Source organism: Kurthia huakuii LAM0618, assembly GCF_000505545.1.
GTDB lineage: Bacteria > Bacillota > Bacilli > Bacillales_A > Planococcaceae > Kurthia > Kurthia huakuii.
The window spans coordinates 401661-517003 of record NZ_AYTB01000008.1; the positions used below are offsets into that span (position 1 = coordinate 401661).

The window sequence follows — 115343 nt, forward strand, 5'->3', positions numbered from 1 at the left end:
TTTACAAAAAAAGTCCACAACACTACCATGACGACCGCGCACAATCCGGTCGCGATGACTTTATTGATGCCCACTGGAAAAAATAATTCGTTATTAGGACGTATCGCTTTATAGAAGGTTCTGTTATCGAGAATTGTTTCTATTGCTTGTGCTACATTTTAATACCGCGTAACGTTTTTTATATTATGCAAACTTTTTATCATCATTAAACGTTTAATCATTGCAAGAAAAGGTTATGAATAACTAGTAGAAAAACATGACCTACAAGGAGGCGTTTAAGATGAAAAAGAAAAAAATGACAAAAACATTCGGTGCCATCGCATTATCAATAGGGTTATTCTCAACGACCATCGCGGCAGGCACTGCAAATGCAGCAACTTATGACACAGCATCAATTAAGGATTTCCGTACCGTACATACGCAGGTTTCGGTTTATTCTAAACCATCGCAAACAGCCAAAAAAGTAGGCTCACTTCGCGCAACAGAAGCTGTTGTTATTGAGAAAGCTGTCGCAAATGGTTGGACAAAGGTCCGCTTCGGTTTTGACACAGCTTATGTGAAAACGAGCGCGTTGAAAAAAGTAACAGCAAACACTGGTACATCGTTCGCAAAAAATATTTCAAAAAAATATACGTATACGATGCCACAAAACAAAGGTTCTGAATTTAACACACACTATATTGCACAATTTAAACGTACAATGGCTTACAATGATTCATCGGTGAACTTCTGGTTCTATAACTCTGAGCCCGACGCACAAGGTGTTGCAGAATACGATACAGCAAAAGGGTTATATGTCGGCAATGTCGATACCGGCAAATTTGAGTTAGCTGTACCCTATCCTGTGAAAAAAGGCGCTTCATTTAAAGGCTTTGACAATAAAAAATCTGTTGTCGCTTCTACAACTGCAACGGTACACATGACTGGTAAAACATATAAAAATGTAGTTATCGTAAAAAATGATGGTCAACAATTTTACTACGCACCAAATACAGGGCTTATCCAATTACGCGAAAATGGCCAAGCACTTATAAAATTAGTAAAATAACGATATTTCTGAATGGAGAGGTTTGGTCGTAGCCAACCTCTTTTTTTGTTGCACGTGACGTTGCAATCGCACGCGCTATGGTATAATGAGCACTATGTTTGAAGAAAGGCGTGAACACGTTGAAATTAAAAAATTTACCAAAAAAACTTGGTCACTACAATAAGATTTACTTAATCTCGCATACGGACTTAGATGGTGTTGGTCCATCGATTGTCTTGCAAGCGTATGGCATTGCACATGAAGCTGATTTTGTCGAGACGCGTAAAGTAGATGAAGCTGTACTTGCCCGTTTAGCTGAACTTGAAGATAATGAACTATTAATCATTACCGATTTAAGCGTCAGCAAAGAAGTTGCTGAAGCCATTACGACCGTTAATAAAGAGCCAAATGCACGCTTCGTTTGTTTAATTGACCACCATGCTTCTGCGCTCTATTTAAATGACTATGCGTGGGCTTCTGAAATTCCGGTATTAGATGACATTAAAATGTCAGCAACAACACTTATTTTTAAATATTTAGATGAAGCCGGCTATGCAGTCAATCCACAACTTGCCGATGATGAAGCTGAAATCGTTGACTATAGCCCACAGCAAACGGCCGTATTTTTCGACCGCCTAGCGCGCTTCGTTGAAAATGTGCGCCTTTATGATACATGGGACTGGCACGCTTTAAAAATTCAACAAGCAGCCGACTTAAATACGATTTTCTATGCGCGCCGTCGCCATGAATTCATTAAAGATCGCTTTAACTACATTTTAACAGGCCAGCTGTTCACAGAAGCTGACGACACGTACTTAACGTTCTCAAAAGATGAATTGCGCAAAGTATTAAAGAAAAAGGAAAAACAACTTGTTATTGTGAAAGATTATTCACTACAAGGTCATGAGCACCCATTAAATATTGGTGTCGTCGAAACGGACTCATATGTTAGCGAACTTGGCAACCATTTAGCTGAAAAGTTTGACGGTGATATCGATTGCGTCTTTATCGTCAGCCTTGTGAAAAACCGCGTATCACTCCGTTCAATTGGAAAGGCCGTCAACCTATCTGAAATCGCGAAACATTATAATGGCGGCGGTCACCCGAACGCCTCTGGTTGTGACTTATCAGAACTCGGTATGGACTTTATCGTCGCCATTCAAAATGCGCCAAAAGCTATTAAAAAATAGCATTATTCCAAAAATAAGCATTATTCCATTTTTAACCTTCACATTTTAGACAAATTTTTACGTTTATAGAAAACCGCGTCATATCGCGGTTTTCTATTGTTTTTACGTGAAATGAAACCGTTTACTATTGTCAGAAAATAAAAAAATTATATGTTAGGGCTAGCGGAATGTGTCTATTTTGTGTAAAAATGTACATAGGTAATTGAATTAGGATTTAATTACACCAAACATGAATTCATCGGATGAATTAGCATATTAAGTCATCCACCGTGGCGTCCGTATTTTTATACATAATGAGGTCCACAGTAGTTTATTAATGACCATGTCATTAAATATCTTTTTTTAGGGGGAGTTATTGTGAAAGAACAAATCGCAAAACGCTTAGGCATTAAAGGGTTAGAAGAAAAAATTATGACTGCAAGCGAAGCTGCAGCACTTATCGAAGACGGTACTGTCGTAGGTATGTCTGGCTTCACACGTGCTGGTGACGCGAAAGTCGTACCAATGGCATTAGTAGAACGCGCTGAAAACGAACAAATTAAAATTGATGTATATACTGGTGCTTCATTAGGCCCAGAAGTTGATAACCACTTAGCTGCAGCTGGTGTTATTAACAAACGTGGTCCTTTCCAAGGCGACCGTGTAATGCGTAACTTAATTAACGCTGGTGAAATTACTTATGTCGATGCCCACCTTTCTCACAACGCTGAGTTAGTTCGTCAAGGTATCATCGGTCCAATTAAACATGCAATCATCGAAGCAGTAGCAATCACTGAAGATGGCTACTTAATCCCAACTACATCTGTTGGTAACTCACCAATCTTCGCTGACTACGCTGAGAACATCATCGTAGAATTAAACATTACACACCCAGAATCATTAATCGGTATCCACGATATTTATGTTCCAGGTGAACAAGGTAAACGTGAACCTTTCCCAATTACAAATGCTGACCAACGCATCGGTACGAAAGGTATCAAAATTGATCCTGCAAAAATCCAAGCAATCGTTATTTCTGAAGAGCCAGATGCTCCTTCATTAATCGTTCCTCCAGACGAAGAAACACAAAAAATGGCGGACCTATTATTAGAGTTCTTCCAATCTGAAATCGACGCTGGTCGTTTAACAAACGAATTAATGCCTCTTCAATCAGGCGTAGGTTCTGTAGCAAACGCTGTACTTGATGGCTTTGCAAACTCAGATTTCGAAAACTTAGTTGTTTCTTCAGAAGTACTTCAAGATGCTGTATTCAATTTAATCGATGCTGGTAAAGTACGCTTCGCTGCGGCAACTTCTATCACATTAACAGAAGAGTTACAAAAGAAAGTATACGGTAACTTAGAAGCATACGCTGACAAGATTTTACTACGTCCACAAGAAATCTCAAACCACCCAGAACTTATCCGTCGTTTGGGCTTAATTTCTATCAACACTGCGCTTGAGTTAGATATCTACGGTAACGTAAACTCTACGCACGTATCAGGTACAAAAATGATGAACGGTATCGGCGGTTCTGGCGACTTCGCTCGTAACGCGCGTCTTGGTATCTTCGTAACTAAATCATACGCTAAAGGCGGCGACGTTTCTTCAATCGTGCCAATGGTTTCTCACGTTGACCACACTGAACATGACGTTGATGTTATCGTTACAGAACAAGGTATCGCAGACTTACGTGGCTTAGCTCCAAAAGAACGCGTTCCATTAATTATTGAAAACTGTGCACACCCAGAATTCAAAGAACAATTATGGGATTACTACAACCGTGCAGTTGAAAAATTAGGTAACGTACAAACACCTCATATCTTAGAGGAAGCATTATCTTGGCACGTAAACCTAGCTGAGCACAAAACAATGAAAAAAGAAGTTGTAAAATAATTTTTTTACACGAGGAGCTGTCGAAAATCGACAGCTCCTTTTTTCATTGCTGTCCCCTACTATTTAAAGCGAAACGCTATCGTGAACAGGTTGTGCATGGTATAATGGAGTCATTGTGAAAAAGGGAGGAACATAACTACATGATTCAAGTAAGTAATGTAGGTCTTCGTTATGGCGATCGTAAGCTATTTGAAGATGTTAATATTAAATTTACACCAGGTAACTGTTACGGTTTAATCGGTGCTAACGGCGCTGGTAAATCAACATTCTTAAAAATTCTTTCTGGAGAAATCGAAGCTCAAGAAGGTAACGTTAGTATGAATCCAGGTGAACGTCTTACTGTTTTAAAACAAAACCACTTCGAATATGAAGAGTTTACCGTTTTAGAAACAGTGATGATGGGTCACAAACGATTATATGATGTTATGCAAGAAAAAAATGCGATCTACATGAAAGATCCATTCACTGATGAAGATGGTATCCGTGCTGCCGAACTTGAAGGCGAATTCGCTGACATGAACGGTTGGGAAGCAGAATCTGACGCTGCTATCTTATTACAAGGTTTAGGTATTTCTGATTCAATGCACTATATGACAATGGCTGAACTTACAGGTTCTGAAAAAGTCAAAGTTTTATTAGCACAAGCATTATTCGGTAAACCAGACGTTCTATTACTAGATGAACCGACCAACCACTTGGACTTAAAAGCAATCCAATGGTTAGAAGAATTCTTAATTAACTTTGAAAATACAGTTATCGTCGTATCGCATGACCGTCACTTCTTAAACAAAGTTTGTACGCATATCGCGGACCTTGATTATTCTAAAATTCAAATTTACGTTGGTAACTACGACTTCTGGTACGAATCTAGTCAATTAGCTCAACGTATGTTAAACGACCAAAACAAGAAAAAAGAAGAAAAAATTAAAGAGTTGCAAGCATTCGTTGCACGTTTCTCTGCCAATGCTTCTAAATCAAAACAAGCAACATCTCGTAAAAAGATGTTAGATAAAATCGAATTAGATGATATCCGTCCATCAAGCCGCAAATATCCATTTATTAACTTCTCAATGGAACGCGAAATTGGTAACGATGTATTATCAGTTGAAGGTTTAAGCAAAGCAATCGAGGGCGAACATCAATTTACAGATGCGCGCTTCTCAATCAATGCTGAAGATAAAGTCATTCTTCTTGGTAACCCAATTGCAAAAACAGCTTTATTAAAAATCATTGCAGGTGAAGATGAAGATTTCGAAGGTTCTTACAAATGGGGCGTAACGACTTCTCAAAGCTACTTCCCTCTTGATAACGAAGAATTCTTCCAAGGTTCTGAAAAAACATTAGTAGAATGGTTACGTCAATTCTCTCCAGAAGACGAAACAGAAACATTCCTACGTGGTTTCTTAGGCCGTATGTTATTCAGCGGTGAAGAAGTGAAGAAAAACCCAGCTGTTCTTTCAGGGGGCGAAAAAGTACGTTGTATGCTTTCGCGTATGATGCTTTCTCACTCAAACGTTTTATTATTAGATGAACCAACGAACCACCTTGACCTTGAATCAATTCAAGCGTTAAACGAAGGCTTAATCAGCTTCAAAGGTGCGATGATCTTTACATCTCATGACCATCAGTTCATCCAAACAATTGCCAATCGTGTCATTGAAATCCGTGAAGACGGTTCAATTTTAGATAAGCAATTAACATATGATGAATTTCTTGAATGGAAAGAAGCAAATAACTTAGATTAAGCAACACAAAAAGAGGCCGGGAGCATCCCGCGCCTCTTTTTTATTTACAGTTTTCCAGATTTATAAATCGCAAACAATAAATACACAAACATCAATGTCGCGACAACTGCACCAATTTCAATGACCGGCAAGCGCCATAACAATGTCGTTTGATTAGCAATGGCCGCACCAATAATTAGGCCGACCATTAAAATACTAAACGCTAGTAAAATGATGGCAAGCGACACTTGATTAATCATGCGGTCGAAGCGGCGCATCAGTTTTTCCTCATCGCCAATTTTCATCTCAACACCGACATGACCTCGCTCAAGCTTTTTCAAAATCCCCTTTACAGTGAAAGGCACTTCACGCAAATTTTCTAGCTGATCGAGCGCTTCATTAACAGCTTCATTTGCGAGTTTTTTTGGTTCAAAGCGCTGTTCGACAGAGCGCACCGCAAAAGGTTTCACGACATCAATTAGCTTAAATTGTGGATCTAAATCGTGAATGACCCCTTCAATTGTTAACAGTGCCTTTCCTAAAATCGTCATATCACTAGGCATCGCAATCTGATGGCGATTCGCAATGGCCATGACCTCATTTAATAGCGCACTAACATCTAATGTATCGAGCGTCACATCATAATGATCATCAATAAAATCTTGCAAATCTTGTGTGAATTTAGCGCGGTTGGTCTCCTCTTGAATTAATTGCATCCGCTCAAAAACACCGACCATACGGCGCGCATTTTTTCGTTGTGCATAATAAAGTAGTGCTGAAAACTCGTATTTCATATCTTCTGTTAAGCGACCAATCATGCCAAAGTCCAGCAGTGCAACGACATTGTTCGGCAGTACATAAATATTACCTGGATGTGGGTCACCGTGAAAATAACCATAATCAAAAATTTGTGTCAACATTGCGTTCGCAAGCCGTTCAGCAATCATTGACAAATTAGTATGTTGCGCCTGTAGTTCTTCAACATGACTTACTTTGACCCCGCGCACCATTTCCATCGTTAATACTTTGCTCGTTGACTGCGGCCAAAAAATCGCCGGAATATGAATCGTCTCATCACCGATAAATTGACGGGCGATTCGTTCGCCATTGCGCCCCTCAACGCGGTAATCTAACTCTTGTCGTAATGACACCGCAAATTCATCAATCATTTGCTCGATACCAATCGCCTTTGCGCGCGCAATTTTCGCTTCCATTAACTGCGCGACATATTGCAAAATTTCTAAATCTAACATCATCGTTTGCTCAATATTCGGCCGTTGTACTTTGACAGCTACTTCTTCACCGCTCAAAAGATGTGCCATATGTACTTGCCCAATCGATGCGGCAGCGAGTGGTACTTCCTGAAAGCTTTCAAACAATTCCTCTAGTGAACCATCGAGCTGTTGTTCCACAATCTCGCGAATATCCGCAAACGGCACCGGCGCCACATCATTTTGTAACTTGGCCAATTCATCTAAGACGTCTTGCGGAAACATATCGCGGCGCGTACTTAAAATCTGCCCTAATTTTACAAACGTTGGGCCGAGTTCTTGAAATGCTTCGCGTAGCTTGATGCCTTGGTCGCGCTCTGATGTACGCATCGCTTGCTGCTTCTCTTTCTCAACTAAGCCAAGCGCAAACAGCTTATGCGAAAAGCCTTTTTTCATAAAGACATGGATTAACTGTTGAAAGCGTTTCGTTTGTTGCAATCTTTTTTTATACATGCGCGTCACCCCCTACTCTAGTGTAATTTTTTAGCACAAAAAAAGCGAGCACCAGCAGTAAGTGGTTGCTCACCTTTTATTATGCACGGTAATTGAAGCGGTAGAAGCTTTGACTACGCGTCGCTAATTCACATGTACAGTGATATGGATACGTCACTGCTAAAATATGTGCTTCGTCCACCGGAGCACCATCGTTTAAGGCATGTAATTTACGTTCCATTTCAGCAAATGAACGCTTTACTGATACACCGCAATGCTTGCAATAAATCTCGATTTCATAGACACCTTGACTCTCATAAAAATCCGTATCTAAATAAACATTTGAAAATTCACCATTGCTTGACACTTTTACGAGCGGATGATTGAAAAATGATTTAATTTTATTCGTTGCACCTTTTGCTACGTCCTTCACCTTACTTTTAACTTCTAAGCGCTTCGTTAATTTATCATCTGGTAATTTAATAAATGTTACTTTTGAATCGAAGCTAATTTTAATTTCTGACATATCGCCACTCCTAATCATCCTTAGTAATCTCATTATATGGAAAAGTCCGGCGCGATACAATGCTCGGTGCAAAATAAAAAGAAGTCGCGGCGCAGCACAACTCCTTTCACGAGCGATTATGCACGGTTGCGGCGTCGCCCTGTAAACATATCGACCAAATAAGCTAATGCGATAAATGCGTGGACAAACCAGCTAACAATCGGAATCCATGTTAGGATTGTTGCCAAAATCGCTAAAATCGGCACTACCTTTGAATCGCCTGTCGCAAAGCGGAACGCTAAAATAACACAGTGAATAATAAGTGCTGTACCAATTGTTGCAAAACCCGTTCCCCATGTCACAATATCACTTAACAATGGAATAGCAAAAAAGAGCTCATAGAAAAACCCGACAAGTGTTGGTAATAAAAACATTCTGTTCATCCTTTCTCATTTCGTTAGTTATTCTACGGATGACGTGCAAAAAAGTTTCATGCAACGTCTACGTTATTTTAAAACGCCGGCAATAGATTCCACTATACGCTCCTATACTAGCCGACGCTTACTCTAGAGCATTAATATGTCTATCATGTGTCAATTCGCGCTAAATTTTGTATACTACTAGTAGAACGTGCAAGGAGGATGTTGCAACATGGTTCACATGCAAACAGAACAACACGAACAAATGCGTCAATTCCGCATCGAAATGACGCGCTTTATGATGGCTTATAAATTTGCACTAGACGAAATGGCGACGAAAGTGCGTATTTTAAAAGAAGAATTTCAAATTTTACATGAATACAACCCAATTGAACATGTCAACACACGCTTAAAATCACCGGAAAGTATTTTGAAAAAAATTTCGAAACGCAATTTGCCATACACGTTAGACGCGATTAAAGAAAATTTAATGGACATTGCCGGCATTCGTATTATTTGTTCATTCGTCTCCGATATTTACCGCTTAAAAGAAATGTTTGAACGTCAAAGCGATTTAGAAGTCGTTGAAGTGAAGGATTATATTGCCGAACCAAAATCCAATGGTTATCAGAGCTTGCATATGATTTTAAAAGTACCGGTCTTTTTATCCGATCGCGAAGAACATGTTTGTGTGGAATTACAAATTCGAACGATTGCAATGGACTTTTGGGCATCACTTGAACATAAAATTTATTACAAATATAATAAGCAAATCCCAGAGCGTTTAACCGATGAATTAAAAGAAGCGGCCATTGCTGCAACGCAATTGGATTATAAAATGGAAAACTTAAACCAAGAAATCAATATTTTAAAACAGCAAGACGCCATAAACGATGAACCGATTTCTAGCGACGTTGAAGCATTAAAAATTTTATCGACATTAAAACAAATCGGTCTTTATGAAAAACCTTAAAAAAAGACAGCATCGCGCAAGTGCGTAATGCTGTCTTTTTCATTTCGTTCTTCTCTATGTAATGCCCCTTGTGGAGCGAACTAAATGCTATGCTTCCTCTAAAAAACGATAGCCTTTATCATCCATCGCCTTTTGCAACGTTGTAAATGCTTTTGGTCCGATTCCATGCAAACGTTGTAATTTCGTTGCTGAAATCGCCTGTAAGTCTTCCAACTTATACAGTTCTGCCGTATGTAACGCACGAATGGCTGGGCGCGCAACACCTTCTGGCCAATGATTCATTGTACTAATATCCTCCTTTAAAATTAGGCATATGCCTTCAATCCCTGTTCAATTCTACAAAAACGCGCATATGAAATTAACGACCTACAATGGTTGTATGCCGTAAATACATATCCTTTTTTGTGCGTTGATTCGAGAAATGAATTAGTAGATAAACCATCTATTGGGGATTTAATGGCAATTCTGTATTATCAGGAGCCATTAAATAATTGATGTGTAATATAACAAAATACATCTTACAAGTTCACTATTTTAGCACATTTTTTCTCTTTTACGAACATTGAATCGCATTTTTTTTGAAAAAATAGTGCTTTTTTTAGAAAATGTCAAGAGGTGTTCATAATTTTAGTTTTTTTTGGTAGCTACTGTGTTTTCATAGCCTTTTCACAACAATCTTTTGTATACTTAGAACGAATTGGAGGCGAACCACATGAACGTTTTTTGGTATGTGAACGTCATTGCAATGCTCGCTTATGTTTTCCTATTTTATTATAAATGGAAAAAACCTGCAGCCTTGTCACATAACCTATTGTATTTAGTATTAATTGTCGCGATCGTTACGTATTTTATGGCAGAAGGTCCGTATCCGATTTCGCGCGCAGTCGCATTCTTTATATTGCTTATCCTTGATTTAACGTTGTTATTACAACAAAAAGCAAAAAAGTGACGGCAAATCTGCTACAAAAAAGCCTGAACCGCATAATGTGGTTCAGGCTTTTTAACGTGGCGTTACACAAGCGCTTTCTTTGAACGAATGCTCGTAAAATAATTCGTTAATTCATCGCTATAATGTGCCGCGTCGACATACGGTATAAATAATTCGCTCGCACGACGTTTTGTATCTTTTGTGGCATTCGACGTGGCAATACATAACGCATCGCGGCATTCAAAGTACGCGCGACCTGTCGCAAATGTTTCAACTTCTGTCATCGTTAAAGTTTGCGTTAAACCACCAATCATAAAGGCAAACCGCCCTTCATTGGAATTTGCGATTAAGTGGACACCATAGTTTGGTTCTAGGCGCGGCTTTTCAACGTCCGCAAAGCCAATTTGTTCTAAATAAAAAGTCAATGCTTCAAGTGCTTGCTCTTGTGTACAATTTTCTAATGAAGCGCGCATAATCATAAGCGGTACAGCAGAATTCGTTTCTGGTTGTGGTCGTACATGGCCAGCTACATCGTCGCGCTTTTCTCTTGCACGTATAAAATATTTTAACAATACTCGAACGGCATCTATAAATAAATAGACCCCTACCACGATAAACAAACCTAAAAGAGCAATTGTCCATAGTGTGGTCCATGCATAATTCATCGATACGATTATTTTTTGCTCATAATTTTTTCCTGGCATAAAAAAAGCAAAGAGTATCGGACAAATCGCTGCATAGACCATTAGGCCAAATGATAATGCTAATTGAAGCCAAACGGCACGTAATGGTGACGAACGATGCGCGAGTTTGGCATCTTCCGTTAACGTTGTCGATTCGTGGTGATGTATTGATTGTTGTTTTTTCATCAAGTTCACCCTTTACTCACTCATACCATCAAGTATACAAGACAAAAAAACAGGTCTCATGAGATAAATAACTTAATTTTCTAGTTTTTTTACTAGTGACAATCACATATATTTTTTTAGAAAACTTATTTTCTTTAAAACTTTTCTACTATATTTTTATACAAGTGATTTTATGGCGCTATTTTTGAAAAAAAGTGTACAAATTTACGCACATATATCTATTTATTCGTTCTTACGACCTGAGCAACTTGACGCATAATATTATTTTCATAAAAAAAGCCAATTAAATATTTGGCTTTTCTACATCGAGTTGTAAACGCTCAACCACCAATGGTAGCAGCTCTACTGTTGTTTTAGTTAATACATAGTCATTTACAATCGTTTCTGGCAATCTTTGTGCCTCTTCAATAACTTGTTGATAATCTAGTGTTAGTGCGGCCATATTGACAATTCCAGCTTGCAAGCGCAATTGTTGTTTAGCATCTAAATAATGTTGCATCATCGGTACAACAGTTGGTAAAAAGTCATTTAAATACGTTTGCGCTTCGCATAGACCATCAAAACGTTTTAGGCGATGAATCGCTTTAAAGCGTTTTGTAGGACCTGTTGGTATGGTGTTGTCAATTGCTTTTACGCGGCGATCGACATCCGCTAGCTCATCATTGACCGCTTGTTGAAGCAGTGGTGCAATCGTTGGCAAAGCTTCCTTGACCGCTTCTTCATAGCGCTTCGTACGCTTATAAGCATCTAGCAATTGTTCACGAATTATCGGCAGTTCATCACCGATACGCTGCAGGCGCTCCTTATGTTCTTTCGTAAATAAATTCAGCATGAGCTTACTGCGTGATTTACGCTCTAATGTTTCTAACTCTACGTTGACATCATAATAGTGTTGCTGCGCGCGGCGATACACATGAAGCGACTCTAAATAGTCATTGCTAGTTGCCACAAACGCAACTAACTCTGTTTGTTTAATAAAGCTATGTTGCTTAATAAACTGCGCGACTTGATACAATGTTTGCGCTTTCTCATAATGCACAACAAGGCGATTAGCATATTGTTTTAATGCTTCAAATTCTTCGTTATCATGTGATGGTCGATGCTCTAATTGTGCAATTTCATGTTCTAGCTGTTGGCGCGCCTCCAAATACGGGTCTCGCTGTAATAAATTAGAAATTTCCATATGGAAACGTTCTAGCCATTGTAATAAACGATCCGCTAACTTCGCGATATGCGCTTTGTTGTAGCGTTCGTGCGCTATTAATGCCGCCTGTATCGCCACCGTGTCCGCCTCTATAAGTGTAGCGCGAAATGGGCTATCATCAGCGATTGCGAGTGCATGTTTACTAATCGCTAGTGGCGCAAAGCCCATTTTTGACAAACGTTTTAACAAGCGCTTTTCAGAAGCCGTTAATACGTCATCTTCTAGCAGCCAATAAATATCATCAGCGCGACGTAAAATACCCGGCTGAATAAAAATCTCATGTTGCTTTGAAATCGCTGGTACATCAATGAGCGAAACATTTTGCAGCAACGCTTCATTCAAAAAGATATCGACATAATCTAATCCTTCTTGTAATAAATGTGCCCCTTCACTTTCCATTGATGTAAAGAACGTTAAATGATCCAATTCAAAGGATGCCACTTGCCCATCTAAAAAATGCGCATCAAGACGTTCTTGTCCACCGTAACGAATAATCGATGTACTCATCGTATCCCGTTCAAATAATAATGGCATCAATGAGCGATTCAATTGCGCGTTAATAAACGCCGCTTGCCATTCGCTATCCCGACTTAACACAAGTACCTTTTTTGGTTGCGTTGTATCATCAATAATAATGTTTAAAATTTGTGCGCTACGCTTTACATAGGTTGTTGTTCGTATTAACTTATGCAACTGCTTTAAATGCTGAATTACATCATCAAAAAATTGGCGTTGTTGCTCATAAGTTGGCATGCTGTCCCCATTTTTTTGTTCAATCGTCATGTGCTTCTCTCCATCCGTGCAAGTCTTGAATTCGTCTGTATTTATCGTATAAGCTACAGTACTCGCTCTCTACATTGTTTATCGGCATGATACGACTTGCTTAACGCTAAATAATTCATTTAGAATCTATATACCCAAAAAAATATTTTTACACACCGCACAATACCTTTATAACCAATTAAAATAGTTATACGTTATTACCTATTTATTGTAAAAAAAACAGGAACCGCGCTCAAGCGCAATTCCTGTTCTGTCACACATCAAACGTGTGCTGGTGTATTCGCATGGAAATTCGTACCGTCTGTCGTTGCTGTCACAACACCAATACGCACGACAAAGTCGCCAAAATGTTCGCCTTCTTCACGCTCTGTTGCATAACGATTAATTAACGTCGTTAACTCCGCTAAAATACGTTGTTCATCGATATTTTCTAAATACATTTTGCTTAAACGGTCACCGATAAATGACGCTCCTAAATACATATTATAGCGACCTGGCCCTTTACCGATAAAGCCAATTTCAGCCATCGCCGCACGCGAGCAACCATTTGGGCAGCCCGACATCCGAATAACGATTTCCTCTTCGTGTAAGCCTGCTTCATCAATGATGGCATCAATTTTTGTAATTAAGCCCGGCAAGTAACGCTCCGCTTCGGCCATCGCTAATCCACATGTAGGTAAGGATACACAGGCGATGGAGTTACGGCGAATAGCCGAATAATGTTTGCCATCTGTTAAGTTATATTGTTCGATTAATTTTTGAATGACGCGTTTTTTCTGTGGTGTGACGTTCGCAATCATTAAGTTTTGGTTCGCCGTCATACGGAATTCGCCAGTATGTACTTTCGCAATTTCGCGAATACCGGTCATCAGTGGATAGCCATCAACATCTTTAATACGGCCATTTTCAATAAATAATGTGAAATGCCAGTTGCCATCTGTCCCTTTTACCCAACCGTAATCGTCACCACGGCTCTTAAATATCGCTTCACGCGTCGGCTCAACATTGTAGCCTAAACGACGATCTAGCTCCTCTTTAAACCACTCAATGCCAACGCGGTCAATCGTATATTTAAAGCGTGCATTTTTACGATTTGTACGGTTGCCGTAATCACGTTGAATTGTTAAGATTTTCTCACATGCATCGACGATTTTTTCTTTTGCTACGTAGCCAATTGTACGCGCAAGCTGTGGATACGTGTCCGGCTCGCCGTGCGTCATCCCCATACCGCCACCAACCGCGATATTAAAGCCTTGTAATTCGCCGCCTTCAACAATCGCAATCAAACCGATATCTTGTGAATATACATCGACATCATTGCTTGGTGGTACTGCTAAACCGATTTTAAATTTACGTGGTAAGTAATGTTCCCCATAAATTGGCTCGATATCCGGTGTGCCGGCTACTTTTTCGCCATCTAACCAAATTTCGTGATAAGCTTGCGTACGTGGTAATAGATGCTCACTAATTTGCGCCGCATAATCATAAATTTCTGCGTGTGTCGCTGATTGATGTGGATTAACACCATTCATGACGTTACGGTTTACATCACCGCATGCTGCCAGTGAATCTAGTAACACTGAATCCATTTTTTGCATAAATGTTTTCACATTCCATTTCACAATGCCATGAATTTGGAACGCTTGGCGCGTTGTTACTTTCAGCGTACCATTACCGATTGTATTGGCCGCTTCGTCCATCATTAACCATTGCTCTGGTGTTGCTGTACCTCCCGGTGTACGTACGCGCACCATAAATTGATACGATGGCTCTAATTTTTTCTTTTGACGCGTTAAGCGTTCATCGCGGTTATCTTGCATATAACTACCGTGGAACTTAATTAATTGTGTATCCATCTCTGGGATTTTCCCTGATAACGGCTCTTTGAATGATTGTTCAATTGTTCCACGTAGGAAATTACTTTCATCTTTAAAAATTTCATTTGCACTCGGTTTGCCTTGCGGTGCTTCTACTTTCTTTGACATGATAAAGCCCCCTCTTAATAAACGTCGCGTTGGTAGCGTTTTTGTTGTTGGTATTGTGCTAGTGTATCGATTGCTTCCTCACGAGACTTGTTCCCTTGTTGCTCGATAATTTGTAGCAACGCTTCATGGACATCTTTCGCCATCGCTTTTTCATCACCACAAACGTAAATAACCGCACCTTGTTGTAGCCATTCATACACTTCGCTCGCTTGTTCTTGTAAGCGATGCTGCACGTAAATTTTTTGCTGTTGGTCACGAGAGAATGCGACATCCATTTTCGTTAAAGCGCCCTCTTGTAAATAATTTAACCACTCAACTTGGTATAAAAAGTCATAGACAAAGTATTGCTCTCCAAAGAACAACCAGGATTTCCCGCCAGCGCCCGTTTCAGCACGATCCTCGACGAATGAACGGAACGGAGCTACTCCTGTTCCAGCACCAATCATAATAATTGGTGTGTTGGCATCTTGTGGTAATTTAAAGTTTGGATTTTCTTTTACGAATACAGAAACCGTATCGCCAATTTCTAAACGCTCGGCAAGTTGACCACTCGCTACGCCTGTACGCGTACGGTCATATGCTTCATAGGCTACTTTTCCAATTGTTAAATGCACTTCATCAGGATTTGCTGTATAGCTAGAGGCGATGCTATATAAACGGTGCGGAATCGCACGTAACTGCTCGACAAATTGCTGCGGCGTCCATGCAAACGGACCATATGCTGTCACGAAATCAAGTAAATCACGGCCATAACTATAAGCTTGGAAATCGCCATCTAAAATCGTTGCCACATCGGCTGTTGTAAACGCCGCTAGCTTTTGAACAAGCGGTTTTGACACAACGGTAATTTCGAGTGTATTTGTTAAGGCATCCGCTAATGTCACTGTCGCATCTTGCACCGTTACTTCCGTTGCCGCCTCAAAGCCTAACGCATCAATCAATTGCGTCACAAGTGCTGGATCATTTTGCGGAATAATTCCTAAACTATCGCCCGGCTCAAACGTAATTCCTGAATCTTCCAATGATAATTCAACATGATACGTTTCTTTATTCGAGCCATCCATATTCAAATTGATTTTTTCTAAAATTTCCGCGTTAAACGGCTTCTTTTTAGTGTAAGTAGCGGCTTGTGTTGGCGTTGCTGCGACTGATGCTATTTGTGATGATTGACCTGCTTGTTTTAACAGTTCTTGTTGTACAGCAGTAAACCATGCCGCTGCATCGTCATCATAATCAACATCACAATCTGTACGTGGTACGAGTGCCGTCGCTCCTAGTTCACGCAACCGTTCGTCAAAATCGGCACCTGTTTTACAGAAAAACTCATACGAGCTATCGCCAAGCGCTAATACCGCATAGTTCACGCCATCTAACTTTGGTGCGCGTTTACTATGGAGGAAATCATAAAAGCCAATCGCATTATCAGGCGCTTCCCCTTCACCATGCGTACTCGCAATAATTAAAATATTTTCAAGCTTCTTTAAGTCTTTTGGTTTGAAATCATTCATTGATGCAACGCTTACTGCTACTTGGTTTTGCGCTAATTCTTGCGCAAAGCTTTCGGCTAATTTTTGACTATTGCCTGTTTGTGACGCATATAATAACGTCGCCGTAATCGTTTGTGGCGCCGCGATTTGTTGTACCCCTTCTAATACGGCTGTTGCTTGTGCTACGGCCGCTTGCGGGGCACTTAAATAACCATTTAACCAAATTTTTTGCGTATCTGTTAACTTTGGGAGTAACTCATTTAAGAGCTTCACCTGTTGCTCGCTAAATGGACTGTTTTCGACTTGTAAAACCATGAATAATCACCTCATTATTAATGTTGGCAGCGTTCGCCACCGCTTCATTTGTGCGCTCAACAAGTACGTCTAATACGTTGTTGCCATATCCTAAACTGTCACAAATAATTAACTGCTGTTCGACGGTTGCTTCTGTGAGCGTCTTGTCAATATGGTTGCGCAATAACCCTTGGAATAATAAATAGGGTATGATAAAAACTTTTTTTGCTCGGTTGTGTTGTAAATTTGCGACATAGTCTTCAAACTTTGGGCCATTGCCATATAAAAAAGCAATGTTGACATTGCGTATGCCGAAAAATAATTTCAAGCGCGTCGCAATTTCAGTAAAATCTCGTAATACAGCTGCATCGCTACTGCCACGTCCAATTAACAACACTTCTGAATCTTCTGTTAATTTAACGTCTGTTTGTTGAATGCGCTCATAAAGTTGTGCAATCAGTCGGCGATCAATTCCAAACGGCTTGCCATATGAAAAACGTACGTGTGGGAAACGCGCTTGTAACGGCGCAATGGCCTGTGGTATATCTTGTTTTGCATGATTGGCCGTTAATAGTAAAATCGGTACAATCACAATCGATGTAGCGCCTTGTGCAACACATGCCGCTACCCCTTGCTCAATTGTTGGCTCGGCAAGCTCTAAAAAGCACATCTCTTGAATCGGCAGACGCACGCGTTTTTTCGCACGCTCAACGAATGCCTTCGCTTCCCTAATTCCTGCTGCTACCCTCGTTCCATGTGCTACATATAATACTGCTTGCATGCCTTTTCCTCCTTTACGTTAAAACACGTTGTACACTTGGCTGTTCGTTAAACCAAGCGAGTTGTTCACGCAAACGTACAACCTCTCCAACGATAATCATGCTTGGATTTTCAATCGCTTGTTCTTCGACGATGCGCTCAATTGTGGCGAGTGTGCCGGTTACAGTGCGCTGCTTATCATACGTCCCCCAATGGACTAGTGCGACTGGAGTTTGTGGATTTTTGCCGAAACGTAAGAGTTGCGCTACGATATATGGTAAATTTTTTACGCCCATATAAACAGCTAGCGTGTCGATGTGAACTAATGATTCCCATTTTACATCGTCATCTTTCCCAGCTTGACGATGTCCGGTCACAATTGCAAAACTTGCGCTTAAATCGCGGTGTGTTACTGGGATACCCGCATATGCTGGTGCGGCAATCCCTGATGTGACACCCGGTACAATCTCAAATGGAATTTGTTCGCTTGCTAGTACTGCCGCCTCTTCAGCGCCGCGTCCAAACACAAAAGGGTCGCCGCCTTTTAAACGGGTTACGACTTTTCCTTCTTTTGCGTAGCGGACGAGCGACTCATTAATATGTTCTTGAATCATCGCATGACGGTTTGGTAGTTTGCCACAAAACACAAGCTCTGCAGTTGATTTTGCATAAGTTAATAATTCTTCGTTTAATAATCGGTCATATAAAATGACATCTGCTTCTTTAATTGCACGTAACCCTTTCAACGTAATTAGCTCTACATCCCCGGGACCCGCACCAACAATATAAACTTTTGTCATAGCGATTGCTCCTTTTCTATGCTGCGATATGTAAATGAACAAAAAAAGCCCTCATTTTTCCCATGTTCAATGATTTGTCATTTCTTCATAAGTAAAATAAGCGCCTCTAGTTGTCTAGTCAGCTGTTCGATTTTTAAATTCCTAGTAAACATGTAAAGATAATAAAATAAACTTTAAACAAAGTCAATAGCTAGGATTTATTTTTGCGCTTTACGTTGCTGTTGAAACCGTTGTTTTTCTACGCGGTTAATTTGCACAATGACCCCATCTTGAATCGTAATCTGTACTTCACCAAATCGAATTCCTTCGATTGCTTTTGCGATGACTTCTAAACGCTCTTCATGTGTTGTTTGCGTCATGTGTCTGCCCCCTCCAATCCTTAGTAAACGAATAGGTTTTAACAAGAATTGACTCAATTTTATGCTGACAGACAATAATTGTCAATGCATTTTTGCGAATTAACAGAAACTTTGTCACAAGACAGAGTAGTTTACAATTTTGTCAATTCCTACGATAATAGAGATGGAGGTGCTTACATAATGGATAAATTAGTAATTTTCGGCGCAACAGGCGGTGTAGGACAACACGCTGTACGCCAAGCATTATCAGAGGAATACGATGTCGTAGCATTCGTACGTTCTCGTGAAAAATTAACAATCGACGATGAACATTTAACAATCATTGAAGGGGACGCATTTGATAGAGAGGCAGTAGCGAATGCCATTGAAGGTGCGGATATGGTCGTATCAACACTTGGTACACCAAAAGACAGCGATATCGACAACCCGATTTCTGTCATGGTACAACATATTGTTGAAGGTATGCTCAAACATGGTGTCAAACGCATCGTCTATACAGCGAGTGCTGGTGTTGATGGTGAAATTCAAGGCGAACGTGGTCAACAAGTCATGAACTATTTAAAACCGTATTTAATCGATCATAAAAAATCGATTGACGCCATTCAAGCAGCTGGCTTAACATATACAATCATTCGTCCAATGGGTTTAACAAATGACGAGCCAAAACGTCGCTATGCCCTATCGTATGATGATGTGCCAGAAGCGGCACAATCAATTAGCCGCGATGATGTCGCAAATGCCGTCATTATGGCGATTCCAAATGCGAACTTTATGGGTCAATCCATTGCGGTATTCAATATCTAATACATGAAACAAATCTCCCTTGCATGGTATAGTGAAGCTATACTTATGCGAAGGAGGTTTTTTTATGGCAACAGCTTGCGTTATTATTGACGTCCAACAAAAAATTTTATCGGTAATGAATGACCCTACACAGACAGAAACACGACTCGTACAATTAATTGATGGGCTACGTGCACTAGACATTCCGATGATTTTATTAGAACAATATCCACAAGGTTTAGGTCCAACAGCAGAAAAGGTGCAAGTCGCATTACCTGGTGTCACAGCCATTGCAAAAACGACGTTTAGCGCGTATCAACATGACACGTTTGTTGAAGCGTTGCAAGCAATCGATGATTTAGACCGTATTATTGTCTGTGGTATTGAAGCACATATTTGCGTCTATCAAACAGCACGCGATTTATTAGAAGCTGGTTATATCGTTGAAGTCGTAGCCGATGCTGTTGATTCGCGTACAGCCGATAATAAACAAATTGGCATTGACCGTATGGCACAAGAAGGCGCACTTATTACGAGCGTCGAAATGGTTCTCTTTGAGTTGCTTGGTCATGCGAAACATCCTCACTTTAAAACAATTAGTAACTTAATTAAATAACTGTGAAAAAGCTTGGCACAATGCTGAGCTTTTTTACTTTTTTTAATTTTAATACCAAGTTTACTTGTAGGAATAATAAAATATGTGCTATACTGACGCTACAATCATTCGGAGAGGGGTTTTTCACATGACATTACATCAAGGTTCTATTGGTTATATCGAAGCGCATAAAGGGATTCAATATTACGAGCAAACACCGGAAGAAGCACGACGCGAACGGGCACTGGCACGAAAATTCCCGGTCAATATTGCAGGGATCCAATCCATTGAGGATCGAAAAATTGCTGTACGTGACGGTCAAATTAATGTGCGCATCTATACGCCAGATGGCGATGGACCATTTCCTGTCATTGTGTATTACCACGGTGGTGGCTGGGTATTTGGGAGCCCTGAATATGCCGATGGTGGCTGCCGCTATTTAACGGTCGCGGCACACGCAGTTGTCGTAAGTGTCGATTATCGCCTTGCGCCAGAATATCGATTCCCAACGCCTGTCAACGACGCCTATGATGCACTCGTGTGGGTAGATAATCATGCCGACGACTTACACATTGATCGTCAAAATATTACGGTTAGCGGCGATAGTGCTGGCGGCAATTTAGCTGCAGTTGTAAGTGCGTTAAGTGCAGACTACGATGGCCCAACAATTAAACAACAAGCGCTTATTTACCCGGTGCTTGATATGGATTTTAATCGTTCAAGCTATAAAACATTTGGTGAAAACCTCGGTCTTGATAAAGACGGTATGATTTGGTTTACTGAACAATATGTTGATGCAGCAAATCAAAAAAATCCACTTGTCGCTCCACTGCAAGCAAAAAGTTTTGCGCAGTTACCACGCACCCTACTTATTGCGGCACAATACGATGTACTCGTAGACGAAGGCATTCGCTATATCAATACATTGCAGCAAGCAGGTGTTCAAGCGGAGCGCATTGAACTCGAAGGCTTAATTCATAGCTATTTTAGTAAAATTGAATTTTTTGATACTGAAACAAAAGCGACTGCCGAACTAATCGCAAATTTTTTAACGCCTTGCTAGTAAATCCTCATCCATTTTAAACGAATACAGCGCAAAAATTACGCAAAAATTTAGAGCTTTCAAATAATTTAATGATACAATAGAATGGAATTTGATCATAAAGGGGATTTTAAGATGTCTAAAGAGAAAACAAACGTCGAGAGCTTCGACTTAGATCACACGAAAGTACAAGCACCCTATGTACGCCTTGCTGGTACAAAAACAGGACAACATGGCGATGTTGTTACAAAATATGACGTCCGTTTTAAACAGCCAAACAAAGAGCATATGGCCATGCCGGCACTCCACTCACTAGAGCATTTGACTGCTGACCGCATTCGCAATCATTCAGACCAAATTATCGATTGGTCACCAATGGGTTGTCAAACGGGCTTTTACGTATCGCTTATTAACCATGATGACTATGACGATGTGTTAAACATTTTAGAAGCGACAATGAACGATGTTTTAGCAGCAGAAAGTGTCCCTGCTTGTAATGAAGTACAATGTGGTTGGGCCGCAAGCCATAGTTTAGAAGGTGCAAAAGAGCTTGCACAACAATTTTTAGATAAACGTGATGAATGGACGCAAGTTTTCGCGGCGGAATAATCACGCATTTAAAAAAGGACTGATGAACACGATTTCTTCATCAGCCCTTTTTTTATTTTGGTCGCGCTAGCGTAAACAGTTCGCCAAGCTTTGCGTAATGATTCCCTGCTAGTCGACTTACAGCTTGCAATCCTTGTTCATCGACATGCCCATTTTCGACATCATAATATGCATCATCAATATGGAAGCGCTCCACTTTACCGATAAACAAATCAAAATTCGGATAATCCGGCAGCGTTACAGCTTGTTCGAGCGTGCATTCCATACGAAACGCCGCTTCCGCAATCGCTGGCACAGCGATTGCTACACTTTCAACTAATGTGAATGTTGTGCGTGCTAGTTCACTATCATTGTATGCTAAACTTGCAGCTGTTTCGTTGACCATGTCGACGTTCTCTTCGCTCGTTAAATGCACAACAAATTCATGCGTCGCGTAAATATTTCGCGCGGTATCTTTTTGCTCGCCATTTTTTCGTTGCACCGATATAGAAATAAGTGGTGGATTGGATGACACAATATTAAAATAACTAAATGGTGCCGCATTAACGACTCCTTGTGGTGATTTAGTCGTGACAAAAGCAATCGGACGCGGAACAATTGCCCCGGTCATGAGCTTGTAATTTTCGCGTTCGGTCTGTTCAGATGGATTAATCGTCGGCATATGATGCTCACTCCTTTTCATCAGCATAACAAAAAAAACGAAACACATCACGTAGGATATGCTTCGTTCCATACACTATGTTAATTTTTGCAATTCACGGCGTAAAATTTTTCCGGTCGCATTTTTCGGTAATTCGTCTAAAAAGACAATGTGGCGAGGTACTTTATACTTCGCTAAATGTTCGCGGCAATACGCGATAACTGCTTCCTCTGTTAAAGAGTCCTCTGTTTTCACAACATATGCTACTACAAGTTCACCTTGCTCTGGGTCGGGCATACCAACCGCAGCCGCTTCCGCAATCGCCGCATGGTCATACAATACCTCTTCTACTTCGCGTGGATAAACATTATAGCCGCCAACAATAATCACTTCTTTTTTACGGTCAACAATATAGAAATAACCTTCTTCATCGCGGCGCGCAAGATCGCCCGTATGAAGCCATCCATCCTTTAATGTGGCCGCTGTTTCATCTGGCATTTTATAATAGCCTTTCATAACATTTGGCCCTTTAACGATAAGTTCACCCACTTGACCAACCGGTACTTCTTGACCATCGGGGTCGACAACACGATTTTCAACATTACTGATTGATAAGCCAATCGACCCTGCTTTATTTGGGCGGTCAATTGGATTGAAGCATGTCACCGGCGATGCCTCAGATAAGCCATAGCCTTCACTAATTTTCACATCGTATTTCGCTTCAAAATCGCGTAATAACGCCACCGGCAACGATGAGCCACCTGAAATCCATAAACGCACACTTTGCATATCTTCTTTTGTGGCACCTGGATATTGGTATAAGAAATTGAACATCGTTGGCACGCCAGCAAACATCGTAGCGCGATATTCTTTAATAATACGCGTCACTTCTGCCGGGCTAAATTGCGGCAAAATTAGCAATGTCCCACCTCGAATCAACGGGGCATTCAGCGCAACTGTTAAACAAAAGACGTGGAACATCGGTAGCGTTGTAACGACGCGGTCATCGCTACGAATATCTAAATACGCGCCGATATCACGCGCATTGGCATATAAATTATTATGCGTTAACATGACACCTTTTGGTTTCCCGGTCGTTCCGGAAGTATACAAAATAATTGCCACATCATCGCTTGCTGCTTCAACTTGGATTAGTTCATGCTGCATTTGCTGCATAAATGCCGTAAACGACCTAAATTTCGCGGCAAGCGAACTTGTCGTCCAGCTCGTATCTTCGCTTGTCTCACAAATGACATACGTTTCAATATACGTGCTGTCTTCGAGTTTTTCAATAACCGGTACAACGCGGTCTAATGCGATGACAACGCGCACATCGCCATCATTTAAAATATACGAAATTTCATCCGCCGTATAAATCGGATTGATTGGAATCGCTGTAATGCCTGCTCGGAAAGCGCCGTACAATGCGATAATATAATGTGGTGAATTCCCTAATAAAAGTGCAATATGGTCCCCTTTTTGTAATCCTAGATGTTGAAGTCCTGCTGCAAAACGCGTAATTTGAGCGTCAAGCTCACGATACGTCGTTTGTTGATCCATAAAAACATACGCATGTTTGTCCGCGTGCTCGCGGGCTGTTTCAGTAAAGCGCGTTGATAAATTCATGATCGTTCCCCCTTATCCGGAATGAATGGCTATTCACACCCATATTATAAGCTATTTTACTGAAAAAGGAAAACAAAAAATGTGTATTAAAGAGCATTTTTATGAATATAAAAGAAAAAAGTAGCAATCACCTCAATGAATGATTGCTACTTACCTTATGATTGTTTGATTAACTGTTGTTGGCGCCATTCAAATGTACTGAAGTCTTCTACTAAATACGTTTTTTCATGAATCGCGCGTGCTTCTTTTGTCATACGCGCTAAATCTTTTGCTAAAAAACGCGCACTCAAATGATTTAGCAACAACGTACCGACACGAGCACGTTTTGCAACAGTGGCCGCTTCGGTATTCGTTGAATGACCATATCGGCGCGCTAGCTGTGCCGTCGCATGGTCAAATGTAGATTCATGTACGAGTACATCAGCCTGTTGTGCCAATGTAAGCGCATTGGCACATTGACGTGTATCACCTAAAATCGTCACAACAAACCCCGGCTGCGGTTCGCTTAACACATCCTCGCTCTGAACAATCGTACCATCTGCTAATGTCACATGCTCACCTGCTTTTAAGCGTCCTAGTAACGGACCCTTTGGGACTCCAAGCGCGGTCGCTTTTACGATATCAAGTGCACCTGCTAATGGCTTTTGTTCAATGCGATAGCCAAAGCACGGTACCACATGCTCAAGCGGCATTGCACGGACGATAAAGTGCTCATTTTCAAAGACAACCCCCTCTTCAACCTCAACAAAATGCAGTGGATACGTCAAATGGGTACCCGTCACCGCATTGGTCATCGTCACCCATTCTTTTAAACCTTTTGGGCCATAGATGGTCAGCGGTGTGTCGCCTCCTAAAAACGACCGTGAGCCGATAAAACCTGGCAGCCCATAAATATGGTCTCCGTGTAAATGCGTTACGAATATTTTATCGATTTTACGTGGCTTAATCGTCGTTTCTAAAATTTGATGTTGCGTCGCTTCACCGCAGTCAAACAGCCAAATCGTTCCTAATTCATCTAATAGTTTCATGACAAGCGCACTCGTTTTGCGCTCTTTTGATGGCATACCTGCGCCCGTTCCTAAAAATTGAAGTTGCATTGTCATTCCTACTTTCTATGATCATCTAAAAAATCTTTTGAAAAGCTCGTTGGTGCATCATACGTTGATTTTTTAACGCGGACACCTCGCACGATAATATGCTGTCCAAACTTATCGCGTAGTTCATTCATAACATTCATCACCGGTTCATCAGGCACATGTTTTGTAAACGTAAACAAATCGAGTTGTTCGATACGCTGTTGGCGATTTTCAACGTGGCTCATGCTCACGCCGACTAATCGTAGCGGCGCCCCATTCCAATGTTTTGTCGCTAGTTCCTTTGCTTCACGCGCAATATCAGCCTGCTCATAAATCGCATTGACGAGTGTTTTACTGCGCGTCGTTTGCTTCCAATCGGCTCCGCGCAATTGAATCGAAATGGTCGTACCGGCAAGGTTTTTCGCATGCAACCTATTCGCAACACGCTCCGCCAACTGTGAGATGACCTCATGCAATTTACGCTGCGTTAAAATATTTTCAGCAAGCGTCGTCGAATTGCCAACAGATTTCGTATCATAAATCGATGTTGGGTCCACTGCACGCTTGTCAATGCCATGCGCTTTTTCACGCATCCGGACGCCATTTTTTCCAAACCAACGCTTCATATCTGCTTCCGTTGCGGCTGCTAAATCGCCAATCGTTTGAATCGCGTGTGTCGCTAATTTTTCGGCTGTCCGCTGCCCAATACCGTGCATCGCAATAACGGGCTTTGGCCAAAGAATTTGTGGCACTTGTCGCTTGCGTAGCACGGTAATACCAAACGGTTTTTTCATATCCGATGCCGTTTTCGCTAAAAATTTATTCGGCGCAATGCCAATCGAGCATGGTAAATCCAATTCCTGCTTTAAGCGCTGTTGGATTTCTTCAGCGAGTGCTACCGCATCAATACCATGCGTAATCGCCGTCACATCCATATAACCTTCATCAATCGACACCGGCTCTACTAAATCTGTATAGTCACGCAATATCGTAAACATCGCATTTGACGCCGCACGGTAACGCTCAAAATTGGGCTTTAGCATGAGCAATTCCGGACATTTTTTTAATGCCTCGGTCACGCGCATCGTCGTATAAACGCCGCGCGCTCGTGCTTCATATGAACACGTCACAACAACGCCGCGGCGCTCTTTTGGATCCCCGCCAACAGCAATCGCTTTGCCTTTTAATGCCGGATTTAGCGCTTGTTCGACTGACGCATAAAAACAGTTCATATCAATATGGAATAAAATCGCCATGCAGATTCCTCCCGAACTTTTGTTCTTATTGCTATTATAACATTTGAAACTGTTTCGGTGTAATATCATACGCTTCTTTAAACTTTTGAATAAAATAACTCGCACTTGAAAAACCAATTTCAAGCGCGATATCAGTCACTGCTTGATCTGTATATTGTAACAATTCCCTACTTTTCTCTAAACGATACTTCAAAATATATTGAAACGGCGTCATTTGTAACGATTTTTTAAAGAGTCGAATCGTTTCGCTGTCGCTTAAATACACGACAGTTGCAAGCTCTTCAAGCGTTAATTTTTCGGTATAATGCGCATGAATATACGCGAGTAGTTCCTTTAAACGTTCATCGAATGCCGGTTTTTTGCTGCCGGACTTTGCATATGTACATAACAAATGAGCTACGTTGACAAAGGCATCGTAAATCACAAATTCATCGTCGCTACGCATCGCATGCTTGATAATATTCATACAATCTTGTTGCCACGACACAGCGGCTTGTAGCACGACATAGCCTTGCTGCGGACCTCGCTGTTCAAAGCATTGACGCAAAAATGGCGGCAACAGTTCCGGTTGGATATTCCAACAGCGATATCGTGCATCTTTCGTCTGTGCATGTGCTTCGTGTACGACACCGGAATTGATCCAGATGCCATCTCCAGCTTCGATGAAATGAACATCTCCTTGTACATGAAACTCTACGATCCCTTCTTCAACAATTTGTAGCTGCCACTCATCATGCCAATGAAGCGGAATATAGCCTGTACTATTGGCTGCGATTAATGTGTCATAAACAATCGATGGAAACGCAGGATTATCATAAAGCACTTGCTCCTGTCCAAATAGATTGATTGGAATATGGCGCCGTTGCATCAACTCACCTCAATATATTGATAGTTTTCGCGGATAAAACGCTATTTTTCCGACTATTCTTCTATTATAGTCGATATATCTTGATAGAAATAGGTGATAATGTGAGAAACAAACGACTTCTCGGCATCATACTTGCGCTTGTAGGTGCTTGTTTATGGGGCTTAAATGGCACCGCTTCGCAATATTTATTCCAGCATCAACACGTCGATGTCAACTGGTTTGTGACGGCGCGTTTACTTGGCGCTGGTGTTATTTTACTCGGCTTGCAACTACTGCGTAAAAAACCCATTCTTACTGTGTGGAAACATAAAAAATTTGCGTTACAGCTTATTTTTTTCAGTATTGTTGGTATGCTCGGCGTTCAATATTCGTATATGGCTGCCATCGCTTATGGAAACTCCGCTGTCGCCACGCTCTTGCAATATACCGCACCGATCTTTATTATTTTATATTTAATTTTTTCGCGGCAGCAACCTTTTTTACGCATGGATATCGTCATGATTATCGCAACGATTATCGGATCATGGCTTCTGTTAACAGGTGGGTCATTCTCTAACTTTTCAGTACCCATGTCAGCGGTCATATGGGGACTGATTTCTGCCATCACATTGGCGTTTTATACATTGTACGCAAAAACGCTACTCGCTCATTTTTCGGCGCTCGTTATTATCGGTTGGGCTATGTTAATCGCTGGGCTTGGCATGAGTTTTATCCACCCGATATGGGACATTGGTACAATTGATTTTTCATTGAATACAAATCTTGCGTTATTCTTTACAATCTTTTTTGGCACGGCGATTGCCTTTTGGTTTTTCTTCCAAAGTGTCGGCTACTTGTCGGCAAAGGAATCGACGTTACTCGGTACGGTTGAGCCATTGGTCGCCGTATTCAGTAGCATTATTTGGCTTGCACTCCCATTTTCTAGTTTACAAATGCTCGGCGTTGCGTTGATTGTTAGTATTGTGTTAATTATTTCATTAATGCCGAATTAAACTGTAACTTTTTGCTACACTTTCACGTCAATTACTATATACTTAGTAACGAATGAGTTTTAGGAGGAGAAAGATGAAAAAGCTTGCGTTAGCACTTGTTGCCATCATTCTCGCTCTTGTTGTGTATAGTGTTGTATCAGCTACTCAATCGGCAGAGGAACCAAAAAAAGACGTTCCGAAAAAGCCGACAACGCAAACAGTAGCTGTCACAGCAGATGATATTTCAAAAGGACAGCTCGTGCTCATTAACGCCGAGCATGAAGTAAACGACCAAGCCATTCCTGAAGATTTAATCACGTTATCAAAACATCCAAAAGTTGTTAAAGGTTTTACAACAGCGGATGACTCGATTAAAATTTCACGTGAAATGCTTAGCGCCTTTAAGCATATGATTCACGATGCGAAAAAAGACAATGTTACGCATTTTGTCATCAATAGTAGCTATCGCTCAAAAGCTGTGCAAGCGGACCTTTACCGTACAAAAGGTGCAGACATTGCGTTGCCACCTGGTGCAAGCGAGCATAATTTAGGTTTATCAATGGACATTGGTTCAAGCCTCGGTTTAATGGAAAACGCAGAGGAAGGGAAATGGCTTGCAAAAAACGCTGCGAAATATGGCTTTATTTTGCGCTACCCTAGCGACAAAACGTCTATTACCGGTATTCAATATGAAGCATGGCATTTCCGCTATGTTGGTCTTCCTCATAGTTTAATTATGCAGCAGCATGATTGGGTGCTTGAAGAGTATATGGACTACTTAACATCACATGATTCATTAACAGCAACCGTCAACGACATGACGTACACCGTATCGCACCATGACGTGAAGTCAGAAGGTACAACAAACATTGATATCCCGCTTGAACGTAGCTATACCGTTTCTGGAGACAACGATCAAGGGGTTATTTTAACCATTTGGAACCCACAACAACAAGACGCGACAGAGCATGCCACAAAATAATAAAAGCAGGAAGCGCGATTGCTACGCACTTCCTGCTTTTTTATGCTTCTGCTTGTTGCTGTTTCATTTCAACCATATATTGTTTAATTTCTTTAATGCCGTCTAATGTATCGCATAACACATTGGGTGACACAACCGTTATCATACGATCATCTAAATTGGCAACCGCTGTAAAATACTTTGTATGTGCATAGTTGACAAGCCCTACTTGCTTTAACACATCATCGGATAACACTAAAATTTCTTTTGCTTCGACAACTTGTAAACCAAAGACGAAATCATCTGCTTGTACAATGACAAGACGCGTATCATGACTATTTGCTGAACGATTGTATAAAATACGTTCAAAATCTAATACCGGTAGTAATTCGCCGCGATTTTTCGTTAAGCCCACAACATAATGCGGTAAATGTGGCACCGGGTTTATATGTGCCACTTTTTCAATTGAGATAATTTGGTCCACCGCAATGGCATAATCTTCATTGCCACAGCGAAAGACGACTACTGTTGAACTCGTCATAGGGCCCCTCCAAAAAGTTATTTTACAGTTGTTGTCACGTTAACAATTGCAACTAATAAATCTGCTAGTTTTTCAAGTTCTTCTACTGGAATACGTTCGTTTGTCGTATGAATAAATTCATAACCAACTGCTAAGTTTACCGTTGGAATGCCGTATCCTGCAATCACATTGGCATCACTACCGCCGCCTGATTGTGTTAATTTTGGTTCGCGACCAATTAAGCGTGCGGCTTGTTGCGCTACTTGTACGACTAAATCGTCATCCGTGAAGCGGAATCCAGGGTACATATTTTCAACAGCAACGTCTGCTGAACCGCCCATTTCTTTTGCTGCTTCTTCAAACGCTGCTTTCATATCGGCAGCTTGTGCTTCTACTTTGTCTTTTTCTAATGAACGACATTCTGCTAAAACCGTTGCTTCATCAGCGACGATATTTGTTGCTTTACCGCCTTCAAAACGGCCGATATTTGCCGTTGTATCACTGTCAATACGACCGAGTTTCATGCGCGCTACGGCTTTGGCAGCAATCGTAATCGCGGAGATTCCTTTTTCTGGTTCTACACCTGCATGCGCTGTTTTCCCTGTTAATGTCGCGGAAATTTTTGTTTGATACGGCGCGGCCACAACGATTTCACCGATTTTACCGTCTGAATCTACAGCAAAGCCATATTTAGCATATACTTTTTCATGCTCTAAAAATTTTGCCCCTACAAGACCTGACTCTTCACCCGCTGTAATAACATATTGAATATCACCATGCGCGATATTTTGTTCTTTGATGCGGCGTGCAAGCTCGATTAATGCCGCTAAACCTGCTTTATCATCGGCACCTAAAATCGTTGTGCCATCTGAATAAATATAGCCGTCTTCTTTAATGATTGGTTTAATGCCAACACCCGGTACAACGGTATCCATATGCGCTGTGAAATAAATGGCATCGATATCCGTTGTATTGCCTTTTAATGTCGCAATAATATTGCCTGAGGCGTGACCATTTTTCGTATGCGCATCATCGACATAAACGTCAAAACCTAATTCTTTTAGTATCGTTTGCAATACCGGCGAAATATTTTCCTCATGATACGTTTCTGAATCAATTTGTACTAATTCTAAAAATTGTTCTACAATTCGACTATTCACTTATAAGACCCCTTTATATTCAGCCTAGCATATCTTGTTAGGCTTGTAGCTGTACTACGTTTCCACGTAACACTATACCACAAAATTTTTATCTTCGTTAATTATCGTGGCCCATCAAGCGATGTTTGCTAAGCGCGTTTTTAATGATGGCCGTGCATTTCATCAAGCCGCCATGTTGCTTTGCTTTTTGACGCGTATAATCTTTTGCGAGCGCATGTAAAAATTGGCGCACACGCGGAGAATCTCGTCCTTCTTCAATCTGATGTTCAAAACAATAATCGTTAAAAAATAAATTTAAATAACGTTGATTATTTTCAAAAATAGTCGGGTCTATATCGGCATATAAACGCTCATTTTCGTCGTTCATAAAATCAATAATACCTAAGACGGTCGCGGTCGCTCCTTCATAAAGCGATAAATAGTTGCGTAGCCCTTCTTCCAGCGCACGCTGCAAATGATAGACACGAATCGCTTGTAATGCACGCTCAATATCCACGTTTGGAATATAAATATATTTCATGCCCATAATATGAATGTGTTGCTGTTCCTCAACGATTGATTGATTATGCATCAGCAGTTGATAAAGTTGGTCAAACTGTTCATAGGATAGTAGTGCATACGCATCTAAAAAGCGTGCCACATCTCCTTGAATATCCTGGCTAATTTCTTGCATTTCCTGCGCTAACAAAAAATTATTAAACGTTTCAAGCTGCTGTTTTTCGACTGGCAGTAACGTTGGCATTAATAGCTTTGCTTCACGAACAAAGCGCATACCCGCAAGCTCAACATCGCCTTCGTGGAAATAAAAAGCGCGCGGATGACGTGTTTCTATTTCTTCTAATGTCATATGTACGTCTGTGATGTCTTCTTGAATATGATTGTAAATATCAATGGCGACACGTGAAAAAATAAACGTTAAATCGCTCCCCTGAAATGGACAGCTTTCATCTTGATAATGCTTGTAATAAAAAAATACAAGCGTTTGGAAAAAATCATATGCATTGCCAAGTGGCACTTTCGTAAATTGCGCAAAAAATTCAATGGCGCGCGCATTCAATGCCATCTGTTCGCGCGTTTTGCCATCAAGCAATTCATTGTAAAAGTGAATCGTCTCAATAACATCGATATATGGTTTTTGAATGCGAATATCAATATAGCGATGATCGAGTTCAATGGCGACTGCATGACCTTCTCGTTCAAGCGTTAGGCGAGGTTCTTCCTCTTGTAAACGCTTTTGTTTATTCCAAAAACCCACCTACTGCACCTCCTGTTGTCATTCGATAATGCTCCTTGTTCTATTATACAAAATAATACAGCACCTGCCTTGTTGAATTACACAAACTCTTGACTTTTTTCCGATTGTGGTACGAGGCCACCGCCTGTCGCCCAGACAATATGCTGTGCTGTTGGATAATGTGATGCTACTAGCTCTAAGCCAGCAAAGCCCGCTGCTGCAGACGATTCAACATAAATATGTTCGCGCGCCCATAACTGTCGTTGTAATTGGCATAAGCGTTCATCGGACACCGTCACGATACCATCAAGTAGCGGTTCCATTAAACGGCCGACAAAGCGAGACGGGCGACCGACTGCTAAGCCATCTGCAATCGTTTGATTCGTTAAGCCAATATCTTCAACGCAAATCGCATCATGTTTGCCTGTTGCCATGCCTAATAGCATACAAGGCGACTCAATCGGCTCGACCATAAAGCATTTCACAGCAGCGCCAAACTGCGCCTTCAAGCCATAAATAACACCACCAGGACCACCGCCTACACCACAAGGAATGTAGACAACGAGTGGCTTCTTAAGTGTCGGTTGCTGTGGCAATTGCTTGGCAAGACGGCGTGCTGCTACCGCATAGCCCGCAAACAATTGCTGCGAATTTTCATCATCAATAAAATGGCTCCATGAATCCGCGTCGGCTTCCTTTCGGCCGGTATCAACCGCAACGCTATAATCCCCTTCATGTTCGACTACTTCTACGCCTTTCGCGCGCAACATGTCTTTTTTCCATTGCTTCGCGTCATGTGACATATGCACAACAACACGAAAACCTAACTTTGCACTCATAATCCCAATCGACAGCCCTAAGTTGCCCGTTGAGCCAACGACGATCGTATGCTTGGCGAGTTCTGTAATTATTGGGTGTGTGGCAAATGCTTTGTAAGACTGAGCAGTTGTCACAAGACCCGCTTCTCGCGCAATCGCTTCGGCAAGTACTAACACTTCATGTATACCCCCGCGCGCCTTAATAGAACCACTTACTGGCAAAACGTCATCACGTTTTAACAAAACGTCGGCATTAAAATCGTGCCCAAGTTTTCGTAATGCCGTTAATGGGGATTCAATGATGCCCTGCGTCGCAATCGTTTCAGGGAATGATTCGATAAAATACGACGCAAAGCGCTGCAATCTTGCATCAGCTTCATCAATTAACACACGTTCAAATAAAAAATGTGTTGGTTCCTGTTCGACTTGCGGATTATGCCAGATGACCGGTTTACGCTGTTGTAGTTGTTCAATAATTGTCATGAAAATCCCTCCTTATGTAGTAGTATACGCATTTTTTACTGACAATCGCTTGTTTTTTGATAGTAAACATAAAAAAACATCGAACCTACAACGAGGTCCGATGTTCGAGCAATTAGTCGACTTATAGTGGAATATTGCCGTGTTTTTTCGCTGGGCGATCTTCTTTTTTGTTGCGTAACATTTCAAGTGATTGCATTAACTTGATACGTGTATCGCGAGGATCAATAACGTCATCAACTAAGCCGTAGCTAGCCGCAACGTATGGATTTGCGAATTTTTCTTTGTATTCTTCGATTTTTTGAGCGCGTAACGCTTCTGGATCGTCTGATTTTGCAATTTCGCTTGCGTGGATAATATTTGCTGCACCTGCTGCACCCATAACGGCGATTTCAGCATTTGGCCAAGCGAATACCATATCGGCACCGATTGCTTTTGAGTTAAGTGCCACATATGCGCCACCGTAAGCTTTACGCAGGATAACTGTAATTTTTGGTACCGTTGCTTCTGAGTAAGCATAAAGGATTTTCGCGCCGTGACGGATAATACCACCGTGCTCTTGTTTAACACCTGGGAAGAAACCAGATACGTCTTCGAATGTAATAATTGGCACGTTGTATGCGTCACAAGTACGCACGAAACGAGCTAATTTATCAGATGAATCGATATCTAAACCACCAGCAAGTACTTTTGGTTGGTTACATACAAGACCTACTGATTCACCATCGATGCGTGCAAAACCAACAACGATATTTTTCGCGAAGTCTTTTTGTACTTCCATGAATGTACCTGGGTCTGCTACTTGTTCTACTACTTTACGAACATCATACGCTTTTGTTTGATCTGTTGGAACGATATCTAATAACTCTGGACGTTCGTGATCTGCTTCGTTGAACTCAACGCGCGGCGCTTTTTCTGTATTATTTTGTGGTAAGTAGCTTAATAATTGCTTAATTTGGTCAATTGCTTCTTGTTCGCCAGAAGCTCGGAAGTGAGCATTACCGCTTACTGCATTATGTACTTTCGAACCACCAAGACCTTCAGCAGAGATTTTTTCGCCTGTTACTGTTTCGATAACTTTTGGACCTGTGATAAACATTTGTGATGTTTTATCAACCATTAAGATAAAGTCAGTGATTGCTGGAGAATATACGGCACCACCAGCACATGGGCCCATGATTACTGAGATTTGAGGAATCACACCCGAGAAAATGGAATTGCGGTAGAATACTTTACCGTAACCATCAAGTGATAATACGCCTTCTTGAATACGCGCGCCACCTGAATCGTTAATGCCGATAAATGGTGCACCGTTTTTCGCTGCTAAGTCCATTACGTTCGCAATTTTGTTGGCGTGCATTTCACCAAGAGCGCCACCGAATACGGTGAAGTCTTGAGAGAATAAGTAAATTGGACGGCCATTTACTTTACCGTAACCCGTTACGACACCATCGCCAGGACCCTCTAAGCCTTGCATACCGAAGTCTACTGTACGGTGTTGTACGAATGGGTTAATTTCAACGAATGTACCTTCGTCTAATAATAAATCAATACGCTCGCGAGCTGTTAATTTGCCTTTAGCGTGTTGTTTTTCAATGCGGACGTCACCGCCACCCATTTCGATTGTGCGTTTTTTATCATATAATTCATTAATTTTATCATACATATCCATAGTTTCTGATTGCTCCTTTTCTTAGCCTCGATCTACTAATTCATAAAGAACACCGAAAGATGATTTCGGGTGAATAAACACTACTTTTGCGCCGCCAGCACCGATTTTCGGTTGGTCAGAAAGTAAGCGAGCTCCTTCAGCTTTCATACGTTCCATTTCTTGTTCAATGCCTTTGACTTTTAATGCGATGTGGTGAATTCCTTCGCCACGTTTTTCTAGATAGCCGTGAATCGCAGATGTCTCAGAAAGCGGTTCCAATAACTCGATGTGTGTATTGCCACCATCAAGGAAAGCGACCTTCACTTGTTCTGATTCTACTTCTTCGACTTTCTCCAAGTTCATGCCTAACACATCAGTGTAATATGCAATGCGCTCGTCAATATTTTTAACGGCGATGCCAATGTGATCTACATTCTCCACGAGTCCCCAACTCCTTTTTGTTGTATAACACAAGTGTAACGAAAAAATGTAAAATTCTCTACTAAACCCCTTCAGTTGATTAATTAATAGAAAATTTTAAATCATACAAATGTATACTCTTATGTTAGCGGAATTCTAAAAAAAATCTAGTTTTATCGTAAAAAAGAGCATTTTTTGTTTTTTATGCACTATTTTGTACGCATGTTTTTGCAACATAGCAACTACAAGTGCAAATTTTCAGTTTTTTTAATCTGTACTATAACTATTTTCAATGAACATTCAAAAAGGTTTTCATTTACATTATTTGTAATACACTATTTTCAACTAACATTTTTTAGTTGATTCGTCGTGCAGTAAACTTTGCGCTACAAAAAAAGATTTGGTACACTATGGTCAATAGTTATGAAGGAGTCGACATAATGGGTAACAAAAAATTCCAGAAAGCCGTTGTTATTTTAATGGCTGTTATTATGGTCGTATCATCGGTTGCATTTGGTCTAACAATGCTACTATAATCGTTCGACCATCTACGAAAAAAGGAGGAAGCGTTCTAAACGCTTCCTCCTTTTTTAATTAAATACCGGTTTCCCTTTTTTAATTTTTAAGCCTTTAAAGTTTTGTTTAATCGATAAATAATGGTCCATCTCTTCAAGAAATTGATACAGCGATGCCATCGCCACAAACTCTTCATGTGTTGTTGGTAGTGGGAGCGCTTGGAATTCTTTTTTCACCTGCGCCAATTTACGGCGATATTTTACAGCCGTATTACCTGAGTGAACGTTGTTTGAGAGCTCTTCCATAAAATCTGCGACGACATGCGCCTGCGTGACAATTGTCGGCAAGTTTGTGATTTTTGGCAATATACGCTCAATAATTTCAAGTTGTTGCTCGCGGATATCAAAATAGCGATAAAATAGGTTTTCTTTCCGCGTAATATGGTTTTCAACATCTTGGTAGGCGAGAGATTTTCCTTTATTAACTGCTTCGGTCGCCAACAATAGCTCGTGACCATTCCAGTTCGTATCCCCTTCGCGTAAATATTTCGCAATCTCACGAAAAATCGCACTATAATTTTTTTCAAGCGCAATGCGATAGCGATTTAATTCACGTTCGATATCCGGCATTTGCATATTGACTAAAAAGCCGACGCCAAAGCCGACAAGCATAATTAACAATTCATTTTTTAATAATGCGAGCGTAAACTGTTGCTCATTAAAAATATGCAATAAAATAACGGACGATGACACAAATCCTGGCGTTACCTTTAACATGACTAACACCGGTAAAAGGAACAATACTAATAAGCCTAATACAAGCGCGTTATAGCCGAGAAATGTGAAAAAGACATAACTCATCGCCAAGACAAGAACTGACGCGACAATGCGCGTATAAATCGCATGTAGTGATTTACGTTTTGTCGTTTGAATGCTTAAAATTGTTAAAATCCCGGCGCTCGTATAGTACTCCAAGTTCAAAAAAGAAGCGAGCCAAATCGCGAGTGCCACACCAATAGCCGTTTTAATCGTACGAAAGCCGATTTTAAATTTCCTCATCATCTGCCCCTCCATCATTCAAAATTGCTTGAAACGCACAAAAACCGCGCCTACGCACGGTTTCTGAGTTGTTTCAGTTCCTACAGTTCTTCACAATAATCTTCGAAGTAACCTTGTAAGCTCGTCACAACGCTTACTGGGTCATGACCTTCGATTTGGTGACGAGGAAGCTCTGCTACTGCTTGACCATCTTTCATTAAAACAAATGATGGTGATGATGGAATATGATCTTCACCAAATAGCATACGTGCCATCGCCGTTGCTTCTTTATCTTGACCAGCAAAAACCGTCACGAAATGATCCGGACGTTTTGGGTAGTTTTGTGAATACACTGCTGCTGGACGTGCGATACCGCCAGCGCAACCACATACTGAGTTGACCATAAATAATGTCGTACCTTGTTGTTTTACAGCCTCATCTACTGCTTCTGCTGTGCGTAATTCTGTATAACCGTTTTCCGTTAACTCCGAACGGCATTGATTAATCATTGATTGATATAATAAATCGTGTTCCATTGCCATATTAATTAGCCCCTTTCACTCTATTCACCTTACTATAACAGCCTACGCCTCCGATTTCAAAGGTTCCTACTTAGATTGTGTGCGGTTCACTTTATTTTTATCGTGAAATATCATTGAAGCGATGAAAAGCGTCATAATAATAAAAATAAGTGCCGCATAATGATGTTGATAGCCATAGACGAAATAGCTAACAACCATACCTAACAATGACACAGCAGCAATAACGCTTAAAATTTTCGATAGTTCCTGAACTTGAAAATGAGTCTTTGATAGCATGCGCAAAACTCCCCTTCTCACTTCAACTATTTTCTTTATTTTAACATCGAAAAATCCCGTTGAACATCGATGTTTTTAAAATTTTCGAATATTTCAAGAATTGTTCGAAACTTTATGCCTTCTACGTTATAATGAGTATAAGGTGCATGCACCGATGATTTTGGAATAGAGAGGATGGATTTTATGCAAACACGTATTGAAACGATTGCCGATGAAGTAATTCGCGGCCTAAACGTTTATGAGGGAAGAATCTCTGATATTTCGGATCAATGGCAAGAGCTTGCCGACGTATTAGATGATTATGAAGTAAACACAGATGTACTTTATGGTGTTTGCATTTCATTTACCGAAGACGGCATTGACTATTTAGCCGGTGTCAAAGAGGAAAACATGCCAAAAGAAGTCGAATCGATTGCCGTGCCGATTCCAAGCGGCCGCTACCTTGTTGGTACCATTCATCAGCTCAGCGAAATTGAGCCAACATTCCAGGCACTTAATAGCCATCAAGACTATACGCATCGTCCAGGCATTAGTTTTGAAAAATACATCGGACAAAACTTAGAGCATATCGAGATTTGGGTACCTGTTGAATAACGTCTGGTATTAAAGAGGCTGGGACATAGGTGTAAAAATACTATCTCAGATGAGCATAAGAAAAATGAACTATTTTGTCCCAGCCCCTTTTTAATGCGCGTTTAACGACAAGCAAAAAAGCTTCCTACACAATTGTGTAAGAAGCCTTTTTTTATGGTTTAAACAATGTTTCAATTCCTTGAGCCACTGTTAAATTGCCATTTAAAATCGCTTGTTCTAGCTTCGCAACTTCATCTTTACGACCTGCTGTACCGTAAAAATCATCGACTAATTTGTCTAAGATCATTTGGCGGAACCAATCGGTCGTTTGACTATTGCGTCGTTCATGCCACACATGGTTTTCAAGCGCTGTTTCTTTAAAATCATCCAATGTTTTGAATACTTTATCGAAGCCGGTTTTTTCATATGAAGAAGCCGTTAGCGTGCGCGTCGTCCAGCCTGGTGTCGCCGGCTGTAGTAAATGCAAGATTTGCTTATACTCCATCGCCGTTTTCTTCGCATTACGAAGATTATCACCATCTGCCTTATGCACTAAAATGCCGTCTGCTAATTCCATGATGCCTTTTTTCATGCCTTGTAATTCGTCCCCTGCACCTGTTAACACAAGCAGCAAGAAGAAATCGACCATATTGCGGACAGCCGTTTCACTTTGTCCGACGCCGACTGTTTCAATCAAAATGATATCGTAGCCAGCCGCTTCACAAAGCAACATCGTCTCACGCGTTTTACGATGAACGCCACCGAGTGTCCCCGCAGATGGACTTGGGCGAATAAAGGCATTTTTTTCGCGCGATAATTCTTCCATGCGCGTTTTATCGCCTAAAATACTGCCGCCCGTCACACTAGAAGATGGGTCGATTGCGAGCACCGCTACTTTATGGCCTTGGTCACAAAGCATTTTACCAAATGTTTCAATGAACGTACTCTTGCCGGCTCCAGGTACACCGGTAATGCCGAGGCGGATACTGTTTCCTGTATACGGCAACAAACGTTTTAAGAGTTCTTGACCGAGCACTTTATCGTCTGTATTTGAGCTTTCTAGTAACGTAATCGCTTTTGCTAAGCGGATGCGATCACCCGAACGGATATCAGCTACCGCAGCGTCAAAATCGATTTCTTTCTTTTTACGTCGAACGAACTTACGGCGCGTTGTCGCCTGCATGCCATCATGAGTGGCTGCAACCCCTGGCTGGACAAATAAAGCCGATTTTTTATCGTTCATTATTCAGCCTCGTAACCTAATTGTTCGTAGATAAGCTCAATAATTTTTTGAGATGCGATTGGCAATACAGTACCAGGGCCAAAGATTGCTTTTGCACCGCATTCATATAAATAGTCATAATCTTGTGCTGGCACCACGCCACCAACGATTACGATAATATCTTCACGACCTAATTTTTTAAGCTCTGCGATTAATTCTGGTACAAGCGTTTTGTGACCTGCCGCAAGTGATGATACACCGACAACATGGACGTCATTTTCAACAGCCATAATCGCTGTTTCTTCTGGCGTCATGAATAATGGTGAAATATCAACGTCAAAACCAAAGTCTGCATAAGCTGTCGCGACAACTTTCGCACCACGGTCATGACCATCTTGCCCCATTTTGGCAACAAGAATACGTGGGCGACGACCTTCTGCTTCTAAAAATTCGTCTGTCATTTGTTTTACTTCTGAAATGGCATCTTGATCTGAGTAGTTCGTAGCGTACACCCCACTAATTGAACGGATAACTGCTTTATGACGACCTGATACGTTTTCAATCGCGTCTGAGATTTCGCCCAGTGTCGCGCGTGCACGTGCCGCGTCAACTGCTACCGCTAATAAGTTTTCTTCGCCTGTTTCCGCAGCTTTTGTTAGACGTGCTAAATGTTGTTGTACGACTGCTTCATCGCGCGCGTCTTTCATGTTGTTAATACGGTCAATTTGTGATTGACGTACTAATGTGTTATCGATATCTAAGATTTCGATTGGTTCTTCTTCTGTTAAACGATATTTATTGACACCGATAATTGTTTCGGCATTTGAGTCGATTTTCGCTTGGCGTTTTGCTGCCGCTTCTTCGACTTTCATTTTTGGAAGACCTGTGTCGATTGCTTTTGCCATACCGCCTAAGCCTTCAACTTCTTCGATTAATTCCCATGCAGATTTTGTTAATTCATCCGTTAATTTCTCAACGTAATATGAACCGCCCCATGGGTCAATCGTTTTTGTCATACCTGTTTCGTTTTGTAAGAACAATTGCGTATTACGTGCGATACGTGCTGAGAAGTCAGTAGGAAGAGCGATGGCTTCATCTAACGCGTTCGTATGCAGCGATTGCGTATGCCCCATTGTCGCCGCGTTCGCTTCGATTAATGTACGTGTCACGTTGTTGAATGGATCTTGCTCTGTTAGCGACCAACCAGAAGTTTGTGAGTGCGTACGTAATGATTGTGTTTTCGCGTTTTCTGGGTTGAACTGGCTCATTAATTGTGCCCAAATACGGCGCGCTGCACGCATTTTTGCGATTTCCATGTAGTAGTTCATACCGATTGCCCAGAAGAATGATAAACGCGGTGCAAATTTATCGATGTCGATACCAGCTTGTAAACCAGTACGCGCATATTCAAGGCCATCTGCTAATGTGTAGCCAAGCTCGATATCATTTGTTGCGCCTGCTTCTTGAATATGGTAACCAGAAATTGAAATCGAGTTAAATTTCGGCATGAATTTTGATGTATATTCAAAAATGTCTGCGATAATTTTCATCGACATTGCTGGTGGATAAATGTATGTGTTACGTACCATGTATTCTTTTAAAATATCATTTTGAATCGTACCTGATAATTTTTCTGGTGATACGCCTTGTTCTTCCGCTGTCACGATGTAGAATGCTAGGATCGGTAATACCGCACCGTTCATTGTCATCGATACCGACATTTGGTCTAATGGAATACCAGCGAATAAAATTTTCGTATCTTCTACAGAGTCGATGGCTACGCCGGCTTTACCAACGTCACCTGTTACACGTGGGTGATCTGAGTCATAGCCACGGTGTGTTGCAAGGTCAAATGCAACCGATAAACCTTTTTGACCCATCGCTAAGTTACGGCGATAGAACGCATTTGATTCTTCGGCAGTTGAGAAACCTGCGTATTGACGAATTGTCCAAGGACGGCCAACATACATCGTTGGGTAAGGACCGCGTGTATTTGGTGTCACACCCGCAACATCATTTAAATGTTTTAAGCCTTGTGTATCTTCTTTTGTGTAGACGTGTTTGACTTCGATGTCTTCGTTTGTCATAAACGTGTCGTCTTTTTTATCGTATGCTTCTTTTGTTAATACTTCTTCAATATCAATTGCCTCAAAATTCACGCTCATCGTTGTACCTCCTTAAGGCTTGTTTGAATGCCTTCAAGTTTTTCGTAAATGTTCATGCCTGCGTATAAAGCACCGTCAACACCGTCAAGTTCAAATTTACCGGCAACATCTAATAATGTCCCTGGTTGTTTTGACGCAACGATTTGTGGTAATACATCTTGAACATCTTCATCAACAGCTGAGAACACAATCACTTGCGCATCTGTTGTTGCAACGAAGTTTTTCGCTGCTTCTACATCTGTGAACGGCTCTGTTACATTTGCTGTCACACCTGCAGTTGCGAAAATACCTGTTACGAAATCAGTACGTGGTTTAATTTTTTTCAGTTCACCGTAAGCAAGTACCGTGACGTTTACTGGGTTTTCTTTATAATCAACGCGTAATTGCTCGAATGGCTGTGCTAAACGATTCACGTCAACAAAGCTTTCTGTCGGTACTTCTTCTGTAGCATCTGCGAAGTTGTTTGTACCAACTAATACCGCTTTACGTGTTTCAACATCCGCAAGACGTTTATCCCAAACTGCTTTTACGTCTGCTGCGATTTTTCCTTGCGCCGCTGTATAGCCACCTGCTGCTTGAATTTCTAAGAAGTATGCCCAAGCATTTTTCACAAGGTCATGTGTTAATGACTCAACGAAGTATGAACCACCTGCTGGGTCTAATACTTTTGTGACATGCGATTCTTCTTTAATAACAAGCGCTGCGTTACGCGCGATACGCACAGATTGATTTGTTGGACCTGTTAAAATGTTGTGTGGGTGTACCGTTACAACGTCTGCGCCACCGATTACTGCTGAGAAGGCTTCGTTGCCTGCACGCAATAAGTTAACATAAACATCTAATTTAGAGAATGAACGTAGCGATGTTTCCGTTACGATTTGTACGGGTTGTGGTGCTGTAACACCGTATGCTTGTGCAAATGCTTTCCATAATACGCGGAATGCACGAATTTTTGCGATTTCCATAAAGAATTGTGGATCGATAGCAAATGAAGCAAAGAATTTTTGTTCATTGCCTGCAAAATCTTGTCCTAAAAATTCTGCTGCTTGTGCTAGCGCAATCGCTAATTCTTGTGTCGCATTGGCACCTTCATAATGCGCTGCTTGCGTGTTGGCATTGAATGTGCGCACATTCGCAAAGTCAGCAAGTTCTACCGTTTCTGCTGAGACGATAAACCCTTTCACTGCTTTATCTGTTACAAGGTTGAAAACATTTAATACTTCTTTATCGTCAACGTAAAGAACAACTTGCTTATGCGTATCGATTAAGGCAGCTAATTGTTTTAATGCCGCTTCATCCCAGCTAAAGCTCACTTTCCCTACAGTTACATATTCAGCTCCGCGCTCAATTGCATCATTTGTTTGTGCTACAAATTCTTCGATTGAAGAACCGAAAGCTTGTTGTGCTACCCCAAAGTCACCATCTGCTTTTAATGCACGTACAGTTGATACTTGTTCCTCTAATTTACCATCAAGCGCCTCCAGTAAGCGTTCCTCTGTGTATAGAGGTTCTAGAGTGATACCCTCGATAGTTTTTGTTAAAAGCGATTCAAAAGGTTTTCCTTTTAATTGCTTAACAGCAGCCTCTTGCCATTGGTCGTAAGAAGGCTTTTCAAATGTTACTTCTTTTAAGTTTGTCATACGGTCGCGTAGACGCTTCCCCCCTTCAATGATTCTAGCCCTATTTTACACAAAGTTTCGTTGTCTTAAAAGTATAAAAATGGATAATATCGCGCTTCCTACCTATTTTCACGTCTATCATTATCACATAAACTCATTAAAAAACTAATTTTATTAGAACATTCCATGCCTATTGTAGCTAAAAAATATGTATACGCTTGCATTTAAAATTTTCTGAAAAAATATTCATTGTTCTATAGCAGAAAACTTTCTCCGCCTAGTAAATGGAAAAAACAGTGTATCTGTACTACGATACACTGTTTTGATAGACGGCATATGGATAATCGGTAATCCAGCCAATGACCGTTTTATGTGGTTGTGTCAAAAATTTTTCTTGTCCTGTAACATTGTAAAAGCGTAATTTTTTGCCGGCATCGTCAGCTGCTTGCAAGTAACGCGCTTTATAATAACGTGTTTTATTCGCATGAACGACATCGATATGCGGCGCTTCGGTTAAGTTTGCCCAATCGTACGCTTTTTTCGGAATAAACGCCGTTTCAAGCGATGGATTGATACGCTTCACATCATATAAAATTTCTTCATGAAACGATGAAATATGCACATGCTGTAAGCGCTCGCATTTTTTAACGATCGATTCTACGGCCGCAAATTGACCGACAAACGACTCTTTTAATTCGATATTAACAGGAATTTGTAATGGTATAAGCCATGCGAGTAACGCATCAAACGTTAGTAATGACGTCCCCTTTTTAAACAAGCGCTTACCTACTGTTAACGTGCGAACTTGATTGTATGGAACTTCATTTAACTGAAAATTTTTGCCGGTTAAACGCTTTACATTCAAATCATGCGTCACGATTGCGACAAAGTCTTTCGTTAACTGCACATCGAATTCGATGCCATCTGCATGTTCTAAGAGCGCTTGTGCAAACGCCGCAATCGAGTTTTCAGGTGCTGTCGTAATCACACCACGATGCGCATAAATTGGTAATTTAGACATTTAATTCACCGCCTTCTACTTTAAACGAACCACATGTCGTTTTTCTTAGCATACTCGAATACTTTCCAATTTGTACAACGGTACCTGGATACGCTTCTTTCGTTACGGAAATTTCTTCTTTGCCGACTAGTCGCACACTTAACAACACCGTTTGAATTTGTTCATCCAATTGAATAATACGTTTTTTTAACGTAGTGGCTGCCTGCTTCGAGTTTTCAAACGCAAAGCGCTGTTGTTGCGTCATCTTATCGTAAAACGATTCGAGTTGTGCCACTTGCAACTCGCGCTTTTTATAGTCTTCTTTCAACATTTCCGATTCATCGGCAAGCGCACGTGCCTCGGCCATACGCTCGGCACGGTCTGGCACAATGACCGTTAAATTCGTTCGGCGTTCATGCTGATTGCCAACATACGCCACTTTAATCGATTGTGTCACCGATGTGTCGCCACCGATAATTTTGCCGTGATGTTCATCTAAATAAACATTTTGCGCTACTAAATGCGCACCCATCGCATAATTGCTAATGTAAATATCCTCCATCGCTTCAAGCACAACATCATTTGCATGTTTGGCATAAATGTTTTTCCCGGCGCGCACGACCATCGTATTGTTACCAAAAATACCACCGCGAATATTAACATCGCCGACAAGCGATTCAATCAATTCCGCACCGGTCACGCCGGTATTGCCTTCAATTGAAATATCGCCAAGTGCACGCACACGAAAACCCGGTGTCACCGTTCCTGTAATTAAAATCGACCCTTTAAAATCCAAATTGCCGGTTTCAATGCCGACATCGCCAGTAATCGTCAAATGTTGCAGTAGTTTCACAATTCCATCTGCAATGTCTAACACGCCGCTATGACGCGCACGTAAAACGATGTGTCCATCTTCGTCACTTTCGTAAACGGAACTTGGATCATAGCGCAACGAGGCATCGTTCCCGGCAAGAGCCGTCACGATTTCACCATATACATTAATGCCGCTTTCTCCTTCAGTTGCCGGAATTTTTTCACCAAGCCATTGATTTTTTTCAATTTCACAAATAAAATTCATATCAAAATAATCCGCGCGGCCATCTTCACGAATCATCGGTTTTTTTACAGGATTTTCAAAGTAATTAACAATGGCATCGGTACCACGTTCTGGCGCAATGCCTTGTCCTACTATGAGATTTTTCGTATCAACAACTTGTTCAGGTGTCACATGCACTAACTGACAGCGCAATCCCATCTCCTCAGCAAGCGTACTAATTTGTTTGTTTAATTGCTCTTCATTTTGCACAAGCGCATCATGTGGGTCATTTACTTGTAATGATACGAGCATGGAATCCTTCGAAATACTTAGTACAATAACAGGCAACCAAACACCAATTTCATATGGTGTCGACGCAGGGGTTTGTAACGCTTGGCGTAACTCTTGAAAGCTCGTTAATTTTAAACGTCGTTGTTGCTTCATGATAGTTTCAAAATCTTTCAGTTTAAAGCCCTCTTTATGCACAAGCATAAAGATTTTGTCCACGCTTTCATACAACTGGAAAAATTCATTTTCAACTAACACCATGTCATCGCCTCCTTCGCAGTCAGAAATCGTTATGTATACATTTTATTGTATCAAATTCATTTTATAGAGCACATAGCCTATTGGCAAAACACGAATATGTACCCAACAATTCTATTTTTTTAAGCGTTTTTTATAATTATAAGGAAAAAGAATCAATTATTTTTTATAATTATAATTTATTAGTCCTGATTTTGTCGATTAAAAAAAGATGAGCATAAAAAAACCGGAATCGCGCTGTGGCGCGGTTCCGGTTTTTTGTGGCAAACGCTAAAAAAGGAAAAGGAACTGTTTTGTAAAAGCCTCTTTTTCTACATTAATTCATCATTTCCACACGTAATTTATCGGCCACCATGGCGATAAATTCTGAATTCGTTGGTTTTTGCTTCATATGGTGTGAAGAGTACCCAAATAAATCGGCAATCGCTTCGTAATTTCCACGATTCCACGCGACTTCGATTGCATGTCGAATTGCACGTTCTACACGTGACGAAGTCGTATCAAATTTTTCCGCAATATCGGGATATAAAATTTTCGTAACCGAACTTAATAAATCAACATCTAAATAGACCATTTGAATCGCTTCGCGCAAATAACCATAGCCTTTAATATGCGCCGGAATGCCGATTTCCTTAATCAAATGCGTTACTTGCATATCCAAGCGTTGTTGATCTAATACGTCTGGTTGCGAACCTTGTAAAATACCCGTATTCACAATTGGTGCTGGTCGGTTTTCTAGTTGCTTATTGATAATCCCTTGGCCACATTGCAGTACTTTTGCTTCTAGGCGTTGCATTTCAAATGGTTTCAACATGAAATAAGCTGCGCCTAATTCTACAGCTTGCTTCATGACATCCTCCTGTCCAAATGCCGTCAACATAATCACTTTAATCGACTGATACGCCGACTCTTTATGAATTTCTTCAAGTACTGCTAATCCATCTAAATGCGGCATGATGACATCTAAAATGAGTACGTCTGGAATGCTTTCTTTTAACATTTCCAAGCACTGTTTTCCATTTGATACCGTATGAATAACCTCAATTTGAGGATTTTCAGATAAATGGCTTTCAAGCGCTCGTACTAATTCTTTATTATCATCAGCAATCGCGACTTTTATTTTTTTCATCACGTAATCCCCCTATGCCACAGCAATCTAATACCGTTCTAATACTTTATCCTATCCATTGTAACAAAAAAAGCACATTCTGAACATCTAATTTCCAACAGTGCCCACTCCCCGTGTACACTTTCATGAACAACATATGTGTATCGTTACTCATTATGTAGCATTTAGCTGTCTTAACAAAGCAAAAAACGCCAAAATATTATGGTCGATAATACGTTGGCGTTACTCGTTATAGTTGAAACTGTTTTTTTCGCTCATCGGCAATTTCGACAAGCTCTTTCGCATGTAAAAATGTTTTTTCGGTAATTTCTGGTCCCGCCATCATGCGACTTAATTCATCGATGCGCTCATCGCCATCAATCTCACGCAATGACGTATACGTGCGCTGTTGTTGTTCATCTTTTTGAATATGATAATGGTGGTCGGCCATTGCGGCGACTTGCGGTAAATGCGAAATACATAACACTTGTGAATGCATGGACACAGCAGCAATTTTGTCAGCAATAGCTTGTGCGACGCGGCCGCTAACGCCGGTATCGACTTCATCAAAAATAATCGATGTAATGCCCATTGTCGATGAAAAAATCGTTTTTAACGCGAGCATAACACGTGATAATTCCCCGCCAGAAGCAATTTTAGTTAATGGCTTTGGTGGCTCACCAACATTTGTCGCGATATAAAAGACGATATCATCGACGCCATTGCGATCAAATTGACCGGCTGGTAGCGTCTCAAAATGCACGACAAACTCCGCTTTTTCCATATAGAGTTCACGCAGTTGCTTCATAATTGCCGTTGCAAGCGCCGTTGCAGCTTTTTCGCGAATTGCCGTTAGGTTTTGTGCTAACACGACCAACTCTTCGCTCAAGCGTTTTAACTCCGCTTCTTGCTGTTGCATATTTTCATCATGATTTAATAATGTATGCAATTCGCCATCGATTTTATCACGATACGTTAAAATTTCTTCTAACGTCGTGCCGTATTTCCGCTTCATCGACTGAATCAACTGCAAGCGCTGCTCCACATCATTTAAGCGCTCTGGGTCAAACTCTAACTCATCGAGCAAATTTTTAATGCCAAAGCCCGCTTCTTGTAACATGTAAAACGCATTGGCGACATTTTCAGCATGCTCTTTAAAATTTTCATCAACCGGCACAATATGTTCAAGTTCAGTCATCGCACGCCCGATAAAATCAAGACCCTTGCCTTCACCAAGAATCGTTTCATGTGCTGCATGAGCGCCTTCAAAAATTTTGTTAAAGTTCATTAAGCGCAGACGTTCTTCGCTTAGCTCTTCCTCTTCGGTCACACGGAATTGGCAAGCATCGATTTCCTCTAATTGAAATTGATATAAATCGATGCGCTGTGCGATTTGCTGCTCGCTTACCGCAAAGTCAGCAATTTCACGTTTTAACGCACGATACGCATTGTAAGCCGTCGTATAACGTGCCTTATCGCCTACAAGCTCATCGCCTGCAAATTGGTCTAACAGATGAATATGTTCCTTATCATTCATCAATTCTTGCGATTCATGTTGGCCATGAATGTCAATTAAATACGCCCCAATTTCACGCATTTGCGTTAGCGTCATGAGCTTCCCATTGACGCGGCATACACTTTTGCCGCTATCATTTAAATCTCTGCGTAAAATAATCGTCCCTTCCTCTATGTCCACGCCAAGCGCTTCACATGCGGCGTACACCGGATGGTTGTCTGGTACGGTATACAAACCTTCTAGCTCGGCTTTTTTAGCACCGTGACGAATAAATTCCTGTGAGCCACGGCCACCAGCTAATAATTGGACGGCATCGATAATAATTGATTTCCCGGCACCGGTTTCACCTGTTAATACAGTTAATCCATTTTGAAAATCGACTGTTAACGACTCAATAATGGCAAAATTGCGTATCGATAATTCCTTTAACAACTTCGACTCACCTCTATTACAGCATTTCGATTAAACGATTTTTTAACGTATCGCGGTCGCTTTCCTCGCGGCATAAAATTAAAATCGTATCGTCGCCACAAATTGTTCCTAAAATTTCAGTCCAATCTAAATGGTCTAATAATGAACCAATCGCATTGGCATTACCTGGTAATGTTTTCATGACTAAAAAGTGGCTTGCTCCATCAATCGAAACGAATGAATCCGCTAATGCACGATGTAATTTTTGTAGCGGGTTAAAGCGTTGATCGGCTGGCAAGCTATATTTATAACGCCCATCTTGCATGGGTACTTTAATTAAATGCAGTTCTTTAATATCACGAGAAATCGTTGCCTGCGTTACATTAAAGCCTGCCTGTTTTAATAAATCGACTAACTCGTCTTGTGTTTCAATGTCTTGATTCGCAATTAAATCGCGAATACGGATATGTCGTTGACTTTTATTCACTTTCTTTCACCTCTATGCATAAATATGCTTGCTAAAAATAACGGTATCATCAAAATTCGCAAATGACAAGAAAAAACACGGGCCTCGTTAAAGGCGACCCGTGTTATTTTAATTGGCTATGTGCCTCTTGTACAATCGCTTTTAAATCAATTCCAGGGACTGCCTCATCGTCTGGTAACGGATTGTGCAAGTGGAATAAAAATTCAATATTCCCTTCGCCGCCAGTAATTGGCGAGAATGATGCTTGCTTCAATACGAAACCTAATGCTGCTGAAAATGATGCGATTTTTTCTAACACTTCTTGATGTACTTTGGCATCGCGAACGACACCTTTTTTCCCGACTTTTTCTTTTCCCGCTTCAAATTGAGGTTTTACGAGTGCAATGACATCGCCGCCCGGTACGAGCAGTTGTTTTAACACCGGTAAAATCAATTCAAGCGAAATAAACGATACGTCAATCGTTGCAAACTGCGGTAGACCTTCTGCTAAATCGGGTGCGGTGACATAACGGAAATTCGTTTTTTCCATCACCGTTACGCGCTCATCTGAACGCAGCTTCCACGCTAATTGGTTTGAACCAACGTCTAAGGCGTAGCAATGACGTGCACCGTTTTGCAATGCACAATCTGTAAAGCCACCTGTTGATGAGCCGATATCAAGCATTAATTTGCCATCGACCGATACATCAAAGTTTTTTAACGCTTTTTCTAACTTTAAGCCACCACGACTAACGTACGGGATTTGATGCCCTTTAATGCGCAGTTCCACATCGCGCGCGAGCTTTTCACCGGGTTTATCAACACGAACATCATTCGCAAAAACAATGCCGGCCATAATCGTCCGTTTGGCGCGTTCGCGTGTTTCACATAAACCGCTTTGTACAAGTAAGACGTCGGCGCGTTCTTTTGATACTTTTTCTGTCATTATGCTTTTAAACCTGCTTGCTGTTTAGTTTTTTCGACTAAAGTTGTAATGTCCTCTACAACTTGTTCCTTCGTCATATGAATGTCACGCAACAATAAATCGACGCTACCATGCTCGATAAATTCGTCTGGGATGCCCATACGTTTTACTTGCGCGGTATTGTAACCATGATCATTCGCAAATTCTAACACGGCGCTACCAAAGCCACCTTCTAACATTGATTCTTCAATCGTTAAAATCGGTTTATTGGCTTTAAATAACCGATGCAACATTGCTTCATCCATCGGTTTGATGAAACGTGCATTGACAATTTCCGTCTCGATTTCTTGTTCAGAAAGTATCGCAGCCGCTTCTTCAGCCATTGGAATCGTCGTCCCGAATGTTAAAATCGACGCATCGACACCGTCTCGTAACGTTTCCCATGTACCAATTGGAATCGTATGAAGTGTTGAATCCATCGGCACACCGCGACCATTACCACGTGGGTAACGCATCGCAATCGGCCCTTGTTCATACGCTAACGCCGTTTTCACCATATGTTGCCCTTCATTTTCATCTTTTGGCATCATAATCGTAATGTTTGGCATCGAACGTAAAAATGGAATATCAAAGACGCCTTGATGCGTTTCACCATCGGCACCTACTAAGCCTGCGCGGTCAATGCCAATGAAAACATTTAAGTTTTGGCGGCAAATATCATGCAACACTTGGTCGTAAGCACGTTGTAAAAATGTTGAATAAATCGATAAGAACGGTTTACAGCCATCTACGGCCATTCCCGCGGCCATCGTTGTCGCATGTTGCTCGGCAATGCCAACATCAAAGAAACGTTCTGGGAATTCTTCGGCAAAGCCCGTTAATTTGGAGCCAACTGGCATCGCTGGTGTAATCGTCACAACACGCTGATTTTCGCGTGCGACACGCGTTACGGTATCTGCGACTAATTTTGACCACCCAGGAGCTGCTGTTTTTGATTTCGGGAATTCACCCGTTTCCATTTTATATGGACCCGTCCCATGCCACGTACCGATTGTATCGGTTTCAGCTGGTGTATAGCCCTTCCCTTTTTTCGTAATGACATGAATCAGCACCGGACCTTCTGTTTGCTTGGCATTATTCAATGTTTGCTCTAATGTGTCAAAGTCATGCCCATCAATCGGTCCTAAGTACGTGAAGCCCATTTCTTCAAAGAACATACCCGACATAACTAAATATTTCAAGCTATCTTTCACGCGTTCTGCAGCGCCCGCTAATTTGCCGCCGACTGCAGGAATTTTTTTCAAGAAGCCCTCAACATCATCTTTTGCTTTGTTATACGGCGGTGCAGTACGCAAACGCCCTAAAATATTATGAATCGCGCCAACATTTGGTGCGATTGACATTTCATTATCGTTTAAAATGACAATCATATTCGTTTTTTCATGACCGATATGATTTAATGCTTCCATCGCCATACCGCCCGTTAACGCACCATCACCAATAATCGGAATAACATAATTTTTTTTGCCTTGCACATCACGCGCTGCGGCCATGCCCATCGCTGCTGAAAGCGACGTTGAACTATGCCCTGTCTCCCATACATCATGCTCTGATTCATTGCGTTTTGGGAATCCACATAAACCTTTGTATTGGCGTAACGTATCAAATTGCGATGCGCGACCTGTTAAAATTTTATGGACATATGCTTGGTGTCCGACATCAAATAATAGCTTATCTTCTGGGCTATTAAATGTGCGATGTAGAGCAAGCGTTAATTCGACAACTCCTAAATTCGGCCCAATATGACCGCCTGTAATCGAACATTTTTCGATTAAGAATTTGCGGATATCCGCACTTAAGCTTTCAAGTTGCTTATTGTTGAGTTGTTTCAAAAAGGATGGACTAGATATCGTTGTTAAATCCACCGCCATCACACACCTTTATAATTGATTTTCTGTCAACTGTTGTCTAGGCTTTTTCCTAATAGAACGTATCCAATAACTTCCTTTACCCGTCACAGATTGCGACTATGCATCATCCGCTCGAATACGTTCAAATAGTATATATAATGTAACAGTTAGTTGTTTTCTATTATACCAATCATTAATGTTTCAAGAAACTTAAAAGAATTTAAAATTACTTATTTCGCTTCACAATATATGTGGCAAGTTCTTCAAGAAGGGTACTATCGCTCGGTAATTTCCCAAGTGCTGCAAGAGCTTCCTTATAATGTGTATCTAACTTTTCTTTTGCACCGTCTAATGTTAACAATGCTGGATATGTGCTCTTATCGCTTGCGACATCTTTACCGGCTGTTTTACCAAGCTCTTCTGTCGTACCTTCGATATCTAAAATATCATCTTTAATTTGGAATGCTAAACCAATATGATATGCGTAATCACGTAAAATCGCACGTTCTTCATCTGAAGCCCCTGCTAATACCGCACCCGACTCGATACTAAAACGTAAAATAGCGCCGGTTTTATTAACGTGAACTTGCACAAGCTCATCCAATGTTAAGTGACGTGTTTCGCCATCGATATCAAGCACTTGGCCGCCAACCATACCTTCTGCGCCAGCTGCGACACTTAATAACTCAATTAACGTCACTTTTTGTGTTGCGCTAAGCTCATTCATACGCGCAATAATGCCAAAGGGCAACGTATTAAGTGCGTCACCAGCTAACGTAGCATACGCCTCGCCGTATACTTTATGATTCGTCAATTTACCGCGGCGATAATCATCATTATCCATGCTCGGTAAATCGTCATGAATTAATGAATACGTGTGAATCATTTCGACAGCCGCACCAACGACATAACCGTTGTCATGATTTTTCCCGAAATGGTCCATTACTGCTAAGACAAATAATGGACGCACACGTTTCCCACCAGCTTTTAGCGAATAGCTCATTGCCTCTTTTAACATGGCTGGCGCTTGAATGTCCTCGACTAAGCGCAACATTACTGCTTCAATTTTTGGCATTTCTTGCGTCATAAATTCTTTTAAAGTCGTCATATTATTTCTCTCCATCCGTTGCAAAAGGTTGTTGTGAACCATCTTCATTGACTACTGCGACAAGTTGTTGTTCGGCTTGTTGCAATTGGTCGTGACAATTTTTTGATAACGTCATCCCTTGCTGATACAGTGCAATCGCATCTTCTAACGACGCGTCGCCTTGTTCAAGCTTATGGACGATTTCTTCTAATTCTGTCATCGACTGCTCAAATGTTTTCTTTTTTGGTGCCATACTACTACTCCTCCTTTTGTGCGATGTTTAGGACCGTTGCTGCTATTTGACCATCAGCGACAGCAATCGTTAGCGTTTCCCCTTCTACGACTTGCTGCGTCGATGCGATAACCTCACGTTGTTTATTATATACGATACTGTACCCGCGCTCCATAACAGAAAGCGGATTCAATGCACTCATCGTGCGAACCATCGTATCAAATTGGCGTTGCTTGTGTTGCAGTTGCTGCGTTGCTGCTTGTGCGAGGCGGCGTTCTAAATTCGCTAAGCGCTGCGCTTCATAATGCACTTGTTGTAGCGGCATAGAACGCATAATTGAAGATTCTAAACGCGCTAAGCGCTGCTGTTCCCGCTCAATACGGCGCTCATATGCACGTTGTTGCTGCTGTTCTAAACGGGCAAGACGCTCTTCAAATGGGCGATATAAGCGTTCCGGATACATCATCGGGTACGACGTTGTTACCTTTTTAAGACGCGACGTTGCGCGCTCAAGTTGCACGCGTGTCGTTTGGACAACGCGCATTTCTAACGAGCGGACATATTGCTGTAAATCAAGCACATCGGGTACAGCCATTTTCGCCGCGCCCGTTGGTGTTGGTGCACGTAAATCTGCCGCAAAATCGGCAATTGTCGTATCGGTTTCATGCCCGACACCACTAATAATCGGAATGCGACTTTCAAAAATGGCGCGCGCGACGATTTCTTCATTAAATGCCCATAAATCTTCAATCGAACCACCACCACGACCGATAATAAGCGTGTCAATATCGTTCATCGTATTCGCTTGGCGGATTGATTTGACGATGCTTTTAGCGGCGCGTTCTCCTTGTACAAGCGTCGGGAAAATATAAACATTTGCTAGTGGATAATGGCGTTGTAACGTCGTACAAATATCGCGAATTGCCGCGCCCGTTGTAGCCGTTACGACACCGATTGCGCGCGGATATTTCACGATGGGTTGTTTAAAGCGCTGCTCAAACAGCCCTTCTTTTGTTAATTGCTCTTTCAGTTGTTCAAACGCTAAATAAAGACTGCCGACACCATCTGGCTCAAGCGTCGTCGCATAAAATTGGTAGCTACCACTACGTTCATAGACGTTGACATCGCCTTCGATCAGGACGTTCATACCATTTTCAACGTGAAACTTTATTTTTTCGGCATTGCGCGCATACATAATGCCTTTTATTTGCGCCTTATCATCTTTCAATGTGAAGTATAGATGACCAGATGAATGCAATTTTACATTCGACAATTCACCTTTGACATACACTTTTCTTAAGTACGGATCCGCTTCAAATTTGCGTTTTATGTACTTTGTGAGTGCTTCGACAGTTAAATAAGCCTCGGCCATGCTCTCACGCTCCCTTTTTCATAAAAAAAGAAGATGTCCTAAGCGACACTCTCAAATATGCAGCAAAAGCTTCGCATCTGAAAGATTGGCACCATCGGGACATCCCCTCTGTGTTACTATTCATTTTAACGTAATAAAAGAAGTTTGTCTTATGAAAGCTTTTGTTTCGCTGATTGTACCGTATTGACTAATAACATCGTAATCGTCATCGGACCAACGCCACCCGGTACAGGTGTAATCGCTGATACGGTATCGAATACATCATCAAAGTCAACATCGCCACAAAGCTTGCCGTTTTCATCTAAGTCCATACCGACATCAATGATTACAGCGCCTTCTTTTACATGTTCTTTTTTAATCATTTTAGCGCGGCCTGTTGCCACAACTAAGATGTCTGCTTGTTTTGTAATAGCTGCCAAGTCAGGTGTTTTTGAATGTGCGTATGTCACTGTTGCATCACTTTGCAATAGTAATTGGCCCATTGGTACACCAACGATATGGCTTCGTCCCACAACAACGGCATGTTTTCCACGAATTTCAACATTCGAGTGTTGTAATAATTTCATCACTCCATGTGGTGTACATGGTAAAAACGTTTCTTGTCCAAGAATCATTTTACCAACGCTGATTGGGTGAAAACCGTCGACATCTTTCTCCGGTGAAATCGCCGCAATAACAGCATCCTCGTTGATGTGTTTTGGAAGTGGTAACTGTACTAAAATACCATCAATGGCGTTGTTTTGATTCAATGCTTCAATATGTTGCAGCAGTTCTTGTTCAGTTGTTTCTGCTGGTAATTTAATCAACTCTGAATAAATGCCTAACTTTTCGCAAGACTTTTGTTTGTTTGAAACATATTTTTGTGAAGCTTGATCATCGCCTACTAAAATAACTGCTAAACCTGGAGTAATACCTTTTTCTTTTAGTGCATTGACTTCTAGCTGGATTGACTCACGAATCGTGTTGCCAATTTCTTTACCGTTAATTAGCTTACTTGACATGTGTTAAAACACTCCCAAATTCAATTTGTATATAGAACGCAACTCTTGCCGCGGAACTATCACTATGACTGATTAAGCTTTATATTTTGAAAGAACGCCGTTGACGAATTTGCTCGTTTTCTCGTCACCAAATGTTTTTGATAACTCAATCGCTTCGTTCATGATTACGCTTTGTGGTGTTTCAGGGGTGTACAGTAATTCATAAACAGCTAAACGTAAAATCGTACGGTCAATTTTACCAAGACGGCCTAGTGACCAATTTTCAAGTTTTTCTGTTAGTGAAGCATCGATTGCTTCTTGGTGTTCTACTGTGCCGCGTACCACATTTTCAAAGAAAGCATCTGTTTCTTGCTCTTCTAATACAAAGGCCATTGCTTCTTCAACTGTTAATTCAGTACCTTCTAATTGAAATAAAGATTGTACTGCTTTTTCACGCGCTTCACGTCGCTTCATCATATCGTTTCGTTCTCCTTTATACTACTACAATCAAGTCGATTTTCAGCGGAAATGTCTTAACTTAGCATACCGTTGCGAAAATCACAGAATTGTACAGTGTTTCATTAGTTTACATATAGCATCTAGTTTATCACAAATTGTCGAATCTGTGCAGTTCGATTGCAATTTTCACAAAATGACACAAAAAAGGCGAATGCGAGTGCATTCACCTTTTTGCCGGGCACAAGTTATTCAGCTTTTGGTTGTTCTTGCTCGAATTGAATACCAGTAATATGAACATTAACTTCTTTCGTCGTTAATGCTGTCATATTTTCAATTGCTTCACGGATTTGTTTTTGAACCTTCGCAGCAACTTTGGCTACTTGGACACCATATTGTACGACGCAATAAACGTCTACAACAAGGCCTTCAGCAGTCCATTCTGTTTTGATTCCTTTACCGTGCACTTTTTTACCGAATTTTTCAGCTACGCCTGATGCAAAGTTTCCTCGTGTACCGAAGATTCCTTCCACCTCTGTAGTTGCAATTCCTGCAATGACTTCAATGACTTCTGGCGCAACTTCAATGCTACCTAATTCTTCTTTACCTTCTGGTGTTGTTTGAGGTAATGATTTCACAACTTGTTCAGCCATTTATTTATGCCCCTTCCTGTTCTTATGAATTTAGAACGTCGTTTTCTTCAAGGAATTTCGTATTGAATTTACCTGATTTGAATACTTCGTTCTCCATTAATTTCTCATGGAAAGGAATTGTTGTTTTGATACCAGGACCCTCTACAACAAACTCGCCTAGTGCGCGGTGCATTTTAGCGATTGCTTGTTCACGCGTATCTGCATGTACGATTAGTTTTGCAACCATTGAATCGTAATATGGAGGGATTGTGTAACCAGCATACATCGCTGAGTCAACACGTACACCGATACCACCTGGTGTCATGTACGTATCTACTTTACCAGCTGAAGGCATGAAGTTTTTGTATGGGTTTTCAGCGTTAATACGACATTCAATCGCCCAACCATTCACTTTCACATCTTCTTGTTTATACACTAATTCTTCACCAGATGCAATTCTTAGTTGCCATTCAACTAAGTCTACACCAGTGATTAATTCAGTTACTGGGTGTTCTACTTGGATACGAGTGTTCATTTCCATGAAGTAGAATTTATCTTCGTTGTAGTCATAGATGAATTCACATGTACCAGCACCGCGGTATTCACACGCTAATGCTGCTTTAACTGCTGCTTCACCCATTTCAGCACGACGCTCTTCAGATAATGCTGGAGATGGTGCTTCTTCTACAAGTTTTTGCATACGGCGTTGTACTGTACAGTCACGTTCACCTAAGTGAATTGTGTTGCCGTAGTTATCAGCTAATACTTGGATTTCACAGTGACGGAAGTACTCGATGAATTTTTCTAGGTATACCCCTGGATTACCAAAAGCCGCTGCTGCTTCTTTTTGTGTAATCTCAATACCTTTTACTAAATCCTCTTCAGTACGTGCTACACGGATACCTTTACCGCCGCCGCCTGCTGTTGCTTTAATAATAACTGGGTAACCAATGTTTGCTGCCCATTCTTTCCCTGTTTCGATATCTGGAACGATACCTGTACCAGGAACAAGCGGAACATTTGCTGCGGCCATTGTATCACGCGCAACGTCTTTGATACCCATTACTTTGATAGAGTCAGATTTTGGACCGATGAATGTAATTCCTGCTTCTTCACATGCAATAGCGAAGTCTACGTTTTCTGCTAGGAAACCATAACCAGGGTGGATACCATCAGCACCCACTTTTTCTGCTACAGTGATTAGGCGATCAATACGTAAGTAGCTATCAGATGATAACTTAGAGCCGATGCAATATGCTTCATCAGCTAATTGTACGTGTAATGCGTCTTTATCAGCTTCAGAGTACACTGCAACTGATTCGATTCCTAATTCTTTACAAGCTCGGATAATACGTACCGCGATTTCGCCACGGTTGGCAATTAATACTTTTTTCATCGACGTTCTCCCCCTTAGGCTTCTTTAACTAGGAATAGAGGTTGACCGTATTCAACTAACTCGCCATCTTTGACAAGGATTTCTACGATTTCGCCTGTTACTTCAGCTTCGATTTCATTGAATAATTTCATTGCTTCAACGATACATACTACTGTTTCTTCGCCTACTTTGTCGCCTACTTGAACGAATGCATCAGCATCTGGAGATGGAGATTTATAGAACGTACCAACCATTGGCGATACGATTTTATGTAAGTTCGCATCTGCTGCAACTTCTGCTTTTGGTGCTGCTGGAGCTGCTTCTGCTTTTGGAGCCGCTGGTGCTGCTTCTGCTTTTGGTGCTTCCGCTACTGGAGCCGCTGGAGCTACTGCTTGTGCAACCGCTTTTGGTGCTTCTGCAACTACTACTTGACCAGCGTTCTTTTTAAGTTTTAATTTAGTACCCTCTTCGTTTAATGAAAACTCATCGATTGATGATGAATCGATTAATTTGATAATTTCACGAATCTCTTGAATTTTTAACATAACATTACTCCCCTAACGTCTGTGTATTATAATACAAAATCTATTGTACCTTCTTTTTCGGAAAATTGTAACACTTTCACTTAATTTAGATAAAACCATTAATAAATCAGAAAATTAGCGCATTAAATAACTTTAAATTTAACATGTCATTTTTTTACAATTATATTATTGTATCGACGTCATCAATGTAAGCGATACCACATCATTGCAACCATTGTCCTATTACGCTGTTGCAGTACAGCTTTTATATGATTAAGCTCTACTACTAGGTACTAATTTTGTCGTAAAAGAAAACCTCTCATTTTATCAATGAGAGGTTCGCGTTACCTCTTACGCGCGAGACACGTAAGAACCGTCAGCAGTGTTGATTACTAATTTGTCGCCTTCATTTACGAAGAATGGTACGTTGACAGTTAAGCCTGTTTCAAGCGTTGCTGGTTTAGAACCACCAGTAGCTGTATCACCTTTAATGCCTGGTTCTGTTGCAGAAACAGTTAATTCTACAGTGTTTGGTAAATCGATCCCTAGAATTTCACCTTCATAGCTTACAATGTGAACTTCCATGTTTTCTAATAAGAATTTTAATTCATATTCTAATTGGTCGCCACCGATTTCGATTTGTTCGTAAGATTCCATATCCATGAAGGCATGCTGGTCACCTGATGCATATAGATATTGCATTTTACGGTTGTCGATTTGTGCTTTTTCTACTTTTTCACCAGCACGGAATGTTTTTTCTGCTACGTTGCCGTTGCGTAGGTTACGTAATTTTGAACGCACGAATGCAGCACCTTTACCTGGTTTTACGTGTTGGAAATCGATAACGCGGAATAAATCGTGATCAATTTTAATAGTTAAGCCTGTTTTAAAATCGTTTACTGAAATCATTACTAATCTTCCTCCAATTATATCTTATAAGATAATTAAATCTTTTGTCGCATGTGTCAGCAATTCATGTCCTGTGTCAGTAATTAAAATGTCATCCTCAATGCGGACGCCACCTACTTCAGGAATATAAATGCCCGGTTCGCAAGTAACACACATGCCTGCTTCTAGCGTATAGCTTGAGCGATGCGATAACGCTGGCGCTTCGTGTACTTCGCGACCAATCCCATGACCTGTTGAGTGACCAAAAGCTTCCCCATAACCATGTTCCGTAATATAATCGCGTGCAACGGCATCCGCTTCAATGCCAGTCATGCCTGGTTTTAAAGCATCAACACCGCGAAGTTGCGCTTGCAACACAATATCGTAAATTTCTTTTAATTGTGCTGAAGGCTCTCCGACAGCGATTGTACGTGTTGTATCCGAAATATAGCCATTGTATAGGGCACCAAAGTCTAAAGTGACAATGTCACCTGTTGCTATTATTTTATCAGTTGCTGTGCCATGTGGCAATGCTGAGCGCCATCCAGAAGCGACAATTGTATCAAAAGAAGAGCTTTTAGCACCTAATTTGCGCATATGATGCTCCATTTCATTTGATACTTGTAACTCCGTCATGCCTGGTTCAATATAGCGAATAATATGTTCAAACGTTTTATCAACAATGCTACAAGCGGCCTTTATAATAGTAAGCTCTTCAGGCGTCTTAATCAAGCGTAATTTTTCAACCAAGCCACTAATACCAACCATCTGCGCGTCAATGTACTTGTCAAAAAGTTGGAATGTTGCATACGTCACATATTCTTTTTCAAAACCGACGTGCTTTAATTGCAGCTCTTTCACTTCGCGAACGACTTCTTCTAATAATGTAGAGCGACGTTCGACAACGCGGAAGCCCGTCGTTTCATGCTTCACTTGCTCGGTATAACGCGAGTCCGTAAAGAACAGCATGTCGTTGGCCGTTACTAAAATATAGCTATCGTCTCCGGTAAAGCCCGATAAGTACGAAACGTTGATCGGGTTTGTAATAAGCATGGCATCGAGATGCTCTGCATCAAATTGTGCGCGTAGTTGTCGTATTTTCATGTGTAAAATCTCCTCTATTTTGATTGTAAAAACATGCGTAATGCCGCTTCGTAGCCAAATGTCCCTAAGCCGGTAATTTGTCCAACGCACACAGGCGCTAAATAAGAGTGATGGCGGAATGCTTCACGCTTATGGACGTTTGAAATATGCACTTCAATGACCGGCACACTAACGCCGGCGATACAGTCGCGTAATGCCACGCTCGTATGCGTATAGGCCCCCGGATTAAAAATGATGCCATCAATATCGCCATCTTCCGCTTCATAAATCCAATCGATTAATTGACCTTCATGATTCGATTGCTTCACTTCTACGGTTGCATGAAAATCTGCAGCAAGCTGTTGTAAATCGCGTTCGATATCGGCTAACGTTTCCTGTCCATAAATTTCTGGCTCACGTTTGCCAAGTCGATGAAGATTTGGCCCATTTAAACATAAGTATTTCACGTGCGACACTTCCTTTTTCAGTTTATTCTTACATTTTAGCATATTATTTCGAACATTGAAGTACTTTCGAACGCTTTCCCTAGAGAAACGAACACTTTTTTAGTACAATGAAGAAAGTTTCAACCCTACATAAGAGAGCGGTGTTTTTATGAGTAAAATTTATGGTGGTCAAGCGCTTGTTGAAGGCGTCATGATGGGCGGCGGCAAACATACCGTGTCAGCAATCCGACGCAATGATGGCTCGGTTGACTATTATTATGCGGAGCGCAAACAAAATCCAACGTTGCAAAAGTTAAAGAAAATTCCTTTTGTCCGCGGTATTGTTGCCATTGTCGAATCCGCAGCAAACGGCTCGAAACATTTACAGTTTTCGAGCGATCGTTATGATGTCAATCCTGGTGATGAACAAGCGCTGATTGAACAAGAAAAAGAACAAACGAACAAGCTCCAAATGTGGCTTGGCGTTGCAGCGATTGGCGTATTATCTTTTTTATTCGGGAAATTCGTCTTTACGCTCGTACCGGTATTTATCGCTCAAGCATTCCATGCGGTATTGCCGGGCCATGCAGCACAAGTGGTATTAGAAAGCTTTTTTAAGCTCATCTTACTATTAAGTTATATTTATTTAGTGTCGCTCACACCGTTGATTAAGCGCACATTCCAATATCATGGTTCCGAGCATAAAGTTATTAACTGTTATGAAAATAATTTGCCACTAACCGTTGAAAATGTCCAACAGCAATCGCGCTTGCATTATCGCTGCGGTTCTAGCTTTATGTTATTTACGGTGTTCGTTGGCATGATTATTTATTTCTTCGTGCCAAGCGACCCGTTTTGGCTGCGTATTGTCAACCGCATTTTATTAATTCCGGTCGTTCTTGGCGTGTCATTTGAAGTGTTACAAGCAACGAATGCTTGCCGTAATATTCCGGTATTACGCTTCCTTGGCTACCCTGGGCTATGGTTGCAATTATTAACAACAAAAGAGCCAACCAATGAGCAAGTAGAAATCGCGATCGCGTCATTCACAAAATTACGTGAAGTCGAAAAAGATGCAGACATTGTGCAAACGATAGCACATGACTAAAAAAAAGAGGCCTCCTATTTTATAGGGAGCCTCTTTTTTATGCCTTTCCGCGCGCTTTGCGAATGATTGTTGTTAATACATAACCAATCGCAAATGCCGCGATATAAGAAATAATGTACGTGTAGTTTTGAAGTTGTAGCATTAAAATCATGACGGCATACGCTAATACTGAGATAATCATTGGGTGAATCCACGTATAACCGCGCAATGCACAGACAAATCCTTGGAATAAAAAGACGGCTGGGTACAGCATATACAAACTAAACACGATAAATTGTCCATTATCTTCAACAGTTTTACCAAATCCCCCTGTTAACGCAATCGCAGAAACCGCAATCATCGTGAAGGCTGGTAAAAACAAACAAGCTAGTTTATTCATATTCATTCGGCAAATCTCCTCCACCGAAAATCATACCATGAATAAGCTATTCATTTATAACATTTCCCACACTTTTTTAAAATCTTTATAGTGCATAAGCGTCGCATCTGCAGCCGCACACGTTCCTCTAAACATCATCGTTTTCATGCCCACTGCTTTCGCTGGAATCAAATCAAGTGCGCGGTCTCCAATCGCAGCATCAAGCGCATACTTCGCATGTAAATACGCATACGCCTCGGCATTCGGTTTGCGCGGAAAACCTTGCGCTGGCGTCGTAATCTCTGCAACATAATGTTGCCAGCCATGCGCCGCTAGCACCGCTTCAATAACCGCTTTCTCTTTATGCGACATAATCACATTGACGTCCGCTTGCTTTAACACCGCTTCAACATCAGCAAATGGCTGAAAAAGCTCCGGTGCTAACGCGAGATTTTTTTGACGATATTGCGCTTCTTGTTGCGCCGTCAACTGTAAATATTGAAAGCCATGCGTAAACGACACTTGCATTTCTTTTAAAATATCGTCGTAGTGAAAGTTTTCGCGGACATGTGGAAACACTTCTAACAACGTTTCTACATACATCGGATACGTATCAAAAAGCGTGCCATCAAAATCCCATAATAAGTTCATGCAATTCCTCCTATTAAAAAAGCGACCGCTAATGGCCGCCTGCTGTTATTTTTTAAAATTCCATTCATCTGACGCATATTTTGTACGCGCCAAGTCCTCAACAAACGCTTGCTGCTCAGCCGTTAATTCATACGGTTGCAAGTCGATTGCTAACGCCTCTTCAAAGCCTTGCTTAAACGCTGGAATACATTCCGAAACGGTCACCTTGCGCGCCGATAAATCATTAATAGCCACTGCTTTTAATGGTAGCTGTTCACGCATTTTTTGCTTTGCCGCTTCATCGTTAAAATTAAACACCGAAATCAATTTTTCTTGGTCCAAATCAACTAAAATAGCGCCATGTTGTAAAATAACGCCTTCTTGACGTGTTTGAGCACTGCCCGCCACTTTGCGCCCCTCTACTACAAGCTCATACCATGACGGGGCATCAAAACATACCGCTGACTTTGGCTTTTGTAGCGCTTGCTTTTCAGCAGCCGTTTCAGGAACAGCAAAATAAGCATCGAAACCTAAGTTTTGGAAGCCGTTTAATAAGCCTTCACTTAACACGCGATACGCTTCGGTCACGGTTTTTGGCATATTTGGATAATCTTCCGACACGATGATACTATACGTTAATTCATGTTCGTGTAATACCGCACGCCCACCCGTTGGACGACGCACAAAACCTAAATTCAAGTTATGTAATTGTTGAAAATCAATATCGCGATGTGCGCGTTGGAAATAGCCAATCGATAATGTCGCTGGATTCCATTCATAAAAACGAATAATTGGTGGCATCTCACCTTGACCATGCCAATGTAATAATGCTTCATCAAGCGCCATATTGTAGCTTGGACTACATGCTCCTGAATTGATAAAGTACCACGGTGTTGTCATTTCCATTCCTCCCAAATTTATCAACTGCGTTCATTTTATCAAACTCAGTGGACGAACACCAACCATTCTTTTATAATGTACTATGTAGAAAGGGGTCATTACATTGACTTGGTTATGGACTATTTTAATTATCGTTGTTGTAATTGTTGCATCTGCACTCATTACATCAATGCGCTCAAAAAAAGCAGTAACGAAGCTTTCTGAAGAAGACTTCAAAGCTGGTTACCGCAAAGCTCAACTTATCGACGTTCGCGAAAAAGGCGAATTCGATTCTAGCCACATTTTAGGAGCTCGTAATTTACCTACGACACAATTGCGTAATCGCTATAAAGAATTACGTCAAGATCTACCTGTATATTTATACTGTGAAAACGGCGGTCGTAGCTCACGTACAGCATTGTTCTTAAAGAAAAAAGGCTACACACAACTGTACGCATTAGATGGCGGTTTCAAAAACTGGTCTGGTCGCGTTAAATCAACAAAATAATTGATCAAGAGACTATAGGTAAACGCTTATAGTCTCTTTTCTATGCGCGACATCTTTTTTGAACACGCGATAATCAATCACGTATGGCCATCTGGCTATGAGCTCAAGAAGCGTGTTTTAGATACAACATAATTGAAAATAAGTGCCATTCCGCGTCTATTTACATACGAAAAAAAGTCATTTTAGTAAGCATCGTGCACATATTGTCAACAAAAATTTTTATTTATTAGTTTTTTCACAAATCATTATTATTGTTGAGCAAGCAATCGTAGCGTTTTCGCCCGTCAGAATCCAAAAACACGCCTTTTTTCGTCTCTAACGGGGCATTTCAACACAAAAAATACGCGTATTTTTTCAACTGTGTCATTTATTTCATGCATCAACAAAATGCGACATAGCGCGGCCCTTCGCCAACAATTGTGTGTGGAAAAGGGCGATTAATGCGCCAAAAACGATGAAAAATCAATCGTAACGGGCATTTTTTGTCCGCTTTTTGCAGGCGCTCATTACTAAAATATCGTACTTATCGCCACGATTATCGTAACTATTTATGAAAAGTTGTTGCTGCAACATATATTTATGTTTTAATTAGACCGATTCACCTAGCGCTGACGCATATTTATTAATATGTTGTATTCAAAACACGCGATTCGACGTCAACGCCAATTTGTGACATGTGTTGTCGTTTTTAACGCACGATTAAAAAATGCGTCATGCGCGACGCGTCGCTCAGCCGTAGCCATTCTTTTTTGCTACTAATTCATTAATCATGCGCTTCGCCACACGCTCGCCATTTGCAATCGCAGCCGCAATGCCCGCCGACGGATGCGCATGCATGCCGGTGAAATATAAACTTTTAATTTGATGGTCTTTTAAAATCGGATTCAATAAAAATTGTGTAATCTTTTTCATTTGTCCCTCTTGGCGATATTGGTCAAACATCGTCGTCAATTGCGCTGGCGACCATAGTTGGTCGGTCACTAAATAATCGCCGACCTTGAGACCAACCTCTGCTAATTTGTCATAAATGCGCTGCTTCATTTTTTCAACGCGCTGTTCGTCAGTCGTATACGGCATATTTGCAAAAATTAATAACGCATCGCCGCGTAGAAAACGTTCCTGTTCACTAAAGGCTGGATTGTACAAATAAACCGTTGGATCATCGGGCATTTCACCGCGCTTTAGCATCTCAAACTCGCGGATGCGGTCATTTGAATAAATGACGTGATGATGATAAATTTGCGTATGCGTGTTTAATGCGACAAGCATAACACATGCGGCCGTCTTAGTTGGTTGTGTAGCCGGTACATAAGGTACTTCAGTCAAATCATCTGCAAATAGCTGCGGTTGCGCTTTAAAATCTTCGACGCTCATTAATACTGCATCAGCCTCTAAACTTAATTCATCATTAATGCACACACCTTCTATTGCTTGTTCATCAACATGAATTTTCGTCACTTCTTTGCCTGTGTAATAACGAATCCCTTCTTCTTTAGCAATTTGTTGGAGCACGCGCACAAGGCGTAAATTCCCACCTGCTACATAATAGACACCATTGATTAATTCATCATACGCATGAATAATAAACATGGCAGGCGCTTCATTTGGCGCAATGCCATTGTATGAGGCATAACGCGTAAACGAGGCAATCACTTCCTCATTCGTAAAATAACGGCGCACAAAATGCTCGATTGTTTCAAACGGTTTTAACGTCAAATAAGCGCTTCTTGCTGGCGGCATTAACAATTGTCGCCATGATACTAAAGGAGATAACGTCAGCAGTTCCTCAAAAGCTTGTTTCATGCGTGTTATTTCTGCCAAAAAATCATCATAATTGCTTGCGCCCACTGGATCTAGTCGTTCTAGTTGTTTGCGCATAAACGCTTGATCAGTCGATAAAAAGAAGCTATTGAGTTGAGGGAAAATATTTTGCGTATGATGACGCACACTACGAATTTGCATATAATCTTTTATATCGCGCCCTGTTGATGCAATAAACTGTTCAATAATTTCAGGCGCTGTAATCATCGTTGGCCCAATTTCAAAATCATAGCCTTGTATTTGAACCATCCGTAATTTACCACCAATATAATCTCGTTTCTCATAAATTGAAACGTCTATCCCTTCACGCGCCAAACAAATTGCTGCTGTTAAATTGCCTACACTTCCACCAATCACCGCAATTTTCATCATAATCCCTCCTAGCTTCGTTCAGTATCTTTGTCCGCCTTCTCTAACAACAATGTGGTTGTAGCAATAATTAATATTGCTGCGATAATACTTGTCAACCACAACCCAGCAAGTGCACAGATGCTAATAATTAATGCCATTAAACTGTAAAATAAAATTAAAATTTTACGCGTATATGTTTTTGAATTGACCACTTCATAGCCCGCTTCTAGTTGCAACAAGATTAAATCAACAATAAAGGCGACAGCCAACCAAATAAAGGTTATCGGCCATGCATTTTCATACAATAATCCTGCATTGTTATGCGCCATAAACTGTACGGGATCATAGACGAGTGGTATGACCAAGACATAAAACACAATTGCGACAAAACTTGCAATTAATGGTTGTAGCGTACGTGAATTCGTAAAACCTAACGCATAACTTACAGCAAAAATAAAGAGCCATATCGAATATTTAGTCGTCCAATTTAATACGAGTAATAGAAAGCTATCCGGTTGCAACGCTTGAATAAAAAAGGTTTTATTGAGCACATAATGCGTTAGCTGTTCTGTTATAAAAATGATGCCGATAATCGTCAAAATAATCATGATGCCGCGTCGTAATCGGAACAGTTGTATAAAGTAACAACAAGCAATAAAGCCCATCAACGTCAGCAATATAAATGGAATAATTAAATCTTGCCCGATTGCTGTCATGCCAAAGAGAAGAAGAAAGAAATCAACGATATACCCCAACAGGATAAAATAATAAACGATAGCGATTATTTTCAACACCCTCACCTTCTCTCTTTCAAATCTTTACCCTTTTTTTCAAAGAAACTGCCGTCAGTTTATACATTTCTATGATTCGTTACATATTTCGTATATTTGTCGCTATTTTACAACAAAAAAAGAATGTGAAGAAGTACCTACTGTACGCCTTCACATTCTTGTTATTTATCGTTATGCTTTTTCGTAACGTAATACCGGTTTACGTGCAGCTAACGTTTCATCTAAACGTTTAATCACTGTCGTATGCGGTGCCTCCTGTACGATTTCAGGATTTTCTTCTGCTTCTTTGGCAATTTGAATCATCGCATCACAGAAAGCATCTAATGTTTCTTTTGCTTCTGTTTCTGTTGGTTCAATCATTAAACCTTCTTCAACGTTTAATGGGAAATACGTAGTTGGTGGGTGATAGCCAAAGTCTAACAGACGTTTAGCGATATCTAACGTACGCACGCCTAATTTTTTCTGGCGGCTACCCGATAATACGAATTCATGTTTACAATGACGGTCGTATGGTAATTCATAGAATGGTTGTAAACGACGCATCATATAGTTTGCGTTAATAACCGCATTTTCTGTTACAGCTTTTAGACCATCTGGACCCATTGTACGGATATATGTGTATGCACGCACGTTAATACCAAAGTTACCATAATAAGGTTTTACGCGACCGATTGTTTGTGGACGATCGTAATCGAAGTGGAATGTGCCTTCTGCTGTTTTCACTAATACTGGTTTTGGTAAGAATGGAATTAAGTCTGCTTTTACGCCGACAGGACCTGAACCAGGACCGCCACCGCCATGTGGGCCAGTAAATGTTTTGTGTAAGTTTAAATGTACACAGTCAAAGCCCATGTCACCAGGACGCGCTTTTGACATAACGGCATTTAAGTTCGCACCGTCATAATATACTTTACCGCCAACGCTATGAACGATTTCAGCGATTTCTAAAATGTCTTCTTCAAATAAACCAAGTGTATTTGGATTTGTTAGCATTAATGCGGCTGTGTCATCGCCCACTTTTGCACGAAGGTCTTCTAAGTCAACAAGACCATTGTCAGCTGTTGCAATCGTTACCGTATCAAAGCCCGCAACAGATGCAGACGCGGGGTTTGTACCGTGTGCTGAGTCAGGAACTAACACTTTTGTACGTTGCGTATCGCCGTTTGCTTCATGGAATGCACGAATCATCATGAGCGCTGTCCATTCACCGTGTGCACCTGCTGCAGGTTGTAATGTCACTTCATCCATCCCTGTGATTTCAACTAAATGTTCTTGTAAATCGTACATTAATTCTAATGCACCTTGAACCGTATCTTCATCTTGTAATGGGTGAATGTTCGCAAAACCTGGCATACGTGCAGCTGTTTCATTCATTTTAGGATTGTATTTCATCGTACAAGAGCCTAATGGGTAGAAACCAGAATCTACGCCGTGGTTACGACGAGATAGCGCTGTGTAATGACGCATAATATCAAGTTCTGATAGCTCTGGTAATTCCGCTGCTTCTTCACGAATAAAGCCAGCTGGTAAAATGCTTGCTAAGTCTACTTCGGGAACGTCTAAAAACGGCACGCTATGGCCAACACGTCCTTCATGAGATAATTCAAATACGAGTGGTTGATTGTCTTTATGCATGGTGGGCCTCCATTTCTGCTACTTGAGCAGCAATTGCTTGTACGAACGCATCGATTTCTTCTTTTGTGCGTTGTTCTGTCACACAAACTAATGTATGATGTTGAAGTTTTTCGTCAACGCGACCTAAATCAAAGCCACCGATAAAGCCTTGTGCTAATAATAATTTATTTAATGCCGTCACATTTACCGTTACATCCACAACGATTTCATTGAAGTGTGCACCGTCAAATGCTACGTTGAAACCTGCTGCTGCAAATTGTTGTTTTGCATAATGTGTTTTCACGATGTTTTGTGTCGCCATTTCGCGAACACCTTGTTTGCCAAGCGCTGTCATCGCAACAGAAGCTGCTAACGCGTTTAATGCTTGGTTTGAACAAATATTTGATGTCGCTTTTTCACGGCGGATATGTTGTTCACGTGCTTGTAACGTTAACACGTAACCACGACGGCCATCTTCATCGATTGTTTCCCCAACAAGACGCCCCGGTACTTTACGCATTAATTTCTTTGTAGTAGCAAAATAACCACAGTGTGGACCGCCAAAGCTTTCAGGAATACCGAATGGTTGTGCGTCACCTACTGTAATGTCTGCACCCATTTTACCTGGAGGTGTAATTGATGCTAATGCTAATGGGTTTGATGACACGATTGATAACCCTTTTACAGCGTGTACAAGCTCTGAAACTTTTGTTACATCTTCTAATTGACCGTAGAAGTTTGGATATTGCACCATGACCGCTGCTGTATTGTCATCGATTTGTGCTTCTAGCGCTGCTAAATCTGTTACACCATTTGTCGCTTTTACTTCCACTACTTCAATTGATTGACCGTATGCATATGTTTTAACAACATCTTTTGCGATTGGATGAACGGCTTCAGATACTAAAATTTTTGTTTTACGTGTCGCACCTGCTGCAAGCATACCCGCTTCCGCTAATGCTGTACCACCATCGTACATTGACGAGTTCGCTAAATCCATACCTGTTAATTCTGCAATCATCGTTTGGAATTCAAAGATAGCTTGTAATTCACCTTGAGAAATTTCAGGTTGATATGGTGTGTAGGCTGTGTAAAACTCTGAGCGTGAAATAACATGATCGACAACAACTGGTTTATAGTGATCATAGACGCCGGCTCCTAAAAATGATGCGTAGTCGTCAGTGTTGGCATTTTTCTTCGCTAACCCTGCAAGTTCTTTAAGTAATGCTGATTCTGTTTTTGCTGGTTTAATATTGTACTCCCCTTGGAAGCGTACGCGCTCAGGGATGTCCGCAAATAATTCATCTACAGAAGAAACGCCAATCGTCTCTAACATTTCTTGTTGGTCTTGCTCAGTCATTGGTAAGTACCGATGCTTCATTGGAAAAAACCTCTCTTTTAGTAAAATTTATTTTTGACGTTTATAAAATGGTGTTGCGACCGTTTTGACTTTCAAACGACGGTTACGAATTTCTACTTCTAGTTCTTTATCAAGCTCTGCATATTCCGCTTTAATTAGCGCTAAGCCAACGTTGCGTTTTGTGCCTGGCAATTGCGTGCCCGTTGTTACTTCACCGATTTCTTCATCGCCTAAAAATACTTTATAGCCGTGGCGTGGAACCCCTTTATCAATCATTTCAATACCAATTGATTTACGTGGAACACCGTTTTCTTTTTGTGCTGCTAACGCTGCTTTACCGATAAAGTCGCTTTCTTTCGCTAATTTCACAACGAAGTTAACACCTGCTTCTAGTGGTGTAATATCTTTTGAAAGCTCTTGACCGTAAAGTGGTAAACATGCTTCAAAGCGCAATGTATCACGACAACCTAAGCCACATGGTACAACTTCGCCTGTCGCTAAAATTTTATCCCATAGTGCCACAACTGCTTCTGGTGAACCATAAATTTCAAAGCCGTCTTCACCTGTATATCCTGTACGTGAGATTAACGTGTTATAGCCCGCAATATCAACATTTTGTGCTAGGCGGAACGGTTTTACATCCGTTAACACAAAATCTGTTAATGTTTGCAATACTGCAATTGCTTTTGGGCCTTGAATTGCCAATTGTCCAAAATTTTCTGAATCATTTGTGATAGTAATATCGCCAAATGCTTGTTCTTCCATCCAAGCAACATCTTTTTCAATATTCGCTGCATTGACAACTAATAAAAATTTTTCTTCACCTAAACGGTAAATTAATAAATCATCAACTACGCCGCCATCTTCATAACACATTGCTGTATATTGTGTTTGATCGATTGCTATTTTTGAAACATCATTCGTCACAAGCTTTTGTAAATAAGCTAAGCTTCCTGGACCTTCAACGAATACTTCTCCCATATGAGAAACATCAAAAAGACCTGCTGCTTCACGAATTGCTGCGTGCTCTTCTTTAATTGAACTAAATTGAACTGGTAATTCCCAACCACCAAAATCGATTGTTTTGCCACCAAATTGAGCATACGAATCGAATAATGGGGTACGTTTTAATGTTGACACATTAACCCCTCCTTGTTTTCAAAAAAAAAACAGAGAAATCCCTTAATTAAAAGGATTTCTCTGTCCATGCACCTGAAAGTTTAACCAGAAATCTGGCTGTCATCGTGGGTGGCTACCCGAAGTAGCGCTCTCCAGAGTTGCGTCCAGTACGAGTCTTTTTGCCTGAGAGATTCATAGTTTCCTACTTGCTCCTTCGGCGACACAATCAAGTGTTCTCTCCCCATACCTTCATCCGCTTCCATTATGAAAATGTACTGTAACAGGATTTCTTGTCTATATCCTAACATTGACATTACATTCTTGCAATATAATTCGTAAAATATTTTTATTTACGAACAATTTACATTTTAAACGAATGATTATTCGCCTTTTAGACGATTCACTTGGAAGCCACAATACTCGACAATTTGTCTCAGCGATCGGCTCTCCGTTCGCACTGAGATATGTGCGCATTGTTTATAATGTTTTCTGCGTTCATGATACAAATCTTCTAATTCTTGCTTTGTTGAACGTTGGACGATTGGGCGGTTTTTATCTTTATGGATACGTCTCCATATGTCTGGGAACGTCGCATCTAAAAATAATACGAGCCCTGTTTCACGCATAATTTTACGATTCACAGGATTCATCGCTACGCCGCCACCTGTCGCAATAATGCAAAATTCATCACGAAAATCTTTTAAAAATTCCGTTTCAATTTTACGAAATGCTTCTTCTCCGCTTTGTTCAAAAATTTCCGGTATAGTCTTTTTTTCTCTACGAACGATTTCTGTATCCATATCGTAGTAAGGTAGTTTTAAAAAATAACTAAGTCTTCTACCAATGGCACTTTTCCCTGAGCCCATAAAACCGACTAAATAAATTTTACGCACATTTTTCACCTTCTTAATGACGACAAACAACACTGTTGCTACTCAACACTATTTTTATTTATAGTAGCATGAACGCCAACGGATTCCAACGATATTCTATAATATGTCGTGAAAAGAAGGAAAAATTTTACGGTTCATTTTGTGAGGGATTGTTGCATTGTCATCATTCGTTGTTCAATGCGCTGCTGTTCAAGAAAACGATAATTGTCAATCGTTTCTAAATACGTCGTATACGACAGGATTGTAATCGTCACGTACAATGTAACGGTCATTAAAAATACGAGGCTTATTAAAAACAGCGACCCGCGTTCATTTTGCAGCAGCTGGCAACATAATCGTCGCCTCTCTCGCGGTTGGCGTTGTCGTAAATTGAAGTTGCACATATAATTTATCATCTTCTATCTTATAGTTGATTGTTTTCACATCCGTTAGCAACACAATATGACCGCCTGCGCGCAAAAATGTCGCACTAACAATCTCATCGCGTAAAATAATGCGCTTCTTATCGTCCTTGGCGGCATAATCATAATGTAATTCCTGCGTACCTTCGACTTGAACGACCGTACTATTTTCTAAATCCTTCGCTAACATCGTCACAAAGCGCTCCCACAACATGCTTTCTGGTACGATATAATGCTGTAATTTAGACAAAAACGGCGCAAATAACAACATCATGTTTAAACACATCATTAAAATCGCTAGCTGTAATAAGGCATCGAGTAGCGTATACCCCGCACTATTTCGCACTTGGTGCAAAGCATTGCTTCCGTTGCTTTTGAAATATTTCATACTCTACGCACATCCTTTGTTCATCGCCATACCAATCGTACGGCTCACCGTTATAAACGACATGATCTTGCTTTAGTGCTGGTTGAATTTGTTGTTCTAATAATGCATTATGTGCGACACGATGCGCATAATAACGGCGTTCTGTTTCATGAACTTGCAGCATCATCGTCATAAACATCGGTAGCAGCGTTGTAAATATTAACATGCAAACAGCTAAACTAAACAACGCTTCAACAACGGACGACCCTCGCTGCTCCATCACAAGCTTTCTAATCGCGGCACCCCTTCTCCAATATAAATTTTCACACTATATTGCTTCGTATCCGATAAAAATTTAAATTGCCGCGAGGAACTGGCCGCCCCATTTGCATTAAACGAAATTTTATTAAAGGCATCATTTGAGAATTTCAGTTGTTTTGGCAGCGCAACTTCCTTTATTGTCGTATTCATTTGCTTAATTTGGTAATGCAGTTGATTATTTTTTTCGATAAATTGAATTGTACTTCCCATTGCGGTGCGCTCTGCTAAACTTTGCGTATAATGAATATCTTTTAACAGCTGTTCCATATACGCATCTGCTTCCTGTATCCCCCATTGCCGATAACCAAATTGTGTCGTGACGAGTAAAATCATTAACAGAATCGTTAATACTAACAACATCTCGATAAATGTAAATCCACGGCTATTTCGCAATACTAACAACTCCGTCAATTAACGTAATCTTCGCTCCTTTGCAGCTGCGTTCATCGGAACCGTTCGCTAAATAACCTTTTGACTCTAAATCACCAATCGATGTTGGGTACACGCCTTCATCGATGCGATATGCTTCTACTTGCCCTTGCGCCATTTTCAAATACGCATTGCAACCCTTTTCATCGACTGTCGAAAAATGTTTTGTGACATTTGGAATCGCAATCAAAATTAACACCGTAATAATAAATAACACAATCAACATTTCAATCAACGTAAAACCTCGTTCATTTTTAAGCATTTTTAGCCCTCCTTATACAACATCAATCATTTGATACATCGGTAATAAAATCGCTAAATACGCACCTAAAATACAAATGGCAATTAAGCAAAAAAACAGTGGTTGTACAATACTCAATAAGCGGTTTACAAGCTGTTGTTGTTTAGCCGCAATAAAGTCGCCATACATCATTAACTCCCGCCCTAAGTTGCCGCCGCGCTCGCCATGCGCAATACAACTCGAAAAATCGCGTTGAAAATACGGCAATTCCTGAACTGCTGCTGATAATAACTCCCCTTTGAGAATAAATTGATACAAGCGCTCGGCCATATAACGAATATACGGCTGATACGTTTGTCGTTTTAAAAGCATTAGCGCGTCTTGTAGCGATAAACCACTCGTTAACAGCGTGCCGATTTCCTCGGCCAATTGTTTCGTTAGCAATAATTGAAAAAATAACCGCAGTGGATAAAGGCGATAAATAAGTGATAATTGCGCCGCCACATCGCGCTTAGCATTAATAACGATGGCGATAATAACAGCCACGCTAACGGCGATAAACAACGCAATAAAAACATCGGGTAAATGGAGGAGAAGTCGTGAAACGGTTAGTTCAATCCATGTTTTTTTGTCGCTTGTTGTATAAAACATCGTCGACATTTGTGGAAGAAAAAATTGACGAAAGCCAATTAAGAGGCAGACGAGTAGAAAAAATAACGTAATCGGGTACGTTAATAACTTGATCATCATGTGGTTATTTTTTGTTTGTCGCTCCATCTGTGCAGCAACATGCCCTAATGCGCGCTCAAATTCACCGCGCTGTTCAGCTAATTGTAACGTTAATAAATAACGGGCTGAAATGCCAAAGTAGCGAAACACATCGGTCATCGCATGGCCTTCTTTTAACAGCTTTTTTATATGCGTTAATGCTTGTTCTTCGTTCGTCATATGATGCGGTGCTAGCATATGTAACGAATCATAAAACGTATAGCCTTCCGCTAACAATTTGGCTAACTTCGCTAAAAAATCACTTGGTCGCTTAAGTCGCTTCTTGTTGCGCTGCCTTAAGCGCCAATCGCTGTAAATCGGCGGTGCAGAGAATGTGCCCATCGCGTAAACCCCTTTCATATTGCCCTTCTAGCGTGTCAGCATACGGCAATTGAAATACACGCTTGTCGTCTTCTAACACTACCTGAATAGTAGGCTCATCTAAAATTTCAAATAATGCGCGCACTTGCTGCCCATCTTGCACTGGTACGAGCCGCTGTGCAATAATCGCGATGACCGTCTGCCGTAAATCTTCTTTAGAAATACCTAAATCTAACAAACGATAAATACAGCCAAGTGAATCTTTCGCATGAATCGTGCTAAACACTAAATGTCCCGTCAACGCGGCTTCAATCGCAATTTTCGCCGTTTCCTTATCGCGTATTTCACCAATCATCATGACATCGGGCGAATGCCTTAAAATCGCTTTTAAGCCGACTTCATACGACACACCCGCGCGCTCATTCACTTGCACTTGCAATAAATGCGCCTGTGGATGCTCTACCGGATCTTCGAGCGAAATCACTTGCTTTTGTTCCGCTAGCGCACATTGCTGAACGAGTGAATAGAGCGTTGTCGATTTACCAGAGCCAGTTGGTCCCGTCATAAATACGAGTCCTTGTCTCCTTGCTGGCAACTCCCGTAATTGCGCAATGCTCGAGTCAAACACCGCTAAGTCATCTAATGATTTCGCTGCGTGATGGTACATCATACGCAACACGAGACTTTCATACGAAAAAGCAGAAGGTAGTGTCGAAACCCTACAAGCGAGCCGTTCACTCCCTATCATCGTTTGAAATGATCCACTTTGTGGCCTTCGTTGGTCGCCAATATCAAGGGCGGCTTCAAATTTGAAAAAAGCAATAAAACGCGTAGCTAATTGGCTTGAATAATCGGCAATATGACAAAGTTGATGAAATTTACGGAAATAAATTTGATAATGGTCGTTTGTTGGCATAAAAAGAATATCGCTCGCTTGAAACAATGCCGCACGTTCTAGTAAGGTATTAGCTTGCTGTTCAATTTGTTGTTCCATGTTCGGTCCCCCTTCGTTCCTGTTATACTGAGTATACGAAGTTACAATGCAAAAAAATAGCACTTGAAGCGTCTTTAAAAAACGGGCTTTTTTATCAAATAATGCCTAAAAAACGTCAAGAATTTTTAATGGATTTCTGAAAAATAATAGGTATTTTTAAGGCGTTTAAAAAATTACTGTGATTATTTAGGTCGTTTGTTCTATAATGAAATTAACAATAATGGAGGTGCATACCAATGGTCGACCCTTTAAAAATTACGAGCACACTCGCCGATGAAACGAGATATTCGATTTACCAACATATCATCAAACATAAAGAAGCTTTTTCTGTTCAAGAAATTGCTGATGTGTTCAACATACATCCTAATGTCGCACGCTTACACTTAAAAAAATTAACGGATATTGGTGTATTAAATGCAGAATTTGAAAAAACCGGAAAAGGTGGGCGTCCTGGGCGTCTTTATAAAGCAACCGATGATGGCGTTGCTTTATCATTCCCTTACCGAGACGATCGCCAACTAATGGATTGGCTTCTTGATATTTTAAGTGCCTGTGGTCCAGAAGCAATCGAAGTCGGCAAAAAAATCTGTTATCGCAAAGGTATGGATTCCATTCAAGAGACATTACAAAATCGTCGCCTAACGCTCGATAATTTACAACTAGAACATAAAGTTGATTTAATTACCGAAACAGCAGCCCTTATTGGTTACATTCCAATTATTCGTGATACAGCAGCTGGCAAGACATTAAAATTTACGGTTTATAACTGTCCTTTCCATAATGGCATCGCAAAACATAGCGATTTTATTTGTGATTTACATGAAGCCTTTTTAAAAGGACAATTTGAAGCGTTATTTGATGTGACAGAATTTACACAAGTTGAAAGTATGGTCCATGATTGTAAGTTTTGTTCGTACCACGTCGATGTTTAAATCGATTTAAAAAAGAAGCTCATGACATTTCAATTATGTCATGAGCTTCTTTTTTAATGTTTTTTTAATTAACACTGTTGACATAGTGTTAATATCATCTTATACTATTACTCGTAGCTTAACTTTATCCCTCCCATTTTATATGGTGAGAAAACATCCCCTAGATGAAGATATTTGCACATATCTTCCAAGTTGAAGAGGCATCCATCGCCTCTTTTTTTATGCCCAAAAAGAGGTGCCGCACAATGCGACACCTTTCGTTTTTTTAAAACCCATTTAAAAATGGATTATTTTCCATCTCTTCAAATACCGTTGTTGGTTCCCCGTGACCTGGATAAATTAACGTATCCTCATCAAGCGACAATAAGTGCTTGTCAATTGCTTGTACTAAGACATTCATATTGCCTTCAATCAAATCGGTGCGACCAATACTCCCTTTAAATAACGTATCGCCAACAATCGCAAAACCTTGTTGTTCAAACACATACGACACACTTCCTGGTGAATGACCTGGCGTATGGCGTACATCAAACGAAAAAGGTCCAACTGTTAAATTGCCTTCTTTTGAGAGCAGCACATCTGCCTCATTAACCGTCACCGCTGGAATTTCACGGTATTTTCCAGAACCATTGAGCGCTGGATTTTGCAACCAAGCAGCCTCTTTCTCATGGACATACAGCGGAATATTAAACGCCTCACGTATATCGTCAACAGCACCAATATGGTCAAAATGGGCATGTGTCAATAAAATTGCTACCGGTTTCAAATTATTTTTCCGCAATTCTTTCACAAGTGCTTGTCCTTGGTCGCCCGGATCGATAATTAACGTTTCTTTGTTTTTATTCGAAATAAAATAACAGTTTTCTTGCACTAACCCAACAACATAACTACGAATATTATACATTTCTTTCACCTCTTGCCCCATTATAACGGCATCAAATCAGAACTTCCACCTTGTAGTTGAAAATAAAAAAAGCTGTTCGATTAACGATTTACAACATGACTGCAAATCGTTAATACAAACAGCTTATCGGCGATAGCCTTCTTTTTCTAGACGCACTTCTTCGGCGCGAAGAATGTGGCGTGCTTTTTGATATTCTCGTACATCTAAAATACCCGCTTCATACAACTCACGAATATCCGCTTCCATCATCCGAAGATCGCCAATACGATTTTTCGTATAAATAAACGTTCCAAAGCGCTTTAAATATTGTTGGATATCTTGTAAATTTTCAATTTGATCAACGTCAATCACACGTTTAGCCATGTTGTTCTTCCTTTCGAATCTGCTGACAATTAATAGCTTCAAGCTCTGTCAAAATACAATCTATAGGGTAATCATACGTATCTTTTGGTACTTTTGCAACCATCTGCTCTTCAAAACAAAATGCGATTGTTTGTCCGCTATAATGTGGCAAATAGCGGTCATAATAGCCGCCGCCGTAGCCAATCCGATACCCGGTCTTATCGAATACAACGCCTGGTACAACAAGCAAATCAATACCTTGCGGTGTAACATAGACCGTTTGTGCTGGGATAGGCTCTAAAAGCTCCATATAAACGGTTTCTAGCTCGTTGTAGTCGCTGAAAATATAAAAGTCCATTTCATGCGTTGCCGGCTTACAACGTGGAATCGCGACCTTTTTACCAAGCGCCCATAACTGTTCGATTAAGGCGCGCGTTTCTACTTCTGGAAACGCTGAAATCGTCAAGCCAACTACGCGTGCTTGCTGCAATGCCTGCATTGCTAAAAAGCGTTCGTGGATTGCGTGTGAATGCTTGTTATATGTCGCTTCGTCAACTTGCTTTAACAATTGTTGCGTCTGTTTACGTAATACCTTTTTTTCCATTGTTATCCCCCTTTAAATAGAAAAAGCCAGTCTCAAATGAGGCTGGCAAGAAGCGTGATTACTTCGTTTCACGGTGAAGTGTCATTTTGTTATCACGAGAGCAATATTTTTTTAGTTCTAAACGTTCTGGGTTGTTACGTTTGTTTTTCTTAGAAATGTAGTTACGTTCACCACATTCTGTGCAAGCTAATGTAAGATTAACGCGCATGGTGTTATCCCTCCCACTCATTATATTTTTTAGTGAGCATGATTTATACGACTAGCCCATTATATCATATTGGTCAAAAAAATCTACAAGTATTTCGTTTTTTTTATGTTACAATGTAGTCAATTAGCATAATTAGCTTTTTTTAGTTAATTTGCTCTATCTCATACATATTGGAGTGATTGTGTTTGGATTTATCGATTATGTTAATGGGCGCTGGTATCGTCATTATACTGCTGTCATTCGTTGTAGGCCGCTCAAAAAAGGTTGAGCAAGAAAGTGAAGATTTAGCAGTAACCATGTATAATGAAACCGCTCAAATTAAACGGCGCTTAAAAGTTATTGAAGAAGAACTGCTATTAGATACCCCGACAATAAAGGCGGCGCCACAAAAAACGCCTTCTGCCGGTATTCACCAAATTTTAATTAGCCAAGTATTAGCGTTACATAAACAAGGATATAATATTACACAAATTGCGGACCGTTCTTCTCTTTCCACTACGCAAATTGAACAAATTATCGCCACAGGAGGAAAGTTATCATGAAATCCTCACTGCGGGCATTTGGTATCGGCCTATTTGTTGCCGGCGCTACACTAAGTATTGTCCATGCTACGACAAAAGAGCAACCAACACAACAAACAGCTGCGAGCACACAAACAACCGATAACGACGCGGCAGTTGCTGGGCAGCTAAAAGCACTGCAACAACAAAAAAGCGCACTTGAGCAAGAAAACGAAGCGCTTGAACAACGTATTAACAAACTTGAAAAGAAATTAAAGCAACAACAAACAACTGAAGTGAAACCAACGACTGAAACGAAGCCAACGACAAACTCAACACCAACCTATACGTTGCACATTGCATCCGGCATGGGGACAACTGAAATTACGGATACGCTAAAAAAAGCCGGTATTATTTCAAACGCGCGTGAATTCGAACAATATATTATCGATAAAGGACAAGCGACCAAATTGCAAAACGGTTCGTTCTCCGTCAACAAAAATATGAGTTACGAAGAAATCTTACGTGTGTTAATTCAATAGCGAAAAGCAGGAAGCACTGACGCCTCCTGCTTTTTTAATTAATCAAACGCATAATGCTTGCCCTTAACTAAATAGAACAGCGATTCCGCTAAGTTTGTTGCATGATCCGCCGCACGCTCAATATATTTACACACAAAGGATAATTGCTGAAGCTGACTTTCTGCCCCGTCTTGCAAATGTGTCGCAGCTAATAATTCCGTTAATGCTTCACCGTAAAGCTCATCAATTTGGTCATCCATTTCTGCAAGCACTTTCGCTTCCATTAAATCTTCAGTAATAAATGCTTGCAACATATCGCGTAGCATTTTAATCGCTAACACGCGCATACGCGCAATTTTTTCAATCGGCAACACTAATTCTGCATCGCCTAAACGAATCGTTTCTTTCGCAATACTTACAGCATAATCCCCGATACGCTCCATTTCACTCGCTGCTTTTACAAGTACCATAACGCGACGTAAATCGGTAGCTACCGGCTGTTGTTTCGCGATAATTAGTAGCACATCATCTTGAATATGCTGTTCTAAGCGATTAATAAAACGATCTTGTTCAATGAGCATCCATGCTTTTTCAGCATCTTTTTCTAATAGCACATCGACAGAACGATCGAAGGCATGAATCGCTAATTCACATAAATCAACAAGGCGCTGTTGCACGCGTGCAAGCTCTTGTTCATACTTTTCACGAACGACCACTACGCTTGCCCCCTAACCAAATCGACCAGAAACGTAATCTTCTGTACGTTTGTCTGATGGATTTGAGAAAATTTTATCCGTCGCATCAAATTCAATTACTTCTCCATTTAAGAAGAACGCGGTTTTATCTGAAATACGCGCTGCTTGTTGCATATTGTGCGTGACGATAATAATCGAATAATTTTCTTTTAATTCTTGCACTAACTCTTCAACTTTCAACGTTGAAATCGGGTCCAGTGCTGATGTTGGTTCATCCATTAAAATAACATCGGGTTCGATAGCTAAACAACGCGCGATACAAATACGTTGTTGTTGTCCGCCTGATAAACCGTACGCATTGTCATGCAGACGATCTTTCACCTCGTCCCAAATCGCTGCGCCGCGCAATGACTGTTCGACAATTTGATCTAATACTTTTTTATTTTTAATACCATGAATACGCGGTCCGTACGCAATATTATCATAAATTGATTTTGGGAATGGATTTGGCTTTTGGAACACCATTCCTACTTTTGTGCGCAGTTCTTCGACCGAATAGCCCTTATCTAAAATATTGCGCTGGCGATAGTTAATCTCGCCGGTTGTACGCACGCTTGGTACGAGCTCGACCATACGATTTAATGTTTTTAAATACGTTGATTTACCGCAACCTGATGGACCGATAATCGCCGTTACATTGTTTTCTTGGATATTTAAATTAATATCTTTTAGCGCATGTTTGTCGCCATACCATAAATTTAAATTGTTCGTTTCATAAACATTTTCACGCGGTTGATTTTGTAACACTTTCATTTCTTGTTTTGTTTGTTGTTCTTCACGTACGATAGCTTGTACCATGACAAGTCCTCCCTTAATAGCGGTTCTGGAATTTATTTCGAATAAAGACAGCAATACTATTCATAAAGATTAATAACATCATTAACACTAAAATACCCGCTGCAGCAACATATTGGAATTCCTCTTGCGGACGTTTTGCCCAATCAAAGATCAACATTGGCAACGCTGTAAATTCACTTAAAATACCATCTGGTAAAAACTGTACGATAACCGGAATCCCGATAACAACAAGCGGTGCTGTTTCACCAATAGCGCGTGATAATGCTAAAATACTTCCTGTTAATATACCTGGAATTGCAGCTGGTAACACAACTTTATAAATCGTTTGCCATTTCGTAGCACCCATACCATACGATGCTTCACGTAAACTGCCCGGCACCGAACGCACCGCTTCTTGTGCGGCTACGATAATGACCGGTAAAATGAGTAAGCTCATCGTTAAGCCCGCTGCTAAAATACTTTTGCCCATGCCGAGCATACGCACAAAGATTGTTAAACCAAGTAAACCAAACACAATCGATGGCACGCCTGCTAAGTTTGAAATATTCATTTGAATAAATGTCGTTACTTTATTTTTCTTAGCATATTCTTCCAAATAAATCGCCGCACCGACACCTAAAAATAATGACACCGGCGTCACAACCGCTAGCATCGCGAGCGAGCCAACTAACCCTGCCGAGATACCTGCTTTTTCAGGGAAACGCGATGAAAAATTTTGAAGGAAATCTAGTGATAAATAGCCCGCACCTTGTGTGATCATTCGGTACATCAATACAACTAAGGCCAATAATGCAAGCAATGTCGCGCCAAGGAATAAGTTTTTGAATACCGTATTTTTCGTACGGCGCTTTGTCATTTGACGCTCGACAACTTCGTGATTGATATAAGCCATTTAGTATTCCTCCCTGAATCTTTTCGAAATCCAACTTGCAATTAAGTTCATGATTAACGTGAAGATAAATAATGTAAATCCTACTGCGTAAATTGAGTAATAAATTGTTGTACCATAACCTGCGTCACCCGTTGACACTTGAACGATATACGCAGTCATTGTTTGAATTGAGCCGGTAACATCAAAGTTGAATAGTGGTGTTGAACCGCCAGCAAGTGAGACGATCATCGTTTCACCAATCGCACGAGACATTGCTAAAACGACCGATGCTAACACACCTGATAACGCGGCTGGTAAAATAATTTTCAGCGCTACTTCTAATTTTGTTGACCCTAAACCAAGCGCCCCTTCACGCATCGCATTTGGCACGCTTGATAAGGCATCTTCTGATAAAGATGCAATCGTTGGTAAAATCATAAGCCCGATAATTAGCCCCGGACTTAGCGCATTAAAAATTTCTAAGCTTGGGAATATTTTTTGTAGCATCGGCGTCACAAACGTTAAAGCGAAGAAACCATAAACAATTGTTGGCACACCTGCTAATACTTCTAAAATAGGTTTAATAACGCGGCGCACTTTATCAGAAGCAAATTCGCTTAAATAAATGGCTACTGCTAAACCAAGTGGTACTGCTACGACAATCGCAATGCCGGTTACTTTTAACGTTCCTAATACGAGTGGCAATATACCATATGACGGTTCGCCAGCAAATGGTAGCCATTCCGTACCTGTGATATATTCCCAAAAGCTTACACGTCTAAAAAATTCGATCGTTTCAAAAATTAATGTAAATACAATACCAATTGTCGTGAGGACTGAAACAGCAGCTGTTATAAAGAGAATCGTTGGTACTAATTTCTCTGCTTTGCGGCCAAGCCCCTTGTTTTTCTTGTCCGCAATCATTTGCTGCACATCGAGTGATTTTTCTCGTTTTTGTGAGACCACGTTCAAAGACTCCCTTCTATTGAAAAGACGGTTTGCAAATGCAGACCGTCTCGTTACCTGCTATATGATTTATTTTTTGAATTCTTCTAGTTTTTTCTTATCTTCTGCGTAGACATCATCTGGAGATTTTACATAGCCAACGCTTTCAGCCATTTCACCGGCATTGTTAAGCGCATACTCCATGAAGTTGTACATCGCTGGATCTTCTAATGCTTTGTTGTTTGCATAGACGAATAATGGACGAGAAAGTGGTGTGTAATCGCCTGATTGAATTGTGTCGTGCGTTGGTTCTACGCCATCGATTTTAACAATTTTTAATTTATCTTTGTTTGCTTCATAGTAGGCAAAACCAAAGTAACCGATGGCATTTTTATCTGCTTCAACACCTGTTACAAGTACGTTATCATCTTCAGATAATGTTGCTGATTTATCAAGTTGTTGTTCTTCTAATACATCATTTACAAAGTAATCGTACGTACCTGAATCCGTACCTGGAGAGTAGAATTTGATTTCTTCATTTGGCCAGTCTTTGTTAATATCAGACCATTTTTTCTTTTTGCCATTATCTACCCAAATTTCTTCTAATTGCTTCACCGTTAAGTCTTCAATCCAGTCATTATCTTTGTTAACAACGATTGAAATCCCGTCATAAGCAATTTCAAACTCTGTATAGTCAACGCCTTTTTCTTTTAGTTTCGCCGCTTCTTCATCTTTGATTGGACGAGAGGCATTAGAGAAGTCTGTTTCGCCATTGATAAATTTCTCGAAACCACCACCTGTACCTGATACACCAACAGCAACTTGCACGTTTGGTTGCGTTGCTGAATATTCTTCAACAATTGCTTCCATGATTGGTGATACTGTAGACGAACCGTCGCCTGCAATTTTACCTTGTAATTGCTCGTCAGAACTTTCTGCTCCTGTTGATGTTTCTGATGACGAGTTGCCTGCTTTTTGATCAGCTCCGCACGCGCCTAGTAATAAAGCTGATGTTGCCATTGATGTCACCATTAGGTACTTCCATTTTTTCATTGTTACTTCCCCCTACACATGTCGTTTGTTATTCTTTACACTCTTAACTATAAAGAAGCATTGTAAGGGGCATATATGAGTTATGTAAGGAAATATGAAAGATATGTAAATAGACTGTAAATTCATTTTTGGCAAAAAAAGAGGCTGCGACAAAACAGTTCCTGTTCCTTTTTTAGCGTTCGCAACAAAAAACCGGAATCGCGCCACAGCGCGATTCCGGTTTTTCTTATGCTCATCTGAGAAGGTGTTTTTACACGTATATCTCAGCCTCTTTTTAAAAAATTAACGTGTAATTTTTTCTCCAACAGTTTGTTTTTGTTTTTTGGTTTCTTGCTTTTTCAATTTGAAATAAGCATCAACCGCTTCACGCGCCATCAAGTTGTTTGGCGTTGGGTGTGCTGCAGTTGTAGACATCCATGGCATAATAACTGCATACGCGACTTCCGGATCATTTTTCGGCGCAAACCCGACGTGTGATACTGTAATCGAATACGTGCCATAACGTTCTTTTTTCGGACCATAATAAATTACTTCGGCCGTCCCTGTTTTACCAGCAGCTTCATATTTTGCATCTGAGAAGAATTTATTTGCCGTACCGCCTGACGAATTGTAAACCATCGACATCCCATCATGTACATGATTGATTTCCGATTGTGTGTTATTCGTATGGTTTAAAACAGTTGGCTCAATTTCTTTATCTAATCGACCTAATGTTTTGCCGTCTTCAGATGGTTCGTGAATTTCTTTTAAAATATGCGGTGCAATACGGTCACCACCATTGGCTACTGTTGATACATATTGCGCTAATTGTAATGGCGTATACGTATCATATTGGCCAATCGATAAATCCAAATATTTACCCGGTAATGTTTCATTCCCTTTTACACCGGTAAATTCACCTGGTAAATCAATGCCTGTTTCAACACCTAAACCAAAGCGTGCATAACCATTACGCATTTTTTGGAAGTCATCGCTTGTCACGCCATTAATACTTTGCTGGCCATAGGTGATACCCGCTACTTTTAATGCCGTTTTAAACATATAAACGTTTGATGATTTTTGAAGTGCTGTTAAATCATTAATAGGAATAGAACCTGTTTTATTGAATAATGATGATTTTGTCATGCCGCCTAATTTCATCGGTGCATCGACCATGACAGTTCCCGGTGTAATTGCTCCGTATGAATAACCTGTTAATAATGTCCCTGGTTTCACGACCGAACCTACTTCATACGATGTCGTAAAGGCCCCGATTGAATAATCGGTCACTTTTTGTTTCCCGTCAATAACCTCAAGTTTTTTACCACTCATCGATAATACTTCTCCGGTATGCGGGTCCATCATAACAAGGAAGGCGCGGTCTAATAATCCTGCCGTACCATTCGCTTTTGTTTTCAATAAGTATTTTTCAACAATTTTATCGGTTTCATGTTGTAATTTACTATCAATTGAAATGACTAAATCTTTACCTGCTTGACCTTCTTTAATCGTTTTTGTATCAACGACTTGGCCTTGTGAATTCGTCTCACTTTTCACGACAGCTTTTTTACCTTGTAGTAAATCTTCATATTGTTGTTCTAAGTAACTTTTCCCAACGCGGTCATTTCGTGAATAATCGCGTGCTAAATAATATTGTAACTTATCTGCCGGGATCCCTTCCTCAGGCGTTGTCGTTTTTCCTAAAATCGTTAAATCCGATTTTTTCTTACGCGCCCAGTCCGTCGTTGTATTGACACCCGGTAAATCATTTAAGCGTTCTGACACAATCGCAAACTCTTTATCACTCACGCCATCACTTTTAATAATTTGTGGCGACAAGTTATAACCAGCGACCATTTTGCTATAAACCGCTAATGTTTTCAAATCGTCTTTTGTTAATGTTTTTAATTCTTTTTTCGTAATACGATCGCGTGTTAACGTATCGATTTCCGCTTGAATCTTCGCTGTTTCGCCACCTTTTTTACTAATGGCAGCTCGCTCTTCTTTGCTCACTTTTGCGGCAGCAGCATCTGGATTTAAACGAATCCAATAGTCTTGTTTATCGCGTTCGGTCAATTTTGATGTATCCATTTTTATGAGCTTTGATAGCTTTGTAGCCGTTTCTAACATTTCCGTTTGTTTCGTTGTGGGATATTTTGTATACGTAATGGCATTTTTTGCTTCATTATCTACAAGTACTTTCCCATTACGATCATAAATGCGGCCACGCGGAACACTTGTATTGACCGTCACTTCTTCTGTTTTTTGTAATTCTGTTACATATTCTTCGCCTTTTACAATTTGCATGTAACCTAGGCGTAAAATCAATACCGAAAATAGTACGAAAATCGAGAAGAAAAGAACATTCATTCGAAATGCAAGGCTAGCGCGAAGTTCTGCTTGTGGATTCGCTGCACGTTGCTTTTGCGCTTTTTGTTTTCGTCGCATCAAATTCCCCCCTTCTACTCAATTCACAATAAGTAGTATATCATTTTTCATGCGAAAAAACATCGTGTCTTATTGGGCTCATGCATTTTTTCGTCCATAAAAAAAGCACGCACCTTCAAGACGTGAAGGGTACGTGCTTTGTTCCATTTTATATGGATTATTTTGCAGCAGCGTAAAGTTCTGCTACTTTATCCCAATCTACTACGTTCCAGAATGCAGCGATGTAGTTTGGACGTACGTTTTGGTAGTTTAAGTAGTAAGCGTGTTCCCAAACATCAAGACCTAAAACTGGTGTTTTACCTTCCATGATTGGAGAGTCTTGGTTTGGTGTAGAAGAAATTTCTAATTCGCCGTTAACAACTGATAACCAAGCCCAGCCTGAACCGAAGCGAGTTTTTGCAGCGTTAGCAAATTGTTCTTTGAAAGCGTCGAATGAACCGAATTTAGCGTCGATTGCAGCCGCTAATTCACCTTCTGGAGCGCCTTTACCGTTTGGAGTAAGTAAAGTCCAGAATAATGAGTGGTTAGCGTGACCGCCACCATTGTTGCGTACAGCGGTACGTACTGCTTCAGGAACTGCATCTAAGTTAGCAATGATTTCTTCAACAGATTTACCGTCGAATTCTGTTTTGCCTTCTAAAGCGCCGTTTAAGCCTTGTACATATGTGTTGTGGTGCTTGTCATGGTGGATTTCCATAGTACGAGCATCAATGTGTGGTTCTAGTGCGTCAAACGCGTAAGGTAATTGTGGTAATTCAAAAGCCATAATTCAAATTCCTCCTTGAGATAAGTAAATATTAATTTTTACATTCTTAGATTATCAAAAACTTCCCGGTTGTTCAAATAAAATTCACTGAAACTGTATATTTCAGCCTTTTGACTGAAATCCTAATAAATTTCAAGTATTAAACAGCTATGACAAAAATAACAATCATAACAACTTGGATAATCCCTTTTGTGACAACGGATGTTAGAAATCCAATGAGTGAGCCAAAGCCAATTTTACAGCTTGTCACAAAATTTTTGCGACTGACAATCCATTCAGCAATAACCGCGCCAACGAATGGGCCTATTAGTATACCTGCAAATGGAATCACAAATGGGCCAATTAACAAACCAATTGTACTTCCCCATACCCCTGCATTTGTGCCACCAAACTTTTTCACACCAATCCAATTCGAAATCGCATCTGCGCCAAAGATCAATACCGTCAATAAAATTTCAATAAGCCAGAACCACCACGGTAAATCGCCAAAGCTAAAAAATAAACCGTAGACAATAAAGCCTGCAAAAATACACACAACCGCTGGAATAATCGGATAAATTAAGCCGACAAACGCCGTAATAAATAATAAAATAATAATCGTCCACGCTAAAATCGTCATATAACTCCTCCTTCTATTTTACGATAGCCGCTTCTGCAATATTGACACAATGGTCGCCTATACGCTCTAAATTGCTCATCATCTCACTAAAGATAATACCCGCATGTGCCGAACATTCACCACGGTTTAAGCGATGAATATGTTTTTTTCGATTAGCGCGCTCCATTTCATCAATCTGTTCTTCTAATAGCATCACCGTTGATAACAGCGATAAATCTGACGTATCAAACATTAACACCGCTTGGTCAATCGCTTGCGCTGTCACATCAAACATACGATTCAGCTCATCCATCGCACCAACACTAAAAAAGCTACGCTGACGTGTTAAATCATCATATAGCTCGACAATATTTTCAACATGATCTCCTATACGTTCCAAATCGCGAATTACTTCTAATAATGTATGATGGCGCTCCGACTCTATTTTCGATAATTGATGTGTTGAAATCATAATTAAATAATTCGTAATCGTATGATCTGTACCATTTAACAACTCTTCAATTTTTAATGTTTTCATGCGCGAATTACTATCATTTGTATTAAGGTAGTCCACCATTGCACCATATCCTTGCTGGCATAATTTCGCCATATGGACTGTTTCTTCTTTCGCTTGTCCAATCGCCAACACCGGCGCAACCTCTACTAAATTGCGTTCTAAATGCGTTGGTGAATAATCCATTTCAGTCTGTTTACTCGGAATACACTTTTCCATACACCATACGAGTACGCCAATAAACGGTAATAAGACAATCGTCGTCATCATATTAAATGTCCCATGCGCAAACGCAATACTCATACGTGGACTTAAATCTGCGCCGAGCTGTAACCACGTAATATAACTAATAAATGGCGTCATAAACATACAAAACAGTACTGTCCCAAAAATATTGATGGCAACATGGGATAATGCGGCTCGTTTTGCGGCCGTTGCCATGCCAATTGACGCCAACAACACCGTCAACGTTGTACCAATATTTTCACCGTACAAAATGGGCATCGCCGCTTCGAGCGTAATGCCACCTTGTTCATACAAGCCTTGTAAAATCCCGACCGTTGCACTACTCGACTGTACGATAGCCGTTGTCACAACGCCGAGTAACAAGCCCGTAAATGGCATTTCACTCAACTGTTCACTCCACGATAAAAAACCATCTGCTTGAATAATCGGTTTAATCGCTGATGTCATCCAATTTAAGCCGATATACATACCACCTAAGCCAAATAAAAACTGCCCCATATTTTGAAGCCATTGACGCTTTGAAAAATACACGCATAATGCACCCGATGCTAAAATCGGGAATGCAAAATCCCCTATATTAAAGCCGAGTAAAAAAGCGGTTAGCGTCGTCCCGACATTAGCACCTAAAATAATCCCAATCGATTGGCGTAGCGTCATAAAACCAGCACTCACTAAGCCAATCGTAATAATGATTGTCGCCGTACTCGATTGCAGAAGAATTGCTAATCCTATACCGATTAACACACCCATAATCGGATTTGCCGTATAGCGATGTAATAATAAACGTAATTGTTCTCCTGCCCAGTTTTGCAAACCATGTCCCATATACTTCAAAGAAAATAAGAAAAATCCTAACCCACCGATAAATTGAAACGCGGTTTGCCAATCCATTTTTTGCCGTTCCTCCTATACATTGATGCCGCACTAATTTATGTACGTTATGTAAATCATTTGTAAAAATATCCTGACATCTCGTTAATCTTACGTTATCACAGCTATAACTGTAAAGATGGCGCAACTTTTCATGCAAACACATCGTTTACTGTAACGAAAAGACTTATACTATGAAAAGAACCATTCACACAACAATAAAACGCCACAAAAATGCTGTCTCAAACAATTTTTGTATAGGAAATGTTTCTTTGTTGTCATTTCATAAAAAACACTGCTAAAATAGTGAATAGTGAAGGCAAAAAGCCTATGAAGGAGAGAGTTTTCATGAATGAAATCACACACCGTTCTAAAACACGCCCCGTACGTGTTGGCGATTTAACTATCGGTGGTAATAACGAAGTCATCATTCAAAGTATGACAACAACAAAAACACATGATGTAGAGGCAACGGTAGCAGAAATTCTTCGCCTTGAAGAAGCTGGCTGTCAAATCGTACGTGTCGCTTGCCCAGATGAGCGCGCGGCAGATGCTTTAGCAGACATCAAAAAACGCATCCATATCCCATTAGTTGCAGATATTCACTTTGACTATAAACTTGCATTAAAAGCGATTGAAGCAGGCGTAGATAAAATTCGTATTAACCCTGGTAACATCGGCCGTAAAGAAAAAGTAGAAGCCGTTGTAAATGCCGCAAAAGCAAAAGGTGTGCCAATCCGTATTGGTGTTAACGCTGGTTCATTAGAGCGTAAAATCCTTGAAAAATATGGTTACCCTACTGCAGATGGTATGGTTGAGTCTGCACTACACCACATTAAAATTCTTGAAGACTTAGATTTCCACGATATTATCGTATCAATGAAAGCTTCTGACGTTAACCTAGCAATTGAAGCTTATGAAAAAGCAGCTAAAGCATTTGATTATCCGCTTCACTTAGGAATTACAGAGTCAGGTACACTGTTCTCTGGTACGATCAAATCAGCTGCTGGTTTAGGTGCGATCCTGTCAAAAGGTATTGGTAACACACTGCGTATTTCATTATCTGCTGACCCAGTAGAAGAAATTAAAGTAGCGCGTGAATTATTAAAAACATTTGGTCTTGCATCAAACATTCCAACGCTAATTTCTTGTCCTACATGTGGCCGTATTGAAATCGATTTAATTTCAATTGCCAACGAAGTAGAAGAATATTTACAAACAATTAAAGCGCCATTAAAAGTTTCTGTCCTCGGCTGTGCTGTAAATGGTCCTGGTGAAGCGCGTGAAGCAGACATCGGTATTGCCGGTGCTCGCGGTGAAGGTTTATTGTTCCGCCACGGTAAAACAGTGCGTAAAGTTCCCGAAGCAACAATGGTTGAGGAATTGAAAAAAGAAATCGATATTCTTGCAGAAGAATATTATGCCAAACAAGCAGCTGAGAAAGCACAAGCAACGAAGTAGTCGCGTAGGAGGCATTCGATGACGAAAAAATACAGCTTTGGTATTGATATTGATGGTACCGTAACAACGCAAGAATTTATGGTTCCGTATATTAATCACTATTTCAAAACGAATATAACATTAGATGATTTTACCGAATACAATTTATTAAATGTTTTACCAATCGATCCTGTCGAGTTTCAAAAATGGTTTTTAGCAACTGAACTTGAAATGTACACGAATCCACCGGTGCAAAAATTTGCGCAAGAAACATTACAAAAATGGTATCCACAAGCAGCACTAAACTATATTACCGCACGTCAAGATAATTCACTTGATGTGACTAATCATTGGTTCAACGAACAACAGCTACCAATCGACACTTTAAGTATCGTCGGCAACGCTAGTAAAGTAGTCGCTGCTAAAAATCATCAAGTTGAATTATTTTTTGAAGATAAATACGAAAATGCCATTCAATTACATGAAGAGTTAAACATTCCAATTATTTTATTCGATGCACCGTACAATCGCCTTGCATTGCCAAAAGACGTTATTCGCGTCCAAACGTGGCAAGATGCTGAGCGCTGGGTTGCAAAAGAATTCGGTATTTAATAAAAAAAGAGGGCGTGCGTAAATGCACGTCCTCTTTTTTATTATGATACTTTCATTTTATATTTCTTACCTGCATTCGAGTAATATAAATAGTTTTTATTAATATAGACATCCGTACTAAATTTCTTTTTTAACGTTTTTAACGAGGTCCCATTTGTTTTAATACTCGTTAAATACCCACTATTTGAATAATTACTAAAATATAGCTTGCCTTTATAATAGGCTAAATCTTGCACGCGCACTGCGGCTACGCGCTTATGCTTTTTCGTTTTCGTATTAAATGAATACAGTTGTTGATTTTTTTTATCGTTGGCATAATACATCATGGAACCATTCATCGCCACAGATGATGTGTCTTTTAAGAAATCATATTTTGTATCGGTCGCCTTTGGATAAAGCTCTGGATTTGCCGCTACATGATCTTTGTTTAATGCCTTATCGCTCAATAAAAAATAGTTATACGACACGCTATTAGCACGATTGGGCACAGGGTCATTCCACGTTACATCTAAGTTATACCACTTGCCATCTACTTTTACTTTATTCCAAGCATGGTCTTGTGCGTTCCCTTTTTCGTCATAAGCAACCCCAACGACATAACGAACCTCAAAATCGAGCTCTTTTAGTAACGTATACGCTGCTGTTGCGTAGCCTTGACATACCGCTACATGATTATTTAACAAACCGTATGCCGTATAGCGATCATCGGTTTGCCCACCATATGTTGTATTCAATACTAAATAGTCGTTTACCGCCTTCACGCGCTCAAATTGACTTTTATGTGTTTTTTTAATTATTTGCGCGCGCTTTTTTAATTCGGCGTCTGCTTTTTTCTTTTTATCTTTCGTTGTAAAATAATCAATATTTAATTTAAATTCAGCCGATACAGGTTTGCCACCAACTGATTTCAATGATGAGCTGGTTGAAACGCTTTGTAAAATGCCTAAAATTTCGTCATTGCCATTACCGACAGCCATTGAAATTGGTGTGATATTACGATAAATCGATTCTACATCTGCCCCAGTATATGTAATTTGCAATGAACTATCCGCATTTTCCATTGCTTGTTGAATAGCTTTTTCTAAATCTCGTTTATTATCGATTTCGATGGCCGAGGCGGTAGCGGCTAGCGGACCACACGCTAGCATACAAGCTGTCGTGAAACTAACTAGCCATGTCGATTTCTTCATAATTATCGTCTCCTTTAACGTTCAATACCCTTTTAGCAAACTAATTCTTTTGAATCATTCTTTATTTATATTATGTATCAAAAGAGTATTTAATGTCAATTTCATCATTTAGAACTTTAACCTTATTTCGATGACAATATAGCATATATTTTATCACTAAATTTTTCCATATAGAACCTTTTTACCCAATAAACTTCATATGATGCCTCTTCTTTTTAACTATTTTCTGTTCAAAAAAACAAGTAGCGTATCATGATACACTACTTGTTTGTCGTAAATATATTTAGCGCTGTTGGCATGCCGGACATTTGCCATAAATTTCAAATTTATGCCCTTCAATTTCATAGCCAGGTAATTGTTCCTGTAGAAAATCCATCGGACATAAATGGACTTCGCGAATACTACCGCACGCCATACAAATGAAATGATGGTGATGATGTTCCGTTTCACAATGCATACGAAAATGTTTTTCTCCGGACAACTCGGTCTCTTCTAAAATCCCTAATGATACGAATGTCGATAAGTTTCGGTAGATTGTATCATAGCTCATACCAGGGTAATCTTTTTTCATGACATCAAGTAAATCTCGTGCAGTTAAATATTTCTCACTACCTGCAAACATCTCCAAAATTTGTTCACGTTTATCTGTTTTCTTAAAGCCTTGTTCTTTTAATAATTCCCATGCTTTTGATACATTCATCGTCTACTACTCCTTTCAGACACTGCGCTTTGTTGCGATTTTTTTCACGAGCATTGCAATTAATAAAATCATAATCGATGTCACAACGATTGTGCCACCTGGTGCTAAATTTAAATAAAACGCCGTAATCAATCCGACTAGCACGGCCGTTTCACCAAATACAATGGCATAAACAATCGTTTGTTTAAAACTTTTCGCTAAACGAATCGCCGCAGCTACCGGTAACGTAATCAATGACGATACTAATAAAATACCGACGATGCGCATACTTGCGGCAATGACAAGCGCCGTAATAACCATAAATAACATATGGATTGCCTTTGTGCGCAACCCGCTCGCACGCGCGTATTCAGCATCAAATGATGACACAAATAACTCTTTATAAAATAAATAAATAAAAGCAATAACAACAACTGCGATAATAACGACAATCCATAAATCTTGACGGCTAACAGCAGAGACCGAACCAAATAAATAACTAAATAAATCGGTGCTAAAACCTTGTGCAAGTGAAATAAAAATCGCACTTAACCCAAGTCCTGCTGACATAATAATCGGAATCGCCAATTCTTCAAAATGCTTGTACACGCCGCGAAGTTTTTCAATGAATAACGAGCCGGCCACCGCTGACGCAATCCCTAAATACAGTGGGTTTAACGTTGCTAAGCCAACAAATGTTTGCGATAAATAAAGGCTGCCGGCAATCCCTGCTAATGTCACATGGCTGAGTGCATCAGCAATCAATGATAACCGTCTAACAACGATAAATACGCCGAGTAATGGTGCTAAAACACCAATAATCATGCCCGATAAAAAGGCATTTTGTAAAAAATCATATTGTAAGATTGCGGCGATCATGACATGTCCTCCTGTTCAACGGAATAACTATACCACACACTAATTTGTTCCTTCGTTAGCGCTTCATAGCCTTCTTTTGGGCCATAATAATGGATTTTCCCATTGAGACAGGCAATATTTGTGACAGCGCTCTCTACAACCGTCATATCATGTGTAACAAGTACAACAGTCATGCCTTCATTATTTAATTTCTCCATTAAGTCATAAAAGATGGCGACATTTTCTTGGTCAACACCAACTGTCGGCTCATCTAAAATTAACATTTTTGGTTTCGCAATAAGCGCGCGCGCAATGAAGACACGTTGCTGTTGCCCACCGGATAATTCGCCGATATTACGATGTAAATAAGGCAGCATATCGACAGCTTGCAATGCTTCTTCAATGAGCGTTTGTTGATTGTGCGCTTTGCGTTTAAATAACCCTAATTTTTTCGTTAAGCCGCTTGCAACAACTTCTTTTACCGTTGCCGGAAACCCGCCATTAAATGCATTTGCTTTTTGTGATACGTAGCCAATCCATTCACGTTTTTTAAATTTTGTCGCTTCTTCGCCAAATAAATGAATCGTTCCTGTCGTCGGTTTTAATAATCCTAAAATAATTTTTAAAAGCGTCGATTTGCCGGAGCCATTAGGGCCTAATAATGCCACGAAATCCCCTTCGTTAATACTAAGAGATAAGTGACTTAATACTTTCGTATAGTCATATTGAAATGATATATTTTGCAACTCAATCAGCGGTTGCTTTATCATACACTTCTCTTCTTTCTAATTCAGAATCGTTACGATTTACAAATATTTAGTATAGCGAAAAAGAATTCCCTTGTAAAGGGAAAGTACTTACTTTTATATACGCGCATTAAAAAAGGTTGGTTTGTGACCAACCTCCATTTTATTAACCGCGAAGCGCATCAATTTGCTCTGGCTTAAAAATACCCGTACGCAACATCTCGATTTCATATAAGTACGGCGCTTTTGTATTCTTTTTATCTGGTCCTACCCACGGTGTTTCTAAAATTTTCGGCACCGCTTCAAACGCTTCATGATGAACGACACGGTGTAATGCATCAAAGCCAATATGACCAAAGCCGATATTTTCATGACGATCCTTATGTGCACCACGTTCATTTTTACTATCATTAATGTGTAACACTTTAATGTTTTTCAAACCGATATAATGTTCAAACTCCGCCAATACGCCGTCTAAATCATTGACAATATCATAACCCGCATCATGGGTATGGCACGTATCAAAACATACCGACAAGCGCTCATTATGATGGACGCCATCAAAGATTTGTGCTAGTTCCTCAAACGTACGTCCACATTCAGAGCCTTTCCCTGCCATTGTTTCAAGAGCGATTTGCACCGGTGAATCGACCGCTAATACGGTATTTAAGCCTTCGATAATTCTTTTAATGCCGACGTCAGCCCCCGCACCAACATGCGCACCTGGATGCAAGACGATTTGTGTAGCACCTAGCGCTTCTGTACGTTCAATTTCCTTTTGTAAAAACTCGACACCTAATTCAAAGACAGCAGGTTTTGTTGTATTCGCTAAATTAATAATATACGGTGCATGAACGACAAGTTCTTGAATGCCGTGTTCTTCCATATGCAATTGCCCTGAAATAATGTTTAGTTCTGCAATATCTTTACGGCGTGTATTTTGCGGTGCGCCAGTATAAACCATCATCGCAGTCGCATTGTATGTTGTGGCTTCTTCACTTGAACCTAATAACATTTTTTTACCACTCATTGAGACATGTGATCCAATTAGCATTTAAAAATCCTCCAATTCAACAAAAGAAACGCGCTTATAATGAGCGCGTTTCGTTTTTTCTATAAAAATTATACCAACATTCATACAGCTTTCACATGAATATGCTTATTTTGAACGTTGACGATTACGTTTACGACGTTCTTTTTTCTTGATTTTGTCCATTTCCCAGCGCATATTACGTTTGTACCCTGGTTTGACTTTTTTCGGTTTACGTACTTTTGATTTTGCAATACGATCGATTTCGTCTTCTTTACGTTCACGTTTTTCACGTGCATGACGTTCTTTCATATCAACAAGTTCACCGTTTTTAATATCTTTTGGTTTAAATTCGATACCGAATTTTTCAACCTCGACGATGCGGTGTTCTTCAGATGGTTCAAAGATTGTGATAGCTAAACCTTTATTACCTGCACGCGCTGTACGACCTACGCGGTGAACGAAAAACTCTAATTCTTGTGGTAGCTCATAGTTAATGACATGCGACACGCCTGGAATATCAATACCTCGTGCAGCAAGGTCTGTTGCAACGATATATTGGAATTCTAAGTCGCGTACTTGTTTCATCATTTTTTTACGTTCACGCGGCGTTAAATCTCCATGAATACGTCCTGGACGAATGCCATTATATGATAAGAAATTCGCTACATAATCGGCTTGTTTACGCGTATTCACGAAAATAATCGCTAAATATGGATTAATCGTTTTTGTAATTTCTAATAACTTTTCATTTTTTGATTTAGAACGCGTCGGAACTAAATAGAAATCTAAATTTTCTGCTACCGGGCGTTTGTCATTCATTTCGATATGCACTGGTGATTCCATGTATTTACGCAAGAACGGTTGTAAGCTTTCTGGTACCGTTGCAGAGAATACATACATCTCTAGTGTTTCAGGCATTTGGCTCGCAAATGTATCGATTTCTTCAATAAATCCTAAATCGAATGCTAAATCTGCTTCATCGACTACAAGAATATTCGCTGTGTGGACAAGCAACGCTTGCTCGTTCACTAAATCGCGAATACGTCCTGGTGTCCCTACGACGATTTGAGGTTGCGTTTTTAGTTTATCGATTGAGCGTTGTTTATCTGTACCACCAATAAATAACTTCGTATTGATATCCGAACCTTCAACAAGTTTGTTTAATTCGATATGAATTTGTGTTGCTAATTCACGTGTTGGTGCTGCAATAACAGCTTGCACTTCTTGTTTGTCTTCCACAATACGTTGCACGATTGGAATTAAGAAACTATGCGTTTTCCCCGTACCTGTATGTGCTTGGCCAATAGCGCTTTTTCCTTTTAAAATTAGCGGAATCATTTCTTTTTGAATCGGTGTTGGTTCCGTAAAACCTAAAGTTGCGATTGCTTCACGCAAAAATGGTTTAAATTGATAATCTGTGTACTTTGACATTTCGTCACTCCTTACTTCATTCCCTCATTGTAACATGCTTCCGTTCGAGAATCCATTTGACTATAATAACTTTTTGTACGTTTTTCGTCAATAATTTTTTCAACTAAGCAAAACTTTGTATAACGTAAAAACGTTCGTTATAATAGAACCGATGAACGTTTCTTTGTTTTATATAAGGAAACAACTCGAAAGGAGTTAATTAATTTATGAAAGTCACAAAAATTACACCGCGCGGATATTGCTATGGTGTTGTCGATGCGATGGTTATTGCACGCAATGCTGCATTAGATAAATCATTACCACGACCAATCTTTATTTTAGGGATGATCGTCCACAATAAACATGTCACAGACGCATTTGAACAAGATGGCATTATCACATTAGACGGTCCAAATCGCTTAGATATTTTAAATCAAGTGGACACAGGTACTGTTATTTTCACTGCCCACGGTGTATCACCAGAAGTTCGTGAATTAGCACGTAAAAAAGGTCTTGTCTCAATCGATGCTACTTGCCCAGACGTTACGGTTACACATACGTTAATTGAGGAAAAAACAGCAGAAGGCTACGATATTATTTACATCGGTAAAAAAGGCCATCCAGAACCAGAAGGCGCTATTGGTGTTGCACCAGATCACGTCCACCTTGTCCAAACGATCGCTGATATTGAAACGCTTAATTTAACAAATGATAAATTACTCGTGACAAACCAAACGACAATGAGTCAATGGGATGTTATGAGTTTAATGCAAACGTTAACATTAAAATACCCTACGATTGAAGTGCACGAAGAAATTTGCCTTGCCACACAAGTTCGTCAAGAAGCTGTTGCCAACCAAGCTGGCGCTACCGATTTATTAATCGTTGTAGGCGACCCACGCAGCAACAACTCAAACCGCTTAACACAAGTGTCAGAAGAAATCGCTGCCACACCATCGTATCGTATTGCAGACATTTCCGAATTAAAATTAGAATGGTTAGAAGGCGTTGAAAATGTGGCGGTAACAGCAGGTGCCTCTACACCAACACCAATCGTTAAAGAAGTCATTAAGTTTTTAGAACAATATGATGTTGAAAATCCTGAGACACACGTGATTGAACGCCATGTTACACTCGATAAAATTTTACCGAAAATTAAAACACCAAAACCGGTAGAACGTATTGAACCTTATTAATATTGCAAAAAAGAGGCTCGGACATACGTGTAACAACGCCCTCTCAGATGAGCATAAAAAAACCGGAATCGCGCTGTGGCGCGGTTCCGGTTTTTTGTTATGAACGCTAAAAAGGAACAGGAACTGTTTTGTAAAAGCCTCTTTTTTATGTTTAGATAAATTGGAACGGTTCTGTTGATAATGCAGATGGCACAAACTCGACTTGTAATTGTTTGTCGTTACATAATGCTGTCATTTTTGACACGACACCTTGCTTCATCACACTTTCAACATGATGACCCGGGTCCACGACATGCAAGCCAATTGCTTCGGCATCTTGCGCAACGTGGAAATAAATATCTCCGGTCACATAAACATCAGCCCCAGCACGTTTGGCAGCCTGTACATATTTATTACCATCGCCGCCAAGCACTGCTACTTTTTCAACAGTATCTTCTAAGCTACCAACAACGCGCACGGCTGGTACGTGTAGAGATGTTTTGACATGTTGTGCAAACGCTTCTAATGTCATCGGCTTTTCTAACGTACCAATACGTCCTAAACCCATCGTTTTCGCGGCCGTTTCTAATTTAACCAAATCAAATGCCACTTCTTCATATGGGTGTGAATTGTACATCGCACGTAACACTTTATTTTTTGCGTTCTCTGGCACGACCACTTCAACCTTCACTTCAGGCTCCGTGTGCATTTTTCCAACAGCGCCCGCAAACGGTTCAGCACCTTGTTGTGCACGGAATCGTCCTTCACCTACTGACGTAAAGCTACACGCCTCATAAAGACCTATTTCACCAGCGCCAGCACCGGCTAATGCTTGGCGTAATACTTCAGCATGTGTTTGCGGTACAAAAATTGCTAACTTGTATAGCGTTTCTTCATAGCTCGGCACAAGCACCTCACGTTGTTGAATCTGTAACGCATCGGCTAATAAATCATTGACGCCACCATCTGCGACATCTAAATTCGTATGTGCCGCGTAAACCGCCACGTCATGTTTAATCAACTTTTCAAATAATTGACCTTGTGGTGTATCCGTACGTAAATTAGCTAATTTACGGAAAATAGGTGGATGATGCGCGATGATTAGTTCACATCCTGCGGCAATCGCTTCATCGACTACAGCCGCATTAACATCTAGTGTCACGAGCACTTTTGTGACTGCTTTGTTTAACGTACCAACGGCCAATCCAATTGGGTCGCCATCCATGGCAGCAATTTTCTTTGGAGACCAACTTTCAAAAATTTGAATAATTTGTTGACCATTCGTTTGTTTCACTATGCAAGCACTCCTTCTACCGCTTCGATTTGTGTTAATAATTGTTGTTTTTTCGCTAAAATCGCAGCTGTTTGCTCCGCTTTTTCGATATTTTTTAATACGGTATGCCACTGTGCAATTTCATGTGTCCATTTTTCAACAAATACATCATTGCGCTCGGCCATCAATTTTTCACCTAATAATAATTCAAGTTCCGACAACGGTTTTTGGCCGCGTTCTAGCACGAGAATTTCATAGATTTTACCGTCTTCTTTAATAATCGCTTCATCAACAATCATAAAATCATGATCAATCGCCCATTCACGAATGGCGATAGCATGAATATTCGGCTGTAAAATGAGGCGCTCTACACCGTCAAGTCCTTGTGGATAATGATTTAAAATAGAGGCAATTAATGGTCCCCCCATCCCAGCAATCGTAATCGCTGTCACGCCATCTTCTGCGTGAATCGCTTCTAATCCATTTGCTAGGCGCACCGTAATTTGTTGTTGCAATTGTTCGCGTTGCACTTCATGGCAAGCAGAGTCATACGGTCCTTTCACAACTTCTCCGGCAATCGCTGTTGTTACAACACCTTGATTTACTAAATAACAAGGTAAATAGGCATGGTCTGAACCAATATCGGCAACAACGGCATTTTGTGGTACAAAAGCGGCCACTGTTGCTAAACGTTTTGATAATTTTTGGGCATTCATAAAAAGCTGTGCCCTCCCTTCGATACCATTGTATCGAATTTCAAGTTTTTTTCATAGAGAAATAGCCGCAAAAAATAAGACAAACCTCGTTAAGAGATTTGCCGTATTTTTATAAAAAGAAACCAAATAAAATAATAACTGCTAAGCCTAAATATCCTGAAATTGTAAAATAAATTAATGTCATTTTTGTACCTAACAATAACCACGTCACACAGTTCGCTACGAGCACGCTATACATCACCCATATATTTCCTGGCGCAAACATACTAGCAATGCGCACACTTAGCGCAAAGAGCAATAATGCTGCTACCGCAAAAGCAAGTGTTTGCATTACTTTCGTCGTTGCCCCTTTAAATGTCATATAAATAATTACAGCGATTGCTAGCACACTCATCGCAATTGGAATCGCGATATATTGTGCGCTAAATATATACATCATCGCAATAATCATCATCGCTAACAATGCCGCCACACCATAAAGTATCCATGCTTTTGATAAAGGCAGCCGTTTTGCCGACTCGTCCTGTTGGTCACTATCATCGTCGCCACCTGTATACAGCGTTGTTAAAAAGTCGCAGTAATGCTCTGGCAGTAATTTATTCGTTTTCCAAAAGGCAATTTCTTTTAAAATCGTTTCTTTTTTCTCCTCTTGCACCGTCATCCCTCCACTAGTATATCCTTTCATTGTACAAGAAATGAAAAATAAAAGGTATATTGCTTCACTTCTATTATCGGTACAAGTCCTTTTGTCCTTTAATTTTTATTAAAAAAAGAGACTGCATACACGATGCAATCTCTTCATTTACTATTCTAAGAAATCTTTTAAGCGTTTGCTACGAGATGGATGACGCAACTTGCGAAGTGCTTTTGCTTCGATTTGACGAATACGTTCACGCGTAACGCCAAATACTTTCCCTACTTCTTCAAGCGTACGCGTACGGCCATCATCTAGACCAAAACGTAAGCGTAATACGTTTTCTTCACGGTCTGTTAACGTATCTAACACATCTTCTAATTGTTCTTTTAATAGCTCATACGCTGCATGATCTGCTGGCGATTGTGCTTCTGAATCTTCAATGAAATCACCTAAATGTGAATCATCTTCTTCACCAATTGGTGTTTCAAGCGATACAGGTTCTTGTGCAATTTTTAAGATTTCGCGCACTTTTTCTGGTGTTAAATCCATTTCTTCACCGATTTCTTCCGGTGTTGGTTCGCGACCTAAATCTTGTAGTAATTGACGTTGAACACGAATCAATTTGTTGATTGTTTCAACCATATGCACTGGAATACGAATCGTACGTGCTTGGTCAGCAATCGCACGTGTAATCGCTTGGCGAATCCACCACGTTGCATATGTCGAGAATTTGAATCCTTTGCGATAATCGAACTTCTCAACTGCTTTAATTAAACCCATGTTTCCTTCTTGAATTAAATCAAGGAATAACATGCCGCGCCCAACATAGCGTTTGGCAATACTTACTACTAAACGTAAGTTTGCTTCTGCTAAACGTTTACGCGCTTCTTCATCACCTTGTTCAATACGCTCTGCAAGCGCAATTTCTTCCGCTGCTGAAAGCAAGTCCACTCGCCCGATTTCTTTTAAATACATACGAACGGGGTCATTGATTTTTACACCTGGTGGCACACTTAAATCGTTTAAGTCAAACGTTTCTTCCGCTTCTTTTAGAAGTGGTTCTAAATCGGAATCTTTATCACCGTTTAATTCGATATTATTTGCTTCTAATTTGTCGATAAATTCTTCGACTTGATCGGCTTCTAACTCATAAGTTTGTAGCTTATCTGCGATTTCCGCGTAAGTTAATTCACCTTTCTTTTTACCTGCTTCAAGCAAGCTCTTTTTCATTTCTTCTAAAGTATGCTCTTGTTCTGCTTTTTTATTCGCTGCTGTACGTTTAGACTTTTCTGCCATTAGGTGTATTCCTCCTTCTAACATCTTTAGCTACATGCTTGCTAAAGATTTCGTTAACTCGATTACCTCTTTTGAAAGTGAAAGAGCACGGTTAAAATCATGCATTTTTTCAGCTTCTTTAAGCTGTTGTTTTTTTTGTGCAACTTGTTGCTGTATTTTGTATTTTTCTACTTGTCGCAAGCAATCGTCCCACTCTTCTTCTAAATGGTCCAAATCGCGTTCTACAAGTGCTGCCTCCATCACTAGCTTGCGTAATTCTGAATCGGTCAGCATTTCCGCAAAGCGTTGAAAATCTGCTTTGTCATGATGGGCATAAAAGCTGAGTAAGTGAATATAAATTGCGACATATTCATCTCGAACAAAAGGTGGCTCTACGCCGTCTAGCTGCAGTCGATCAACGATATCAATATCGTTTAACATACGCGCTAAAATGAGGCGCTCCGCACGATCAATAGCCATCAATTTTCGCATAGGCATCGCCTTTTGCTCAACATGGACAGTACGTCTTTCAGGTTCAGTACGTCGCTGTGCTTCTTTATGACGTAATTGCGTTGTCAATGTTTCCTGTGTAATACCTGTTTCTTGTTGCAATTGTTTCAGGTGTAATTCTCGCTTTACAGCGGATGAATCAAGCGCTACATAATGCAGTGCCTCCTCTACATATTGCTCTACGTCGGTAGCATACTGGAAATTCTTACCGCGCTTTGAATAACTCATCATAAAACTTGTGAAATCGAGTGGTTCTCCGATAATTTTCTCTCGGAAAGTTTCCGTACCATATTGCTTTATATAATCATCTGGATCTAAGCCGTTTGGGAGCACTGCTATTTCAACAGATAGTTTCTCTGCGTATAATAGGTCCGCAGCACGTTTGGCAGCCTCCCAGCCCGCATTATCTCCATCATAACAAACAATGATATCATTCGATAATCGTTTAAGCTTCTGTACATGATCTAGTGTTAAAGCCGTCCCCATCGACGCCACACCATTATGAACATTCGCTGTCTTTGCACTTAATACATCCATAAATCCTTCAAAAAGTACCACTTTGCGTTCCTTCCGAATAATCGGACGCGCCTGGTCAAGATTGTAGAGTACTCTCCCTTTATGAAAAATAGGCGACTCTGGGCTATTCATGTATTTTGCTTGATCACCATCACTCTCGATGACACGTCCTGAGAAGCCGATGACCGTTCCCGTTTCATTACGAATCGGAAACATAACACGGCGGCGGAAACGATCAAAATAGCCAGAGCCATCTTCTTTTGGAATCACAAGTCCTGCTTGAGACATCTCTACTAAATCATAGCCCTTGCGAGTTAATAACGTCGTTAATGCATCCCAACTAGGCAACGCAAAACCAATACCATACGCTTCGATCATCTCGCGGGTAAATCCACGATTTTCTAAATATTGAAGCCCTTCCTCACCATCTTCTGTATTCAATAATAAATGTTGAAAGTATCGTAAACAAAACTGATGCGCCTCAATCATACGCTGTTGTTCAGGTGATACTTCTGTCTTATGCACATGCTGGTGCTCATGCTCGGCAATATCGACTTCAATCCCCACTCGCTCGCCTAAACGAGCAACGGCATCTTGAAATGAAATATTATCGATATCCATTAAAAAGGTAATCGCATTTCCACCGGCACCACAACCGAAGCAATGAAAAATTTGCTTGTCGATAGATACAGAAAAAGATGGCGTCTGTTCCCCATGAAATGGGCATAGACCAAAGTAATTTCGACCACGTTTCGTCAGTTGCATATACTCGCCGATAACATCGACAATGTCTGTTTGCGAACGAATTTGCTCGATTGTTTCTTCCGGAATTCGTTGTGCCATTTCATCACCATCTTTGCTTCTAACTCTTTAATTCGAGATATTAACGCAAAAGTCCTTCTTTCTCGAATAAAAAATTCTTTTTCTTTTAAAAACACTTAATTTCTTTTTACCACAATTCTTCATTATAAAACATATTGCTCATTTATTCTATCTATTTTCTATAGAGAAAACAAAAAAACTCCCCTATTTAAAGGGGGGCCTCCGTTACTCTTTTAGGCGACGTAAAATATCATTAGCCGTTTCTTCAACCGCTTTATTCGTCACATCGATGACTTGGCAATCAATGCGGTCAACAATGCGGTAAAAATGATTGATTTCTTCATCAATACGTTCCACTTTAGCATAGCTCGCACTATCATTTAAACCTAATGCAATCAAGCGCTCTTTTCGAATGTTATTCAGCTTTTCTGGTGAAATAACGAGGCCGAAACATTTTTCTTTTGGTACAAGGAATAATTCTTCCGGCGGCTCTACTTCGGGAACTAATGGAACGTTTGCTACTTTTAAGCGCTTATGCGCAAGAAATTGCGACAATGGCGTTTTCGACGTACGCGATACACCAATCAAGACAATATCCGCTTTTAATAAACCGCGTGGGTCGCGTCCATCATCATATTTAACGGCAAATTCAATCGCTTCAATTTTTTTAAAGTAATCATCATCTAGCTTTCGAACTAAGCCGGGTTCTTCGATTGGCTCGACTTGTAATGCTTCTGTAAACATTTCCATCGTTGGGCCCATTAAATCGATACTCGGAATATTTTTTCGTACACATAATGCTTTCGTAAATTCACGCATTTCTTCTTTTACAAGCGTATAGACAACCATCGCTTGTTGCGCAAGCGCTAGTTGCATAATTTCATTAATTTGTTCACGATTTTCAATATGTGGAAATCGTCGTACTGCTACATCTTGCATACCCGGACGAAACTGACTAATCGCTGCTTTTGCTACAAGCTCACCTGTTTCACCAACAGAATCCGAAACGATAAAAATCAAAATTTTTTCCATATAATGCGCTCACCTCACAAATCATGGTTTTCGGCGAGCGATAAAAATGCTCGCGTAATATTCGTTTTCGTTAAACGTCCAATGACTTCGAGACCATCTGTATGTTCAATCACAACTGGCAATGCATCAATTTGTCGTTCAATTAATTTATTTGCTGCCTGAATCAAGCCATCCGTTTTAAAGCAATAAGCAATGTTCGGCATTCTCGTCATAATGATATGTACGGGAATATGATTTAAATCTTGGCTACCAATTGCTGTACGCAATAAGTCTTTACGAGATAAGACGCCTGTTAAATATGAATTTTTATCTACGACGAACAATGTTCCAACATCTTCAAGGAACATTTGACAAATGGCATCATATACAGAAATGTTCTCATTAACCACTACAGGAATAGATTGAAAATCCTTCACTTTCATATTGGTCATACTTTCTGCTACCGCTTGTCCTGTTTGTTTACCAGAATAAAAATAGCCTACACGCGGACGCGCATCTAAAAATCCAGCCATCGTCAAAATAGCTAGATCTGGTCGCAATGTAGCCCTTGTTAAAGAGAGACGTTCCGCGATTTGTTCGCCGGTAATGGGTCCATTCCCCTTAACAATTTCGACTATTTCTTCTTGACGTTTGTTGAGTTCGATCACGCTCACCGCCCCAAATGTTATATACTTTATTCTTAATAAGTATATACTATTTCATTCCATATTGCGAAGAAAACTATTGCATGGTACAATGTTGCCAAACGATATAAGGCGATGATTGAGCAATAAGTAGTTTGCAATGTGAGCGAGTAGTGATGGTGAGAGACTACAACGCAAATAAAAAGGCACTCAGGAGCTAACAGTTAGAAAGTGGATAATTCTCGACATTGCGTAGTAAATTATCAATCGGGGTGGAACCGCGGGCGCATACACAGCACTCGTCCCCGGGCAAAAAGTTGCCCGGAGACGGGTGCTTTAATCTTTTTACTGGAGGTTTTTCAAATGGCAGAAAAAACAATGGAAAATGTAGTAAGTTTAGCAAAACACCGTGGCTTTGTATTCCCAGGCTCAGACATTTACGGTGGTCTAGCAAATACGTGGGATTACGGTCCACTAGGCGTTGAATTAAAAAACAACGTCAAAAAAGCTTGGTGGCAAAAATTCATCCAAGAATCTGAATACAATGTTGGTTTAGACGCAGCAATTTTAATGAACCCTAAAACGTGGGTAGCATCAGGTCACGTTGGTAACTTCAATGACCCAATGATCGACTGTAAATCATGTAAATCTCGCCACCGCGCAGATAAATTAATTGAAGATGCTTCATTAGAAAAAACAGGTGTCGAAATCGTTGTTGACGGTATGACATTCGATCAAATGAAAGAAAAAATGGAAGAATTAGATGTTCGTTGCCCAGACTGTGGCGCAAAAGACTTTACGGACATCCGCCAATTCAACTTAATGTTCAAAACATTCCAAGGTGTTACCGAAGACTCTACAAACGAAATTTTCCTACGTCCTGAAACAGCACAAGGTATTTTCGTAAACTTCAAAAATGTTCAACGTTCTATGCGTTTACGTACACCATTTGGTATTGGTCAAGTCGGTAAATCATTCCGTAACGAAATCACACCAGGTAACTTCACATTCCGTACACGTGAATTCGAGCAAATGGAACTTGAATTCTTCTGTAAACCAGGTACTGAATTAGAATGGCACGCATACTGGAAAGACTTCTGTAAAAACTGGTTATTAAACCTTGATATGAACGAAGATTCTATGCGTTTACGTGACCATGGTGAAGAAGAACTTTCTCACTACTCAAATGCAACAACAGATATCGAGTTCCGCTTCCCATTCGGTTGGGGCGAGCTTTGGGGCGTAGCTTCTCGTACAGACTTCGACTTAAAACGCCATATGGAACACTCTAGCGAAGATTTCACTTACATCGACCCTGTAACAAACGAACGCTATGTACCATATTGCATCGAGCCTTCTCTAGGCGCTGACCGTGTAACATTAGCATTCCTTTGTGACGCATATGATGAAGAAGAACTAGAAGGCGGCGACTCTCGTACAGTATTACGTTTCCACCCAGCGCTTGCACCATTTAAAGCTGCAGTTCTTCCATTATCTAAAAAATTATCAGAAGAAGCTCATGGCGTATGGGCTGAGCTTCGTAAAGCATTCCCTGTTGATTATGATGAATCTCAATCTATCGGTAAACGTTACCGTCGTCAAGATGAAATCGGTACACCATTCTGTATCACATATGACTTTGATTCAAAAGAAGATGGTCAAGTAACTGTTCGTCACCGCGATTCTATGGAACAACAACGTATGCCAATTTCAGAAGTGCAAGCTTACATCGAAAGCTTTTTACAATTTTAATTAGCTCGTAAATCAAGGAATGATGCTTTGGCGTCATTCCTTTTTTAATTCATTTCAGCAGGGAAATTCGACAAAAAAGCACCTTGTCGCTAATCTACTCCGAGAAATGAACACGTTTTTCATAAAAATGAGCCAATATGCCTGAAACGCTTGAATTTTAAGACGTAAGATTTTATGATATTTACGATGTAATTATAGCTTTGGACCATCTATGATTCCTCTGTCAAAGACTAACAACACTTAAATAAGAGGCTCTATTATCGTAATGATGATAGAGCCTCTTTATTTATGAATGGCTATTCACCACTCTGATTGCTATACTTAAAAAAATATCAAAAGGAGTGATTTTAATGCTTGAGATAGCGAAAAACTACATTTTATCAACACACGGTCCACTCGACATGGTCGAACATATCGTCAAAGTTCCCGGCATATCGCTGAATGTTTATAGCTTTTTACTCGATGGTGTCTTAATTGATACCGCTTCTCCAGGATTGCACACACAATTTTTTGATTTTATCGCACAAAAAAATGTTGAACATATTATTCATACACATCTACACGAAGACCATATCGGCAATACAGCTGATATGATAGAAAAATTCGGCATCGAAGCTCATATTCATCCACTCAGCGTCGCTAAAACAACGCTAGAAATGCGTTTACCAGCGTATCGACAAACCGTCTGGGGGCCGCCACCTAAACCTTTTATAAGTCAGCCGTTAAGCAATACGTTCACGTCAGCAAATGACCGATGGGCGATTATTCCAACACCAGGCCATACGCAAGACCACGTAGCATTATATAATCAACAACACGGCTATCTTTTTACGGGTGATTTATTTGTCACACCAAAGCCTAAAATCGTCTTAATTGATGAAAATATTTTAGATACGATGGCATCGCTTGAAAAAGTGTTAACGTATGATTTTGACACGATGATTTGTCATCACGCTGGCGTTATTGAAAATGGTCGCGAATTAGTTCAAATGAAACTAGATTATTTACAGGAAATACAACAACGCGTACACAAACTTGCGCGCGAAGGCAACGATGTTTTTGAAGTTACACAACAGCTATTCCCTAAACATTATCCAATCGTTGAACAGTCGCATACCGAATGGTCGGCCATGCATATGGTCCGCGTTTTTATGAATCAACGCTAACAAAAAGGACTCCGTGCACATTCGGAGTCCTTTTACCATTAATGAATAATTTTCAAAAAATCTTGCCAATCCGTAAATCGCGCCCAATTTCCTTGTCGATTATAGGGCTGATCTCGAATAATCGGCATCGTCTTTACAGCGGCTAATGTTTCGAGGACGGTCGGTTTATCATCGACATACACATCGAGCTCAAGTTGCTGAATCGTAGCGATTTTTTCAGCGTCTTTCATACCACAAAAGAAATGCCCTTTCACAATCGGGTAGCCTTGCGCTATCATCCATTGCTGCGTCCGAGCACAATATTCTTTTGGACGTGCCGTTATATAATAAACGGCATGTCCTTCGGCTACAAGCTGCTGTAAAATTTGTTGCGCATGTGGAAAGCTTGCGCAATTTGTAAAATAAATTTCTTCTAAATGTGCCTTCCACGCCTCGGAACCTTGTTCGTCTGTTAACCCAAACGGCTCATGAATTTCCACACGTTGAATCGTTTCAAAAACAGCGGCACTTAACTGTTGTTGAAACGTTTTATTATATAATGAAAAAGCATGGCGTCGTAAATCGATTAATGTATCGTCAATATCAAAACCAAATCTCATAATTCCACTCCTAATGCACCGCTTCAAACTGTTCTACAAAATGTTGTTCTTCACGGATTTGCTCCTGTTGAAGATGATGAATCATCTGGCTACGTGCAGCTTCAAACTGCTGAATAGCAGCATTTGATAATGTCCCATCATGTGCAATAATAGTCGCTAAATAATGCGCATCAACAAGTGCACTATTTAAGCCAAACGCGCCCGTCGGTGTCATCGTATGCGCGGCATCACCAAGTAACATCACACCGTCTCTTCCCCAGTAATCCGCATAAGAACTATGCACATCAAGCAATACAAAGTCTTGCCAAGATGTAATCGTGGCATCAACAACGTCTGTTAGTGCTGGAAATGCCTTTTTTAGTTGGGCAATAAAAGGCTCAAATGGTTGTTTACGCCACATTGGAAAACTTCCCTTATCAATATTCCAGCCAACTTGAATACGCCCCTCAGCTTGCGTAAACAAGGCGAGTTGCTTGCCATCGATTAGTGCCATGCGAATAATCGGTTCCCAGTCTTTTGGTCGCGGAATACGTGCCCATAAAAGGTCATAGCCGTGTTCCCACGTATGATACGGAATATGAGCTTTTTTGCGAACCACTGAATAACGCCCATCTGCACCAACAACGAGCTTACTGTACACGTGAAAACGCTCGTGGTGTGTCTCTGCTACAACGCCAATCACTTGCTTATCATCGGTCAATAAATCTCGCATACGCGTTCCAAGCAACAAATGAAAATTAGGCGCTTGTATAATCGGCTCTAAAATAGCGGCTAATAAAAAGCGTTGTGGCACATGAATACCTAGATGTCCGGTTTCCGCATCTGGAAAAATCGTCTTATAGCACGTGCCATCTTTCCAATTTTCTAGGCGCGTCATCGGCAACATACCACGTCTTTTCACGGCGGCCAATAAATTATGCTGTGCTAATATTGCTTCACCCTGTTCATTAATATGCTCTCCGCGAAATGCTTTTCCAAGCGCTGCGCTGCTTTCGATTAATGTGACATCTAAACCACGTTGCACAAGCAAAGTCGCAAGCAACGCGCCTGCAGGTCCTGCTCCAACGATACAAATATCCGTTGTTTTTTCCACGTTAAAAGCCTCCTAGTGCTTTGGGTAAGCAATAATGCGTAAATCATTACCTACGAAATTCACAGTATCAAACTCAAAATCAATTGCTTCGCTCATCACTTGTACATCTGCGCCACCAACCGGCGTAATGCTATGCGCACCACCTAACACTTTTGGTGCCATATAAATAATTGCTTTTTGTACAAGATTTTGTTGGAAAAACGATGCATGTACGCCCGCACCGCCTTCTACTAAAATATCGGTAATGCCTTCTTTATACAACGCTTCTAATGCTTGCTCTAAATCGACTGAACCATGCGTTGTAGCAACGCGTAAAATGGTTACACCTTTTGCGGCAAGCGCCGTTTCACGTTGCTTTGAAGCGTCTATAGACGTCACAATTATCGTACGCGCATCGTCCGTTTGCACAACATGTGCTGTTAGCGGCGTTTGCAACTGACTATCTAACACGATGCGCACTGGATTTTTTCCTTCTTTCGATACGAGGCGCGTCGTCAATGACGGATTATCTGCTAATACCGTACCAATACCAACAAGAATACCATCCATTTCGTGACGATACTCATGCACATCCTCACGCGCATCATCGCCAGTGACCCATTGTGAGTCGCCGGTCGCCGCCGCAATTTTACCATCCGCTGTCATCGCATATTTTGCGACGATATACGGCCGCGACGTTAACATATTATAAATAAAGCGCTCGTTTAATTTATACGCTTGCGCTTCCAATATGCCAACTTCCACTTCAATGCCCGCATCGCGTAACAATTGAATACCACGTCCTGCAACATCTGGATTCGGGTCCTTCATCGCAATAACCACGCGTTTAACACCGGACTCTTTTACTAAGTTGGCACATGGTGGCGTTTTCCCGAAATGTGAGCAAGGCTCGAGCGTTACATACAATGTCGCATCCTTGGCATGATCGCCGGCCATACGAAATGCATGAACCTCTGCATGCGGCTCTCCGGCTTTGCGATGAAGCCCTGTTCCAACAATGACACCATTGTTAACAAGCACCGCTCCAACCATTGGATTTGGATTTGTGTTCCCTCGTGCACTTGCTGCTAAATCAAGCGCTAGTTGCATATAATATTCATCGTTTTTCAACATTGTTCGTTCCCCCTAAATCGTTAGCGAATATGGCCTGATTTTTTACGCTTTGTTTCTAAATAAAAATGATTCGTATCATTTTCGCCACCCCACAGCGGTACATGTCCATGCGTTGACAAACCATGCGCTTCAAGAGCTGCTAATTTCTTTGGATTGTTCGTAATAAGTGTCACAGGTTTTTGACGTAATGTTTCGAGCACTTTTAACGCTTCTTCATATGAACGCGTATCATCTTCAAATCTTAACGCGTGGTTCGCTTCGACGGTATCAAGACCTTCTTGCTGTAATAAATAAGCCATTGATTTTGAAAATAAGCCGATACCCCGTCCTTCATGATTTGCCAAATAGAAAATAGCACCTACACCATGCGCTACGATCATTTTCATCGATTCATGTAATTGATAACCACAGTCACAACGTTGACTCCCAAAAATATCGCCAGTATGACAAATACTATGCATGCGCACTAATGCATCTTCAGATTGTTCAAAATCTCCGTATACAAGCACAGATGACTGTTGGCCAAATGCTAAATTCATTGTGTTTAAATGGTCAATAACATCTTCTTTCGACCACTCTTTATTAACGGTTGTCCAGCAATACCATTTAAATGTCGCTTCAAACTCTCCTTGTTTGATTGGTAAGTTTACAGGACCTACTAGACAAACCTTTTCTGTCGTATTAAGCGGCACAAAAGTCATTTTTTCTTCAATCATGTGTAAAGTTGTTTGTGTCATTTCCATATGGCGTCGCTCTTTTCGTTTCAGTTTATTTGTTACTTTTCGTAACCTACTATATTGTAGTAAGTTTAAAATGTCAACTATTTCAATCTAAAAATAGTTTCATTCGATTTTTTTTCTAAAAACCTCTATACTGTACTGTATGTAAAAAAGAGAGAGGATGATTGTTGTGGAATCTACTCCACATCATAAAATGTATCGCATTTATGCTCAAGGCACTATTGTTGTCCTTTTTAAAGGTGCCTTAACATCGTCAACTGACTTAGAAGAGGAATTGATTGTTTCAAATGGTACATTCGATATTGAATTGAAAATTAAAAATGCCTCAATCGTATCATCGGTTGCGCCCGATATGCTCAATCTAACAGTTGAAACAATTTTTAGTTACACCGCTAAAGAGCCCTTATCAGCAAAGCAGCTTCATCAAATGCAATTATCCATTTTAAATGGCCAAAATATTATCATCAAACCAAATACATTCCCATATGATACCCCCGTTGTATCAAGTAATATTTTCTGGGATTCGATGAGCTACCGCGAAGTTGAACGTTTAGATGCTTACCGCTAAACGACAAAAAAGAGCCTTCTGATGAGAGAAGGCTCTTTTTCTTATTCCTCTGTTTGATCTTTAAATAGCAACGGCGTACGCTCTAATTGCTCGATAAACTTTTTTGATTTAAAACGCATACCGGTTTGCTCTTCATAAATCGTCGACACAATATTTTTAATAAAACGTTTTGTTTCTTTTTTTAATGTTAATAAGCCTAGTTGTTCAATAGGCATCATATAAAACATACGAATTAATTTTAATTGTGTTGGTGTCAAACGAATAATATATGGGTCTTGCGCGAAACAACGGTGGCATAAAAAGCCGCCGCTTGAAAATGAAAAAGCAAATTCGCCATCTGTTGCCCCGCAAGATGCGCATTGATGCAATGTTGGTTGAACTCCCGTGTACGGCAGCATCTTCCATTCAACAAATAATGAAATCGCCTCTGGGTCGTACCCCTCTTCAATTGCATGTAGCGCTTGTAATAAAATCGTATATGCGTATTCATCAGGCTTACCTTGCTCTGTTAAGCGATCGACTATTTCAACACAATAACTAGCATACGCTGTTGCGACAATATCCGTTTGAATATGGCGCATCGAATCAATTGCTTCACCTTGCTGTAACGTTCCCATACCTCGCCCATGATGCACAATAAAAATGCCATGCATAAATGGCTGACAAATACCTGCAAGTCGGCTAGATGGCTTTTTTGCACCGCGCGCCATGGCTGCTACTTTTCCCGCTTCTCGCGTTAAAATCGTCACAACTTTATTCGATTCCCCGTACGGTTTTGTTTTTAAGACAATGCCTTCCCATTTATTCAGCAATTGCCCCACTTCCCTTATTAGTATTCATCATCACGGTAACCATAATCACGTAATTGTGAAGAACGGTCACGCCAATCTTTTTGAACTTTTACCCATAATTCTAAATACACTTTTGAGCCTAATAAATTTTCAATATCTTTACGTGCACGCGTACCAATTTCTTTTAACATAGCGCCGCGCTTACCGATAATAATCCCTTTTTGTGAATCGCGCTCAACGATAACCGTTGCCATCACATGAACGCGGTCCTCATCTTCCTCACGACGAATCTTTTCGATTTCAACAGCA

At 40.5% G+C, this 115343-nt stretch carries 119 protein-coding genes, 1 pseudogene and 2 riboswitches (2 of these 122 cut by a window edge); of the genes and pseudogenes, 26 read left to right on the forward strand and 94 right to left on the reverse strand.

The window, feature by feature from the left end:
* The 5 genes from msrA to V514_RS0106380 form a co-directional block, all read left to right on the forward strand.
* On the forward strand, window positions 1-86 hold the final stretch of the coding sequence (gene msrA, locus V514_RS0106360) for a peptide-methionine (S)-S-oxide reductase MsrA (protein WP_029499051.1). It extends 445 nt beyond the left edge of the window; only the last 86 of its 531 coding nucleotides appear in the window; its start codon lies off the left edge, out of view; the stop codon is at window positions 84-86.
* Window positions 87-280: 194 nt separating this feature from the next.
* Window positions 281-1048: an SH3 domain-containing protein gene (locus V514_RS0106365; RefSeq protein ID WP_029499052.1), complete on the forward strand. Its 768-nt coding sequence runs from the start codon at window positions 281-283 to the stop codon at window positions 1046-1048.
* A gap of 110 nt (window positions 1049-1158) precedes the next feature.
* On the forward strand, window positions 1159-2217 hold the full coding sequence (locus V514_RS0106370; RefSeq protein ID WP_235073146.1) for a DHH family phosphoesterase: 1059 nt from the start codon (window positions 1159-1161) through the stop codon (window positions 2215-2217).
* A gap of 411 nt (window positions 2218-2628) precedes the next feature.
* Window positions 2629-4092 carry a succinate CoA transferase gene (locus V514_RS0106375; protein ID WP_051392443.1) on the forward strand — a complete coding sequence of 488 codons (1464 nt, stop codon included), beginning with the start codon at window positions 2629-2631 and terminating at the stop codon, window positions 4090-4092.
* Between the two features lie 140 nt (window positions 4093-4232).
* Window positions 4233-5837, forward strand: coding sequence for an ABC-F family ATP-binding cassette domain-containing protein (locus V514_RS0106380; RefSeq protein WP_029499055.1), 1605 nt, complete (start codon window positions 4233-4235; stop codon window positions 5835-5837).
* 44 nt (window positions 5838-5881) lie between these two features.
* On the opposite strand, the gene V514_RS0106385 is transcribed toward V514_RS0106380, so the two are convergent.
* From V514_RS0106385 to V514_RS0106395, 3 genes are all read right to left on the reverse strand, one after another.
* Window positions 5882-7540 carry an ABC1 kinase family protein gene (locus V514_RS0106385; RefSeq protein ID WP_029499056.1) on the reverse strand — a complete coding sequence of 553 codons (1659 nt, stop codon included), beginning with the start codon at window positions 7538-7540 and terminating at the stop codon, window positions 5882-5884.
* 79 nt (window positions 7541-7619) lie between these two features.
* Window positions 7620-8045, reverse strand: coding sequence for a hypothetical protein (locus V514_RS0106390; protein ID WP_029499058.1), 426 nt, complete (start codon window positions 8043-8045; stop codon window positions 7620-7622).
* Window positions 8046-8161: 116 nt separating this feature from the next.
* Window positions 8162-8458, reverse strand: a complete 297-nt coding sequence (locus V514_RS0106395; protein ID WP_029499059.1) for a hypothetical protein — start codon at window positions 8456-8458, stop codon at window positions 8162-8164.
* 226 nt (window positions 8459-8684) lie between these two features.
* Between V514_RS0106395 and V514_RS0106400 the strand changes: the two genes are divergently transcribed.
* The gene (locus tag V514_RS0106400; RefSeq protein WP_051392444.1) at window positions 8685-9416 is read left to right on the forward strand and encodes a GTP pyrophosphokinase; all 732 of its coding nucleotides are present in this window, start codon (window positions 8685-8687) and stop codon (window positions 9414-9416) included.
* An 87-nt stretch (window positions 9417-9503) separates the two neighbouring features.
* On the opposite strand, the gene V514_RS0106405 is transcribed toward V514_RS0106400, so the two are convergent.
* Window positions 9504-9698, reverse strand: coding sequence for a helix-hairpin-helix domain-containing protein (locus V514_RS0106405; protein ID WP_029499062.1), 195 nt, complete (start codon window positions 9696-9698; stop codon window positions 9504-9506).
* Window positions 9699-10128: 430 nt separating this feature from the next.
* On the opposite strand from V514_RS0106405, the gene V514_RS0106410 reads away from it, so the two are divergent.
* Window positions 10129-10365 (forward strand): hypothetical protein, encoded by a 237-nt coding sequence (locus V514_RS0106410; protein WP_029499064.1) that lies wholly within the window; start codon window positions 10129-10131, stop codon window positions 10363-10365.
* Between the two features lie 62 nt (window positions 10366-10427).
* Here the strand turns inward: V514_RS0106410 and V514_RS0106415 are convergent, their stop codons facing one another.
* The 7 genes from V514_RS0106415 to V514_RS19950 form a co-directional block, all read right to left on the reverse strand.
* Window positions 10428-11213: a hypothetical protein gene (locus V514_RS0106415; RefSeq protein WP_029499065.1), complete on the reverse strand. Its 786-nt coding sequence runs from the start codon at window positions 11211-11213 to the stop codon at window positions 10428-10430.
* Window positions 11214-11496: 283 nt separating this feature from the next.
* Window positions 11497-13200 carry a hypothetical protein gene (locus tag V514_RS0106420; RefSeq protein ID WP_029499067.1) on the reverse strand — a complete coding sequence of 568 codons (1704 nt, stop codon included), beginning with the start codon at window positions 13198-13200 and terminating at the stop codon, window positions 11497-11499.
* 260 nt (window positions 13201-13460) lie between these two features.
* Window positions 13461-15185, reverse strand: coding sequence for an assimilatory sulfite reductase (NADPH) hemoprotein subunit (gene cysI, locus V514_RS0106425; RefSeq protein WP_029499068.1), 1725 nt, complete (start codon window positions 15183-15185; stop codon window positions 13461-13463).
* Window positions 15186-15199: 14 nt separating this feature from the next.
* A complete protein-coding gene (locus V514_RS0106430; RefSeq protein WP_029499069.1) occupies window positions 15200-16987 on the reverse strand; it encodes an assimilatory sulfite reductase (NADPH) flavoprotein subunit in 1788 nt (595 codons plus the stop codon).
* A complete protein-coding gene (locus V514_RS0106435) occupies window positions 16956-17747 on the reverse strand; it encodes a sirohydrochlorin chelatase (protein ID WP_029499070.1) in 792 nt (263 codons plus the stop codon). The genes V514_RS0106430 and V514_RS0106435 overlap by 32 nt, the downstream gene beginning before the upstream one ends.
* A gap of 13 nt (window positions 17748-17760) precedes the next feature.
* On the reverse strand, window positions 17761-18525 hold the full coding sequence (cobA, locus tag V514_RS0106440) for a uroporphyrinogen-III C-methyltransferase (RefSeq protein WP_029499071.1): 765 nt from the start codon (window positions 18523-18525) through the stop codon (window positions 17761-17763).
* Between the two features lie 197 nt (window positions 18526-18722).
* Window positions 18723-18884, reverse strand: coding sequence for a YezD family protein (locus tag V514_RS19950; protein ID WP_081715005.1), 162 nt, complete (start codon window positions 18882-18884; stop codon window positions 18723-18725).
* Between the two features lie 180 nt (window positions 18885-19064).
* Between V514_RS19950 and V514_RS0106450 the strand changes: the two genes are divergently transcribed.
* The 4 genes from V514_RS0106450 to V514_RS0106465 all read left to right on the forward strand — a co-directional run bounded on the left by V514_RS0106450 (window position 19065) and on the right by V514_RS0106465 (window position 21913).
* Window positions 19065-19688, forward strand: coding sequence for an NAD(P)-dependent oxidoreductase (locus V514_RS0106450; protein ID WP_029499072.1), 624 nt, complete (start codon window positions 19065-19067; stop codon window positions 19686-19688).
* A gap of 64 nt (window positions 19689-19752) precedes the next feature.
* The gene (locus V514_RS0106455) at window positions 19753-20283 is read left to right on the forward strand and encodes an isochorismatase family protein (RefSeq protein ID WP_029499073.1); all 531 of its coding nucleotides are present in this window, start codon (window positions 19753-19755) and stop codon (window positions 20281-20283) included.
* Between the two features lie 127 nt (window positions 20284-20410).
* Window positions 20411-21325 (forward strand): alpha/beta hydrolase, encoded by a 915-nt coding sequence (locus V514_RS0106460; protein WP_029499074.1) that lies wholly within the window; start codon window positions 20411-20413, stop codon window positions 21323-21325.
* A gap of 114 nt (window positions 21326-21439) precedes the next feature.
* Complete coding sequence (locus V514_RS0106465) at window positions 21440-21913, forward strand: S-ribosylhomocysteine lyase (protein ID WP_029499075.1); 474 nt, start codon at window positions 21440-21442, stop codon at window positions 21911-21913.
* Window positions 21914-21965: 52 nt separating this feature from the next.
* Here V514_RS0106465 and V514_RS0106470 read toward each other — a convergent pair whose 3' ends face one another.
* The 5 genes from V514_RS0106470 to V514_RS0106490 all read right to left on the reverse strand — a co-directional run bounded on the left by V514_RS0106470 (window position 21966) and on the right by V514_RS0106490 (window position 27379).
* The gene (locus V514_RS0106470) at window positions 21966-22574 is read right to left on the reverse strand and encodes a flavin reductase family protein (RefSeq protein ID WP_029499076.1); all 609 of its coding nucleotides are present in this window, start codon (window positions 22572-22574) and stop codon (window positions 21966-21968) included.
* A 75-nt stretch (window positions 22575-22649) separates the two neighbouring features.
* The gene (locus V514_RS0106475) at window positions 22650-24179 is read right to left on the reverse strand and encodes a fatty acid--CoA ligase family protein (protein WP_029499077.1); all 1530 of its coding nucleotides are present in this window, start codon (window positions 24177-24179) and stop codon (window positions 22650-22652) included.
* Window positions 24180-24334: 155 nt separating this feature from the next.
* Window positions 24335-25276, reverse strand: a complete 942-nt coding sequence (rnz, locus tag V514_RS0106480) for a ribonuclease Z (RefSeq protein WP_029499078.1) — start codon at window positions 25274-25276, stop codon at window positions 24335-24337.
* A gap of 8 nt (window positions 25277-25284) precedes the next feature.
* Window positions 25285-26511: a DNA polymerase IV gene (locus tag V514_RS0106485; RefSeq protein WP_029499079.1), complete on the reverse strand. Its 1227-nt coding sequence runs from the start codon at window positions 26509-26511 to the stop codon at window positions 25285-25287.
* Between the two features lie 34 nt (window positions 26512-26545).
* On the reverse strand, window positions 26546-27379 hold the full coding sequence (locus V514_RS0106490; RefSeq protein WP_029499081.1) for a helix-turn-helix transcriptional regulator: 834 nt from the start codon (window positions 27377-27379) through the stop codon (window positions 26546-26548).
* 101 nt (window positions 27380-27480) lie between these two features.
* Between V514_RS0106490 and V514_RS0106495 the strand changes: the two genes are divergently transcribed.
* Both V514_RS0106495 and V514_RS0106500 read left to right on the forward strand, forming a co-directional pair.
* Window positions 27481-28371: a DMT family transporter gene (locus tag V514_RS0106495; protein ID WP_029499082.1), complete on the forward strand. Its 891-nt coding sequence runs from the start codon at window positions 27481-27483 to the stop codon at window positions 28369-28371.
* Window positions 28372-28444: 73 nt separating this feature from the next.
* Window positions 28445-29131, forward strand: a pseudogene (locus tag V514_RS0106500) (D-alanyl-D-alanine carboxypeptidase family protein); the annotation flags it as partial.
* 241 nt (window positions 29132-29372) lie between these two features.
* Here V514_RS0106500 and V514_RS0106505 read toward each other — a convergent pair.
* The 6 genes from V514_RS0106505 to mce form a co-directional block, all read right to left on the reverse strand.
* Entirely contained in the window at window positions 29373-29852 is a 480-nt protein-coding gene (locus V514_RS0106505) for a chemotaxis protein CheW (protein WP_029499084.1), read from the reverse strand.
* A 17-nt stretch (window positions 29853-29869) separates the two neighbouring features.
* Window positions 29870-30991 (reverse strand): M20/M25/M40 family metallo-hydrolase, encoded by a 1122-nt coding sequence (locus V514_RS0106510; RefSeq protein WP_029499085.1) that lies wholly within the window; start codon window positions 30989-30991, stop codon window positions 29870-29872.
* A gap of 97 nt (window positions 30992-31088) precedes the next feature.
* Window positions 31089-32246 (reverse strand): hypothetical protein, encoded by a 1158-nt coding sequence (locus V514_RS0106515; protein ID WP_029499086.1) that lies wholly within the window; start codon window positions 32244-32246, stop codon window positions 31089-31091.
* Window positions 32247-32323: 77 nt separating this feature from the next.
* Window positions 32324-33526, reverse strand: coding sequence for a D-serine ammonia-lyase (locus V514_RS0106520; RefSeq protein WP_029499087.1), 1203 nt, complete (start codon window positions 33524-33526; stop codon window positions 32324-32326).
* 121 nt (window positions 33527-33647) lie between these two features.
* Window positions 33648-35195 (reverse strand): acyl-CoA carboxylase subunit beta, encoded by a 1548-nt coding sequence (locus V514_RS0106525; RefSeq protein WP_029499088.1) that lies wholly within the window; start codon window positions 35193-35195, stop codon window positions 33648-33650.
* Window positions 35196-35216: 21 nt separating this feature from the next.
* Window positions 35217-35615, reverse strand: a complete 399-nt coding sequence (gene mce, locus V514_RS0106530; RefSeq protein WP_029499089.1) for a methylmalonyl-CoA epimerase — start codon at window positions 35613-35615, stop codon at window positions 35217-35219.
* Window positions 35616-36034: 419 nt separating this feature from the next.
* Here mce and prli42 point away from each other — a divergent pair, with 419 nt between their 5' ends.
* Window positions 36035-36130: a stressosome-associated protein Prli42 gene (gene prli42, locus V514_RS20205; RefSeq protein WP_152528946.1), complete on the forward strand. Its 96-nt coding sequence runs from the start codon at window positions 36035-36037 to the stop codon at window positions 36128-36130.
* A gap of 54 nt (window positions 36131-36184) precedes the next feature.
* On the opposite strand, the gene V514_RS0106540 is transcribed toward prli42, so the two are convergent.
* The 3 genes from V514_RS0106540 to V514_RS0106550 all read right to left on the reverse strand — a co-directional run bounded on the left by V514_RS0106540 (window position 36185) and on the right by V514_RS0106550 (window position 37965).
* Window positions 36185-37168 (reverse strand): aromatic acid exporter family protein, encoded by a 984-nt coding sequence (locus V514_RS0106540; protein WP_029499090.1) that lies wholly within the window; start codon window positions 37166-37168, stop codon window positions 36185-36187.
* 80 nt (window positions 37169-37248) lie between these two features.
* Complete coding sequence (locus V514_RS0106545; RefSeq protein WP_029499091.1) at window positions 37249-37689, reverse strand: BrxA/BrxB family bacilliredoxin; 441 nt, start codon at window positions 37687-37689, stop codon at window positions 37249-37251.
* A 66-nt stretch (window positions 37690-37755) separates the two neighbouring features.
* Window positions 37756-37965 carry a hypothetical protein gene (locus V514_RS0106550; RefSeq protein ID WP_029499092.1) on the reverse strand — a complete coding sequence of 70 codons (210 nt, stop codon included), beginning with the start codon at window positions 37963-37965 and terminating at the stop codon, window positions 37756-37758.
* 183 nt (window positions 37966-38148) lie between these two features.
* Between V514_RS0106550 and V514_RS0106555 the strand changes: the two genes are divergently transcribed.
* Window positions 38149-38559: a GyrI-like domain-containing protein gene (locus V514_RS0106555; RefSeq protein ID WP_029499093.1), complete on the forward strand. Its 411-nt coding sequence runs from the start codon at window positions 38149-38151 to the stop codon at window positions 38557-38559.
* Between the two features lie 151 nt (window positions 38560-38710).
* Here V514_RS0106555 and meaB read toward each other — a convergent pair whose 3' ends face one another.
* From meaB to aroQ, 21 genes are all read right to left on the reverse strand, one after another.
* Complete coding sequence (gene meaB / locus V514_RS0106560) at window positions 38711-39781, reverse strand: methylmalonyl Co-A mutase-associated GTPase MeaB (protein ID WP_029499095.1); 1071 nt, start codon at window positions 39779-39781, stop codon at window positions 38711-38713.
* Window positions 39781-41925 (reverse strand): methylmalonyl-CoA mutase, encoded by a 2145-nt coding sequence (gene scpA, locus V514_RS0106565; protein WP_029499097.1) that lies wholly within the window; start codon window positions 41923-41925, stop codon window positions 39781-39783. The genes meaB and scpA overlap by 1 nt, the downstream gene beginning before the upstream one ends.
* Entirely contained in the window at window positions 41922-43565 is a 1644-nt protein-coding gene (locus V514_RS0106570; RefSeq protein WP_029499098.1) for a methylmalonyl-CoA mutase family protein, read from the reverse strand. Before V514_RS0106570 ends, scpA begins: the two co-directional genes overlap by 4 nt.
* Before the next feature lie 286 nt (window positions 43566-43851).
* A complete protein-coding gene (locus V514_RS0106575; protein WP_029499099.1) occupies window positions 43852-44565 on the reverse strand; it encodes a glycerophosphodiester phosphodiesterase in 714 nt (237 codons plus the stop codon).
* Window positions 44558-46129 (reverse strand): DUF342 domain-containing protein, encoded by a 1572-nt coding sequence (locus V514_RS0106580; protein WP_029499101.1) that lies wholly within the window; start codon window positions 46127-46129, stop codon window positions 44558-44560. The genes V514_RS0106575 and V514_RS0106580 overlap by 8 nt, the downstream gene beginning before the upstream one ends.
* Before the next feature lie 313 nt (window positions 46130-46442).
* Window positions 46443-47255, reverse strand: a complete 813-nt coding sequence (spo0A, locus tag V514_RS0106585) for a sporulation transcription factor Spo0A (RefSeq protein ID WP_029499102.1) — start codon at window positions 47253-47255, stop codon at window positions 46443-46445.
* A gap of 229 nt (window positions 47256-47484) precedes the next feature.
* The gene (recN, locus tag V514_RS0106590) at window positions 47485-49182 is read right to left on the reverse strand and encodes a DNA repair protein RecN (protein ID WP_029499103.1); all 1698 of its coding nucleotides are present in this window, start codon (window positions 49180-49182) and stop codon (window positions 47485-47487) included.
* Between the two features lie 16 nt (window positions 49183-49198).
* Window positions 49199-49648: a transcriptional regulator AhrC/ArgR gene (gene ahrC / locus V514_RS0106595; protein WP_029499104.1), complete on the reverse strand. Its 450-nt coding sequence runs from the start codon at window positions 49646-49648 to the stop codon at window positions 49199-49201.
* A gap of 103 nt (window positions 49649-49751) precedes the next feature.
* Window positions 49752-50573: a TlyA family RNA methyltransferase gene (locus tag V514_RS0106600; RefSeq protein WP_029499105.1), complete on the reverse strand. Its 822-nt coding sequence runs from the start codon at window positions 50571-50573 to the stop codon at window positions 49752-49754.
* The gene (gene dxs, locus V514_RS0106605) at window positions 50573-52477 is read right to left on the reverse strand and encodes a 1-deoxy-D-xylulose-5-phosphate synthase (RefSeq protein WP_029499106.1); all 1905 of its coding nucleotides are present in this window, start codon (window positions 52475-52477) and stop codon (window positions 50573-50575) included. Before dxs ends, V514_RS0106600 begins: the two co-directional genes overlap by 1 nt.
* Before the next feature lie 211 nt (window positions 52478-52688).
* Window positions 52689-53570 (reverse strand): polyprenyl synthetase family protein, encoded by an 882-nt coding sequence (locus V514_RS0106610; RefSeq protein WP_029499107.1) that lies wholly within the window; start codon window positions 53568-53570, stop codon window positions 52689-52691.
* Between the two features lies 1 nt (window position 53571).
* Window positions 53572-53802 (reverse strand): exodeoxyribonuclease VII small subunit, encoded by a 231-nt coding sequence (locus tag V514_RS0106615; protein ID WP_029499109.1) that lies wholly within the window; start codon window positions 53800-53802, stop codon window positions 53572-53574.
* Between the two features lie 4 nt (window positions 53803-53806).
* Complete coding sequence (gene xseA, locus V514_RS0106620) at window positions 53807-55153, reverse strand: exodeoxyribonuclease VII large subunit (protein WP_029499110.1); 1347 nt, start codon at window positions 55151-55153, stop codon at window positions 53807-53809.
* A gap of 149 nt (window positions 55154-55302) precedes the next feature.
* The gene (gene folD / locus V514_RS0106625) at window positions 55303-56154 is read right to left on the reverse strand and encodes a bifunctional methylenetetrahydrofolate dehydrogenase/methenyltetrahydrofolate cyclohydrolase FolD (RefSeq protein WP_029499111.1); all 852 of its coding nucleotides are present in this window, start codon (window positions 56152-56154) and stop codon (window positions 55303-55305) included.
* Window positions 56155-56226: 72 nt separating this feature from the next.
* Complete coding sequence (gene nusB, locus V514_RS0106630; protein ID WP_029499112.1) at window positions 56227-56607, reverse strand: transcription antitermination factor NusB; 381 nt, start codon at window positions 56605-56607, stop codon at window positions 56227-56229.
* A 230-nt stretch (window positions 56608-56837) separates the two neighbouring features.
* The gene (locus V514_RS0106635; protein ID WP_029499114.1) at window positions 56838-57242 is read right to left on the reverse strand and encodes an Asp23/Gls24 family envelope stress response protein; all 405 of its coding nucleotides are present in this window, start codon (window positions 57240-57242) and stop codon (window positions 56838-56840) included.
* 22 nt (window positions 57243-57264) lie between these two features.
* Window positions 57265-58617, reverse strand: a complete 1353-nt coding sequence (gene accC / locus V514_RS0106640) for an acetyl-CoA carboxylase biotin carboxylase subunit (RefSeq protein ID WP_029499116.1) — start codon at window positions 58615-58617, stop codon at window positions 57265-57267.
* Between the two features lie 14 nt (window positions 58618-58631).
* Window positions 58632-59141: an acetyl-CoA carboxylase biotin carboxyl carrier protein gene (accB, locus tag V514_RS0106645; RefSeq protein WP_029499118.1), complete on the reverse strand. Its 510-nt coding sequence runs from the start codon at window positions 59139-59141 to the stop codon at window positions 58632-58634.
* A gap of 330 nt (window positions 59142-59471) precedes the next feature.
* Window positions 59472-60029 (reverse strand): elongation factor P, encoded by a 558-nt coding sequence (gene efp / locus V514_RS0106650; protein ID WP_029499120.1) that lies wholly within the window; start codon window positions 60027-60029, stop codon window positions 59472-59474.
* Between the two features lie 24 nt (window positions 60030-60053).
* Window positions 60054-61112, reverse strand: coding sequence for a M24 family metallopeptidase (locus V514_RS0106655; protein ID WP_029499122.1), 1059 nt, complete (start codon window positions 61110-61112; stop codon window positions 60054-60056).
* Between the two features lie 14 nt (window positions 61113-61126).
* Complete coding sequence (gene aroQ / locus V514_RS0106660; RefSeq protein WP_029499123.1) at window positions 61127-61558, reverse strand: type II 3-dehydroquinate dehydratase; 432 nt, start codon at window positions 61556-61558, stop codon at window positions 61127-61129.
* Between the two features lie 148 nt (window positions 61559-61706).
* Here aroQ and V514_RS0106665 point away from each other — a divergent pair, with 148 nt between their 5' ends.
* A complete protein-coding gene (locus V514_RS0106665; RefSeq protein WP_029499125.1) occupies window positions 61707-62645 on the forward strand; it encodes a DUF1385 domain-containing protein in 939 nt (312 codons plus the stop codon).
* 37 nt (window positions 62646-62682) lie between these two features.
* Here the strand turns inward: V514_RS0106665 and V514_RS0106670 are convergent, their stop codons facing one another.
* Genes V514_RS0106670 through V514_RS0106680 form a run of 3 tightly spaced genes read right to left on the reverse strand, consistent with a single transcriptional unit; the run spans window position 62683 to window position 64533 of the window.
* Window positions 62683-63030 carry a hypothetical protein gene (locus V514_RS0106670; protein WP_029499127.1) on the reverse strand — a complete coding sequence of 116 codons (348 nt, stop codon included), beginning with the start codon at window positions 63028-63030 and terminating at the stop codon, window positions 62683-62685.
* Window positions 63031-63078: 48 nt separating this feature from the next.
* Window positions 63079-63654, reverse strand: coding sequence for an HAD hydrolase-like protein (locus tag V514_RS0106675; RefSeq protein WP_029499128.1), 576 nt, complete (start codon window positions 63652-63654; stop codon window positions 63079-63081).
* A gap of 45 nt (window positions 63655-63699) precedes the next feature.
* Window positions 63700-64533, reverse strand: a complete 834-nt coding sequence (locus V514_RS0106680) for a lipoate--protein ligase family protein (RefSeq protein WP_029499129.1) — start codon at window positions 64531-64533, stop codon at window positions 63700-63702.
* Between the two features lie 103 nt (window positions 64534-64636).
* Between V514_RS0106680 and V514_RS0106685 the strand changes: the two genes are divergently transcribed.
* Window positions 64637-65020, forward strand: a complete 384-nt coding sequence (locus tag V514_RS0106685; protein WP_029499130.1) for a rhodanese-like domain-containing protein — start codon at window positions 64637-64639, stop codon at window positions 65018-65020.
* Window positions 65021-65749: 729 nt separating this feature from the next.
* On the opposite strand, the gene V514_RS0106700 is transcribed toward V514_RS0106685, so the two are convergent.
* The 13 genes from V514_RS0106700 to comGA form a co-directional block, all read right to left on the reverse strand.
* Complete coding sequence (locus tag V514_RS0106700) at window positions 65750-67213, reverse strand: phytoene desaturase family protein (RefSeq protein ID WP_235073160.1); 1464 nt, start codon at window positions 67211-67213, stop codon at window positions 65750-65752.
* Between the two features lie 8 nt (window positions 67214-67221).
* Window positions 67222-67983 (reverse strand): hypothetical protein, encoded by a 762-nt coding sequence (locus V514_RS0106705; RefSeq protein ID WP_029499133.1) that lies wholly within the window; start codon window positions 67981-67983, stop codon window positions 67222-67224.
* 171 nt (window positions 67984-68154) lie between these two features.
* Complete coding sequence (gcvPB, locus tag V514_RS0106710; protein WP_029499134.1) at window positions 68155-69618, reverse strand: aminomethyl-transferring glycine dehydrogenase subunit GcvPB; 1464 nt, start codon at window positions 69616-69618, stop codon at window positions 68155-68157.
* On the reverse strand, window positions 69611-70978 hold the full coding sequence (gene gcvPA / locus V514_RS0106715) for an aminomethyl-transferring glycine dehydrogenase subunit GcvPA (RefSeq protein ID WP_029499136.1): 1368 nt from the start codon (window positions 70976-70978) through the stop codon (window positions 69611-69613). The genes gcvPB and gcvPA overlap by 8 nt, the downstream gene beginning before the upstream one ends.
* Before the next feature lie 27 nt (window positions 70979-71005).
* The gene (gene gcvT / locus V514_RS0106720; RefSeq protein ID WP_029499138.1) at window positions 71006-72097 is read right to left on the reverse strand and encodes a glycine cleavage system aminomethyltransferase GcvT; all 1092 of its coding nucleotides are present in this window, start codon (window positions 72095-72097) and stop codon (window positions 71006-71008) included.
* A 58-nt stretch (window positions 72098-72155) separates the two neighbouring features.
* A riboswitch (glycine riboswitch) is annotated at window positions 72156-72234 on the reverse strand.
* Between the two features lie 3 nt (window positions 72235-72237).
* A riboswitch (glycine riboswitch) is annotated at window positions 72238-72329 on the reverse strand.
* Between the two features lie 127 nt (window positions 72330-72456).
* Complete coding sequence (locus V514_RS0106730) at window positions 72457-72969, reverse strand: shikimate kinase (protein ID WP_029499142.1); 513 nt, start codon at window positions 72967-72969, stop codon at window positions 72457-72459.
* Window positions 72970-73103: 134 nt separating this feature from the next.
* Window positions 73104-73241 carry a hypothetical protein gene (locus V514_RS20350; protein ID WP_161630176.1) on the reverse strand — a complete coding sequence of 46 codons (138 nt, stop codon included), beginning with the start codon at window positions 73239-73241 and terminating at the stop codon, window positions 73104-73106.
* A gap of 37 nt (window positions 73242-73278) precedes the next feature.
* Window positions 73279-73758, reverse strand: coding sequence for a ComGF family competence protein (locus V514_RS0106735; RefSeq protein WP_081715006.1), 480 nt, complete (start codon window positions 73756-73758; stop codon window positions 73279-73281).
* Window positions 73706-74020, reverse strand: coding sequence for a hypothetical protein (locus V514_RS0106740; protein ID WP_152528947.1), 315 nt, complete (start codon window positions 74018-74020; stop codon window positions 73706-73708). The genes V514_RS0106735 and V514_RS0106740 overlap by 53 nt, the downstream gene beginning before the upstream one ends.
* Window positions 74017-74451, reverse strand: a complete 435-nt coding sequence (locus V514_RS0106745) for a prepilin-type N-terminal cleavage/methylation domain-containing protein (RefSeq protein ID WP_029499146.1) — start codon at window positions 74449-74451, stop codon at window positions 74017-74019. The genes V514_RS0106740 and V514_RS0106745 overlap by 4 nt, the downstream gene beginning before the upstream one ends.
* Window positions 74441-74749, reverse strand: a complete 309-nt coding sequence (gene comGC / locus V514_RS0106750; RefSeq protein ID WP_029499148.1) for a competence type IV pilus major pilin ComGC — start codon at window positions 74747-74749, stop codon at window positions 74441-74443. Before comGC ends, V514_RS0106745 begins: the two co-directional genes overlap by 11 nt.
* A gap of 12 nt (window positions 74750-74761) precedes the next feature.
* Window positions 74762-75838, reverse strand: a complete 1077-nt coding sequence (gene comGB / locus V514_RS0106755; RefSeq protein ID WP_029499150.1) for a competence type IV pilus assembly protein ComGB — start codon at window positions 75836-75838, stop codon at window positions 74762-74764.
* Window positions 75768-76811 carry a competence type IV pilus ATPase ComGA gene (gene comGA, locus V514_RS0106760; RefSeq protein ID WP_029499152.1) on the reverse strand — a complete coding sequence of 348 codons (1044 nt, stop codon included), beginning with the start codon at window positions 76809-76811 and terminating at the stop codon, window positions 75768-75770. The genes comGB and comGA overlap by 71 nt, the downstream gene beginning before the upstream one ends.
* 236 nt (window positions 76812-77047) lie before the next feature.
* Between comGA and V514_RS0106765 the strand changes: the two genes are divergently transcribed.
* Window positions 77048-77743, forward strand: coding sequence for a helix-turn-helix transcriptional regulator (locus V514_RS0106765; RefSeq protein ID WP_029499154.1), 696 nt, complete (start codon window positions 77048-77050; stop codon window positions 77741-77743).
* Between the two features lie 265 nt (window positions 77744-78008).
* Here V514_RS0106765 and V514_RS0106770 read toward each other — a convergent pair whose 3' ends face one another.
* The 4 genes from V514_RS0106770 to rpmG all read right to left on the reverse strand — a co-directional run bounded on the left by V514_RS0106770 (window position 78009) and on the right by rpmG (window position 79801).
* Window positions 78009-78647, reverse strand: a complete 639-nt coding sequence (locus V514_RS0106770) for an MBL fold metallo-hydrolase (RefSeq protein ID WP_029499156.1) — start codon at window positions 78645-78647, stop codon at window positions 78009-78011.
* Between the two features lie 123 nt (window positions 78648-78770).
* Window positions 78771-79010 (reverse strand): YqgQ family protein, encoded by a 240-nt coding sequence (locus tag V514_RS0106775; RefSeq protein ID WP_051392436.1) that lies wholly within the window; start codon window positions 79008-79010, stop codon window positions 78771-78773.
* Window positions 79003-79593, reverse strand: coding sequence for a 5-formyltetrahydrofolate cyclo-ligase (locus V514_RS0106780; RefSeq protein WP_029499159.1), 591 nt, complete (start codon window positions 79591-79593; stop codon window positions 79003-79005). The genes V514_RS0106775 and V514_RS0106780 overlap by 8 nt, the downstream gene beginning before the upstream one ends.
* Window positions 79594-79651: 58 nt before the next feature.
* Window positions 79652-79801: a 50S ribosomal protein L33 gene (gene rpmG, locus V514_RS0106785; RefSeq protein ID WP_029499162.1), complete on the reverse strand. Its 150-nt coding sequence runs from the start codon at window positions 79799-79801 to the stop codon at window positions 79652-79654.
* Window positions 79802-79986: 185 nt separating this feature from the next.
* Here rpmG and V514_RS0106790 point away from each other — a divergent pair, with 185 nt between their 5' ends.
* Together V514_RS0106790 and V514_RS0106795 are read left to right on the forward strand one after the other, a co-directional pair.
* A complete protein-coding gene (locus V514_RS0106790; RefSeq protein ID WP_029499164.1) occupies window positions 79987-80343 on the forward strand; it encodes a helix-turn-helix domain-containing protein in 357 nt (118 codons plus the stop codon).
* A complete protein-coding gene (locus V514_RS0106795) occupies window positions 80340-80843 on the forward strand; it encodes an endolytic transglycosylase MltG (RefSeq protein WP_029499166.1) in 504 nt (167 codons plus the stop codon). Before V514_RS0106790 ends, V514_RS0106795 begins: the two co-directional genes overlap by 4 nt.
* A 38-nt stretch (window positions 80844-80881) precedes the next feature.
* Here V514_RS0106795 and phoU read toward each other — a convergent pair whose 3' ends face one another.
* The 9 genes from phoU to V514_RS0106840 all read right to left on the reverse strand — a co-directional run bounded on the left by phoU (window position 80882) and on the right by V514_RS0106840 (window position 90686).
* Complete coding sequence (gene phoU, locus V514_RS0106800) at window positions 80882-81538, reverse strand: phosphate signaling complex protein PhoU (RefSeq protein WP_029499168.1); 657 nt, start codon at window positions 81536-81538, stop codon at window positions 80882-80884.
* Window positions 81539-81550: 12 nt separating this feature from the next.
* A complete protein-coding gene (pstB, locus tag V514_RS0106805) occupies window positions 81551-82330 on the reverse strand; it encodes a phosphate ABC transporter ATP-binding protein PstB (RefSeq protein ID WP_275583116.1) in 780 nt (259 codons plus the stop codon).
* Window positions 82331-82388: 58 nt separating this feature from the next.
* Window positions 82389-83267, reverse strand: coding sequence for a phosphate ABC transporter permease PstA (gene pstA / locus V514_RS0106810; RefSeq protein WP_029499172.1), 879 nt, complete (start codon window positions 83265-83267; stop codon window positions 82389-82391).
* Entirely contained in the window at window positions 83268-84212 is a 945-nt protein-coding gene (pstC, locus tag V514_RS0106815; protein WP_029499173.1) for a phosphate ABC transporter permease subunit PstC, read from the reverse strand.
* Window positions 84213-84281: 69 nt separating this feature from the next.
* Complete coding sequence (locus V514_RS0106820; protein ID WP_029499174.1) at window positions 84282-85244, reverse strand: PstS family phosphate ABC transporter substrate-binding protein; 963 nt, start codon at window positions 85242-85244, stop codon at window positions 84282-84284.
* Between the two features lie 282 nt (window positions 85245-85526).
* Window positions 85527-87671, reverse strand: a complete 2145-nt coding sequence (locus V514_RS0106825; protein ID WP_029499175.1) for a peptidoglycan D,D-transpeptidase FtsI family protein — start codon at window positions 87669-87671, stop codon at window positions 85527-85529.
* 157 nt (window positions 87672-87828) lie between these two features.
* Window positions 87829-88437 (reverse strand): superoxide dismutase, encoded by a 609-nt coding sequence (locus tag V514_RS0106830; protein WP_029499176.1) that lies wholly within the window; start codon window positions 88435-88437, stop codon window positions 87829-87831.
* Between the two features lie 139 nt (window positions 88438-88576).
* Complete coding sequence (locus V514_RS0106835) at window positions 88577-89056, reverse strand: DUF456 domain-containing protein (RefSeq protein ID WP_029499177.1); 480 nt, start codon at window positions 89054-89056, stop codon at window positions 88577-88579.
* A gap of 13 nt (window positions 89057-89069) precedes the next feature.
* The gene (locus V514_RS0106840) at window positions 89070-90686 is read right to left on the reverse strand and encodes a Na/Pi cotransporter family protein (protein WP_029499178.1); all 1617 of its coding nucleotides are present in this window, start codon (window positions 90684-90686) and stop codon (window positions 89070-89072) included.
* A gap of 327 nt (window positions 90687-91013) precedes the next feature.
* Between V514_RS0106840 and ispG the strand changes: the two genes are divergently transcribed.
* Together ispG and V514_RS0106850 are read left to right on the forward strand one after the other, a co-directional pair.
* Window positions 91014-92126, forward strand: a complete 1113-nt coding sequence (gene ispG, locus V514_RS0106845; RefSeq protein WP_029499179.1) for a flavodoxin-dependent (E)-4-hydroxy-3-methylbut-2-enyl-diphosphate synthase — start codon at window positions 91014-91016, stop codon at window positions 92124-92126.
* 18 nt (window positions 92127-92144) lie between these two features.
* Window positions 92145-92717, forward strand: coding sequence for a 5' nucleotidase, NT5C type (locus V514_RS0106850; RefSeq protein WP_029499180.1), 573 nt, complete (start codon window positions 92145-92147; stop codon window positions 92715-92717).
* Window positions 92718-92758: 41 nt separating this feature from the next.
* On the opposite strand, the gene V514_RS19675 is transcribed toward V514_RS0106850, so the two are convergent.
* From V514_RS19675 to V514_RS0106880, 6 genes are all read right to left on the reverse strand, one after another.
* Window positions 92759-93907 carry a transglutaminase domain-containing protein gene (locus V514_RS19675; protein WP_029499181.1) on the reverse strand — a complete coding sequence of 383 codons (1149 nt, stop codon included), beginning with the start codon at window positions 93905-93907 and terminating at the stop codon, window positions 92759-92761.
* 283 nt (window positions 93908-94190) lie between these two features.
* Window positions 94191-94607: a Fur family transcriptional regulator gene (locus V514_RS0106860; protein ID WP_029499183.1), complete on the reverse strand. Its 417-nt coding sequence runs from the start codon at window positions 94605-94607 to the stop codon at window positions 94191-94193.
* A 15-nt stretch (window positions 94608-94622) separates the two neighbouring features.
* Entirely contained in the window at window positions 94623-95465 is an 843-nt protein-coding gene (locus V514_RS0106865; RefSeq protein WP_029499185.1) for a metal ABC transporter permease, read from the reverse strand.
* Entirely contained in the window at window positions 95462-96211 is a 750-nt protein-coding gene (locus V514_RS0106870; protein WP_029499186.1) for a metal ABC transporter ATP-binding protein, read from the reverse strand. The genes V514_RS0106865 and V514_RS0106870 overlap by 4 nt, the downstream gene beginning before the upstream one ends.
* Window positions 96212-96356: 145 nt before the next feature.
* Window positions 96357-97244 (reverse strand): deoxyribonuclease IV, encoded by an 888-nt coding sequence (locus tag V514_RS0106875; RefSeq protein ID WP_029499188.1) that lies wholly within the window; start codon window positions 97242-97244, stop codon window positions 96357-96359.
* Between the two features lie 105 nt (window positions 97245-97349).
* A complete protein-coding gene (locus V514_RS0106880) occupies window positions 97350-98654 on the reverse strand; it encodes a DEAD/DEAH box helicase (protein ID WP_029499189.1) in 1305 nt (434 codons plus the stop codon).
* A gap of 206 nt (window positions 98655-98860) precedes the next feature.
* Between V514_RS0106880 and V514_RS0106885 the strand changes: the two genes are divergently transcribed.
* Window positions 98861-99829, forward strand: a complete 969-nt coding sequence (locus V514_RS0106885; RefSeq protein ID WP_029499190.1) for a 4-hydroxy-3-methylbut-2-enyl diphosphate reductase — start codon at window positions 98861-98863, stop codon at window positions 99827-99829.
* A gap of 151 nt (window positions 99830-99980) precedes the next feature.
* Here the strand turns inward: V514_RS0106885 and V514_RS0106890 are convergent, their stop codons facing one another.
* The 7 genes from V514_RS0106890 to V514_RS0106920 form a co-directional block, all read right to left on the reverse strand.
* Complete coding sequence (locus tag V514_RS0106890) at window positions 99981-101102, reverse strand: Nif3-like dinuclear metal center hexameric protein (protein WP_029499191.1); 1122 nt, start codon at window positions 101100-101102, stop codon at window positions 99981-99983.
* Window positions 101102-101797: a tRNA (adenine(22)-N(1))-methyltransferase gene (locus V514_RS0106895; RefSeq protein WP_029499192.1), complete on the reverse strand. Its 696-nt coding sequence runs from the start codon at window positions 101795-101797 to the stop codon at window positions 101102-101104. Before V514_RS0106895 ends, V514_RS0106890 begins: the two co-directional genes overlap by 1 nt.
* 109 nt (window positions 101798-101906) lie before the next feature.
* The gene (locus tag V514_RS0106900; RefSeq protein WP_029499193.1) at window positions 101907-102452 is read right to left on the reverse strand and encodes a hypothetical protein; all 546 of its coding nucleotides are present in this window, start codon (window positions 102450-102452) and stop codon (window positions 101907-101909) included.
* A gap of 150 nt (window positions 102453-102602) precedes the next feature.
* On the reverse strand, window positions 102603-103730 hold the full coding sequence (gene rpoD, locus V514_RS0106905) for an RNA polymerase sigma factor RpoD (RefSeq protein WP_029499194.1): 1128 nt from the start codon (window positions 103728-103730) through the stop codon (window positions 102603-102605).
* Window positions 103731-103760: 30 nt separating this feature from the next.
* A complete protein-coding gene (dnaG, locus tag V514_RS0106910; protein ID WP_029499195.1) occupies window positions 103761-105578 on the reverse strand; it encodes a DNA primase in 1818 nt (605 codons plus the stop codon).
* Between the two features lie 204 nt (window positions 105579-105782).
* On the reverse strand, window positions 105783-106589 hold the full coding sequence (locus V514_RS0106915) for a pyruvate, water dikinase regulatory protein (protein WP_029499196.1): 807 nt from the start codon (window positions 106587-106589) through the stop codon (window positions 105783-105785).
* A gap of 14 nt (window positions 106590-106603) precedes the next feature.
* Window positions 106604-107242 carry a helix-turn-helix transcriptional regulator gene (locus tag V514_RS0106920; protein ID WP_029499197.1) on the reverse strand — a complete coding sequence of 213 codons (639 nt, stop codon included), beginning with the start codon at window positions 107240-107242 and terminating at the stop codon, window positions 106604-106606.
* 333 nt (window positions 107243-107575) lie between these two features.
* Here V514_RS0106920 and V514_RS0106925 point away from each other — a divergent pair, with 333 nt between their 5' ends.
* A complete protein-coding gene (locus V514_RS0106925) occupies window positions 107576-108964 on the forward strand; it encodes a glycine--tRNA ligase (RefSeq protein ID WP_029499199.1) in 1389 nt (462 codons plus the stop codon).
* A 350-nt stretch (window positions 108965-109314) separates the two neighbouring features.
* A complete protein-coding gene (locus V514_RS0106930; RefSeq protein WP_029499200.1) occupies window positions 109315-110130 on the forward strand; it encodes an MBL fold metallo-hydrolase in 816 nt (271 codons plus the stop codon).
* 38 nt (window positions 110131-110168) lie between these two features.
* Here the strand turns inward: V514_RS0106930 and V514_RS0106935 are convergent, their stop codons facing one another.
* From V514_RS0106935 to V514_RS0106950, 4 genes are read right to left on the reverse strand one after another with little or no spacing between them, the layout of a single operon-like run.
* Window positions 110169-110729, reverse strand: coding sequence for a 5' nucleotidase, NT5C type (locus V514_RS0106935; RefSeq protein ID WP_029499201.1), 561 nt, complete (start codon window positions 110727-110729; stop codon window positions 110169-110171).
* Window positions 110730-110739: 10 nt separating this feature from the next.
* Complete coding sequence (locus tag V514_RS0106940; protein ID WP_029499202.1) at window positions 110740-111822, reverse strand: FAD-dependent monooxygenase; 1083 nt, start codon at window positions 111820-111822, stop codon at window positions 110740-110742.
* Window positions 111823-111834: 12 nt separating this feature from the next.
* A complete protein-coding gene (gene ribD / locus V514_RS0106945) occupies window positions 111835-112935 on the reverse strand; it encodes a bifunctional diaminohydroxyphosphoribosylaminopyrimidine deaminase/5-amino-6-(5-phosphoribosylamino)uracil reductase RibD (protein WP_029499203.1) in 1101 nt (366 codons plus the stop codon).
* A gap of 20 nt (window positions 112936-112955) precedes the next feature.
* On the reverse strand, window positions 112956-113678 hold the full coding sequence (locus V514_RS0106950) for a GTP cyclohydrolase II (protein ID WP_029499204.1): 723 nt from the start codon (window positions 113676-113678) through the stop codon (window positions 112956-112958).
* Window positions 113679-113844: 166 nt separating this feature from the next.
* Between V514_RS0106950 and V514_RS0106955 the strand changes: the two genes are divergently transcribed.
* On the forward strand, window positions 113845-114243 hold the full coding sequence (locus V514_RS0106955; protein WP_235073161.1) for a hypothetical protein: 399 nt from the start codon (window positions 113845-113847) through the stop codon (window positions 114241-114243).
* A 41-nt stretch (window positions 114244-114284) separates the two neighbouring features.
* Here V514_RS0106955 and recO read toward each other — a convergent pair whose 3' ends face one another.
* Both recO and era read right to left on the reverse strand, forming a co-directional pair.
* Window positions 114285-115055, reverse strand: coding sequence for a DNA repair protein RecO (gene recO / locus V514_RS0106960; RefSeq protein WP_029499206.1), 771 nt, complete (start codon window positions 115053-115055; stop codon window positions 114285-114287).
* A gap of 17 nt (window positions 115056-115072) precedes the next feature.
* Window positions 115073-115343, reverse strand: partial view of a GTPase Era gene (gene era / locus V514_RS0106965; protein WP_029499207.1) — the end only. Its footprint extends 632 nt past the window's final position; the window shows 271 of its 903 coding nt (coding positions 633-903); its start codon lies beyond the right edge, outside the window; it ends in the stop codon at window positions 115073-115075.

What these genes read in the sequence shown, in the direction of transcription:
- V514_RS0106365 (WP_029499052.1), top strand. Translation starts at nt 281, where the DNA reads ATGAAAAAGAAAAAAATGACAAAAACATTCGGTGCCATCGCATTATCA.
- V514_RS0106375 (WP_051392443.1), top strand. Translation starts at nt 2,629, where the DNA reads ATGACTGCAAGCGAAGCTGCAGCACTTATCGAAGACGGTACTGTCGTA.
- V514_RS0106380 (WP_029499055.1), top strand. Translation starts at nt 4,233, where the DNA reads ATGATTCAAGTAAGTAATGTAGGTCTTCGTTATGGCGATCGTAAGCTA.
- V514_RS0106385 (WP_029499056.1), bottom strand. Translation starts at nt 7,540, where the DNA reads ATGTATAAAAAAAGATTGCAACAAACGAAACGCTTTCAACAGTTAATC.
- V514_RS0106390 (WP_029499058.1), bottom strand. Translation starts at nt 8,045, where the DNA reads ATGTCAGAAATTAAAATTAGCTTCGATTCAAAAGTAACATTTATTAAA.
- V514_RS0106395 (WP_029499059.1), bottom strand. Translation starts at nt 8,458, where the DNA reads ATGTTTTTATTACCAACACTTGTCGGGTTTTTCTATGAGCTCTTTTTT.
- V514_RS0106400 (WP_051392444.1), top strand. Translation starts at nt 8,685, where the DNA reads ATGCAAACAGAACAACACGAACAAATGCGTCAATTCCGCATCGAAATG.
- V514_RS0106405 (WP_029499062.1), bottom strand. Translation starts at nt 9,698, where the DNA reads ATGAATCATTGGCCAGAAGGTGTTGCGCGCCCAGCCATTCGTGCGTTA.
- V514_RS0106410 (WP_029499064.1), top strand. Translation starts at nt 10,129, where the DNA reads ATGAACGTTTTTTGGTATGTGAACGTCATTGCAATGCTCGCTTATGTT.
- V514_RS0106415 (WP_029499065.1), bottom strand. Translation starts at nt 11,213, where the DNA reads ATGAAAAAACAACAATCAATACATCACCACGAATCGACAACGTTAACG.
- V514_RS0106420 (WP_029499067.1), bottom strand. Translation starts at nt 13,200, where the DNA reads ATGACGATTGAACAAAAAAATGGGGACAGCATGCCAACTTATGAGCAA.
- cysI (WP_029499068.1), bottom strand. Translation starts at nt 15,185, where the DNA reads ATGTCAAAGAAAGTAGAAGCACCGCAAGGCAAACCGAGTGCAAATGAA.
- V514_RS0106430 (WP_029499069.1), bottom strand. Translation starts at nt 16,987, where the DNA reads ATGGTTTTACAAGTCGAAAACAGTCCATTTAGCGAGCAACAGGTGAAG.
- V514_RS0106435 (WP_029499070.1), bottom strand. Translation starts at nt 17,747, where the DNA reads ATGCAAGCAGTATTATATGTAGCACATGGAACGAGGGTAGCAGCAGGA.
- cobA (WP_029499071.1), bottom strand. Translation starts at nt 18,525, where the DNA reads ATGACAAAAGTTTATATTGTTGGTGCGGGTCCCGGGGATGTAGAGCTA.
- V514_RS19950 (WP_081715005.1), bottom strand. Translation starts at nt 18,884, where the DNA reads ATGACGCAAACAACACATGAAGAGCGTTTAGAAGTCATCGCAAAAGCA.
- V514_RS0106450 (WP_029499072.1), top strand. Translation starts at nt 19,065, where the DNA reads ATGGATAAATTAGTAATTTTCGGCGCAACAGGCGGTGTAGGACAACAC.
- V514_RS0106455 (WP_029499073.1), top strand. Translation starts at nt 19,753, where the DNA reads ATGGCAACAGCTTGCGTTATTATTGACGTCCAACAAAAAATTTTATCG.
- V514_RS0106460 (WP_029499074.1), top strand. Translation starts at nt 20,411, where the DNA reads ATGACATTACATCAAGGTTCTATTGGTTATATCGAAGCGCATAAAGGG.
- V514_RS0106465 (WP_029499075.1), top strand. Translation starts at nt 21,440, where the DNA reads ATGTCTAAAGAGAAAACAAACGTCGAGAGCTTCGACTTAGATCACACG.
- V514_RS0106470 (WP_029499076.1), bottom strand. Translation starts at nt 22,574, where the DNA reads ATGCCGACGATTAATCCATCTGAACAGACCGAACGCGAAAATTACAAG.
- V514_RS0106475 (WP_029499077.1), bottom strand. Translation starts at nt 24,179, where the DNA reads ATGAATTTATCAACGCGCTTTACTGAAACAGCCCGCGAGCACGCGGAC.
- rnz (WP_029499078.1), bottom strand. Translation starts at nt 25,276, where the DNA reads ATGCAACTTCAATTTTTAGGAACGGGCGCAGGTATGCCATCAAAAGAG.
- V514_RS0106485 (WP_029499079.1), bottom strand. Translation starts at nt 26,511, where the DNA reads ATGGCGATTTTATTCCATATTGATATGAACTGTTTTTATGCGTCAGTC.
- V514_RS0106490 (WP_029499081.1), bottom strand. Translation starts at nt 27,379, where the DNA reads ATGCAACGGCGCCATATTCCAATCAATCTATTTGGACAGGAGCAAGTG.
- V514_RS0106505 (WP_029499084.1), bottom strand. Translation starts at nt 29,852, where the DNA reads ATGACGAGTTCAACAGTAGTCGTCTTTCGCTGTGGCAATGAAGATTAT.
- V514_RS0106520 (WP_029499087.1), bottom strand. Translation starts at nt 33,526, where the DNA reads ATGACAATTATTGAACAACTACAACAGCGTAAACCGGTCATCTGGCAT.
- V514_RS0106525 (WP_029499088.1), bottom strand. Translation starts at nt 35,195, where the DNA reads ATGGATATGTATGATAAAATTAATGAATTATATGATAAAAAACGCACA.
- prli42 (WP_152528946.1), top strand. Translation starts at nt 36,035, where the DNA reads ATGGGTAACAAAAAATTCCAGAAAGCCGTTGTTATTTTAATGGCTGTT.
- V514_RS0106540 (WP_029499090.1), bottom strand. Translation starts at nt 37,168, where the DNA reads ATGAGGAAATTTAAAATCGGCTTTCGTACGATTAAAACGGCTATTGGT.
- V514_RS0106545 (WP_029499091.1), bottom strand. Translation starts at nt 37,689, where the DNA reads ATGGCAATGGAACACGATTTATTATATCAATCAATGATTAATCAATGC.
- V514_RS0106550 (WP_029499092.1), bottom strand. Translation starts at nt 37,965, where the DNA reads ATGCTATCAAAGACTCATTTTCAAGTTCAGGAACTATCGAAAATTTTA.
- V514_RS0106555 (WP_029499093.1), top strand. Translation starts at nt 38,149, where the DNA reads ATGCAAACACGTATTGAAACGATTGCCGATGAAGTAATTCGCGGCCTA.
- meaB (WP_029499095.1), bottom strand. Translation starts at nt 39,781, where the DNA reads ATGAACGATAAAAAATCGGCTTTATTTGTCCAGCCAGGGGTTGCAGCC.
- scpA (WP_029499097.1), bottom strand. Translation starts at nt 41,925, where the DNA reads ATGAGCGTGAATTTTGAGGCAATTGATATTGAAGAAGTATTAACAAAA.
- V514_RS0106570 (WP_029499098.1), bottom strand. Translation starts at nt 43,565, where the DNA reads ATGACAAACTTAAAAGAAGTAACATTTGAAAAGCCTTCTTACGACCAA.
- V514_RS0106575 (WP_029499099.1), bottom strand. Translation starts at nt 44,565, where the DNA reads ATGTCTAAATTACCAATTTATGCGCATCGTGGTGTGATTACGACAGCA.
- V514_RS0106580 (WP_029499101.1), bottom strand. Translation starts at nt 46,129, where the DNA reads ATGGTGTTAGTTGAAAATGAATTTTTCCAGTTGTATGAAAGCGTGGAC.
- spo0A (WP_029499102.1), bottom strand. Translation starts at nt 47,255, where the DNA reads ATGAAAAAAATAAAAGTCGCGATTGCTGATGATAATAAAGAATTAGTA.
- V514_RS0106600 (WP_029499105.1), bottom strand. Translation starts at nt 50,573, where the DNA reads ATGACAGAAAAAGTATCAAAAGAACGCGCCGACGTCTTACTTGTACAA.
- V514_RS0106610 (WP_029499107.1), bottom strand. Translation starts at nt 53,570, where the DNA reads ATGACGACTTTAAAAGAATTTATGACGCAAGAAATGCCAAAAATTGAA.
- V514_RS0106615 (WP_029499109.1), bottom strand. Translation starts at nt 53,802, where the DNA reads ATGGCACCAAAAAAGAAAACATTTGAGCAGTCGATGACAGAATTAGAA.
- xseA (WP_029499110.1), bottom strand. Translation starts at nt 55,153, where the DNA reads ATGGCCGAGGCTTATTTAACTGTCGAAGCACTCACAAAGTACATAAAA.
- folD (WP_029499111.1), bottom strand. Translation starts at nt 56,154, where the DNA reads ATGTCAAGTAAGCTAATTAACGGTAAAGAAATTGGCAACACGATTCGT.
- nusB (WP_029499112.1), bottom strand. Translation starts at nt 56,607, where the DNA reads ATGAAGCGACGTGAAGCGCGTGAAAAAGCAGTACAATCTTTATTTCAA.
- V514_RS0106635 (WP_029499114.1), bottom strand. Translation starts at nt 57,242, where the DNA reads ATGGCTGAACAAGTTGTGAAATCATTACCTCAAACAACACCAGAAGGT.
- accC (WP_029499116.1), bottom strand. Translation starts at nt 58,617, where the DNA reads ATGAAAAAAGTATTAATTGCCAACCGTGGCGAAATCGCGGTACGTATT.
- accB (WP_029499118.1), bottom strand. Translation starts at nt 59,141, where the DNA reads ATGTTAAAAATTCAAGAGATTCGTGAAATTATCAAATTAATCGATTCA.
- efp (WP_029499120.1), bottom strand. Translation starts at nt 60,029, where the DNA reads ATGATTTCAGTAAACGATTTTAAAACAGGCTTAACTATTAAAATTGAT.
- V514_RS0106655 (WP_029499122.1), bottom strand. Translation starts at nt 61,112, where the DNA reads ATGAAAATACGACAACTACGCGCACAATTTGATGCAGAGCATCTCGAT.
- V514_RS0106665 (WP_029499125.1), top strand. Translation starts at nt 61,707, where the DNA reads ATGAGTAAAATTTATGGTGGTCAAGCGCTTGTTGAAGGCGTCATGATG.
- V514_RS0106670 (WP_029499127.1), bottom strand. Translation starts at nt 63,030, where the DNA reads ATGAATATGAATAAACTAGCTTGTTTGTTTTTACCAGCCTTCACGATG.
- V514_RS0106675 (WP_029499128.1), bottom strand. Translation starts at nt 63,654, where the DNA reads ATGAACTTATTATGGGATTTTGATGGCACGCTTTTTGATACGTATCCG.
- V514_RS0106680 (WP_029499129.1), bottom strand. Translation starts at nt 64,533, where the DNA reads ATGACAACACCGTGGTACTTTATCAATTCAGGAGCATGTAGTCCAAGC.
- V514_RS0106700 (WP_235073160.1), bottom strand. Translation starts at nt 67,213, where the DNA reads ATGATGAAAATTGCGGTGATTGGTGGAAGTGTAGGCAATTTAACAGCA.
- gcvPB (WP_029499134.1), bottom strand. Translation starts at nt 69,618, where the DNA reads ATGCATAAAGACAATCAACCACTCGTATTTGAATTATCTCATGAAGGA.
- gcvPA (WP_029499136.1), bottom strand. Translation starts at nt 70,978, where the DNA reads ATGAAGCATCGGTACTTACCAATGACTGAGCAAGACCAACAAGAAATG.
- V514_RS20350 (WP_161630176.1), bottom strand. Translation starts at nt 73,241, where the DNA reads ATGACCGTTACATTGTACGTGACGATTACAATCCTGTCGTATACGACG.
- V514_RS0106735 (WP_081715006.1), bottom strand. Translation starts at nt 73,758, where the DNA reads ATGAAATATTTCAAAAGCAACGGAAGCAATGCTTTGCACCAAGTGCGA.
- comGC (WP_029499148.1), bottom strand. Translation starts at nt 74,749, where the DNA reads ATGCTTAAAAATGAACGAGGTTTTACGTTGATTGAAATGTTGATTGTG.
- comGB (WP_029499150.1), bottom strand. Translation starts at nt 75,838, where the DNA reads ATGGGCACATTCTCTGCACCGCCGATTTACAGCGATTGGCGCTTAAGG.
- comGA (WP_029499152.1), bottom strand. Translation starts at nt 76,811, where the DNA reads ATGGAACAACAAATTGAACAGCAAGCTAATACCTTACTAGAACGTGCG.
- V514_RS0106765 (WP_029499154.1), top strand. Translation starts at nt 77,048, where the DNA reads ATGGTCGACCCTTTAAAAATTACGAGCACACTCGCCGATGAAACGAGA.
- V514_RS0106770 (WP_029499156.1), bottom strand. Translation starts at nt 78,647, where the DNA reads ATGTATAATATTCGTAGTTATGTTGTTGGGTTAGTGCAAGAAAACTGT.
- V514_RS0106775 (WP_051392436.1), bottom strand. Translation starts at nt 79,010, where the DNA reads ATGGCTAAACGTGTGATTGACGTTGATCAAATTGAAAATTTACAAGAT.
- V514_RS0106780 (WP_029499159.1), bottom strand. Translation starts at nt 79,593, where the DNA reads ATGGAAAAAAAGGTATTACGTAAACAGACGCAACAATTGTTAAAGCAA.
- rpmG (WP_029499162.1), bottom strand. Translation starts at nt 79,801, where the DNA reads ATGCGCGTTAATCTTACATTAGCTTGCACAGAATGTGGTGAACGTAAC.
- V514_RS0106795 (WP_029499166.1), top strand. Translation starts at nt 80,340, where the DNA reads ATGAAATCCTCACTGCGGGCATTTGGTATCGGCCTATTTGTTGCCGGC.
- pstB (WP_275583116.1), bottom strand. Translation starts at nt 82,330, where the DNA reads ATGAAAGTGTTACAAAATCAACCGCGTGAAAATGTTTATGAAACGAAC.
- pstA (WP_029499172.1), bottom strand. Translation starts at nt 83,267, where the DNA reads ATGGCTTATATCAATCACGAAGTTGTCGAGCGTCAAATGACAAAGCGC.
- V514_RS0106820 (WP_029499174.1), bottom strand. Translation starts at nt 85,244, where the DNA reads ATGAAAAAATGGAAGTACCTAATGGTGACATCAATGGCAACATCAGCT.
- V514_RS0106825 (WP_029499175.1), bottom strand. Translation starts at nt 87,671, where the DNA reads ATGCGACGAAAACAAAAAGCGCAAAAGCAACGTGCAGCGAATCCACAA.
- V514_RS0106830 (WP_029499176.1), bottom strand. Translation starts at nt 88,437, where the DNA reads ATGGCTTTTGAATTACCACAATTACCTTACGCGTTTGACGCACTAGAA.
- V514_RS0106835 (WP_029499177.1), bottom strand. Translation starts at nt 89,056, where the DNA reads ATGACGATTTTAGCGTGGACGATTATTATTTTATTATTTATTACGGCG.
- V514_RS0106840 (WP_029499178.1), bottom strand. Translation starts at nt 90,686, where the DNA reads ATGGATTGGCAAACCGCGTTTCAATTTATCGGTGGGTTAGGATTTTTC.
- ispG (WP_029499179.1), top strand. Translation starts at nt 91,014, where the DNA reads ATGAATGAAATCACACACCGTTCTAAAACACGCCCCGTACGTGTTGGC.
- V514_RS0106850 (WP_029499180.1), top strand. Translation starts at nt 92,145, where the DNA reads ATGACGAAAAAATACAGCTTTGGTATTGATATTGATGGTACCGTAACA.
- V514_RS19675 (WP_029499181.1), bottom strand. Translation starts at nt 93,907, where the DNA reads ATGAAGAAATCGACATGGCTAGTTAGTTTCACGACAGCTTGTATGCTA.
- V514_RS0106860 (WP_029499183.1), bottom strand. Translation starts at nt 94,607, where the DNA reads ATGAATGTATCAAAAGCATGGGAATTATTAAAAGAACAAGGCTTTAAG.
- V514_RS0106865 (WP_029499185.1), bottom strand. Translation starts at nt 95,465, where the DNA reads ATGATCGCCGCAATCTTACAATATGATTTTTTACAAAATGCCTTTTTA.
- V514_RS0106875 (WP_029499188.1), bottom strand. Translation starts at nt 97,244, where the DNA reads ATGCTAATTGGATCACATGTCTCAATGAGTGGTAAAAAAATGTTATTA.
- V514_RS0106880 (WP_029499189.1), bottom strand. Translation starts at nt 98,654, where the DNA reads ATGTCAAAGTACACAGATTATCAATTTAAACCATTTTTGCGTGAAGCA.
- V514_RS0106885 (WP_029499190.1), top strand. Translation starts at nt 98,861, where the DNA reads ATGAAAGTCACAAAAATTACACCGCGCGGATATTGCTATGGTGTTGTC.
- V514_RS0106895 (WP_029499192.1), bottom strand. Translation starts at nt 101,797, where the DNA reads ATGAATGCCCAAAAATTATCAAAACGTTTAGCAACAGTGGCCGCTTTT.
- rpoD (WP_029499194.1), bottom strand. Translation starts at nt 103,730, where the DNA reads ATGGCAGAAAAGTCTAAACGTACAGCAGCGAATAAAAAAGCAGAACAA.
- dnaG (WP_029499195.1), bottom strand. Translation starts at nt 105,578, where the DNA reads ATGGCACAACGAATTCCGGAAGAAACAATCGAGCAAATTCGTTCGCAA.
- V514_RS0106915 (WP_029499196.1), bottom strand. Translation starts at nt 106,589, where the DNA reads ATGGAAAAAATTTTGATTTTTATCGTTTCGGATTCTGTTGGTGAAACA.
- V514_RS0106925 (WP_029499199.1), top strand. Translation starts at nt 107,576, where the DNA reads ATGGCAGAAAAAACAATGGAAAATGTAGTAAGTTTAGCAAAACACCGT.
- V514_RS0106930 (WP_029499200.1), top strand. Translation starts at nt 109,315, where the DNA reads ATGCTTGAGATAGCGAAAAACTACATTTTATCAACACACGGTCCACTC.
- V514_RS0106935 (WP_029499201.1), bottom strand. Translation starts at nt 110,729, where the DNA reads ATGAGATTTGGTTTTGATATTGACGATACATTAATCGATTTACGACGC.
- ribD (WP_029499203.1), bottom strand. Translation starts at nt 112,935, where the DNA reads ATGTTGAAAAACGATGAATATTATATGCAACTAGCGCTTGATTTAGCA.
- V514_RS0106950 (WP_029499204.1), bottom strand. Translation starts at nt 113,678, where the DNA reads ATGGAAATGACACAAACAACTTTACACATGATTGAAGAAAAAATGACT.